Raw genomic sequence first — 113790 nt, 5'->3', positions numbered from 1 at the left:
GGTGTTCCTGGCGGCTGCGCCCCAGCTCGTCCCGGGCCAGGCGGATGTCCCGCTCCAGCTCGGTCGTCTCCAGGCGGGGGATGATCTCGGCTTCCAGGGCGCGGGATTCGTCGTCGAGCTGCTTCCATTCCAGGAAGCGGTCGGCCTCCAGGCGCTTGGTTTCGGCCTGGGCCCGCAGGCGGTCCAGGTCGAGGCCGAGGGCGGCCAGCTCTTTCTCGGCGTTGTTCTGTTCTTCCTGGGCTGCGGCGTAGTTGTCCAGCACCTCCTTGTCGCCGAACACGTCGAAGACCAGCTCTAGCAGGGCCTTTGGGGAGTACTCGCAGAGCTTGTCGGTGTCGCCTTGCTCAAGGGCCAGCACCTTGGCGATGGCAGGGGTGAGGCCGCCCCAGGCCAGGCGACTCTGGTAGTCCCGATAGCCGACCCACTCCACAGCTCTGTCCTCGTTGGCTTCCAGCGCTTCGATGGGCACGTCGCCGTCGGCGATGGCGTAGTCCCGGGTCCAGTCGCCACCGGCGCGGCGGATGCGGCAGGCCAGGGTGACTTCGTCCTTCAGGCAGGGGAAGAAGGGGCGCTTGCCGGTGCTGCCGGGGCGGTTGGCCACCACTGCGCGAATCCACGCGAAGCTGCGGTTGGCCCGGCGCACGTAGCGGCGAAAGTCGCGCTTGCCCGAGCAGCGCAGGCCGAAGAGGGTGCGCAGGGCGTCGAGCAGGGTGGTCTTGCCGGAGCCGTTGGGGCCGACGATGGTGATGATCTGGGCGTCCAGGGGCAGGTTGAAGCGCCGCCAGTAATCCCAGTGGACCAGTTCGAGTTGCTTGATGTGAAACATGCTCAGTCGTCCTCGGCGTCGGGGGGCGTGAAGGCATCAGCGGCGGGGGGCGGATGGCCGGCCTGGGCCAGCACTTCGCCGAGGGTGCCATAGATGATGCGGTCGGCCAGCAGGCGGTAGTCGAGGAGTACGTCGAGGAGCGGGCCTTCATGGATCATGCCACCCCGGCGCTCGATGAAGCCGAGCTGGGCCAGGCGCGACAGGAGCTTGCCCTGGACATAGGTCTTGTGGCCCAGCACGGGGGCAAAGTCGGCCAGCAGGGAGGCTTCCGACAGGGCACCGGAGACGCCCTCGCCGTGCTCCAGGGGGCCTTCCTTGCCGAACATGTCCTCCTGACCGTCATCGGCGAGGCGTTGCCGATTTACCTGACGTTCGCGCTTGGGCAGGATGATCAGGGCCCAGATGACGACGAGCAGGGCCAGCTGGTCACGGGTCAGGCCGATGTTGCTGGCGGCGTACTCGCGGCTGGCACCGAACACCGGCTCGTGCATGTCCTCGGCCAGGGCTACGGCGACGTGCTCGGCGTAGGGGTTGTCGATGAGCCGCAGGCCGACAGCACCAAGGCGCGCGTCGAGATCAATACGGAAGGCTTCGTCCACCAGGGCGCGGCGCACCAGGGCGTCGCTGCGCGGCAGGCTGCGGCTGGCCAGCAGGCGGGCGGTGAGGGTCCGGATCTGTTGTTCCATCAGGCGGGGTCGGTAAAGGTGTCGTCGAGGGTGTCGAGGACGGGCAGGGCGTCGGCGGCCGGCAAGCTACCTTTGGCGCCTACCAGGCCGGTGGACATGGCGGCGATCTCGTCCTCGCCAACTTTGGCGGTGGCGGCTTCGAAGAGCACGTCGAGGGGCAGGCGCATGAACTCGCCGATAGGGCCCTCGGCGGGGGTGGCGCCCCCTTCGCCGCCCCCGTCGGCCAGCAGGGCGAGCAGGGACAGGCGGTAGGACGCGGCCGGAAAGCCGCCGCCGGCCACCAGGCTGGCCAGGGGGGCGGGGGGGCTGCCAGGTGCGGTCAGGCGGGTCAGGCGCTGGCTGAAGTGTTGCAGCAGGCGCAGGTCTTCCTGCTCGGGCTGGCGATTACTGGGGGCGTCTTCGGCCGGGGGGAGGGCGGTGTCGGCCTCGATCTGGCGGGCTTCGTCGGAGAGGGCCAGCTCGGCCCGGTCGAGGAGTTCGTGGCCACCGGCCAGCAGGGTGAGCTCCGGTGCCGTGGCGAGAGCGCCGGTGGCCAGCTCGGCCAGGGCCCGTCCGTCCATGCGACGAAGCCAGCCGGCCACGTCGCTGGACGAGATGCCGGAGCCGCCGAGGGTGACACGCTGGGCCTCGATCTTGTTGAGGGCGCGCTGGAAAGCGGCGTCTACCCGGGCCAGGCGGGACTGGGCCAGGCCGATGCGCTGGGCGACGCGGGCCAGGTCGAAGGGCACCTCCGGGTCGGCCAGCAGCTCGCCCATCACTTCGGTGCCGCGCTCGATCCAGCGGGTGTTGGCGGAGAGACGCCGGCGCGCATCGGCGATGCGGAATTCGGAGCCCGAGGCGATGGCGTCCTCGAAATGCCAGGCCAGGTCATTGAGTTTGCCCAGCAGATGGCCGAGGGCCTCGGGGGTGATGCTGCCCACGGCCTGCAGGCCGGCCAGCTGGGCGGTGAGGAAGCCCAGCTCCAGGTCGTCCTCTGTGCTGAAGCTGACCAGCATGGCGATGGCCGCCACGGCGTTGCGGCCCAGATCGGCGAGCGCGTAGAGGTTGTCCTCGCCGATCTCCAGCAGGCCGTTGCCACGCAGCCGGCGCAGCACGGTCTCGAGTTTGACCGGGTCGAGGAAGGCAAAGCGCTGACGCAACTGCTCCGGGCCCCAGCGGGGGGCGTCGGTCTCGCGGCCGATCTCGCGCAGCACCAGCAGGCGCATCAGCACTTCGGCCTCGCTGCCATGGAAGAGTGTGCTGAAGGCCGACAGCAGGGGCCGGGCGCCCAGCAGGGGGGCGAGCTCGGGTACATCGTCGGCGACGACGCCGGGGGCGAGGAGTTCTTCCAGGCGGACTTCGGACATGGACGCAGTCAGCGGAAGAGGGACAGGGCGTCGATGCGCCGGTCGATCTCGTCACTCATGCGCTGGTAGGCCGGCGCGCCGACCCCGCCGAAGCGGCGCTGGAATTCGGCGGTCATCATGGATTCGGGCAGGCCGGTGATGGACGGCAGCAGCGCCGTGTCGGTGAGCCCGGCGCCCACGGCCGCGGCAAGACGCTGGGGGTTGCCTGCCACCAGCTCGCCCAGGCGGGTGCCCGCCCGGTCGGCGGCCAGATCGGCGAACGAGAAGCCGCTGCCGCTGTGGGCGTCGTCCACTTCCTTGCCCACCCCCACGGCGCTGGCCAGGGGTTCGCCGGCCCAGGCGGCCAGGGCCGCCGACACCATGAAGTGCTGGGCCAGGTCTTCGCGGCCGCGCAGGGTGAGGGTGAGGGGGCGTGGTCGGGGCCACTGGGCAGCCTCGGGCACCAGCTGGGCGATGTTGCGACCCGACAGCTGGAAGGCAGTGACCAGCAGCAGGTTGCGGTAGGCGCGCCCCAGGTCGGTGCCGGCATTGGCGCCTGCAGCTTCCTGCAGCAGCGGCCCGAGCACATCGGCCAGGGGTGCCTGGCGGCGGCCGTCCCCGGCCTGGTCCATGTGGGCGACGAGGCGGAGGTGGGCGGCGGCGAGACGTTCCCGGTCTTCCTGGGACAGTACTCGGGCGCGGGCGCTGTCGAGGATTTCGGGTTTCCAGGTGTAGCGGATGCGCAGCTCGCCGGGCACGAAGGCGACGTGATGGATGGTTTGGCGCAGCAGGGCGAGGTCGGGAGCGAGTTCGGATTTGCCGATGGCGTAATCGAGCCCCATGCGGAACAGGGGGCCGGGAATGGGCACGCTGCCCACGCGAACCTTGTGGAACTCTACGCCCTCAGGCCCCACGGCCACCCGGGCCCACAGGTTGAGGTAGCGGCCCAGGGGCGTGGCCGGCATGGCCAGGGTGTAGCGCAGGTCAGCCAGGCCGTCTTCGAGGACCACCGTGGCGTGACCCCGCCGCAGGGCCAGGTTGACCAGGGTTTCCAGGTCGGGGGCCAGGATGCGGCTCTCCCTGTTGGTGCCGGGGCGCAGGCGGCGTGGGTCGTTGAGGCGGATGACCGTTTTGGCACGGCTGACGGCCGACGGGGACAGCACACCGTCGCCAGTGACCAGCGGGGTGTCCTGGATGGCCCGGAAGGCCAGCACGGTGACCCCCGCCAGCAGGAGCAGGATGACGGCCAGCAGGCCGACGAGCAGACGCTTCATCACAACTCCTGCGGTCGACGGGCTCAGACGCCCTGCTTCAGGCTGGCCTGGATGAAGCCGTCCAGGTCGCCGTCGAGCACGGCCTGGGTGTTGCCGACTTCGTAGCTGGTGCGCAGATCCTTGATGCGCGACTGGTCGAGCACGTAGGAGCGGATCTGGTGGCCCCAGCCGATGTCGCTCTTGGCGTCTTCGAGCTTCTGCTGCTCGGACTGGCGCTTGCGCAGTTCGGCTTCGTACAGGCGGGCGCGCAGCATGGACCAGGCTTCGTCCTTGTTGCGGTGCTGGGAGCGGTCGTTCTGGCACTGCACGACGATGCCGGTGGGGATGTGGGTGAGACGCACCGCGGAGTCGGTCTTGTTGATGTGCTGACCGCCCGCGCCGGAGGCCCGGTAGGTGTCGGTGCGCACGTCGGCGGGGTTGATGTCGATCTCGATGGAGTCGTCCACCTCGGGGAACACGAACACCGAGCAGAAGCTGGTGTGGCGCCGGGCATTGGAGTCGAAGGGGCTCTTGCGGACGAGGCGGTGGATGCCGGTCTCGGTGCGCAGGAAGCCGTAGGCGTACTCGCCGCCGACCTTGATGGTGGCGCTCTTGATGCCGGCCACTTCGCCTTCGGATTCTTCGAGCAGTTCTACGTTGAAGCCCTTGCGCTCGCAATAGCGCAGGTACATGCGTTCGAGCATGCCGGCCCAGTCCTGGGCCTCGGTGCCACCGGCGCCGGACTGGATTTCGATGAAGCAGGCGTTGCCGTCCATCGGGTTGTTGAACATGCGGCGGAATTCGAGTTCGCCCACCCGGGTTTCCAGGCTGGCAACGTCGGCTTCGACGGCCTGCATGGTGTCCTCGTCCTCTTCCATGGAGGCGAGTTCGAAGAGGTCCTTGCCGTCGGCGAGGCCCTGTTCGATTTCCTGCAGGGTCACGACCACGCCTTCAAGGGTTTTCTTTTCCTTGCCGAGCTCCTGGGCCTGGGCGGCGTCGTTCCAGATGTTCGGGTCTTCGAGCTGCTTGCTGACTTCGATCAGCTTTTCTGCCTTGGTATCGTAGTCAAAGATACCTCCGAAGTTCGAGCTCCCGGGCCTTCAGGTCGGCGAGCTTGTTGGAGATGGCGTTGAGGCGTTCTGCTTCCATGATCGGGGCCCTGGCTGGTGCGGGAAAACCGGGCATTATACCTTCAGCCTGTGGCTCTGGCGGAGGGGCGTTCTGATCGGGGGCGGTTTTCCGAAGATGCTCAATGAGGAGGCGCCACCTCACGTTTCCGCATCGGCTGAGCGGAGTGTGCTGGCCCGTGGCGGCTTGCGCCGGGTCAGCGCTCGGTGGTGTCGGGGGCGGTGCTGCGGTTGGGGGCAGGAGGCGGCAGCGTGGTCTTGCCCTTGCAGGCCAGGTGACGCTGGCGGCAGCGGTTTACGCACAGGAATTCGGCGTTGTAATCGCCCTGCGGGCAGCCCACCAGGCAGCGGGTGTTGGCGTTGATGCACTCGGTCAGGGTCGTGGTGGGCAGCACGGCGCCGCGGCGTGCGGTCTCATCGCCCCGTTTGCCACCATCGGCCTTGCGCATCAGCCGGAAGCTGCCCGTGGAACTGCCGTCCTTGCGGTTTGAGCTGAGGGTGTAGCGGCCTTCGAACAGCCGCGGGTGGCAGGTGCCGGTGAGGCGCAGTACGGTGCCGGGGCTGATCGGTGCGCGGAGGGTGCAGCGACCGCTGTCGAACTCCCCGGAGGCGATCGGGGCCGACCCGGAATAAGGCCCCCCAACCTTGACCTGACCGACAATGATCCCCTGCAGGTCGCGTAGTTCGACCGTGACCGGGAAGGGCGCGTCGAAGGATTCCGGCACCAGGCTGCCTTCGTACACGGCTTCAAGGGGCGCTGCGCTGGCCAGCGGCCCGATGAGCAGGCCGGCAAGGCTGGTGGCGACGAGGCGGCGCAGGGCGGTCATGGACATGGTGGGGCTCGCGGATTCAGAAGACCTCGTCGGGGCCCAGGTAGCGCCACTGGCCCGGCGGCAGGTGGCCGAGCATGACGCGGCCGATGCGCACCCGCTTGAGGCCGATGACCTTCAGCCCGACCAGTTCGCACATGCGCCGGATCTGGCGTTTCTTGCCTTCCCGCAGCACGAAGCGCAGCTGGTCTTCATTCAGCCAGCTGACCTTGGCCGGGCGCAGGGCCACGCCGTCGAGGGACAGGCCGTGGTTGAGCAGCTTCAGCCCGGCGGCGTCCACGGTGCCTTCGACGCGCACGTGGTACTCCTTCTCGATGCTGGAGTCGTCGCCGATGAGGGCTCTGGCGATGCGCCCGTCCTGGGTGAATACGAGCAGGCCGATGGAGTCGATGTCCAGGCGGCCTGCGGGGGCGAGGCCCTTGTGGTGGCTGGTGAGGTAGCGGGTTTCGGAGGGGTCTTCAGCCCAGCGGTTGTCGGCGGTGATGAGCACGCTGGCAGGCTCGTAGCCGTCTTCGGCCTGGCCCGACACATAGCCCACGGGTTTGTTGAGCAGGATGGTGACGCGGCGGTCCTGGAAGGTCTGGCCGCGCCGGTCGAGCTCGACCTGCTGGCCCGGTTTGACCCGCGAGCCCAGCTCGCTGACCACCCGGCCGTCCACGCGCACCCAGCCCTTCTCGATGTATTCGTCGGCCTCCCGGCGGGAGCACAGGCCCAGCTCGGTCATGCGTTTGGAGAGGCGGATGGAGCCGTCATCCCGAAGGGGGGACGGAGTCGGGGCCGGGCGCGGCTCACCAGTCCAGGCCTTGCGTTCGTGGCGGGGCGGGCGCTCGCCTTCCGGGCGGGCAGGGCGGTCGCCACCCTGATTCGTCGGGCGGTCGCCACGGGGGCGGTCGCTGGCAGCGCGGGGTGGGCGCTCTCCGAAAGGGCGCGCCGGGCGCTCGCCATCCTGGCGAGGTGGGCGATCAGCATACGGGCGGGCGGGGCGGTCGCCATCCTGACGGGGCGGACGATCGCCGCTGGGGCGTTCGTTACCGGCATCAGCGTTGCGGCGCACGGGCTCGGTGTTGGCCTGTTCGGGGAAAGATGCCTTGCCCCGTTTACGGCCGGCACCGGTGGCGGGCTTGCGCCAGTCGCGGGTCTCGGGTTTGGCGGCGGGGGCCGCGTCGGCCGGGGCCTGGTTGGCGGGGGCTGCGGCGCGGGGCTTGAGGCTCAGGGTGCCGACCCGGGTGGGAGCGGGCGGGCGGCGGCGGGGCGTGTCGGTCATGGTCGGCCCTTTCAGGCGGCGGGATGCAGTTGTTGGAGGTCGGCCGCTTCGAGGTAGACCCATTCGCCTTCGGCTAGCCCGGCAAGGCAGCCTTCACCCAGGCTGAGGCCGCCAAAGCCGCTGCGGTGCAGCTGTTCCACATGGTTGCCGGCGGCGGCAATCATGCGCTTGACCACGTGGTATTTGCCAAGATCGACGCTCATCTCCAGGGTGCGCGGGGCCAGCAGGCGGGCGCTGAGTGCCGGCACCGGCTGGGGTTCGTCGATCAGGTCGACGCCGGCCAGCAGGCGCTGGATGAGCGTCTCGCCGCCGTCCTCGGACAGTTCGGCGCGGTAGATCTTGGGGACGTGCTTTTTGGGGGAGGACAGGTTGTGGATGAAGGCGCCATCGTCGGAGAAGAGCAGCAGGCCGGTGGTATCCACGTCGAGTCGCCCGACGCTCTGCACGTTGCGGGCCACGAGCTGGTGGGGCAGCAGGCTATATACGCCCCGGTGGTGCTTGGGCTCGTGGGAGCACTCGTAGCCGGATGGCTTGTACAGGGCGAGATAGGTCTTTTCGCGATAGGTCCAGGCTTCGCCCTCGACTTCGAAGACGAGACCGGTGGTGGCGATTTCGGCGCCCGGGTTGTCGACGATTTCACCGTCGATGCGGACTTCGCCGAGTTCGACGAGCTGCCGGCACTGACGACGGCTGCCGAAGCCCTGATTCTGGAGGATGCGTTCGAGTTTCACGGATGAGGGGTTACGCGGATCAACCCGGTATTGTCTCCGCGGAAGTAGTGCGACGGCAACTACCCCCGACCGGCGGCGGGGCTGGGCGACCCCGTCAACGCCGCAGCTTCAGGGGCGAAGGTCGGCGAGTCGGGTGCTGCCCTGGCGAAGGCAGGCTCCGTCAAGGGCATAGAGGCGCACCGGCTGGGGGTGCAGGACATCGTCGGTGAAGCTCACTCTCTGGTCGAGGGCAGGGGGGAGCACCGAGCGGACGGCCACCAGCAGTGCGCTGAGCACCCGTTCGGTGCCATTGGGGGTGCCGATACGCTCGGCAACGGGGCTCAGACAGTGTGCGCTGTCCCCCTTCAGCAGTTGCCCTGCCTTGCCTCGGGTCTCCGGCCAGCTGGGGTGAAAGGCCACGAAGTAGGGGCGGTCGGCGGGGAGCGGGGAGGGCTCGTCGCGGGCCGGTGCAAGTTCGCCGAGGCGGCGTGCGTTGGGGGCGTGCTCACGGCCCATCAGGCGTAGCACGCTGTTCAGGTTGTAGCCCTGGCTGCTCACGAAAACCACGGCCTCCGGGTGCTGGCGCGCAAAGCGCAGCGAGGCGAAGTGGGTTTCTCCGTGGAGGTGACGGGAGAATCCGTCCAGGCAACCCAGCAGCAGTCCGCCGATCACAGCGGTCAAGAGCACCGGTATTGCGAGCAGCGGGCTCAGCCGGGTCAGGGTGAGCCCGGCCAGCAGGGCAAGGGGCGCGGCGAAGATCAGGGCGTAGTTGTACTGTTTCGGGATCAGGCGGAGGGGAGACAGGGAGTAAACGAAGAAGGAAAAGCCCAGCACCAGCAGCACGGCCCACAGGGTCACGAAGCGCCCGGCCCGGCGCTCCTCGTCGCTGCCCTTAAACAGCGCCAGGGCCATGCCCGGGACGGCCAGCAGCGGTGCGAGCCAGAAGGCGCGACCGTCGATGAAGAACAGGCGGAAATAGTAGCTGCCCGAATGGTCGCCCCAGGGGGCGGCGTTTTCGATGAAATTCGATTGCAGGTTGCGGGCGCCCGCATGCAGGTAGTAAAGCGGGTCGCCGAAAGCCCAGGTGAACAGGATCAGGTTGGGAATGGCGGCGAGGATGGCGCCGACAAAGATCCAGCCCACCTGGCGGCGTGCCTTGAGGTGGACGAGGGCCAGGATGGTCAGGATCAGGCCAAAGACCACCGCGGGCTCGGGTTTGATCCAGCCTGCCAGCCCGCAGACCAGACCGGCGGCGAGGATCAGTGGCGCCCGGCCGGAACGCACGCCGGCCCACAGCAGGATCGCCGATGTGCTGAGGAAGAGCGAGAAAGGGGCGTCGGCCCACATATTGGTGGCCGATGTCAGGTGCAGGGGGGTGACGATCAGGATCGCGCTGGAGAACACCGCCGCGCGCCGGCCCCAGGTGCGCTCGGCAAAAAGGTAGATGAGGGCGATTTCGGCCAGGGAGCACAGCAGGCCCCAACCGACCAGGCCGGCGTCGTTCATGCCCAGCAGCTTCAGCGAGACGGCGATGGGCAGGTTCATGCCGTAGCGCAGATCGCCGACGTAGTCGGAGGGTAGCCACTGGCCAAGGGTGACTTCCAGGCCCCGCAGGGAATAGACGGCGTCGTCCGAGCCGGACAGGCCGACGAACAGCCACAGGCGCACCGCCAGGGCCAGGCACAGGAGGATGAGTAGCGTTCCCCAGCCCGGCCGTGTGGTGGCCGACGGTGAGGGGTAGGTGTAGTTCGAGGGCATCAGACAGGATTCCAATCGTGACCGTCGGGCAGGCAAGCGCCTGGGGTCGAGGTTTGCGCGATTCGGGTCGAGCGGGCAGCAAAAGCCCGCAGTTTATACGGGGCGGATGACAATCCCCCGTGACGCGTGCTGTTCGATTGGTAAAACTCAGCGTCCGCGCAGGAACAGGCGATCCAGGTCGGCCATGCTCAGGGCTGTCCAGGTGGGGCGGCCGTGGTTGCATTGATCGGCCCGCTCGGTGGCCTCCATTTCCCGCAGCAGGGCGTTCATCTCGGGCAGGGTCAGGCTGCGGTTGGCGCGCACGGCGCCGTGGCAGGCCATGGTGGCGAGCAGCTCGTTGCGGCGGGCGGTGATGACCTCGGTGCTGGGGAAGTCGCGCAGCTCGGCCAGCAGGGCGCGCACCAGTTCGCTTACCGGAGCACTGGCGAGGAGCGCCGGCACGCTGCGCACGGCCAGCTCCTGGGGGCCGGCGGGGCCAACTTCAAAGCCCATGCGTTCGAGCAGTTCGCTGTGTTCCTCGGCAGTGAGCATGTCTTTCTGCCCCACGCCAAAGACCGCAGGGATGAGCAGGCGCTGCACCCCGGGGGTGCCATCGAGCAGGGTCTTGAGGCGCTCGTAGAGGATGCGTTCGTGGGCGGCGTGCATGTCCACCAGGATCAGCCCGCCCTCGTTCTGGGCCAGGATGTACACGCCATGGAGCTGGGCGAGGGCGTAGCCCAGGGGCGGTGCCAGGTCGCTGGCGGGCAGGGCGGGGGCGGCGCCGGGCTGCATGAGGGGCACCGCGCTGCGGGGGGCGAAGGCCGTTGCCACAAAGCCGTCGCTGCGGCTCTGCAAGGGTTCGCTGGTGACGGGCTCGGGGCGGGCCGAGGCGGCGAAGTCGTAGTAGGCCCGGGTGACCGGCTCCATGGCCAGCCGCGACTGGTAGGGCTGGGGGGCGTGGGGATAGGGCACTGCGGCGGCGGTGGGCGCCGGGGCCGTGTCTTCCGTGCTGTCGGCGGGCGGGCTGCCCGCGGCCATGCCGGCCCCGGCACCGGAGGCGGCGAGGGTGCGTTGCAGGGCGTGATACACGAACTGGTGCACGGCACGGGAATCCCGGAAACGCACCTCGATCTTGGCCGGGTGCACGTTCACATCCACGCCAAACGGGTCGAGCTCCAGGAACAGCACATAGGCCGGGTGGCGGCTGCCGTGGAGGATATCGGCGTAGGCCTCGCGGATGGCGTGGGTGACCAGCTTGTCGCGCACGAAGCGGCCGTTCACGTAGAAGAACTGAGCGTCCCGGTTGCTGCGCGAGTAGGCCGGCAGCGAGGCAAAACCGTGCAGGTGGAGCAGGCCGGATTCGGCCTCCACGGCCCGGGCCGAGGCCAGGAAATCGTCGCCGAGCAGCGCACGCACCCGGGCTTCGCGGGTGCCGGAGGGCAGGCGCTGGCTGACCCGGCCGTTGTGGCTGAGTTGCAAGGCCACGTCGGGTCGGGCCAGGGCCACGCGCCGGAAGACGTCATCGCAGTGGGAAAACTCGGTGCCCTCGCTCTTCAGAAACTTGCGCCGGGCCGGGGTGTTGAAATACAGGTCGGCCACGTCAACCACGCTGCCGTGGTTGAGGGCGGCGGGGGCCAGCTCGCGCGGGTCGGCGTCGATGCGCCAGGCGTGGGGGGCGCCGTCGGCGCGGCTGGTGATGCTCATGCGCGACACGGCGGCGATGGCGGCCAGGGCCTCGCCGCGAAAGCCCATGGTGCCCACCCGCTCCAGGTCGTCGAGGCTGGTGATCTTGCTGGTGGCGTGACGTTCCAGGGCCAGGGGCAGCTCGTCCTTGGGGATCCCGCAGCCGTCGTCGGCCACCCGGATGCGCCGCACGCCGCCCTGCTCCAGTTGCACTTCCACCGCGGTGGAGCCGGCATCCATGGCGTTTTCCAGCACCTCCTTGAGCACCGAGGCGGGGCGCTCCACCACCTCGCCAGCGGCGATCTGGTTGATCAGGTGGTCGGGGAGGAGGTGGATGGGCATGGCGGGCTTCCCGGTCGGCAGGGGCCGCATTGTACTGCCGGGGCCCCCGCCCCGGGCGCTTAGAACCCGATCACGTCTAGTCGTCGCACGGCCTGCCCGTTCTTGCTGAGGGTGCCCGGCACGACGGCAGCCTGGCGCAGGGCTGCCTCCACACCGGCTGGGGTGGCGGTGGTGTAGCGGGAGAGGTAAAGGGCGGCCGCGCCGGCAGCGTGGGGGCTGGCCATGGAGGTGCCCGAGGCAGTGGCCATGCCGTTGTTCAGGTAGGTGGACAGGACGCCTACGCCTGGGGCCCAGAGATCCACGCAGCTCCCGTAGTTGCTGAAGCTGGCCTCGGCATCGGCGCTGTCGGTGGCGGCAATGGTCAGGGCGCCAGCCAGGCTGCCGCCGACTCGCGCAGGCGACTGAGAGCAGGCGTCCGCCGCACTGTTGCCGGCTGCGATGGCAAATACCACGCCGGCTGAGACCGCCTTGAGCACGGCATTGTCGAGCATGGTGCTGGCGCCACCCCCGAGACTCATGTTGGCCACTGCCGGCTTGACGGCGTTGGCGGCGACCCAGTCTACCCCCTTGATAACGCTGGAAGTCGTGCCTGCACCGGTGCAGTCGAGCACCTTCACGCCGGTCAGGCGCACGCCGGGGGCCATGCCGACCACGTAGCCGCTGTCGTCCCGGGCGCCGATGGTGCCGGCCACGTGGGTGCCGTGGCCGTTGCAGTCGGTGTTCTTGCGGTCGGTGGTGAGGTTTACATGGCGCACCAGGTTGAGGTCGGGGTGGGTGGCGATGCCGGTGTCGATCACATACACATTGACGTTTCCGATGCTGCCGCTGCCATTGCCGGCCAGGGTGGACGACAGGTTGGCGTCGGTGCGGGTGATGCCCCACGGGGTGAGCTGGGCGATGGCCTTCATGGGCTGGTCTGCTTCTATGGCCAGCACCGTCGGGTCGGCCTTGAGGCGGGCTACCTGGCTGTCGGTCAGGTCGGCGGCGAAACCCTTCATGACCTGGCTGAAGGCATGGCGGGCCTTGACGCCGTAGCGGCTCTCGAGGCCCTGGGTGCGCTCGACCACCCGGCTATCCACATAGCCCCAGCCCTGGGGGTCGCTGTCGATCCGGCTGTCCCGCACGGCCTTGCGGATGGGTGCCTCCACCGCCGAGTCCTGGAACTGGACGATGTAGGCCCGGGTGTTTTCGGCGTGGGCGGCGGTGCTGAGGCAGGCGAGCGCTGTCAGCAGCTGGAGGCTAGGGCGATGCATGGCGTATCTCCTTCGTTGAAAGTGTCGATTTTGATAAATAAGGCGATTTTGATGATTGCGACAGGTGCGACAATTACTTTAAGTGGGAAAATTTCCCATGTATACTCATTTCATGACTGACACAGTTGCGCCCCCCTCCGCGTCGTCGCCGGCCTCTCCGGTGATGCAGCACGCCCTCACGGTCATGCTGCCGCTGGTGACCTGGTTGCTGCGCTCGGGGGTGGGGCACGGGGAGTTCGCCGCGGCGCTGAAGCCAGTGTTTCTGAAGGCTGCGCAGCAGGAGCTCAAGCGCATCCAGGGCAAGCCCACCGATTCGGCCCTGAGCCTGCTGTCGGGCCTGCACCGCAAGGATGTGCGGGCCCTGGCTCCGGCCTTGCATGAGCCCGATGCAGCGGCGCGCCTGGGCAAGCCCACGCCAGCCAGCCAGGTGGCCACCCGTTGGCTGGCGGGTGAACTGCCCGAGACGCTGCCCGTCGCCGGCCCGGCGCCATCCTTCGAGGCCCTGGCCCGCTCGGTGTCCACTGACTTCCACCCTCGCTCGGTGCTCCAGGAGCTGCTGCGCCTGGGCGTGGCGGAGGAGGCGGAGGGCCAGGTGCGCCTGGTCAGGTCGGCCTTCGTGCCTGACGCCCGGCACGACGAAACCCGCGGGATGGTGGCTGGTAGCGTGGCCGACCACCTGGCCGCCGGGGTGCACAACCTCACCAGCGGGGAGTCGCGCCAGTTTCTCGAACAGAGCGTGTTTGCCGATGGCCTGTCGGCCGACTCTGCCCGCGAGCTGGAGATGCTCGCTACCCGCCTGTGGCAGGAGGTGCTGGCAAGCATGGTCAAGGCCGCCGTACCCCTGTGCGAAAAGGATGAACCGGCCGGCGGTGATCACCGCGTGCGCCTGGGCATGTTCTGTTATTCCGCCCCGATGGATGGGCTTGCACCGGCCGCTCCGGCGGGCGATGAAGAGGATTCCCCCCGATGAAAGCCTGTCGCTCCCCGTCTGCAGCCGTGCCCCGTGGCCTCACCGTGCTGCTCGCTGCAGTCATCTTCCTGGTGTCGGCCTGTGGTGGCGGTGGCGCCACCGACCTGGCGGGCGTCGGCAGTGGTGGCAGTGGTGTGGCCTCCGGGGCCGTGACCGGCTTCGGGTCGGTCATCGTCGAAGGGGTGGAGTACGACGACAGTGCCGCCACCCGCCAGGCCGAGGATGCCAGCGGTGCCGTGCGCAATGTGGCGGTCAAGCTCGGGCAGCGCGTGCGTGTGGTGTATTCGGGGGCCCGGGCGGCGAGCAGCATCGAAGTGCAGGCCCAGTTGCTTGGCCCGGTAACCCGGGTGCCGGGGGCCGATGGCGTGCTCCAGGTGCTGGGCCAGCCGGTGCGCATCGTCACCGGCAGCAATGACGCTACGCGCAGCAACCCCACCGTGCTCGACGGCTTTGCCACCCCGGCCGCCATCCAGCTGGGCAGCGAGGTGGAGGTACACGGCGCCTGGGCCTACGACAGCGTCCAGGGCGTCTGGCAGCTGGTGGCCACGCGTCTTGAACGGCTGGCCACGGCCCCCGATCCGGTGCTCCTCGGCGGGGTGGTGAGCGCCCTTGAAGGCAGTACCCTGCGTCTCAACGCCGCCACTGGCACGCGCGTCGACGGCATTCCGGCGGGGCGTGTCAGCCTTGGCGAGACGGTGCGCGTGTGGGTGGCCCGCAGCGGGCTGGCCGCCACGCCGCTGGTGGCCCTGCGGGTGGCCGGCTCGGAGATCCGCTCCGGCGATCTGGATGCCGCCTCCGGCGTGAGCCTCAGCGGCCTTGCTTCCGGCTACGACGCGGCCAGCCGCACGGTGGTGGTGCAGGGGCTGCGGGTGAAACTGGCGGATGGTGTGCACGTGGATGAAGCGGCGCTGGCGCGGGGCGAGTTCGTCTGTGTGGAGCTGAGCCGTGCCGGCGGCACTCTGCTGGCCAGCAGCGTCAAGCAGCGTGGCAGCAGCGATCTGGGCCGCACCACCGAGGTCAAGGGCGTGACCCGGGGCATCGACTGGAACGCCGCCAGCGTGGCCTTCACCCTGCGGGGCACGGCCATCCAGGCCGACGCCACGGCGATCGACGCCTCCTGCCGGGCAGTGAATGCCGCCTCCGACGTGTACGTGGAAGTTCGCGGCAGTCTGGCCGCCAGCGGCGGGGTGGTGAGCGCCGCCAGCGTGCGCTGCAGTCAGTCCTACTCCGGGTCGGCCAGTGCCGACTACGAGGGCCGCCTGGAGTCCATCGACACCGTCAATCGCAGCCTCAGCCTGCGGGTCAGCGCCTCGGGTGCCCTGCTTGCCGCACGTTGGGATGCGCGCACCTATTTCGAACAGCACCCCGCCAGTCTGTCGGTCGGCCTTCGGGTCGAGGTTGAGGGTGTGATGGATCAAGGCAGCAGCACGTTGCGACTGACCCGGGTGCGGCTGGCCGACTGAACACGGCGGCCCCCCGGTTTTTCCAGTCAAACCAGGAGCACAAAGCATGACCAATCCGATTCTCACGCGCGCCCTGAGCGCCACCGCCCTGTTGTCTGCCCTCGTGCTGGCAGCCTGCGGGGGTGGCGGAGGCAGCAGTTCCACATCCGGCGCCTCGTCGTCTATCGCCCAGTCGGCCAGTGGCACGGTGACCGGCTTCGGCAGCGTGTATGTGGATGGGGTTGAAATCGAGGACGCCCGGGCCACCACCCGGGTCGAGAACGCCGATGGCAGCTACAGCGTTGTGGCCCTGCAACTGGGCCAGCGGGTGCGCGTGGCCCATGACGGTAGCGGCAGCGCCTCGGGGGTGACGGTGGATGCGGCGGTGATCGGCGCCGTGGCCAGCGGCAGCATCGACACCGCAGCGCTGAGCTTCCGCGTTGCCGGCCAGGCTGTCAGGGCCAACACCGACAGCACCCTGGGCGTGGTTACAGTGTACGGCGGCGGCTACACCGCCTTCACCGACATCGCCGCCACCGATCTGGTGGAGGTGCACGGCAGCGTGGTGTACGACAGCACCGCCAGGGCCTACGTGGTCCAGGCCAGCCGAATCGAGAAGAAGGCCGCCATCACGGCAGTGCGTGTGATGGGCAAGATCGCCGGCCTCGACACCACCGCCAGGACTTTCGCCATCAACGGCCTCACCGTGTCCTATGCCGCCGCCACCCTGGCGCCGAGCACCGCGACCCTGGCCAATGACCAGACCGTCGCCGTATGGGGCCCGTCCAGCGCCCTGGTGGCCAGCGGCAGCACCCTGACCCTCAACGCTTCCCGGGTGAAGGTGGTCAACGCCAGCCTGGCCGACAGCATCACCAGCGGCACCACCCAGCTCGGTGGCCTGGTGAGCAACTACAGCGCCACCACCGGCAGCTTCGAGATCGAGGGCGTCAAGGTATTGGTGGGCAGCGCCACCGTCACCCCCACCGGCGCCACCCTGGCCAGCGGCGCCTATGTGCAGGTGACCGGCACCGTCGGCAGCGACGGCAGCATCACCGCCACCACCCTCCGCGTGCGCCAGGCCAGCACCACCGATGACCTGGCCCGGGTGCGCCTTACCGGCGCCATCGAAAGCCTCACCGACCAGAGTTCCTTCGTGGTGCGCGGCGTGCCGGTGGACGCCGCCGGCATCGACCTGGCCACCGCCTGCCCCGGTGTGACCCTGGCAGTGGGCACGGTGGTGAAGGTGACCGCCAGCGTGCAGAGCGGCACCGACGTGGTCCTGGCCTCCAGCCTCGCCTGCACCCGTGCCAGCACTTACACCATGCGCAGCGCCAGCGGTACTGCCGGTACCGTGGACAGCACCACGAAGACTTTCACCCTCACCACCGCAGGCACCACCACCCAGAAGGTCCAGTGGAGCGACCAGACCGTGTTTGCCGGCGTCACCGCCACCACCCTCGACGGCGCTGCCGTGGTGGTGGATGGCTACCTGGATAGCAGCGGCACCCTGGTTGCCCGCAAGATCCGCAACCCCGCCGTCACCTCCGGCCGTCAGGACTCCGACGCCTACAGCGGCCTCGACCCCAGCTCGGGTCGATCCTGGAAGCAGTACCGCAGCAGCCGGCGCTGAAATACCGGGGAGCGCCGGGCAACGTACCCGGCGCCTCCCCGAACGATGATGTCGCAACTTGACCGGGCGGGAAACTGCCCGGTTTTTTTCGTTCGACCCGGCAGGGAGGCAGGAACGCGTGACAGGAGTCGGGAGCCCGCGCTTCCGTGGGGTCGGATTCACTCGACCCCACGAGGGGCATCACCCGGCTCTGGTGGGGGTCGTATAATCCCGCCCCCACCCCTCCCGGAGCGATCCCATGAAATTCGGCACCCCTCTTTCCCCCAGCGCCCTGCGCGTGATGCTTCTCGGCTCCGGCGAGCTGGGCAAGGAAGTCCTGATCGCCCTGCAGCGCCTGGGTGTCGAGACGATTGCCGTGGATCGCTACCCCAACGCCCCGGGCCATCAGGTGGCTCACCGGGCTCATGTGATCCCGATGACCGACGGTGCCGCCCTGCGTGCCCTGGTGGAGCAGGAGAAGCCCCACCTGATCGTGCCCGAGATCGAGGCCATCGCCACCGACATGCTGGTGCAGATCGAGGCCGAGGGCCTGGCCGAGGTGATTCCCACCGCCCGGGCCGCCCAGTTGACCATGAATCGGGAGGGCATCCGCCGCCTGGCCGCTGAGGAGCTGGGCCTGCCCACCTCGCCTTACCGCTTTGCCGATTCTCTCGAGCAGTTGCAGGCTGCCATCGACGGCAGCGACGGCCAGCCGGCCATCGGCTACCCCTGCATCGTCAAGCCGGTGATGTCCTCGTCGGGCAAGGGCCAGTCCCTGCTCAAGGGGCCGACCGACGTGCAAACAGCCTGGGACTACGCTGCCGCCGGCGGGCGGGTGAACCAGGGGCGGGTGATCGTCGAGGGCTTCATCGACTTTGACTATGAGATCACCCAGCTCACCGTGCGTGCCTGTGATGCCAGTGGCACGGTGCAGACCTATTTCTGCGACCCCATCGGCCACGTGCAGGTGTCGGGTGACTACGTGGAGTCGTGGCAGCCCCAGGCCATGAGCCCGGCGGCCCTGGCCCGCTCCCGGGAGATCGCCGGCGCCGTCACCGCCAACTTGGGCGGGCGCGGGCTGTTCGGTGTGGAGCTGTTTGTGAAGGGTGACATGGTGTGGTTCTCGGAGGTCAGCCCGCGGCCCCACGACACGGGCCTGGTCACCCTGTGCTCCCAGCGTTTCTCCGAATTCGAGCTCCACGCCCGCGCCATCCTCGGCCTGCCGGTGGATGTTCGCCTGCGTGCGCCGGGTGCGTCGGCGGTGATCTATGGGGGCATGGAGGCGGCCGGCATCGCCTTTGAAGGCGTGGCCGAGGCCCTGGCGGTGCCGGATACTGACCTGCGCCTGTTTGGCAAGCCGGAGGCCTTCACCAGGCGCCGCATGGGTGTGGCGGTGGCCAACGGCTCGGATGTGGACGAGGCACGCCGCCGCGCCAAGCTGGCCGCCGGAAAAGTCAGGCCAGTGGCGGGTTGAGGATTGCGCGCCTGGGGTGGTGTGTTCAGGCCCGGCTCGCTGCCCGTTGCACCGCCATTACGCTGCCGAGCACCAACACCAGGCCGACCAGAGCGCCAGCACCCATCGCCTGCCCCAGCACGGCCCAACCCAGCACCACGGCTACCAGGGGGCTGAGCAGCCCCAGAGACGATACGGCGACGGCGGGCAGCCGTGCAATGCCGCGAAACCACAGGGCATAGGCGAGCAGGGCGCCGGCTAGGCTCAGGTAAGCATAAGCCAGCATCTGGGTGCCACTCAGGGCTGGCAGCGGTGCGTCGAACAGCCAGGCTGCCGGTGCCAGCATTACGCCACCGGCCAAGAGCTGCCAGCCCGTAGAGGCGAAGACCGGCATGGAAAAGTGCCAGCGCCGCGCCAGGAAGGTGCCGGCTGCCATGCTGGCCGCGCCGGCCAGGGCGGCGGCGATGCCCCAAGGCTCCCAAACGGTGCGAGGCGACAGCAGCAGGACCGCCATGCCGGCAACCCCCAGCAGGCCGGCCGCCAGCGCCGACCGGGAAGGGTGTTGCCTGTCGATGCTCCAACTCAGGCCCATCACCAGCAAGGGCTGAAGGGCACCTAGTACCGCGGCGAGCCCCCCCGGGAGCCGGTAGGCAGCGATGAACAGCAGGGCCTGGAAGATGCCGATGTTCAGGGCGCCCAATACCAGCAGACGGGGCCACTGGGTACGCGACGGCCATTGCCCCATGAACAGCAGCATCAGCACACCGGCCGGCAGCACCCGGATCAGGGCCGCGGTGAAGGGTAGGTCGGGGGGCAGCAGTTCGGAGGTGACGATGTAGGTGGACCCCCAAATGGCAGGGGCCGTGGCGGTAAGCAGGATATCCGCCCAGCGGGGTTTGGCGGATGAGGGCATGGACGTATTCGACATGGTGATGAGAAGGTGGCCCGGATCAGAACGGCGTGAATAAATCTCGATATCAAGATAAAATGAAGTCTGGTGAATGATTCTCTTGAAGTCAAGATAAATGAAGCCTGAAAGTGAAGGTCGGCAGATTGATGCGGTGGATGTGATCCTGGCGCAATGGCGGCGGGAGCGCCCAGATCTCGAGCTTGAGCCGATGGGCGTGATCGGCCGCGTCACACGCTGCGCCGCGATCCTGCAGCGCCGGTTGGAAGAGACTTTTGCGCGCTTCGAGATGAGCGCCTGGGAGTTCGATATGCTGGCCACCCTGCGGCGTGCTGGGGCACCCTATTGCCTGGCACCGACGGCCTTGTTCTCGGCCTTGATGGTGACTTCGGGAACCATGACTCACCGGCTGCAACGTCTGGAGTCCAGTGGCTTGGTTGAACGGGTGCCCAACGCCAAGGATGCACGGAGCACACTGGTGCAGCTGACGCCAAAGGGCCTGGCACTGATTGATCGTGCCATCGAGGCCCACGTGGCTAACGAAGCGGCGATTCTGGGCGCCCTGCCTGCGGCCTCGATGAGCGAGCTTGACGGGCGGCTCTCGGAACTCCTGGTGATGCTTGAGGGCCCCCACGCAGGCGCGTCGGGGCCCGAGGGCACCTGAAGCGGGGGGCGGGACGAGCCCTCAGAACAAGGTGGTCAGATTGACCCAGGCGTCGGGCAGCACGCTCACCACCCGCGCCTCCAGCCACTTGTCGGCACCGCTGAGGATGGCGATGCCGGTGAGGCCGATGAGGACGCCGAAGGCCTTCTTTACGGCTTCCACCCGCGCCATCACCCAGCCGCGGGCTTTGTTGAAGCCGCTGCGCGAGGCGTAGGCGACGGCCACCAGGGGGATCGCCGCGCCAGTGCCGAACAGGCCGAGGATCAGCGCACCGTGGCCGGCGCCGCCCTCGCTGGCCACCAGGGTCAGGGCCGAGGCCAGCAGGGGGCCGGAACAGGGGCTCCACACCAGACCCAGCAGGCCACCCAGCAGAAAGGCCCCGCTCAGTGAGCCGCTGTCCAGGCGGCTGGAGGCGCTGTTGGCCGAGCTGGCGATGGGCAGCATCAGCTCGGTGAAGCGCCGGCTCAGGGCGGGGATCAGCATTACCGCGGCAAGGGCCAGCAGCAGGATGCCGCCGAACGTGCGCACGCTGTCCCCGTCGATGCCCAGGGCCGGGCCGGCGGCTCCCAGCAGCAGGCCGATCAGCGCGAAGGAGGCGGCCATGCCGACACCCATTGCCACGGGGGCCAGGCGGTTGGCCTGCACCGCGCCGCCCACCACCAGGGGCAGGATGGGAAACACGCAGGGCGACAGGGTGGTGAGGCTGCCGGCCAGCAGGCTGAGGCCCAGATGGGAGAGGGAGAGAGAGGCGCTGAGAGGGTCGCTCATGGCAGCGGCCCTCAGAGGGCGCTCTTGAGGGCGGCGCGCAGGCTGGCCTCGTCGGTCTCGCCGGCCAGGCGGGCGGTTTCCTTGTCGCCCCGATACACGATGAGGGTGGACTGGGTGCGCACCTTGAGGCTTTGCTTGAGGGCGCGTTCCTTGTCGTAATCCACCACCAGCAGACGCAGGTCGAGGCTGGTATCGGGCTTGAGGCCCTTGAAGACCTTCTCCTGGGCGCGGCAGGTGGGGCACCAGTCGGCGTGGAAATGCAGGGCCACGGGCTTGCCGGCCTGCTGGGCGGCGCTGAGAGCCTGGGGTGTGTAGGGCTGGATGTCGAGGGCGCTGGCGGTGCTGGCGGCGAGGGCCAGGCTGGCGCTGGCGAGCACGTGGATCAGGGTTTTCATGGGAGGCTCCGGGTAGGTGGCAGGGGCTGCGGCCGTGGGGGCTGCAGCGGCATTTGCACCTTTGTCGGGCCGGGGCTTCCTTTCTTACACGCGGCGGAACATTTCCCCCCGGGTCAGCTGGTGGTATCCGATGTGATTGCGCTTGAGAAGGGCGACTTCTCCCGCCACAGCAGGCGGCCGCTGGCGAGGTCATGCTCGGCAAGGGTCGCAAGGGGGCCGCCGATCTCGGTGGCGGCGTAGCGCATGAGGCTCACGCGCTCGATATGGCAGCGGACCGGAGGCAGCGCTGCCAGGGCGTGGAGGTGCGGCAGCACCTCGGCCGTGGGCCATGCGCCCGAATAGAGGCCGACGGTGACGTGGGGAATGTAGCGGCCCTCGGGGCGTTCGCCGCCCAGGGCCTGATGCAGGCGCCCAATGCCGCCATCGGGGTCGCTGACGTGCAGAAAGGGGGCCGAAGTGAAGCTCGCCAGCCCGCCGATGTCGATCTCGAAGGGGGCAAGCTCGATGGCCCGCAGCGCCTCGACGTGTGCTTCGAAATCGGCCGGGCCATAGTCGTCGGGGTGGGTTGGCGCAGGGGTCGGAAAGCCGCCCAGAGCCAGGGTGATGTGGGCTTGCCGGTGGTAGCCGTCAAGCAGGAGCCCATCGAGGTGCCGGGCGGCGACGGCCACTGCCTGACTGACGGCGCGCGTGTCCACGTCAAGGGCCCACAGGGCATAGGCGGGCCGCCCGAGGTGCCATTCAGGGAAGTCGCGACGCACGTTCTGCAGCGTGTGACGGGCTTTCAGGAAGGCATCGGAGAGGGTCTTCATGGTTTGCTCAAAGAGGATGGATGGGGCGCCGGCCGACTGGGGGCCGGTGTGGGTTGAGCAGGCAAAATATTTTGTCGACAAAATTTACAAAAATTTAACTGCCTGAAATAGGAATGTGGCCAAACGCCTTTGTGGGCGCCACTTTGCGCTTTCTGGTACAAATTTTGCAATTTGTTACACGGGAGATTACCCAACGTCCGACGACCTCACTTGCGGGAGATTCAAATGCGTTACTCGATGAAAGCGATTTCAGCTTCACTGCTGACTGTTGGCCTCCTCGGCGCCACCCAGGCCAGCGCCAATGAACTGTATTTCCAGTTGAACCCCAACTATGCCGGCGCAGGTGTGCGCCAGGCCTTTGTCTTCGGAGCCGCCAATACGACCGGCTCCGTGACCGGTGCGAATGGTTTCAACCAGGTCTTCGATCTCGGCAGCAGCGGCTTCTCGGTCATCACCGTTCCCAACTCCGCGGAGCTTGGCAACAACCTCGTGCAGGATCTGGGTTTCAAGATTTCATCGAGTTCCAATATCAGTGGTTATTACCTGAGCCGTCAGGATTTCACCACCGACATGAGCTACCTGATTGACGGAGACAAGCTTGGCACCAAGTATGTGGTGTCCACCTATGCCAGCTCCTTCTCACCCGAGCAGATTTCGGTCCAGGCGACCCAGGACAATACCAAGGTCACCTTCTCCCTGAAAACCGGTGAAAGCGTGGTTCAGACCCTCAATGCTGGCCAGACCTACATGGTTGCCCGCAGCCAGGAGCTGACCGGCTCCATGGTTGAGTCTGACAAGCCGATCGCCGTGTTGTCGGGCAATGCGTGTACCAATGTCCCTTCGAGCTCGGTGGCCTGTGACCACATCGTCGAGCAGATGCCCTCCATCGCGTCCCTGTCCAAGGAGTACTACGTGGCGCCGACGCCCCGTACCGGCGTCAATGGTGATGTGGTGCGTATCGTGGCCGCCGAGAACGGTACGGTCGTGACGGTGAATGGTGTGCCCCAGGGCACGCTCAACGCCGGCGAGTTCAAGGAAATCCGCATCACCACCGGCTCCGACGTGGTGGCCGACAAGCCGGTGCTGGTGGCCCAGTACCTGGTGGGTCAGAGTGAGGCGGGCACCAACACCGATCCGGCCATGACCATTGTTCCGGGCAAGGATCAGTGGCTCAAGAATTATGTCTTTGCCACTCCCTCCGGCACGGCAGCTTTCCCGACCGACTACATGAGCATCATCATCCCTGGCACGGCCTTGGGGTCGCTCAAGTTCAATGGTGTGCCGGTGTCGCCCACCTGCGTGATGTTCGGCGTGCTGTGCTACGCCAACATCGACGTGTCCAGCCAGACTGGTCCGCTGACCGTCTCGGCTGACGAGGTGTTCCAGTTGCTGCTCTCCGGTTACGACAACTACGACAGCTACTTCACCTATGGTGGCGCGGCGTTTGCGCCGGGCGCCTCTCCCAACCCGAACCCGGGTACCGTTCCGGAGCCGGCCAGTGCCCTGCTGGTGGCCCTTGGCCTGGCGTCTGCCGTGGCCGTGCGCGCCCGCCGCAAGGTTCAGTAAGCAGGTTGCCGCGCGCCGGCCCCCCGGCGCGCAGACACACGACACCGGCCGGGTTTTCCGGCCGGTGTCGCTTCCTGCGGCATAGTGTCGCAGCGGGCCGTTTACAGGCCTGGATCAAGTTTTCTCCAGCGCGCCCCTTGCTAAAGTCCGGCCCCATCGCCGACTGACAAGGACTTCCGATGCGCACCCTTCGCCCCATGCTCCGCCCCACCCCGATCGCCCTGGCCCTGGGTCTGGTCCTGAGCGGCCCCGTCATCGCCCAGCCCCCGAATGGCGACACTGCGCTGACTCTCGGTCAGGTGGTGGTCAGCGGGACGGCCGATGGCCCGCTGGAGGCCCGCCGCGTGCTCAGCTCGGTGGACATCCTGCCCACCGAGCGCATTGAAGCCCAGGTGGTGAATAACAACTGGGAGCTCTTCGGCCAGGTGCCCGGTGTCATGCTGACCCAGTTTGGTCAGGGTACCACCTCGGGCAAGTTCTCCATGCGTGCCTTCAATGGGGAAGGGGAGATCAACGCGGTCAAGCTGCTGATCGACGGGGTGCCGTCCAACAGCAATGACGGCAACATGCCTTACATCGACCTGGCGCCGCGCCTGGATATCGAGTCCATCGAGGTGGTGCGGGGCACCAACGACCCGCGCTACGGCCTGCACAACATCGCCGGCAACGCCAACATCCTCACCCGCAGCGGCGGCAACTACCTGCTTGGCCGGGCCACCGTTGGCAGCTTTGCCACCCGCGAACTGCAGGCCGCCGCCGGCATCGAGCAGGACGGCCTGGCCCAGAACTACGCCGTCTCCCTGCAGCGCACCGACGGCTACCGGGACCATGCCAACGCCGAGAACGGCAGCTTCTCGGGCAAGTGGTTCTTCACCCCCTCTGGCGGCACCAGCCGTTTCGGGGTGATCGCCCGCCACTACACCGCCACCGCCGACGAGGCCGGCTACCTGACCCGCGCCCAGGCCCGCGCCAACCCGGACCAGTCGCCGGCCCACAATGCCACCGACGAGGACCGCCGCCAGGTGAGCCAGTTTGCCCTGCAGGGTGAATCCGGGCTGGCCGAGCGTGTGTTCTGGACCGGCCAGATTTACCTCAACAACCTGGATGACCGGCGCTTCGTACGTTACTCCGCCGGTGTTTCGCAACAGGAACGCCTAGTGGCCGAAACCCACACCGGGGCCTCCACCACCCTGACCTGGCGGGCCGGCAAGACGGCGATCGGCGACGTGTCGGTGATGGGTGGTGTGGACGTGGAGCACCAGGACAACCGCAGCCAGCGTTACAACACCGTCTCTCAGGTGCGCCAGACCCAGACCCGCAACCAGCAGTTCGATTTCGATACCACCGGCGCCTTCGTCCAGGCCGTCATCAAGCCCTTGGCCGGCCTCACCCTGACCCCGGCCTTCCGCGCCGATCGCATCACCGGCAGCTACACCAACCAGCTCAACGGCCGGGTGTATGACGTGAACGACTACGGCACCATCAAGCAGCCCAAGTTCTCGGCGGTGTACGCCCTGTCGGACGCGGCCTCGGTGTATGGCAACTGGGGGCGCAGCTTCCAGGTGGGCGTGGGCACCGCGTCCTACAAGGTCAACCAGAACGCCGACCTGTCGCCGTCCATCAATGAGGGCTGGGAGGCCGGTATCAAGTTCCGCCCCGTCGCCTGGCTCGACGGACGCATCGCCGCCTGGCGCCAGACCGCCTCCAACGAAGCCCGGCGCAAGCTCAACGACCCTGCCAACGACGCCGAGAACATCGGCCAGACCCGCCGTCAGGGCATCGACCTGCAGCTCAACGCCCGCCCGACCCGGCAGCTGGGCCTGTGGGTGTCCACGGCCCTGCAGCGCTCGAAGATCCTGCAGCCCGATTCGTCCCTGCCGGCCAGCCTGGGCAAGGAGATCGACCACGTGCCGCACCTGCTCTACAACGCCGGTGCCGACTACCAGGCCAGCGACGCCCTGCGCCTGTCCGCCTGGGTCATGGGCCAGAGCAGCTACTACCTGGAGCGCAGCAACACCACCGGCAAGTTCGGTGGCTACGCCCACGCCAATCTGTCCGCTGCCTATCGCCTGAGCCCTGTGGTGAATCTGGAAGTGCAGGTGCGCAACCTCTTCGACCGCTACAGCGAGTACGTATGGTGGGACGGGGCCCAGTCCCTGCACGCACCGGGCACTCCGCGCAGCGTGTATGGTTCGGTGGCGGTAAAGTTCTGAGCGCCCTCCAGGCCTGAACCGTGCGCGCCGCGTCTCGCCGCTTGTGGCTCAAGCTGCACCTGTGGGTGGGGCTGAGCCTTGGCGGCGTATTTGCGCTGCTGGGGCTCACTGGCAGCCTGCTGGTGTTCTATCTGGAGGTGGATGAGCTCATCAACCCGCAGATCCGGGTCGAAGCGCCGGCGCCGCCGCCCTCGCCCGACGCCGTGCTCGCCCAACTGCGCCGGCTGCACCCCGAGCGCAGCGGCCCGTGGCGCATCGAGATGCCCCTGGCCCCCGACCGGCCCCTGCTGGTGCGCTACTACAACCCGCCGGAAACCGCCGGCCGAGGGTTTGCGCCCCTGATGCTGAGCCTCGACCCCCACACCCTGGCCGAAACCAGCCACCGCTTCTGGGGCGACTACCTCACCACCTGGCTCTACGACCTGCACTACACCCTGCTGCTCGGGCAGGCCGGCAAGGACATCGTGGGCTACTGCGGCCTGGTGATGCTGTTCTCCCTGATCAGCGGCATGGTGCTGTGGTGGCCGAGCCGGGCGCGGCTGGCGACGGCATTGCGACCGGTGCTGCGCGCCGGCAGGGTGCGCTGGGTGTACGACCTGCATGTGCTTTCGGGCGTGTACGGCCTGGTGGTGCTGGCGGTGCTGGCTTTCACCGGAGTGGTGCTGTCCCTGCCCGATCTGGCCAGGCCGGTGGTGGCGGCCGTGTCACCTTTGAGCCCGCTCTACCGTGGGCCCGGTGGCCTGCTGCCGGATGGCGTGCCCGCCCTCTCGCTGGACGAGGCCATGACCATCGCCCGCGGCGAGCTTCCCCGGGGCGAGGTGCGCTGGATCGAAACCCCAGGCCAGGCGGGGCGGCCGATTGCCGTCCGCATGCATGTGGCGGAGGACCCGGGGCATCGCTTCCCCCATAGCCAGGTGTGGATCGACCCGGGCACCGGCGCCGTGCTGGCCACCCGGGACTACCGCCGCAATACAGCCGGAGACCGCTTCATGGACTGGATGCACCCGCTGCACAACGGAGAAGCCCTGGGCCTCGGCGGCCGCATCCTCGCCTGCATCGGCGGCCTGATCCCCACCGTCCTTCTGGTCACAGGCTGGCTCCGCTGGCGGCACAAGCGCGCCGCGAGGAAGAAAGTCCGCCGGGGTGAATGCACTCGACCCGGGACTTCGGTTGGCGGCTTGCCGGTGAGGTCGCGTGTGGAGGTCGAATAAGCTCGACCCAGCGAGGGCCTGTGGTTTCAGATGCCGTTTGCGTCTGGCAGGGGGGCGCCGGGGCGGGTGCTCTTGCGGGTGCGTTTGGTGGCGTACATGGCCTGGTCGGCCTTGTCGAGCAGGCTTTCGATGTCGGAGGCGTCGTCGGGGTAGAGGGCGGCACCAAAGCTGGCGCCCAGGTTGATCTCATGACCATCCACCCGCAACGGTCCGTGCACCTGCTGTTCCAGCCGTGTGGTGCTGGCCTGCAGACCGTCGGTGCTGGCGGTCGGGCTCAGCACCACGCCGAACTCGTCGCCCCCGAGCCGAGCCACGGTGTCGGAGCGCCGTGCGCCGTTGGCGAGGCGCTGGGCAAACTCGCGGATCGCGATGTCACCGACCCGATGACCCAAGCGGTCGTTGATCTGTTTCAGTTCGTCCATGTCCACCATCAGCACGCCGGTCTGGTTGTTTTCCCGGTCGGCCTGGAGCAGGGCGTTGCGCAGACGGTCGAGGAAGAGGGCACGGTTGGCCAGACCGGTGAGCATGTCGTGGGTGGCCCGGTGGAACAGGGCGTCGTTGCCGCAGCGGGCGGCGAAGTACATGGACGCAGCCAGCAGATCGGCCAGCAGTTTGAGAATCTCGAGCTCCCGGTGGCCGAAGGCGGCAGGCCGCCGGGACATGACCTTGAGCACACCCACCGTGTCCTTGTCGTAGCGCAGGGGGACTACCGCCATGGCCCGCAGCCCCACCTTGCGGCAGGCGGTCAGATCCACCCGGGGGTCGCTCTCCGCGTCGTCACAACTCAGGGGGCTGCCGCTACGCACGCACAGCCCCGACAGGCTGTGTTCCGCGTCGATGCCGATCCCGAGCTGGGACAGCGCAGCGCCGGCTGCCGCGCGGTAGACCATCAGCGGGCCTTCGACGATCTCCACGGCGGCGCCGTCGGCGGTCGTGAGTTCCATGCTGGCGGTGGCGGCCAAGCCCATCACGGCGTCCAGATCCAGCCCAAGCCGGGCGATCTCCGTTTGAACACGGATGATGGAAAGCAGATCCTCGGCGCTCGGAAGGGCGGCGCCAGGTGGGAATGTCATCGGGCAAGTCTCCGTTGAGGGGGGCGCTGCAGCACGTTCTGACTATGATTCAAGTCCCATTCGTTGTGGGTATTATGAATGTTAAAAGGTGTGTCTTAGGGCGCTTGGGGGAAGGGCGCCGGCCCCGGCGGATTTTTTTGCGGGGCGGGATCGTTTTACAGGCCTGCGGGTCAATGGGCAGTCGGCTGGGTCCATCGTGTAGCATTCCAGTCCTTCTGATCCGGCCAGGCTGCCGGTGCTTCCCTGAAAGTCCATCCATGTCCAGCCCGTCTTCTGCTGCGCCATCGCAACGCTCCAAATCTTCCTACCTGCCCTGGGTTCTCGGCCTGCTCGTTGCCGCCGGGGGAGGGGCCTATTACCTCAAGCAGGGCGCTGCGCCGGTTGAGGGCAAGGCGGGGGGGCACGAGGCTGCCGGTCCCCGGGGTGAGCGGCCGGTGCCCGTCACGGTGGCAAGCCTGAGTACCGGTGACGTGCGTGTCAGCGTGCCGGCCCTGGGTAGCGTGGTGCCGCGCAACCTCGCCATCGTGCGCAGCCGGGTGGATGGCCCGCTGTTGGCGGTGAAGTTCGTCGAGGGGCAGCCGGTGAAGGCCGGCGAGGTGCTGGCCCAGATCGACCCCGAACCTTTCCGTGCTGCTCTGGAGCAGGCCCGCGGCCAGCTCGCCCGCGACCAGGCCCTGCTGAAGAACGCCCGCATCGACCTGGAGCGCTACCGCGGGCTGCTCGCCCAGGACTCCATCGCCCGCCAGCAGGTGGATACCCAGGAGGCGCTGGTGCGCCAGTACCAGGGCACCGTGCAGGCCGACGAGGGCAACCTGCGCAGCGCCGAGCTGCAGCTCTCCTACACCACCATCAAGGCGCCGATCAGCGGCCGGGTGGGCCTGCGGGCTGTGGACCCGGGCAACATCGTGAAGGCCTCCGACACGGCCGGGCTGGTGACGATTGCCCAGGTGAGCCCGATCACCGCTGTGTTTCCGGTGCCCGAGGAGCGCCTGCCGGCGATCTTGAAACGTCTGCGCGAGGGCCGTGGCCTGAAGGTGGAGGCCTGGGACCGGGAGATGAAGACCCGTCTGGCTGAAGGCAGCCTGCTGGCGGTGGACGCCCAGATCGACTCGACCACCGGCACGGTGAAGCTGAAGGCCGACTTTGCCAACAAGGACGGTAGCCTGTTCCCCAACCAGTTCGTCAATGTGCGGCTGTTGCTGGACACCCTCAGCGGCGTGGTCACCGTGCCCACGGCGGCGGTACAGCAAGGCAGCAAGGGGGCCTTCGTGTACCGCCTGACTGCCGACGGCAAGGTGGCTGCCGTGCCGGTGCGCCTGGGCCCTGCCGATGCCGGCATGGCGGCGGTAGAGGCCGGTCTGGCTGCCGGCGACCGGGTGGTGGTGGATGGCCTGGACAAGCTCAAGGACGGGGCCAAGGTGGAGGCCATCGACCCGAAGGTGGTGGATGCGCCCGGCCGGGAGGGGCGTCGGGGCGGTCCGGGCCGGCCGGGGCGCTGAGCATGGACGCCTTCAAGCTGCGCGTGGCCCGCGGGAGGGTGGCATGAACCCGTCGCGCCTGTTCATCCTGCGGCCGGTGGCCACCTCGCTGCTGATGCTCGCCATCCTGCTGGTGGGGTTTGTGGCCTACCGCCTGCTCCCCATCTCGGCCCTGCCCGAGGTGGATTACCCCACCATCCAGGTCAAGACGCTTTACCCCGGGGCCAGCCCCGACGTGATGACTTCGGCCATCACCGCGCCGCTGGAGCGCCAGTTCGGGCAAATGCCCGGGCTCGACGAAATGTCGTCCACCAGCTCGGGGGGCGCCTCGGTGATCACGCTGCGCTTCAGCCTCAATATGGGGCTGGATGTGGCGGAGCAGCAGGTGCAGGCAGCCATCAACGCGTCGTCCAGCCTGCTGCCCAACGATCTGCCGGCGCCGCCCACCTACAGCAAGGTCAATCCGGCCGATGCGCCCATCCTGACCCTGGCGGTCAGTTCTCCCAGCCTGCCCATCACCCGGGTCCATGATCTGGTGGAGAGCCGCCTGGCCATGAAGATCTCCCAGGTGGCGGGGGTGGGGCTGGTGAGCATTGCCGGCGGGCGCCGCCCGGCGGTGCGCGTGCAGGTCAACCCCACCGCTGCCGCGGCCTACGGGCTGGGCCTGGAAGACCTGCGCACGGCCATCGCCAACGCCAACGTCACCCAGGCCAAGGGCAGCTTCGACGGCCCCCAGCGGGCCTCCACCCTCGACGCCAACGACCAGCTCCGTTCGGCCGACGAATACCGGGGCGTGATCGTCGCCTACCGCAACGGTAGCCCGGTGCGCCTGTCCGACGTGGCCACCCTGGTGGACGACGCCGAGAACATCCGCCTGGCGGCCTGGGCCGACCAGACCTCGGCGGTCATCATCAACGTGCAGCGCCAGCCCGGCGCCAACGTCATCGACGTGGCCGACCGGGTGCGCGCCCTGCTGCCCCAGATGACCGCCAGCCTGCCGGCGTCGGTGGATGTGCGGGTGATCTCCGACCGCACCACCACCATCCGCGCCTCGGTGCACGACGTGCAGGTGGAGCTGATGTTTGCCGTGGCCCTGGTGGTGATGGTGATCTTCCTGTTCCTGCGCAGCGTGCCGGCCACCCTCATCCCCAGCGTGGCGGTGCCCCTGTCCCTGGTGGGCACCTTCGGGGTGATGTACCTGGCCGGCTTCAGTCTCAACAACCTCACCCTGATGGCCCTCACCATCTCCACCGGCTTCGTGGTGGACGACGCCATCGTGATGATCGAGAACATCGCCCGCTACGTGGAGGAGGGCGAGTCGCCCATGCAGGCGGCGCTGAAGGGGGCGAAGCAGATCGGCTTCACCATCATCTCCCTCACCGTCTCCCTGATCGCCGTGCTGATCCCGCTGTTGTTCATGGGCGACGTGGTGGGCCGGCTGTTCCGCGAGTTCGCCATCACCCTGGCCATCGCCATCCTGATCTCGGCCTTCGTGTCCCTGACCCTCACGCCGATGATGTGCGCGCGCCTCCTGCGCCATGTGCCCGACGCCGAGCAGGGGCGCTTCTACAAGGTCACCGGGGCATTTTTCGACCGGGTCATCGCCCGCTACGGGGTGATGCTCGAATGGGTGCTGCAGCGCCAGGGCCTGACCCTGCTGGTGGCCGTGGGCACCCTGGCGCTCACTGCGCTGCTGTACGTGGCTGTGCCCAAGGGCTTCTTTCCGGTGCAGGACACCGGGGTGATCCAGGGCATCACCGAGGCCGACCAGTCCATCTCCTTCCAGGCCATGGCCGAACGCCAGCAGGCGGTGGCCGAAGTGGTGCTGAAGGACCCGGCGGTGGCCGGGCTGTCGTCCTTCATCGGGGTGGATGGCACCAACGCCACTCTCAACAGCGGACGCATGATGATCAGCCTCAAGCCCCTGGCCGAGCGGGACGCCAGCGCCAGCCAGGTGATCCGGCGCCTGGGGCCCGAACTGGAGCGGGTGGCCGGCATCACCCTCTACATGCAGCCGGTGCAGGACCTGTCGATTGAAGACCGGGTGGCCCGCACCCAGTACCAGTTTTCGCTGCAGTCACCCGATGCCGCGGCCCTGGCCGAGTGGGTGCCGCAGCTGGTGGCGCGCCTGCGGGCGCGGCCGGAGCTGGCCGACGTGGCCAGCGACCTGCAGGACAAGGGCCTGCAGGCCTGGGTCGAGATCGACCGCAACGCCGCCAGCCGCCTGGGGGTGAGCACCGCTGCCATCGACAACGCCCTCTACAACGCCTACGGCCAGCGCCTGATCTCAACCATCTTCACCCAGGCCACCCAGTACCGGGTAGTGCTGGAGGTACAGCCCCAGTTCCGCAATGGCCCGGCGGCCATGGCCAGCCTGTACGTGCCGGGCACAGGCGGCGCCCAGGTGCCCCTGTCGGCGGTGGCCCGCATCGTCGAGCGGCCGGCCACCCTGGCGGTCAATCACATCGGCCAGTTTCCGGCGGTCACGGTGTCCTTCAACCTCGCCCCCGGCGCGGCCCTGGGCGATGCGGTCGCCGCCATCCGCCAGGCCGAGGCCGAGCTGGAACTGCCGGCCAGCATCGAGACGAGCTTCCGTGGCGCGGCCCTGGCCTTCCAGGCCTCCCTCACCAACACCCTGCTGCTGATCCTGGCGGCGGTGGTGACCATGTACATCGTGCTGGGCGTGCTCTATGAGAGCTACATTCACCCGGTCACCATCCTGTCCACCCTGCCCTCTGCCGGGGTGGGTGCGCTGCTGGCACTGCTGCTGGCCCGCACCGAGCTGGGCATCGTGGGCATCATCGGCATCGTGCTGCTCATCGGCATCGTCAAGAAGAACGCGATCATGATGATCGACTTCGCCCTGGACGCCGAGCGCCGGCAGGGGCTGGCCCCCCGAGAGGCGATCTTCCAGGCCTGCCTGCTGCGCTTTCGCCCCATCCTGATGACCACCCTTGCGGCCCTGCTGGGGGCGCTGCCCCTGATGCTGGGCAGCGGCGTCGGCTCGGAGCTGCGCCAGCCCCTGGGCATCACCATGGTTGGCGGCTTGCTGGTAAGCCAGGTGCTCACGCTGTTCACCACCCCGGTGATCTACCTGGCCTTCGACCGCCTGGCGCGGAGGGCGGCGTGAGGGTGGGGCATGCCGTGCGCAGCGGACGCTTCCCCGCAGGCGCGACATGTAGGGGCGACTTCAGTCGCCCATCGCGCGTCGATCACAGGCATACCCTTGATCGACGTCCGCGGGCGACTGAAGTCGCCCCTACAGGAGCCCTGCGGTCAAAGCAATTTGGCGCGCTCCGGAATGATGGCCGGGCCCGCGTAGTGCAATGAACCTCTCGCGCCTCTTCATCTTCCGCCCGGTGGCCACCACGCTGCTGACCCTGGCCGTGGTGCTGGCGGGGGCGATCGCTTTCCGGCTGCTGCCGGTGTCGCCCTTGCCCCAGGTGGATTACCCCACCATCTCCATCTCGGCCAACCTGCCCGGGGCGAGCCCGGAGGTGATGGCGGCGACGGTGGCCGGGCCGCTAGAGCGCATCCTCGGGCAGATCGCCGGGGTCACGGAGATGACCTCCAGCAGCTCCCTGGGCTCCACCCGGGTGACCCTCCAGTTCGACCTGTCCCGGGACATCGACGGCGCCGCCCGGGACGTGCAGGCGGCCATCAACGCCGCCCGGGGGCAGCTGCCCTCCAGCCTCCCCAACAACCCCACCTACCGCAAGGTGAATCCCGCCGAGACGCCCATCATCATCCTGGCGCTCACCTCGGCCACCCTCAGCCAGGGCCAGCTCTACGATGCCGCCTCCACCGTGCTGGCCCAGCGCCTGGCCCAGGTGGACGGGGTGGGGCAGGTGTCCATCGGCGGCGCCTCGCTGCCGGCGGTGCGGGTCGAGGTGGCCCCCGAGCGGCTGGCCGCCGTGGGGCTCAACCTGGACGACGTGCGCACGGCCATCGTCGCCAGCAACGTCAATCGCCCCAAGGGCGTGGTGGAGGGCGACGCCAACGCCTGGCAGGTGGGGGCCAACGACCAGGCCCGCAGCGCGGCCGACTACCGGCCCCTGATCGTCTCCTGGAAGAACGGCGCCGCCGTGCGCCTGGGCGATGTGGCCCGGGTGCGCGACGGGGTCGAGAACGACCGCAACTACGGCTACGCCAACGGCCGGCCGGCGGTGCTGCTGATGGTCAATCGCCAGCCCGGCGCCAACATCATCGAGACGGTGGACCGGGTTACGGCCCTGCTGCCCCTGCTGCGCGCCAACGTCTCCCCGGCGGTGGATGTGGACGTGGTGATGGACCGCACCCCCACCATCCGCGGCTCCCTGCGGGAGGTGGAACGTACCCTGGTGATCTCGGTGGCCCTGGTGGTGATGGTGGTCTTCCTCTTCCTGCGCAACTGGCGCGCCACCCTCATCCCCAGCGTGGTGGTGCCGGTGTCCCTGGTGGGCACCTTCTCCATCATGTACCTGGCCGGCTTCAGCCTCGACAACCTGTCCCTGATGGCCCTCACCATCGCCACCGGCTTTGTGGTGGACGACGCCATCGTGGTGCTGGAGAACATCGCCCGCCACGTGGACCAGGGCATGCCGCCCCGTCAGGCGGCCCTGCGCGGGGCGCGGGAGATCGGCTTCACGGTGCTGTCCATGAGCCTGTCGCTGATCGCCGTGTTCATCCCCATCCTGGCCATGGGCGGCATCGTCGGGCGGCTGTTCCGGGAGTTTGCGGTGGTGCTGTCGGCGGCCATTCTGGTGTCCATGGTGGTGTCCCTCACCACCACGCCGATGATGTGCGCCCGGCTGCTCCGCCCGCGTCCGCCGGAAGCCGAGCGGGGGCGCGTCGACCGGGCCGTGGGGCGCGGGCTGGAGGCCGTTACCGGGGCCTACCGGCGCAGCCTGGGCTGGGCCCTGGACCATCGTTGGCTGGTGCTGCTGGTGCTGCTGGCCACGGTGGGGCTCAACGTTCATCTCTATCAGACCATTCCCAAGGGCTTCTTTCCCCAGCAGGATACGGGCCGCCTGCGCGGCTTTGTCGAGGCCGATCAGGCTATCTCCTTCCAGGCCATGAAAGAGAAGATGGACCAGTTCCTGACCATTGTCGGGGCCGATCCGGCGGTGGATACGGTGACAGGCTTCACCGGCGGTTCCCAGCGCAACTATGGCTCCCTGTTTGTCACCCTCAAGCCCATCGCCGAGCGCAAGGAGCCGGCCGAGGCGGTGATCGGCCGCCTGCGCAAGAAGCTCGCCAAGGTGCCCGGCGCCAACCTCTACCTCAGCTCCACCCAGGACATCCGGATCGGCGGGCGCTCGGGCAACTCCAGCTTCCAGTTCACCCTGCAGTCCGACAGCCTGGAGGAGCTGCGCGTCTGGGAGCCGCGCATCCGCAACGCCCTGAGCCGGCTCGATGCCATCACCGACGTGAGCAGCGACCAGCAGGACCGGGGCCCCCAGACCAGCGTGGTGTTCGACCGGGATGCCCTTGCGCGCCACGGCATCACCATGCGCGCCGCCACCACGGCCCTGAACAACGCCTACGGCCAGCGCCAGGTGTCCACCATCTACAACCCCCTCAACCAGTACCGGGTGGTGCTGGAGGCGGCCCCCGAGTTCCTCCAGGGGCCCGAGTCCCTGGCCCGGCTCCACCTGGTGGCGGCCAACGGTGCCCGGGTGCCCCTGGCCGCGGTGGCGCGCTTCGAGTCCACCCTGGCGCCCCTGTCGGTGAGCCACCAGGGCGGCTCGGCCGCCTCCACCATCAGCTTTGCCCTGCCCGAGGGGCGCTCCCTCAGCGAAGCCACCGTGGCCATCAACAAGGCCCTGGCCGACATCGGCGTGCCGGTGGGCATCCGCAGCAGCTTCGAGGGCTCGGCGGGGGCCTTCCAGAAATCCATGAGCAGCCAGCCCCTGCTCATCCTGGCCGCCATCGTCACCATCTACATCGTGCTCGGCATGCTCTACGAGAGCCTCATCCACCCCATCACCATCCTGTCCACCCTGCCCTCGGCCGGGGTGGGGGCGCTGCTGGCGCTGATGGCCCGGGACACCGAGTTCAGCCTGATCGCCATGATCGGGGTGATCCTGCTCATCGGCATCGTCAAGAAGAACGCCATCATGATGATCGACGTGGCCATCGAGCGCATGCGCCACCTGGGCGAGAACGCCCGCGACGCCATCCACCACGCCGGCCTGCTGCGCTTCCGGCCCATCCTCATGACCACCCTGGCGGCCCTGTTCGGGGCGATCCCCCTGGCCATCGGCAGCGGCGACGGCGCCGAGCTGCGCCAGCCCCTCGGCATCGCCATCGTCGGCGGCCTGATCCTCAGCCAGATCCTCACCCTCTACACCACACCGGTCGTCTTCGTGATGCTCGACCGGTTGCGCCGCAAGCGGAGCCTGCCTGCCCATGAATGAGCGGAATCACCCTGTCCCCGTAGGGGCGACTTGTAGGGGCGACTTCAGTCGCCCATCGTACGTTGATCACCGCAATGCCTTGGATCGAAGTCCATGGGCGACTGAAGTCGCCCCTACCGTCGTCACTGCGCTGTTTGCGGCGCTCTGTGCCCTGAGCCTCGCCGCCTGCACCCTCGGCCCCGATCACGTCCGCCCTCCGCTGGATGTACCGGCGACGTTCAAGGAGGCGGGGGAGTGGAAGCCTGCCGAGCCGGTCGACCGGATCGACCCGGGCGCCTGGTGGCGGATCTTCAATGATCCGGTGCTGGATGGCCTGCAGGCCCGGGTCGAGGTGAGCAACCAGAATCTGCGCATCGCCGAAGCCCAGTACCGCCAGGCCGTGGCCCTGGCGGATGCGGCCCGGGCGTCGTGGCTGCCGGCGGTCAATGCCACGGCGGGGGGCACCCGCTCGGCCACCTCGGCGGCCACCGACTCGGCAGGCAGCGCGCCGCCCCGCAACAGCTTCAGCCTTGGCGCCACTGCCAGCTGGGAGCTGGATGTGTGGGGGCGCATCGCCCGTACCGTGGAGGCCGCGGATGCGCGGGTGGTGGCCAGCGAGGCCGATCTGGCCGCGGCCCGCCTGTCCATCCAGGCCACCCTGGCCCAGACCTATTTTCAGCTGCGCGCCGCCGAGCGCCAGCAGGCCTTGCTGGAAGACGCCGCCGCTGCCTATGAGCGCTCCTTCCAGCTGACCCGCAACCGCTACAACGCCGGCGTGGCCAGCAAGGCCGATGTGGCCCAGGCCGAGAGCCAGCTGCGCAGCGCCCGTGCCTCGGCCCTGGACAGCCGCCTGTCCCGCAGCCAGTACGAGCACGCCCTGGCGGTGCTCACCGGGCAGGCGCCGGCCAGCTTCAGCCTGCCGCCCGGCGGTGCGCTGCCGGTGGTGCAGGGCCCCCGCACCCTGCCGTCCACTCTGCTCGAGCGTCGCCCCGACATCGCCGCCGCCGAACGTAGGGTGGCGGCCGCCAATGCGGCCATCGGCGCGGCCGAGGCGGCGCGCTTTCCGGTGCTGGGCCTGTCGGCCTCGGCGGGCTTCCGGCGCTCCCAGATCGAGGATCTGCTCACCGTGCCCAGTCGCTACTGGTCCCTGGGCCCCACCCTGGCCGCCTCGATCTTCGACGCCGGCGCGCGCAAGGCCGCCGTCAACCAGGCCCAGGCCAGCTGGGAGCAGGCCGTGGCCACCTACCGCCAGACCGTGCTGAGCGCCTTCCAGGAGGTGGAGGACAACCTGGCCGCTGACCGCCTGCTGGCCGAAGCCGCCGTCGAGCAGGCCGCCGCCGTGGCCGCCGCCGCCGAGGCCGAGACCATCGCCCTCAACCAGTACAAGGCCGGCACCGTGAGCTTCATCAATGTGCTCACAGCCCAGGCGGCCCACCTGAGCGCCCAGCGCAGCGCCAACGATCTGGCTTCCCGGCGTTTGGTGGCGGCAGTGCAGTTGGCCCGCAATGCGGGGGGCGACTGGCGGGCTGGAGAGCGTTGACGCTGACAGCCGGGCTGCCTTGGAGTGGGAAGCCCCCGCTTTGGCACTGTTGAAGCTGTGGTATTTCACGAAGCTGTCTGGGGTGCCGGACAGCCTTTTACTCCTTCAGTCTTTGCAGGCCGCTCGTATCCACACCCTTGAGCACCTGCTTTTCGAGTGCGTGCTGCTGGTTCAGCTTGTTTTGCTCTCGCAGTTGTCGGAGGTTCTCTTGTTCAATTGCCATGCGCGTCTGGCGCGTTGCGTTTTCCTGCTCCGATTCGCACTGGCGAAAGGCGTCAGACCAGCCGGACGCATAGGCTTTGTCCTGCTCGAAGCGAACAACATCTTTTTTGAATTGCTCAAACATGTTGCCGCCGGCCTTGTGCCCACTGTGGCATCCGTCGTCAAAGCCCTGCGCGTATGCAGGCGGAAACCCTTGTTTGATCATTGTTTCCGAGGTTGTTGCGCAACCTGCCGAGATGAGGGTTAGTGCCATCGGTAGATAGACGAACAAAGGTGCTTTCATGAACAGTTTCTCCAGGTGGCGGGGAGTTTTGGGGCTGTTGCGTGCTTGAACCGTGCGGCCAGGGTGATTTCTCGTGTCCCTCTGCTCGAACATTGAATCAGGGCTGGTTATGAGTGTTTCTGATCTGCGGAAAATCAGCCCTTACTCCTGGGCTTCCGCCCGTAGCGCCGCCTTCTTTTCGTCGTCCGGTTGGCCAAAGAAGCGCTCTGTATTCCCGTCCTTGAGCAAGAGGCCCCAGGCCTTTCGCCCATCCTGAGAGAACAAGACGAAGAACTGGTTGCTCCCGCATTCGTGGGTCTTGCAGACCATGTTGATCTGGTAGGTGGTTCCTCCCAGTTGAACGCTTTTTCCCGGCGTAGCAGGGCCATTTTTTGTCTTCGCGTATCTGGCTAGCCACCTGTCGACATCCCTTTCCCCTGCAAACAGGGTATTCCAGGACTTGGAATAGGCTGGTTTTCCCAGCAGCTCGAACAAGTACGGTTGTTCCGCATTTGCCGTGGCGGAAAGACAGGCCAGCGCACACAAGACGGCGGTGGGGCACAACATGCCGGGGCGAAACTTCATTTCTGTTCTCCTGCGAAGGGGCGCATTCGAACCGATGCTACGACGCCCGGTGCATCTTGGGCAACCGAGCGTCATCCTGTCTCCGGGAGTCTGGTCCTGACTATTGCGGGGCAGGGGAGCATATCGCGGGACCGACACATGCTCCGGTATTCAGAACCGATGCACGAGGGGCTCAAGGAGCAGCCAGAGAGCGGTCGAAAAGAGCATCCACGCAAAGGCCTGGCGCATCCTGCGCTCGGGCAGGCGATGAGCCAGGGCAACGCCGGCCGATACGGTGAGAAGGCCACTGGCTGCCATGGGCAGGCCCATGGCCCAGTTCACCCGTTGGGCGCCTGAGTAGGTGAGTAGCGCGACGACGGAGCTGGGCGCCACCAAGGCCAGCGAGAAGGCTTGTGCGACGGTCTGGCGCAGGCCGAAGAGGCCAGTGAGGATTGGCGTGGCGAGCAGCCCCCCGCCGATCCCGAGCAAGCCCATGCTGCTTCCACCGACCAGCCCGACCAGAGGTACCAGACGCGGGTCCAGGCGTTCCGGGGAGTCCGCCTGGGGCTGAAACCGACGCAATTGCACCAGCATCTGCACCGCCATGCCCAACAGAAAGAGACTGAATGCCAGGCGCAGCAGCTTGGGAGAAATGGCATTGGCGAAGCGTGCCATGAACCAGGTGGTGACGCAGGCGATGACCCCGATGGCGATGGCACGGTGTGCCGGTACCGGATGGTGCTGGGCATAACGCCACCAGCCCACCAGCAGATTGGGCACCATCATCACCAGTGCGGTGCCCTGGGCGAGGGGTTGATCCATGCCGTAGCCGAGCACGAAGACGGGAATGGCGATGATGCCGCCGCCGATGCCGAAGACGCCGCCGAACAGCCCCAGGGCCGCGCCCAGCACCAGCATGGGCGCAAGATCAGAGAAAGTGATGGGGGGCATGGGGCAGCGCTCCGACATTGGGGATTGATACAGGTCTGGCCAGCTTAAGGTGTCGAAAAATATTTACAATCTACCCTAATGTGAGTTCCGTGAACACGAATCGTGAACATTAATCCCCTGCTGGATGACTTGCGCCTCTTCTGCGTGGTGGCCCGGCACTGCAGCTTTACCGAAACAGCCCGGGAGCTCGGGGTTTCCAGGGCGGTGGTGAGCAAGCGCATCGCCCTGCTTGAGGCCGCCGTGCACGAGCGCCTGTTTCACCGCACCACCCGCAGCGTGTCCCTCACCGCCCAGGGCGAGATCGTGTCCCAGTGGGCCCAGCGCATTCTCGAGGACGTAGACCTGATGGGGGAGGCCATCTCCCGGGAGAAGGCTGCTCCCAGCGGGCTGCTGCGCATCTGCAGCAGTACCGGCTTTGGCCGCAGCCGGCTGGCTCCGGCCCTGTCGGCCCTGGCCATCCGCTATCCCCAGCTGGAGATCCAGGTGGAGCTCTTCGACCGGCTGGTGGACCTGGTGGAGGAGGGCTTCCAGCTCGACATCCGCATCGGCCGGGTCCACGAGAGCAATGTCATTGTCCGCCGCATCGCCCGCAACCGCCGCGTGCTGTGCGCCTCACCGGCCTATCTGGCACGCTTTGGCACGCCGGGCGCCCTGGATGACCTCAAGGCCCACCGCTGCATCCCCATCCGCGAGCGTGATCAGGACTTCGGCCGCTGGGAGCTCGCCGGCCCCGAGGGCCTCACCTCCATCAAGGTGAGCGGCCCCCTGTCGGCCAACAACGGCGAGATCGTCCGTCAGTGGGCCCTTGATGGTCACGGCATCATCCTGCGCTCCACCTGGGACGTCTCCCGCGAGATCGAATCCGGCCTTCTGGTGCCCGTGCTCCCTGCCTACTACCAGCAGGCCGACGTGTGGGCCGTGTACCCCTCCCGCCTGTCGGTGTCCGCCAAGGTCAAGGTATGCGTGGAGTTTCTGGAGGAGTGGTTTGAGCAGACCGGCATGAACGCGGCCGCCTGAGCCCTGTCAGCAGCTCGAACTCCCTCCGCCGCTCAAGAAGGGCCCCACGCCCCCGGTGGGGTCAATCCCGCCGTCGGGCGTAGCGGTTGGCCAGCAGCGCGCATACAAACAGCTGGATCTGGTGATAGAACATGATGGGCAGCATGATCAGCCCGATGGCCGGGTTGGCGCCGAACAGCAGCTTGGCCATGGGCACGCCCGAGGCCAGGGTCTTCTTGGAGCCGCAGAACACGGCGGTGATCTCGTCTTCGGTGCTGAAGCCCAGGCGGCGCGCCATCCAGGTTGAAAGGGCCAGCACCAGCACCAGCAGCACGCCAGCCCCCACCGCTGCTTCAAGCAGCGTGCCCACGCCATTGTCGCGCCACAGGCCGCCCGCCACCGAATCGCAGAAGGCCGAATACACCAGCAGCAAGATCACCCAGCGGTCGAGCAGGGTGGTGAGGCGCTTGTGGCGGTGGTGCCAGGCATGGAGCAGAGGCCGCGCCAACTGGCCCAGCACCAGGGGCAGGAGCAGCAGCTGGGCGATGCCTATCACCGTCTCCATGAAGGGCAGGCTTTGCCCGTCCACCCGGGCCAGCAGGCCTACCAGCAGTGGCGTGATGACAATCCCCAGCACGCTGGACAGGGTGGCGTTGAAAATCGCCGCCGGCACATTGCCCCGGGCCAGGCCGGTAAGCGCCACCGATGACGAGATGGTGGAGGGCAGGGCGCACAGGTAGCAGAAACCCAGGGCCAGGTCGGGGGGCAGCCAGCGCCCCACCAGCGCATCGGCGGCCAGCCAGGTGACCGGAAACACCGCAAAAGTCATGGCCTGCACCACCAGGTGCACGCGCCAGCTGAGCACCCCCTGGCGCAGGCTGGCAAATGACAGCCCCAGCCCATGCAGAAAGAACACGATGGCGATGCCCAGCTTGGTGACAAGCTCGGCATGCAGCAGGCCGCCGCTGCGCCCCAGGTCGGGCTGCAGGGTGGCCAGGGCCACCGCCGCCAGCATGCCCACCAGAAACCACTCCTTGTGCAGCCAGCCCAGGCTGCGCCGAAAAACCGAAGGGGAGGGTGATGGGTGGGCCATGATGACGATAAGGCTGTGATCGATGCCGGCAACTTTAGGGGCAGTCGCTCTGTCCATCTATCGACATATCGCCACTTGATACCGTCAGACAGACAAAAACGACCATGATGCAGCCCAAGCAACGCCTCGTGCCGGCCATGACGAGCCTGCCGCGCCCTCTCTTCAGCCGGCACGAAGCCCTCGCGCCCGGATCGTGGACCGAAGAGCACACCCACCCGTGGTGCCAGTTTTCCTACGCCAGCAGCGGCGTGCTGGGGGTGCGCACCGCCATGGGCGACTACGTGGCCCCGCCGCACTTTGCGGTGTGGGTCCCCCCCGGCGTACCCCACCAGGTGCTCAACCGCGGCCGCGCCGAGATGCGCAGCCTGTATGTGGCCCCCGAGGTGGCCTCCGCCCTGCCAGACGAATGCTGTGTGATGGAGATGAGCCCCCTGGCCGCCGAGCTGGTCCAGCGCGTCGGCGAGCTGCCCGTGGAATACGACCAGCAGGGCCCCGCCGGTCGCCTTGTGGCAGTGCTGCTGGATGAGCTGGCCGTGCTGCGTCGGGGCGGCTTCCGCCTGCCCCTGCCCAAGGACCGCCGCCTCGTTGCCATCTGCAACGCCCTCCAGGAAGGCCCCGCCGACCCCCGCAGCCTGAACGACTGGGCCAGGCACGTCGGCGCATCCGAACGCACCCTGGCCCGCCTCTTCGTTAAAGAGACCGGGCTCGGCTTTGGCCTATGGCGCCAGCGCCTGCGTCTGGTGCTGTCCCTCGACGCCCTGCAGGCCGGCGTGGGCGTCACCGAGGTCGCCATGGCCCATGGCTATGAATCGCCATCGGCGTTTATCGCGGCGTTTCGGGGGCTGTTTGGCGTGACGCCCGGGGGCCTGCGCGGAGGGTGAGCCTTGTTTATTGGCTTTTATCGTAATCTCGATAAATTATTGCTTTAGCGATAATTTAGGATAATTGCAATCGTCGTGTTTCGCCTCGTTGCTGCTGTTCGAGTCTCGTTGTTTACAAGGGTTGGTTCCGAGATGACCGCGACTGTCTTCTCGCCTTGGAGCCACGATGACAGAGGGGGCTTGCATTAAATGAGACGGTCGGTCTAATATGTGCCCATGGAACTACAGCATTCCCCTCCCCGCAAGCGTGGCCGCCCTCCAAAGCGGCCCGAAGGCACGCTCGACACTCGGGAGCTACTGGTTCGCGCCGGACTGGAGGTGCTCACCGAAAAGGGGTTTGCGGCGACGGGCATTGACGAAGTGCTCAAGCGGGTCGGTGTGCCGAAGGGGTCCTTCTATCACTACTTCGATAGCAAGGAAGCTTTTGGGGCTGCGCTGATTGATCGTTACGCGAGCTACTTTGCGCGCAAGCTGGAGCGCCATTTCATTGACGAATCAATGACACCGCTCGATCGCCTGAGGGCGTTTGTGGACGACGCACAGGCCGGAATGGCGCGGCACGATTTCCGCCGCGGCTGCCTGATCGGCAATCTCGGCCAGGAGATGGCAGCCTTGCCTGATAACTTCAGGGAGCGTCTCAACGCCGTGTTTGACGATTGGGAGCGCCGCCTGGCGCGTTGTCTCGAAGCAGCGCAACAACTTGGCCAGATTCCTGCCGCGGTGGATTGCACGCAACAAGCCAGCTTTTTCTGGATCGGTTGGGAAGGTGCGGTCTTGCGCGCCAAACTCGAACGGAGTGCCAAGCCGCTCGATATCTTTGCACGTGGATTTTTCACCGGGCTGCAATTGGCCTGATTTTTTTAATGTTTAATAGACGATCGGTCTAAATTGTAAAGGAGTTGAACATGTTCAAAGGCATTCTGATTGAGAAGGATGACGCCGGCTACCGCGCCAACCTCCGGGACATTGACGACGCGCAGTTGCCCGAGGGTGACGTCACCGTCCGCGTCAGTCACTCGACGCTCAACTACAAGGACGGTCTTGCCATCACCGGCAAGGGGCCGGTGGTTCGACGCTTTCCGATGGTGCCGGGCATCGATCTGGTTGGCACCGTCGAATCGAGCACCCACGCGGATTACCAGGCGGGCGACAGCGTGCTGCTTAACGGCTGGGGCGTCGGCGAAGGACACTGGGGTGGTCTCGCCCAGAAGGCACGTCTCAAGGGCGACTGGCTGGTGCCGCTGCCCAGGCAGTTTTCGCCGCAACAGGCCATGGCGATCGGCACCGCCGGCTACACCGCCATGCTGTGCGTACTGGCGCTGGAGCGCCATGGAGTGAAGCCGGAGCACGGAGAAATCGTCGTTTCTGGCGCAGCCGGTGGCGTTGGCAGCGTGGCAACCGCGGTCCTGACGAAGCTCGGTTATACGGTGGTGGCCATCAGCGGACGGAGCGAAGAGGCCGATTACCTCAAACGTCTGGGTGCCAGCGAAGTGCTCAATCGTGCGGATTTCTCGTCGCCGGGCAAGCCGCTGGGCAAGGAACGCTGGGCCGGTGCGGTCGATGTCGTCGGCAGCCACACCCTGGCAAACATCTGCGCCACCACCAAGTATCGCGGCGTGGTGACCGCATGCGGGCTGGCCGGCGGGATGGATTTTCCGGCGACGGTGGCGCCGTTCATCCTGCGTGGCGTGACGCTGGCCGGTATCGACAGCGTGATGTGTCCGCGCCCGGATCGCCTTGAGGCTTGGCGTCGCCTGGGCATCGATCTCGATGTTTCCAAGCTGGAGATGATCAGCACCGAGATTTCACTCGCTGACGCCATTCCGACAGCGGCGAAGCTCATCAACGGTGAAATTCGCGGCCGCGTGATCGTCGACGTCAATCGCTAAGGGCGGGTGACCCGCCGTTGCAGCCAGGCAGTTTGAAAATGTGCTGAGGATCAGCGCAGGCCAAATTGTGTGAATAGGCTGAGCGGCGGGTTTCGGCATCGACCGGCCCACGTATGTCCGTACTTCGAGGTCGTTCTCCGGAACGATTTGAATACGTCAGCGGCCAGGCCAAGCCGCGCCACATCGCAGCATGCCTAGTTCTGCTCCCCGGCAGTGCTTGGTTCCTCGGGAAACGACGTGATCGCGGCGTAATCCCCATAGCCATCCGGCCAGGGTGTAAGCACCTCGAAGCCGTTTCTGGTGACCGCCACCATGTGCTCCCACTGGGCCGAGAGCGACCGATCCTTGGTGACGACAGTCCAGCCATCTGGCAGATGCTTGATGTCGGCTTTTCCGGCGTTGAGCATCGGTTCGATGGTGAACACCATGCCTGCCTCAAGTCTCAAGCCTGTGCCAGGTTTTCCGAAGTGCAGAACATGCAGTTCATCGTGATATACCGTTCCGATTCCATGGCCACCGTACTCGCGAACAACGCTGAATCCTTCGCGATGGGCAACAGTCTGGATCGCGTGGCCGACATCGCCCAGGGTGGCGCCCGGGCGCACTTGCTCGATGCCTGCCCGCATCGCCTCATAGGTCGTACGAACCAGCCGTTTTGCCAGAATGCCCGGTTCTCCAACGAAGTACATGCGGCTGGTGTCGCCAAACCAGCCATCCTTGATGATGGCGACGTCGATGTTGACGATGTCGCCATTCTTCAGCTTCCGGTCGGAAGGTATTCCATGGCAAACAACGTGATTGACCGACGCGCAAATCGTCTTGGGATAGCCGTGGTAGCCGACGTTGGCCGGAATTGCGCGTTGCACATTGACGATGTAGTCATGGCATAGCTTGTCCAGTTCATTGGTCGTGACGCCTGGCTTAACGTGTTCGGCAAGCATGGACAAGATATCGGCGGCCAGTTTGCCGGCACGCCGAGCCATGGCCAACTCTGCCTCGGAGCGGAGGGGCGTTGCTTTGGTGCCAGTCATGCCACCTTCTCCGACAGTGAATCGGGCAGGCCGCTATCCTCATGTGCCTGGTGCTCGGCCTGGATAAGCAGGCGACAGATTTCATCGTAGCGAAGGTTGGGGTTGAGTTCCGAAAGCATGCCGACACGCAGCCAATGGTCTGCCTGCGCATTGATCGAACGGCTCAGGGCCGCGCTGGTCAGGCGCAGGTTTTCATGCATAGGGTCTGAAATCTTGATGATTCCCATCGCAGGTACCTTGTATATGATTTGTAGCTGTTTTGTATACTACGCCTGGTTGTTGAAAGCATCCAGAGCCCCTGGCAGGATCAACTCGCCCTGACGACAGATGCCCCTGCCGCAAGGGTGGCACTCATGAATCCAGATGATCGTCGTCATTTGGTAACCTTGCTGTCGTATGGTGCACTGCGAAAATCCGCGGATCTTCATTTCCCGGAGACCCCTCGTGGGCCCTTGCTTGAATGACGGTTATCGCTTCGTCCCACTGGGGAGCGCACTCCAGGCGGCCGTTTTCGGAGTCTGCTCATGCGTTTGCGCAGACCCGTCCTCTCATTGACCCTCGAAGGCTGGCCGGCCGATTCTGCCTTGAGGAAAAGAATGCGTTTTTGCCTACCATACCCTGCCGTGACCATGGGTCTGCTCATGGTCTTCGGCGCCTTTTGCACGAGCGTCCCCGCTCATTCGGCCAGTGACGACTACGAGGACCACACCGCTCGCTTTCAGGGAACCTATATCTGGCAGACGAAGCCAGGCATGCCTGCGGCGTACAGCGGGCGGAACAGTCTCCAGGCTTCGAGGGAAATCAGCTACACCGCCACGGCAACGGCCTATCTTGGAATGCGTACGTGGCAGGGCGGAGAGGTCTATCTGAACCCCGAGATCACCCAGGGCATACCGTTCTCGGAATTGTCCGGTAGCGGTGGTTTCACGAACGGAGAGCTGACACGAACGGCCGGCAACCGTCCCAAGCTCTATCGCCAGCGGCTGTTCCTGCGCCAGACATGGGGGCTGGGCGGCGGTGACGAGGCGGTCGAAGCCGATCTGAATCAGATGGCAGGCAGCGTCGACAAGAATCGCGTGGTCGTGACGGTCGGCAACTTCTCGACGCTGGACATCTTCGACGACAACCGCTACGCCAAGGACCCCCGCGTTCACTTCATGAACGCCGGTTTCATGGCCCCCTTGCCGTTCGACTATGCGGCGGATGCACGAGGGTTTGGCTGGGGCTACGCGGCCGAGTGGTACCAGGATGACTGGGTGCTTCGTGTTGGCCGCATGACCGGGCCGAAGGTGCCGAACATGCTGCCCACTGATTTCCAGATCAGCAAGCACTACGGCGATCAGATCGAACTGGAGCACGCCCACATGCTGCTCGGACAACCCGGCAAGGTTCGCCTGCTTGCCTGGCGCAACCGGGCCGTGCTGGCATCCTTCAAGGATGCGCTCGACTACCTGAAGGCCAACCCTGACGCCGATCGTCAAGCCATCCTGGCGGTGCGCAACGGGGAGAAGATCAAGTACGGCGCAGGCATCAACATCGAGCAGGCGATCAATGACGACCTGGGTTTCTTTCTGCGCGCCATGAAGGCAGATGGTCGGACGGAGACCTATGCCTTCACCGAGACAGACGGCTCAATCGCCGCAGGTTTTGCGCTGAAAGGGGCTGCATGGGGCCGGGGCATGGATACCCTTGGCGTCGGCCTCGCGCACAACACCTTGTCGTCAGACCGATGCAAGTATCTGGAAGCCGGCGGAATCTCATTCTTCATCGGTGACGGGGCCCTCGACTACAAGCCCGAGCAACTGTTTGAGACCTATTACAGCCTCAGCGTCTGGAAGAACACCTTCCTGAGCGCCGACTACCAGCGGATGTGGAACCCCGCGTACAACGCGGCCCGCGGGCCGGCAAACTTTTTTGCCATGCGACTGCACGCCGAGTTTTGAGCATCGGGCCGCTGCACGCCATCGAGATCATCAATCACCGCGCTCCGCTCCGCCCCGGCATCGCCCCGATGACGGCGCCCACCGAAACCACGACGATGCCCGCCATGACCGTCCAGGTCAGCTGTTCGTCCAGGATGAAGTAAGCCCCGATTGCGGATACCGCCGGGACCAGCGACAACATCATGGCGGCCTGGCAGGCGCCGATCTTCTGGTTGGCGTAGCTGTAGAGGCCGGCGGCCAGCAGGGCGGCGATGAAGCCCTGGTAGACGCACTGCAGTGCGATGTCGCCCCAGCCGGCGGTAGGCAGGCTCTTGGGCAGGTAAAGCAGGTAGACCGGCGAGTAGAGCAGCAGGGCAAAGAAGGCGATGCCGCAGACGCCGAGCAGGGGGCGAATCTGCCAGCGGCGCATCAGCAGGCCGAAGATGGACCAGGACAGGGCGGCGGCAAGAAAGAGCGCGTCGCCGGTGAGTTCGCCCCGGCCGTGGTGGGACAGCAGGCTGTCGATGCCGATCAGCAGCAGCCCGCCGGCCGACAGGGTGAGGGCGATGAGGGTGTGGCGTGGCAGGCGGAAGCCGGTGGTGAAGGCCACGAGGAGGGCCGTGCAGAACGGGATTCCGCCGTTCACAAAGATGCCGGCATGGGCGCTGGGGGCAAACGAGAAGCCGGAATAGACGAGCAGGCCGTAACCCAGGCCGCCAAAGAGGCTGAGCGCGAGGTAGCGCGGCCAGTCGGCAAAAGGGGCGTTCCGCACAAAATAGAAGCCGCCGAGCAGGCCGGAAACGCCGTAGCGCATGGCGGCCAGATCAAAGGGGGTGAACAGCCCCTTGGTGCCAAAGCGCGACACGATGTTGAACCCGGACCAGCAGGCCACCACCAGCAGGCCGGCGATCAGGCCTTTTGAGGTGTCCGACAGGTGCTGCGTCTGGGGAGGTTTCAAGGGCGTGTTCATGGGGCGTGGATGGGCTTGTCTGGCGGATGGTGAGTAGAGCACGGGCGGGGGACGCTGCACAGATTCAGGGCAGGGTGTTTTTGACGGCAACAGATTGACCCGGCAGACGGCAGTGCTGGCATTTCGTGTCTTATAGGCAACATCGAACTTCTGCAACCCCTGTGCGTCCATCCTTCAGGTATTGTGCATTGCAGCAAATCACCTGAAAGGGGATGAAGCCATGTCGATCCGTCGCTGGTGGAAGAAGGAAGTTGCCAGGCCGAAGTGTCTGAGCCTGGCCCTGCAGGGGGGCGGCGCCCATGGTGCCTACACCTGGGGCGTGCTGGACCGTTTGCTGGAGGAGGGAATTACCCTGGAGGGCGTCAGCGGCACCAGTGCCGGGGCCATGAACGCGGTGGCTCTGGCCCAGGGCTGGACCACCGGTGGTGCCGAGGGCGCCCGGGCCAGCCTGCATGCCTTCTGGGAGGCGGTGGCCGATTCCACGCCCCTGGAGCTGGAGCTGCTGCACAGCCTCAACCCGGCAGGGGACGGGTCGCTGCCGGCGCCCATGGCGATGATGCTGGGGCTGACGCGGCTCTTCTCACCCTATCAGCTCAACCCCCTGGAGCTGAACCCCCTGCGCGATGTGGTGCGGGCCCAGTTTGATTTCGAGCGCATCCGGCGCGACTGCCGCCTCAAGCTCTTCATTGCCGCCACCCGGGTGCGCACGGGCAAGGTGCGGTTGTTCCAGACCTCTGAACTGAGCGAGGAGGCGCTGCTGGCTTCGGCCTGTCTGCCCACCTTGCACCACGCTGTGGAGATTGATGGCGAGGCCTACTGGGACGGGGGCTTTACGGCCAATCCGGCGGTGTATCCGCTGATGTACGAATGCAGCACGCCGGACATCCTGCTGATCCTGCTCAATCCGTTGATGAGGCCCGAGGCGCCACGCAGCGCCGAGGAGATCGCCGCGCGCAGCGTGGAGCTGGGCTTTTCGACCACCTTTCTGCGGGAGATGCGCATGATCGCCCATGCCCGCCGGCACATTGCCGAAGGGGAGGGCTGGATGCCTCTGGGGCGCTTCGAGCGCAAGCTGATGGCCCTGCGCTTTCACCTGATCGAGGCGGAGGAGCTGGCCCAGGCCGGCACGGCCAGCAAGCTCAACGCTACCCGCTCCTTCCTGCACATGCTGCGCGACCTGGGGCGTGCCAGGGCCGCGCGTTGGATCCACGCCGACCTGGCCAGCGTGGGCCTGCGGGAGTCGGTGGACGTGGATACGCTGTTCCGCTAGGCGCCTTCTGCGGCGGGGCAAGGGGGCCTCTCAGCCACAGCTCATGTTGCGCAGGTCGATGGGTTTGCCCGGGGTCAGGGGCCCTCTGCCACTGGCTGCCCGCTCGGCATCGATGCGTTGGATCTGACGCGTGGCCTCGTCTAGGCGGGCTTGGTCCCGGTCCATGCCGTCGAACAGGGCCAGACAGGCGCTGCGCCGTTCCGCCGGGGCGGCCAGGGCCATGCGCTGGCGTTCCTGCCACTGTTGGAAGCCGCTCTTCATGGCTTCGCCGAGGCCAGCAACGCAGCGGGTCTGGAGGCGGCTGAAGATGTCGATGATGTCGGCGTCCGCTTCGCTGTCACCGATCGCGCTCTTGAGCAGGCCGCGGTCGGAGGCGCTCAGACGTGCGGCCGGGAGCAGGCCCTGGACGGGTTTGGGCAGGTCCGTGCTGCGGGGGGCGCTGGCAGCTGTGGTCCAGTCGGCGTCCATGCGGGCGAGGCTGAAGAGTTTGCGTGCGTCGCCGCCAAACACGCTGCGCCAGCTGTCGGCGCACAGGCTGCGGGCGGTGCCGGCACGGACGGTTTCATCCACGGCCAGCGCAGGCCGGGGCGGGGTGGCGGGGCTGGCCTTGGTGTCCCGCTCGCAGTCTTCCCGGCGGGTGAAACCCTGCTGGGCCAGGCCGGTGCGGCGGGTTTCAATGGCGCTGCGGGCGTCTTCCTGGGTGGCAAGCGCGTCGGCGCGCTGGCGGATATTGCCGGCGTCGGCTTGCTCGGCACTCAGGGCCCGTTCCCACAGGGGGTTGCGGAAGCCTGCTTCCTTCCAGGTGATGCCGAAACGCGAGGCGCCTTCACGCACCGGCAGCAGGCCGCGGGGGCCCCGCACGGCGAGGCAGGTGCCGCTGCTCTGGGCAGCCTGGGCGCTGTAGGCGGTGAGGGTGAAGCACAGGCTGCCGCTCTGGCTGTCGGGGCTGCTGCGGTCCACCACCCGCTCGGGCGTGGCGCCGGGCGCTGCCGGGGTGGGGAGGCGACGGCGCAGGTCCGGCGTGGTCACAGGCGCGGCTTGCGATGAGGCCAGCGGGTTGCTGGCGACCAGGGCGTACTGCCCGTAGGGTGCGCTGATGCCCATGGCTTTGGGGTGGTAGCAGACCACCGTTTCGTTGCCTTCGAGGGGGATGGAGGCGCAGCCTTGCAGCAGGGCGGCAGGGATCGTGCTCAGAAGGAGGGCTTGACGGATCATCACTGGATACCTCGGGTCTTGAGCCAGCTGGCGGCTTCGGCGCATTGTTTTTCGGTACTGCGGGCCCAGTGGCTGAGGGCTACGTTGCGGGTTTCGCCGTTGGCGAACACGTCGTCGTTGCGGATGCCGTCGGCGGCGCCGAGCAGCCGGTCGTAGGCGGCCTTGTCGCGCAGGCGCAGGGCGCAGGCCATGGCGCCGAAGCGGACGGCGAAGTCGCGACGGAAGATGCTGTCCTCGGCCTTGTCGGTGTCGGTGACCTTGATGAACAGCTCGCCCATCTCCCGGTAATAGCGGGGGCCATCCACCGTCCACAGGGCACGGGCGCTTTCCCGGTCGGGAACGAGGTAGCCCGCCAGGTAGCCGCGGAAGCCTTCGTCGTCGGGCTGCCGCGGCAGGGGCTGGTCGGAAAAGCGCAGCAGCGCCGGGCCGAGGGAGCCGAGGGCGTAGAACAGCGCAGCAGGCGGGTTGGCCTCGCCGCCGGTCTGGATGAGGTATTCGTAGCAGAGGGGCACGTCTTCGGCGCCGCTCACTTCCACTCGCCGCCGGACGATCGAGATCCAGTCGTTGCAGGCCTGGAAGGAGAGGGTGACGGAGCGGGTGAGGAGCTGGCGCCCGGCGAGCTTGCCCAGCTGATTGGCCAGCAGGGGCTCGGTTTCCCGCCAGCTCTTCGCTGCGGCCTCCATCAGCTGCAGGCCGGTCTTATCGAAACGCAGGATGTTCTGGGCGGGAAGGACGCTGGAGCCGTAGGCGCGCAGCACCGTGCCCCCCAGGGCCGGCATGGCCGACGGGGTGGCAGCCGGGCCGAGGGGTTCGAAATCGGCCCGCAGCTGGAGCTGCTGGCGCGCCGGGTTGTCGAACTCCTCGCGGCTGAGGGGCGTCGGGCTGCGCCGGTAGCCACCTTCGGCGGCGCGCACGGCGTAGGGCGCGCGCTCGGCACCGGCGGGGCGGTAGAAGTGCACGAGCTCGCGCAGGCCGGCGGCGCCCGGGGCGGCGAGGGCCACGCCGCGTTCGTCGATGGTGCTGCGGTAGATGCGCTCGAAGCCGTCCGGCTGGCCGCGGAACACCATCAGCTGGCAGATCACCCCCTGGTCGGGAAAACAGTCGCCGGTATTCTGGTTGCGCACCACGACGATGGCGTCCACCAGGCCGTCGGCGTTGAGCTGGGTCCAGTGCACCCGGGCCTCAACCCGCGCTTCGCCCAGCTTGTCACCGAGCACGTTCTCGACGGCGGCGATGAGCTGCGTGCTCTTTGGGGCGTCGGTGGCGTGGGCGCATGAGACGGCGGCGAGCAGGGCTGCGGCGCCGAGCCTGCGCAGGCGGGTTGCGGGTTTCATCGCGGGCTGCCTCCTTCCGCATCGGTAATGATGTCCATGGCCTGCAGCTCCTGGCGATCGACGGCCTTGGTGGTGAGGATGGACACGGAGAACATGCGGTCCAGGTAGCTCGGGGTGCCGCTGTTGCCCGGGAGGCGCACATCGCCAAGGCCCTCGATCAGGCAGAACAGCTGCTTGGCCCCGGAAAAACTCTCCGGCTCCAGTGTCTTCAGGCCCATGATGGGGGGTGGGTTGTCGGTGCCGTCGCGGATGAGGGCGGCCAGCTGGTCGATCTCGGGGATCGCGGGCGGCCTGGTCTGCTTCTGCTTGTTCAAGGGCAGGCTGCGCCACTGCTGCAGGGACTGCTGCTGGCCGGATTTGCGGATGACCGCGTCGAGGCGCGCTTTGACCTCGGGGAAGCGCACGGCCAGCGCATCAAGGATCTCCATGTTGACCACATGGGCCTCGAAGCGGGGAAACAGGGCGCCCACGTTGTCCCGGGCGGCCATGCGCTCCCGCATGAATTTCGAGTCTGGACCGTAGATCTCGGTGCTCAGCTGTTCGCAACGGTCGTAGCGCTGCGCGGGGGAGGCACCCGCCGTGTGGCGGAGGCGGTTGCCGAACTCGTTGCCGGAGACGAGGCCGAGCATGCTGCGGGCCGATTCCATCTCGAAGCGGATGAGCTCCTTGCGGAAGATGGTCGCCACCGGCAGGTACATGGGGATGGCCAGATCGAACTTGGCCGGCATATTTGAGTGCGGGTTGCACTGGACGCGCTTTCCGTATTCGATGAAAGCACGTGTGATGTCAACTTCCGACAGACCGGCACCCAGCGATCGGTTCAGGGCAACGAGGTAGACGATGGCGACGCGGCCGGCAGCATTGAGGCTGCCGGGGCCGATCGTCTTACAGGACTGGGGATCGGCCATGAAGCTGCTGAAAGCGTGGACGTTGTAGCTTGCCGTTGGGGAGATGGAGCGATTGACGCCCCCCAGGAAGGCAAAGGTGCAGGCGCTGGTGCAGTGGCTGCCCGGGCTGATCTGCGTGTCCAGGCCGGCTTCACGGATGTTGAGGGCCATCTTGATCCCTTCATCCACGCTGCCGCCCGGGGAGCTGAAATCCACCAGCCGAACCGGCCCGTTGCGCTTGCAGGCGTTGATGGCGCGTTTCAGCAGCTCGCCGTCACCGGGCTCGACCCGGCCATCATGGTAGCGGACCTCGCCCTGGATGCTGTTGTGGGCAAGCACGGCCCAGCCACCCTCCTTGAACTGCCGGCAGGGAAAGCGTTCGGCGTTGGATTCGGCGGCCCTGGCCCCCAGGGCGGCGCCGGCCAGCAGGCAGGCCATGGCGAGCTGCCAGCGGCGGTGCGCGGGTGTTGCGAAGGCCATGGGGCTCACCCCTGCATGATGTTGGGATCCACCCGCACATACTGCTCGCCCGGGCCCTTGCGGCAAGCGTACACCTTGTTCTGGACCTGCTGGCCTTCGGGGTTGCGGACGTATTCCTTCATGTAGCGGCAGTCCTGCCCGGAGACCGTCGGGTCTTTCACCGGCCCGCCGATTTCCACGCCGCCCGTGCCGGTTTCGCTGGTCCAGGTTTCTTCCACCGTCGGGGTGCCGAGCTTGTCCAGCTGGCGCTTCAGCTCTTCGTCCCGCTTGCGCTTGTCGGCCGGGTTGCGGGCCGGGGGGAGCTTCTCGTACTGCTCGATGATGCGCTCACGCTCGCGATCGTTGCTGCCTGGCTGACCGGCGCGTTTGGCGGCGCGGGCGAAGGCGTCTTCGTGGCGGACCCGGTCGGCATCGTTCTTGAAGGCGTTGCCGATGGCGGTTGCGGCGGCGGGGATCGCACAGCCGGCGAGCACCACCGCGGCGAGGATCTTGCGCTGGTCGGCGGCCGAGAACTTGGCCCCGCCGCCCTTGCGATTGACGTACTGGGTATAGACCGTGAAGCCCACCGCGCCGACCACCGCCCCGATGATGCAGGCGTTCCAGGGATTGGTCTGGGTGGCGGACGTGTTGCCGGCGGTGCCGCCGCCGGCGTTGCCGGTCTGGGCGGCGCCCAGGCCACCGGACTGGCATCCGCTCAGGGACAGGCTGGCGGCGAGCAGCAGGGCGACGGCCCGTGCGCCAGGCTTGGGCGATGTGGCAGGACGGGGGGATGTTTCACCGTGGTGCATGATGGCTTCCTCTGGCTGGGATCTGTGCTGGGGTCGATGGGCGAATCGATCCGCTCTTTTTGTGGCGCAGGTCTGCACCGTTGCCCCTGGTGGGCGAGCTGGATTTGAACAGTCCGGATCTGGGCTGTCACCGAAGATTCTACCGGGCCGGGATCTCGCTTGAGTATGCCAAATTTGCGCTGCGGCCGAGTTTTTTCGGCCGGGTGAGGGCGGGGGGCGACCCCTGCCTGCCGGCCCATGCACCACCGGCAGGCGCCTGCATCAGGACGGTGCGAAAGCGTCCTTCAGAATTCCACTTCCAGCTCTTCGATATCGTCGGGTTCGAGCTTTGCAGCGACCACCCATTCGCCCATCTCGGGCATGGCCATGATGGTCTGGCAATAGGCCGCGCAGGCCTCGTCGAGGGGCACGTCGTAGGTGATGAAGCGGGTCGCCACCGGGGCGTACATGGCGTCGGCCATGCTGCGCCGGGCACCGAAAAGGTAGGGGCCGCCGTAGCGGGTGAGGCAGTCGCGCCAGATCTCGGTGACCCGTTCGATGTCGCCATTGGCCCGCGACCACACCGTGAACTTGGGGAAATGGGCCTTCAGGTTCATGGGCAGGGCCGAGCGCAGGGCACTGAAACCCGAGTGCATCTCGCCGCAGATGGAGCGGCAGTGGGCGCGGGCGGCGGCATCGGCGGGCAGCAGCCCGGCATCGGGCTTGAGCTCGTTGAGGTATTCGCCGATGGCCAGGGTGTCCCAGACGGAGATGTCTCCGTGGGTCAGGCGCGGGACGCGCACCGAGGGGGCCAGCAGCAGGAGCTCGGCGCGGGCGCCGGCGTCGTCCTGTTCGACCATTTCTTCCTTGAAGCTGAGCCCGGCGAAGCGGGCCATCAGCCAGCCGCGCAGGGACCAGGACGAGTAATTCTTGCTGCTCAGGGTGAGGGTGACGGCCATGGTGGGTTCTCCGGCAAGGCGTTCGGGGTGGGGCGGCGGGCCTGGGGGCGTGCGTGTTGTGAGGAGCCTGCGAGCAAGCCACGTGCCTGAAAGGGCGTCTGTGACGGCATGGCTATTGCTTGTATCGGGAACCCAACAGCCGTATCACAAAACATCATGCTCCCCAACAGTCCTGCCCTGCATTACCAGGCCTATCAGGCCGTGGCCGACCTGACCACGCCGATGCGCGGCGCGGCGCGCTTCCTGGCTCCCTGGCTGCATCACAGCCTGTTCTGGTGGCCTCACAGCCGCACGCTGCGCAAGGCCGCTGCGGCCTGCGAGGTGCTGGCCTTGTCGGGGCTCACCCATCACCGCCCGCCCTTCAATATCGACACTGTCGACACGCCGTCGGGCACCTGCACGGTGAGCGAGGAGGTGGTCTTCAACACGCCGTTCTGCTCCCTGCTGCGTTTCCGCAAGACGCCGTCTACCGGCACGGAGCCCAAGGTGCTGCTGGTGGCGCCAGTGTCGGGGCACTTTGCCACCCTGCTGCGGGGCACCGTGCAGACCCTGCTGCAGGACCACGATGTGTACGTCACCGACTGGCACAACGTGCGGGACATCCCCCTGTCCGAAGGCGCCTTCGATCTCGACACCTTCATCGAGCACATCATCCGCTTTGTTGACTGGCTCGGTCCTCACACCCACCTGGTGGCCGTGTGCCAGCCCACGGTGCCGACCCTGGCGGCGGTGGCGGTGATGGCAGAGGACAAGCACCCCCACCAGCCCCGCAGCATGACCCTGATGGCCGGGCCCATCGATTGCCGCATCAACCCCACCGAGGTGAACAACCTGGCCACCGCCAAGCCCATGGAGTGGTTCGAAAGCAAGCTGATCGGCGTGGTGCCCCTGCGCTACAAGGGGGCGCTGCGGCGGGTGTATCCGGGCTTCCTGCAGATCTCGGCCTTCATGAGCATGAACCTGGACCGGCACAAGGAGTCCTTCCGCAAGATGTACGGGCATTACGTGGAGGGCGACACGGTGAAGGCCCACGGCATCAAGGAGTTCTATGACGAATATCTGGCCATGATGGATCTGCCTGCCGAGTTCTACCTGCAGACGGTGCGCAAGGTCTTCCAGGAATACCACCTGCCCCGGGGTGTGCTGGAGTACCGCGGCCGCCTGGTGAAACCCGAGGCGATCCGCCGCACGGCGCTGTTCACGGTGGAGGGCGAGCGGGACGACATCTGCTCCATCGGCCAGACCCTGGCCGCCCACGACCTGTGCAGCAAGCTCGCGCCCTACCGCAAGCAGCACCACCTGCAGGCGTCCGTCGGCCACTACGGGGTGTTCAACGGCAAGCGCTGGGACCGCCAGATCTACCCCCGCATCCGCGATTTCATCCACGCCTTCGACGAGTAGCAGGGCGGCGCAGCGCGAGGCTGGGCGGGGCGTTCGGCCGGGTCGGGGCTCAACTCCGGCGCTTTCGGGCCGATACGGAGGGGGCGTTTTGCCCACTTCGAGAAAAGTCCATGCTGAAGCACAAGCCCATCGTCCGGCAGGTTGTCCTGCTGTGCACCGTCGGGGTCACCCTGATGGTGGCCATCCTGGTAGCCACCGTGGCCATCATGTCCCGCCAGAACGCCATTGCCCGGGCTGAAGAATCCCTTTCCCTGCAGGCCGACATGACCATCTCCATGCTGGCCTATGCCAAGGACAGTCTGGAGAAGCGCTCCAGGGATGCGCTCACCCAGTTCGTTGAATCCATGCCCGGCCCGGTCAGGTTGACCGGCCCCGAATTGCCCACCGGCAAGGCGACCCTGCCGGGCTTGGCCATCGGCACCCTGGTGCTGAACGCCAACGCCGAGGTGCTGGCCGCCTACAACCGCCTGCATACCGATCGGGAGCCGGCCTTTCTGGTGCGCAAGGGCGACCGCTTCTATCGTGCGGCGACTCTTCTCAAAGACAAGGAAGGCAACCCCCGCCACGGCGAGCTGGTGGACAACAATGGTGACTATCCCTCCATTCTGCTGACCGGCAAGCCCTTCCTGGGCTCCCTGGAGCGCAATGGCAAGATGTTCGTGCTGGCGGCCCAGCCCCTCAAGGACGCCGCAGGCAATGTGGTGGGGGCGGTGACCATGCGGGTGGATGCCGAGTCCAATGTGCGCATCATCAAGGACAAGCTTGGCGCCATGAAGGTCGGCAAGACCGGCTACCCCTACATCATCTCGGTGCCTTCGGGTGATGCGAAGGACGTACGCTTCATCTACCACCCCAAGTTTGAGGGCAAGACCCTGGCCGAGATGGACCCGACGGTGCAGCGCATCATCGGCGAGCTGATCGAGAAGCGGAACGGAACCCTTGTCTATGGCTGGGATAAGGGCGGGGCCGTGGCTGACAAAATGGTGGTGGCGCGGGAGCTGCCGGAGCTCCACTGGCTGGTGGCCACCGGGTCCTGGGTGGATGAGTTTGTTGAAGAGTCCAATGCCCTGCGCAACCAGATCGCCCTGCTGGCGATAGGCTGTGGAGCCTTGCTGGTGTTGGCTCTGGCCTTCTTCCTGCGTCAGCGCCTGGGCCCCTTGACCCATCTGGCGAGTCTGGTGTCTCGTTTTGGTGACGGTGATCTGTCGATTCGCGCCGAGGTGGTGCCGGGCAGCCGCAGCGAGATTGACCTGATCGGCCAGAGCATCAACAGTGCGGCGGACTCCATGCGCGTGTTGGCGGGTAGTATCCGTCAGACCAGCGACCATCTGCAGCGCACTGCGGCGGATATGTCGGCTTCGTCCCGCAGTCTTGGTGAGGCAACCCGCCAGCAGAGCGCCGCGGCGGGGGACATGGCGGACACCACCCGTCAGCTGGGGCAGAGCGTAGAGCAGGTGTCGACGGACGCGGGCCGGGCTCTGGCCCTGACGCGGGAGACCGCTGCTTCGGTGCAGGAAGGGGTGGGTATCGTGCATGACAGCATCGCCCATCTGAGCAGCACCGCCGATACGGTGCGCGACGCCGCCACCCAGGTGGAAGCGCTGGGTGAGCGCTCGGTGGAAATTCGCCAGGCCGTCAACGCCATCCGTGACATTTCCGAGCAGACCAATCTGCTGGCCCTCAATGCGGCCATCGAGGCTGCCCGGGCGGGAGAGCAGGGGCGCGGCTTTGCCGTTGTGGCTGACGAGGTGCGCAAGCTGGCCGAGCAGTCCGCCAAGTCGGCGGCCTTGATCAGCACCACTCTTGGCAGCATCCAGGAGGGAGTCAGTTCTGTTGCCACCTCGGCGCGTAGGGCGGTGGAACAGGTGGGGCGCAATGTAGAGGTGTCCCGCCGGGTGGAGGCCGCCCTGGAGGCCATCCACGAACGTGCCGAGCGGACCTCGGCGGCGGTGGCCGACATCGCTGACGCCACCCGGGAGCAGACCCAGGCCAGTCAGCTGATCTCGGGCAGTATCGATTCGGTGTCCAGATCGGTGATGGAGACCAGCCAGACGGCGGCAACCAACCGCACCCAGGCCGAGGAGCTGCTCACCGTGGCCGAAGAGCTGGAGGCGGAAGTCGCCCGCCTGCGCCTGTAACGCAGGTTCAGCGGACGGGCTGCAGGGGCTTGCCCAGCAGCCCGTCGGGCAGCTTCTGCAACGTGCGGGCTCCGCACAGGGCCATGGCGATCTCCAGCTCATCGCGCAGCAGGCGGATGACGTGGGCAACGCCCAGGGCCCCGGCGTTGGCCAGGCCAAAGATGTAGGGGCGGCCGATAAGCACGGCACTGGCACCCAGGGCCATGGCCTTGAGCACGTCGGTGCCACGGCGGATGCCGCCGTCTACCAGTACGGGCAGGCTGCCGCCCACCGCATCGACCACTGCCGGCAGGGCGTCGGCGGTGGTGGACAGGGTATCGAGGGTACGTCCGCCGTGGTTGGAGACGATGATCCCTCCGACATGCTGGCGTGCGGCTTCCAGGGCATCGTCGGGGTGGAGCACCCCTTTCAGAATCACCGGCAGGCGGGTCTGGGCCTGCAGCCAGGCAATGTCGTCCCAGGTGGGCGCGTCGTGGAGCAGATCGTCGAAAAGGCCGCTGCGGCCGGGGGCCAGATCCCGCGCAGGGCGCGGCGGCAGGCTCGCCAGATTGACTGCACTGATGCCCGGGGGCAGGCGGAAGCCGGCTGCCCGCTCCCGGTCCCGGGCGCCGTTGCAGGGGGCGTCCACAGTGAGGACCAGAGCTTCGTAGCCGGCGGCCTCGGCACGCCGGATCAGTTCGATGTTGAAACCCCGGTCGTGTTGCAGGTAGAGCTGGAACCACAGGGGGCCCCGGTCGGCGTCTTCACGGATGGCGTCGGCGACGGCCTCAAGGGGAGTGCTGGCCTGGGTGCTGAGCACCACCCCGGCCTCCTGGGCCGAAGCCGCCACCGCGCTGCCCAGCTCGCCGTCGGGGTGGGCCATGCGCTGGTAGGCCACCGGGGCGAGCAGGATGGGGTGAGCGAGGCTGCGCCCCAGCAGGCTGACCCGGGTGTGACCACCGGCCACCGGCCGCAGAATGCGCGGATGCAGGCGCAGGGCCTCCCAGGCGGCGGGGTTGGCGCGCAGGGTGTGCTCGTCGGCCGCACCGCCGGCAAAGTAGGCCCAGGCGTTGGCGTCTAGCACTTGGCGGGCGTGGGCCTCATGGGCGGGGAGGGAGATCACGCCATCGGGCAGGGTGTTGCGGGTGTTCATGGCTCAGGTGTCGGCCCACATGCGCAGCAGGTTGTGATAGGTGCCGGTGAGGGATACGGCTTCAGCCGTCTCGCCGTCCTTCTCGCGTAGACGCATGATGGTCATGTCCAGGTCGAAGAGCAGGCGGCGCTGCTCGTCACTACGCACCATGCTCTCGATCCAGAAGAAACAGGCGAGGCGGTGGCCGCGGGTGACCGGGGTGACTTCGTGGATGCTGGTGCCCGGGTAGAGGACTGCGTGGCCCGCGGGCAGCTTGACGCCACGGGCGCCATAGGTGTCCTGGACCAGCAGCTCGCCGCCTTCGTATTCGTTGGGCTCGGCCAGGAAAACGGTGCATGACACGTCGGTGCGTACCCGCTCGCCGGTGTCGGCGCGAAAGCGGATGGCGTTGTCCACGTGACCGCCGTAATAGGGCGTGTCGCCGCCGTAGCGATTCACCCGGGGGGTGAAGATCTTCTTGGGCAGGGCGGCGGTGAGGAAGAGGGGGTGCCGGTCGATGGCGCGCAATACCAGCTGACGGATCAGGCTGGCAGGGGCGCAGTCGTGGGGCAGTTGCTGGTTGTTCTTGACGGTGGCGGCCTGGGGGCCGGCACTGTCGCGGCCATCAGCCCAGGGGGCGTCGGCGAGGGCCTGGCGCGCCTGGCGGACTTCGTCGGCGTTGAGGAGTTCAGGGATCTGGAGGAGCATGGCTGAAGGGGCACTGGGTTGCGGGTGAGGAGGGTGGTATCAGATTGCTTTGAGAATGCGTGTCATTACAAGCTTTTCCACCCAGGGTGACCTTGCGCTTGATCAAGCTCACCCCTTCCTCACCCTTGCCGGATCAGAACTTCAGCGTACCCGTGAGGTAGAAGGTCCGGCCGACGCCCGGCACGTAGTGCCCGTTGGCATACAGGGAGTCGGAGTAGAACTTGTTGGTCAGGTTGATGAAGTTGGCCTTGACGGTGAGCCGCTCGGCAAGCACTTCATACTCGGCCATGGCGTCGTAGGTCACGTAGCTGTCGGAGTAGAGGCCCGCCGGGTTGCGGTTGGGGGTCATCCGGGTGCGGCCATTGGCGCCGGCGCCGACACGCAGCTTCTCGGTGACTTGGTAGGTGCTCCACAGGGTGCCCTGGTGCTTCGGAATCAGCGACGGGCGGCGGCCCACGCCTTCGGCACCTTCCGCACCCTTGTCGATCTCGGCGTCCCAGATCCAGGTGTAGGAGCCGTAGAGCTCCCAGCGCGGGGTGATCTTGCCGATCACGTCGGTTTCAAACCCGGTGGCGTGGCGCTTGCCCGACAGCACGGCGATGTTGAGCAGCGGGTCGGTGTTGCGTTCGTTGAGCTTGACCCCACGGAACAGGGCAAAGCGGCTGCTCATGCGGCGGTCGGCCGAGTCGATCTTGGCGCCCAGTTCGACGTTCATGCTCTTCTCGGGCGGGGTGTTCACGTTAACCGCACTGTAGGAGTAGGTGTCACCCGAGGTGTTGAAGGAGGTGCCGTAGGACAGGTGGAAGGAGTGCCGGTCGGTCGGTTGGAAGAGCACACCGAAGCGGTTGCTCATCTTGTAGATCGACTGCTGGTAGTTGGTGATAGCGTTGGTGGTCAGGTTGAAGGTGTCGTACTGGGCCGACATGGCGTCGTAGCGCAGGCCGGCCAGCAGCTTCCAGTGGGGGGCAACCTGGACCAGATCCTGGGCATACACGCCGGCAGACAGGCTCTCGAACTCACCGGTTTTGCTGATGGTGCGCGCGTCTTCGTCAACCCAGCCGGTACCGCCGCCGCCAACGGTGGTGGTGGGCTTGTTGGGGACGGTGACGCCGCCTTGAGCGGCGTTGCGGGCGCCGCGGACGATCTTCTTCTCCCAGGCGAAGTCCACGCCGGTCAGCACCTCGTGCTTCAAGCCAAGGGCTTCGAACTTGGTGGACAGGTCGCTCTGGGCGAACAGGTTCTCCATGCTCTGGATCTTGTTCTGGGTGCCCCGGTTCAGCACGGTGTCGTTGCTGAAGTTCTCGCGGGTGGCCAGGATGCCGCCGGGCTGCAGCGCGGCGCCGGCGATGCGTACCGTGCTGGCCCGTTGGTCGCGGTTGAAGTCACCTTTGCGTACCTTGGTAACCAGCTCGGTGTCGCTGGAGAAGCGGTGAGTGTGGGCAAAGCTGGCGTAGCCGGCAGAGCCGCGGTTGTAATCGCTGGTGGCACCGTAGTAGCTCTTCGGGTCGACCGGGATGGTGGTCAGGCTCGCATCGGTGGCGCTCTTGCGGATGTAGGGCAGGCCGTAGTTGATGCCGTTGTTGTTTTCCAGGTAGAAGAAGCCAACTTCGAATTCGTCGCGGCTGCCGATGCCCCAGCGGTAGTCGGCGGCAAAACCGTACTTGTCCAGGCTGCTGCCCGCGCCGTTGTTGTCGGCAAGGGTGCGCATGGCGTTGATGCGCAGCGCTGAGTCTTCACCCGTCCGGATGTTTACATCGGCCACCACACGGCGGTACTGGTGGCTGCCCAGGGTCAGGTCCACCTGGGTTTCGTCGAGCAGGCGGGCCTGCTTGTTTACCTGGTTGACCGCACCGCCCGTGGAGCCACGGCCAAAGAGCATGGAGGCGGAGCCGCGCAGCACTTCGATGCGGTCGAAGTTGAAGGTGTCCCGGTCGTAGAAGGCGGGGTCGCGCATGCCGTCGATGAACAGATCCCCGGTGGTGTTGAGGGGGAAGCCGCGCAGACGAATATCCTCCTCACCGCCCTCGGCCGCCAGGAAGGTGACGCCGGAGGTCATTTTGAGGGCTTCCTTGACGGTGTCGATCTTGCGGTCGTCCATCAGCTTTTCAGTGACCACGGTGACGGACTGGGGAATGTCGCGCAGATCCTGCTTGCCCTTGCCGATGCGGGTGGTAGTGGTGCGCAGGGTGTTCTTGCCTTCCTGCTCACGCTCGGCGTCGGCCTTGACGACTACCGGCTTGAGGGTCTTCTCTTCGCTCTGGGCGGGCGTTTGGGCAAAGGCGCCCATGGAAGCGGCGAACATCATGGCGCCTAGCGGCAGCACGATCTTCTCGGGCGTCGGTGCAGCAAGGGTGGCGGGGGTTCGGTGACGGTCCGCGGCGCGGCGGGTCTTCTTGTGAGCCATGGCAAAAGCCTCTCGTGATGGATTGGTGAGTTTTCACGACCTGAGGCTGGCTGGCTTGGCTAGCTGATGGCTGGCTTGCCTGTAGGATCTTGTTTCAATTGTAATGTTAATGAGAATGATTGGCAATAAGTGCGCTGCGCCGCGTCAAAAAAGGTAAAGGCCGGGAACTTCCCGGCCTTCGAGGTGCTGCAGGTGTTGGGCGCAGGCTTAGCGGAAGCCGGCCCGGTCGTAGATTTTCTGGGCTTCGATCACGGTGTCGGCGAGCTTGCCTACCGGCAGGGTGTCGGTCTTGAAGTTCTTGCCCATGGCGTCGAGGCCGCGGTTGGAGACTTTCACGCCGGCTACCACCGGCCATTCGTTGTTGCCGTTGGCGAAGTAATCCTGGGCTTCGGGGGAGGCCAGATACTCCAGGAACTTGACCGCGGCTTCCTTGTGGGGTGCGGTCTTCAGCATGCCGCCGCCGGAGATGTTGATGTGGGCGCCGAAGCTGGACTGGTTGGGCCACACCACGCCAATGCGCTCCACGGCTTTCTGGTCTTCGGGTTTGGTGGACTTGAACATGCGGGCCAGGTAGTAGGAATTGACCAGGGCAACGCCGCATTCGCCGGCGCCGACGGCCTTGATCTGGTCGGTGTCGCCGCCCTTGGGGGCGCGGGCGAAGTTGGCTACCAGGCCGCGGGCCCATTCCTCGGTCTTGGCAGCTCCGATGTGCTGGATCAGGGCCGAACCCAGGGACAGGTTGTAGGGGTGGTTGCCGGAGCGGGTGCACACCTTGCCCTTCAGTTCGGGCTTGGCCAGGTCTTCGTAGTTGCGCACCTGGTCAGCCTTCACGTCGAGCTTGTTGTAGACGATGACCCGGGCGCGGGTTGAAAAGGCGAACCAGCGGTTGGTGTGCAGATGCGCTGGAATGGCGGCCTTGAGAGCAGGGGAGTCGACGTCGGCGAAGATGCCGTACTGGTCGGCAGCGGCCAGTCGCGCGGCGTCTACGGTGATGAAGACGTCGGCCGGGCTGTTCTTGCCTTCGTTGCGGATGCGCTCCAGCAGCTCTTCTTCCTTGCCCTCGATGCGGTTGATCTTGATGCCGGTGCGAGCGGTGAAATTGCTGTAGAGCGCCTCGTCGGTCTGGTAGTGGCGGGCGGTGTACAGGTTCAGCTCGGTATCGGCGGCAAGCGCCGTGTTGCCCAGTGTGACGCTGGCGGCCAGCAGGGCGGCAAGGGTTTTCAGCTTGGTCATGGTCGGGTCGATGCTGCAAAGATAAGAAACCCGATTGATGTTATCGAGACTTGTTGCTGTTTGCAAATGCAAGTCATTCGCAAAACAGGGCAGGCAGGCCATGCCGTGCCCGGGCCTTTGCGCATTGGCTGTCACCGGCTTCCACCTCGCGGCACGGGGATGGGCGCTGCGCATAGACGCGGCAGTGGGTTGCACCGCCGACCTGGCCCTCAAGCGCAGTGCAGCGTGGGTGCGCCTGGTTGGTGCCAGCCATGCAGCTGAACCACGCATTGACCTGCTCGGTGAGCGCAGCCGGCACGCCGCGGGCCTCAGCTTCCGACCAATAAAAGGACACCCGGAAGCTGGCGCAGCAGGCACCACAGTCAAGGCAAGGGTTGGGGGAAGACATCGCGGCAGGCGCTATAGCTCGTTTCTGATGGGGGACGAATTCTGGCATGTCTGATGGCTGTTCAAGGGGCTTTGCCGCCATGCATTGTCTGCTTCACTTGTTGCCGGTGTTGAAATGATAGTTATTCTCATTTAAAATTGACGCTTCTCTGAGGGTTCCAGCTCGATCTGGTCTGCATCCTCAGACTTGTGCACAAGCCAGCCATCGCCAGCCAGTGTCTTATCCATTCAGGGAGATAAAGAAACATGGCGTTGCGAATGACTCCGGTCGCGCTGGCTATCGGCACGATCGTGTGTCCGGCATTGGCTTTGGCGCAGGTCGCTCCAGGCGGGGCAGGGGATGTAACCCTGCCTGCGGTCAAGGTATCGGTGGACGCGGAGCGGGCGTCCGATCTGCCTGCGCTCCAGGCGGGGCGTCAGGTAGCCCGGGGGGCACGCCTTGGGGGGTTGGGTAATCAGGACGTGATGGACACGCCCTTCAACATCACCAGTTATACGGCCGAGTTGATCGCCGACCAGCAGGCGCGAAACGTGGCGGACGTGATGGCCAATGACCCGTCGGTGCGCTTCACGACCTCTAGTGGCCATGCCTATGAGAACTACCGTATCCGCGGCTTCGACGTGAGCGCCTCGGAGCTTGCCCTTGATGGCATGTTCGGCCTTGCACCCAGTGGCCACGCGCCCCTGGAAGCGGTGGAGCGGGTCGAGGTGCTGAAGGGCCCGGGCGCCTTGTTTACTGGCATGCCGCCGGGTGGTGGGGTGGGAGGCGTGATCAATCTGGTGCCCAAGCGCGCGGGTGACGCTCCCTTGAGCCGGGTGTCGGTGGGGTACCAGTCCAAGAGCCAATTCGGCACCAGTCTGGATCTCGGGCGCCGTTTCGGTGAGGGTAAGGAGCTGGGGCTGCGGATCAATGGCGCATTCAGCGACGGGGACACCTATCTGGACGGGCAGTCCAAGAAACGTGAGTTTGTATCTGCTGCCGCCGATTACCGGGGGCGGGCCCTCAAGGCATCGGTCGATGCCTACTACAGCAAGGAGTCGTTTGCTGGCGGTACGCCGGCGATGTACTGGTTCCAGGCGGCGACTCCGATCCCCGATGCCCGCAGCCCCCGCACGAATCTGTTTCCGGGGGCCAATGGCACACTGGAGAGCAAGGCTGTTATGGCTAAGGCCGAGTACGAGTTCAACCGCTATGTGACGGCTTTTGCCGGGCTGGGGGTGATGGACTTTGAGTCGGTCGGCTTCATCAACGGCACCCATGCGCGCAACATCGCCGCCAACGGCGATTTCACGGCGACCACCAACGGTACTCGCTCCTATACCGACAGCGTGTCGTCGGAGGCAGGGCTGAGATCGCAGTTTGCGACGGCGGGGGTTGGGCATGAGTTGGTCCTGCATATGACCCACCTGGAGCAGGAGAGCGGCTCCGCCACCAATTCGGTGGCTGGTGTCACCTCCAACATCTACACACCTCTGACGACGCTGGCAATGCCCCAGGCGCCGGGTCGGGCACCCAAGACCAGCGACACGACCTTGTCCAGTCTGGCCTTGGTGGACACCCTCTCCTTCGTCGATGACCGCGTCCGCCTGACCCTTGGGGTGCGCAATCAGAACGTCAAGACCATCAACTACAGCGCAACTACCGGCGCCACAACTGCGAAGTATGACAAAAGCGTCGTCACGCCTGCGCTGGCGCTGGTGGTGAAACCCTGGGGGCCGTCCATCTCCCTGTACGCCAATTATGTGCAGGGGCTGAGCCGGGGGGATACGGTTTCCGACACCCTGGCGACGAACCGGAACTTCGTCTTTGCTCCCTATAAAACCGAGCAGAAGGAAGTGGGAGGAAAGTGGACTCAGGGTGGTTTCGCGAACACGCTGAGCCTGTTCGAAATCACCAAGCCGACCATGGTGGCCATCGGCAGCAGTACCAATCCCACCTACACCGACGAGGGCGAGAAGCGCGTCCGCGGCCTTGAGTGGAACACCTTTGGCGAACTGACCCGCTCGGTTCGGTTGCTGGGCGGCGTGACCTACACCCGGGGCGTGCAGACCCGCACCGCCTATGACCGCTACAACGGCAACGAAGCCATTGGTGCGCCGCGCTGGCAAGGCAACCTGGGGGGGGAATGGGATACGCCCTGGCTCGCCGGGCTGACCCTCAGCGGTCGCGTGATCACCACCAGCAGTCAGTACCTCGATGCAGCCAACCGGCAGCAGATCCCCAGCTGGACCACCGTGGATGTGGGCGCCCGCTATGTGACCAGCGTGGAGCAGCGCCGGGTGGTCCTGCGGCTCAATATCAACAACCTCTTCGACAAGCACTACTGGTCCGGCAGCTTCAGCGACAGCTATTCCATGGCGACGCTGGGTTCGCCGCGCACGGTGTTGGCTTCGGCAACCTTTGATCTGTGATGAACCGGGATTGCTTGGTGGGAATGGGCGTGTTGGTCGGCATGGTGCTCGCTGCCGTGGCACTCCCGGCCGGGGCTGCCGGGGGGGATGATGGATGGTCGGAGGTGGTTCTGCCCGCCGCACGGCAGGTGGACCTCAAAGCCCGGAACAGCGGACATCCGTACCGGATCTTTGTGGCCGAGCCGTCTTCACCCGCGCCGGCGGAGGGGCATCCGGTGATTTACGTGCTTGATGGCAATGCAGCCTTTCCGGTGGCGGCCTTCCTGGCACGGGGTGCCGCCGCACGCCGTGAAGTGACCGGCCATGTGCCACCTCTGGTGGTTGGCATCGGCTATCCGGGTAAAGCGGACTTCGACGTCGCGGCGCGCAGGCGCGACTACACCCCTGGTGGAACGGGGGCCGGAGCTGCAGATGGCGGGGGTGAAGCGGATGTCTTTCTCGATTTCATCGAAGGAGAGCTCAAACCTCTGATCGAGGCGCGCTATGTCATCGACCGGAAACGGCAGGCCCTGTTCGGACACTCCTTCGGTGGCCTGCTGGTGACGCATGCACTGCTGACCCGGCCGGACAGCTTCTCCACCTTCATCGCCTCCAGTCCATCGATCTGGTGGCGCGAACACTGGGTGGTCAAAGGGCAGCCTTCCCGTCAGGGCGCCGCGGGCCTGCCCCGCGTGCAGATCAGCGTTGGCGCCCTGGAGGACGACCCCCCGAAGGGCAACTACGCCCCCGATGTCGTGGCTCTCATCCGGAGCCGCAGCATGATCCCCGAGGCACGGGCGCTGGCCGCGCAACTGCGGCGTCTGCCCGGCGGGGAGAGCAAGGTGGCTTATCACGAACTGGCCGGCGAGGATCATGGCCCCGCCTGGCTGCCGGCGATGAGTCGGGGCATGCAGTTCTTCCTGGAGCAGCCCGGATCACCAGGGCTGCCTTCTCAAGGCATGATGGATTCCTCCGAATGAGTTTCTTTACCCTGACCGGCCTCCTCGCAAGCCTTGCGGGGAGTACCTGTCTCTATCTGGCGTCGCCCAACCAGCGCTGGCGCTTGCTGCCTTTGCCGGCCCTGCCGGCGCGGTCCCTTGCCTTGGTGTTGATCGTCCTGGGGTGGCTGAGCTTTGCCCGGAGCATGCAGGCGGTGACGGCGACCTTCGTTCTGGTCACTGTCTTGATGCTGGCCTTGTCCGTGCTGCCCTATATCGGAGCGCTGCGGGGTGTGGGGCGGGGGCGCTGACATGGCAGATCCAGCCCTCCGCCCCATCCAGCGTGACTGGTTGTCCAAGACCCTGGCCGGCCTCGTGCTGGGGGCCATCCTCGCGCTCGCCTGCAGTGGCCTGTTTGCTCGCCTGAATACCGCCATGCCCCTGGGCGTCAGGGGGCAGCTGGCCATGTGGATGGTGCCGCCGGTCTGGCTCGGCGTGCTCGGCGGCGTCTATTTTTTCTCCAGTGGCGTACGGGCCTGGTTGTGGCTCGGTGCTGCCAGCGCATTCGTCACCGGTGTCTTTTACCTGCTCTGATCTGTCGGGTCTGAATCATGAGAAGCGAGTTTGTCCGTATCTACAAAGCGGTCCATACCTGGACGGGCATCGTCGCAGGGATGGCCCTGTTCATTGCCTTCTACGCGGGGGCGCTGACCGTCTTCAAGGAGCCCCTGGCGGCCTGGGCTTCGCCGCCCGTGGCAGGGCGCATGGTGCCGCTGGCTGATACACCGAAGCTCATCGCCGGGGTGCTGGCCGCCGATCCAGCGACAGCGCGGGACTTCACCATTCACATGGGGGACGCGGAACACGTGCCGGGCCGTATGGGCTGGCAGGTGCGCGACACCGACGCGGATGACCACGATGAGTCGTCGGTGCGCCATTACGTGGGAACGCTGGATGCCACCGGGCAGGCTCGCATCGAAGCGTCCCACCCTTCACAACTGGCGTCCTTCATCGACGTTCTCCACCGGGTGGTCGGCCTGCCCGTGGACAGTGATCCGAACCGCTGGGTGATGGGGCTGGTCGCCGCTCTTTACGCGTTGGCCCTGATCTCGGGCGTGGTGGTGCTCCTGCCCTCGCTGGTCAAGGATTTCTTCGCCCTGCGGCTTGGCAAGAACCTGAAGCGCATGTGGCTGGATGCCCATAACGTGGTCGGCATCGTCAGCCTGCCCTTTCATCTGGTCATGGCACTGACGGCGGTGGTGTTTGCCTATCATGACGGCATCTACATCGTGCAGGACAAGTTCGTGCATGACGGCAAGTGGGGGACAGCCTTCCAGCGCCAGCAGCCTGCGGCGGCTGCCCCGGGGCGAGATCCCGCCAGCATGCTGCCGCCCCTTGAGCTGATCGCCCGGGCCCAGGCTTTTGCACCGGGCTTCGAGCCGACGGCACTGCAGTATCAGCAGGTGACGGGGCCGCGGGCAGTGGTCAGGGTCTGGGGCAAGGATGCTGCAGCCGTCTCACCGCGGGCGAGGGGCGGCTTTGCAGCGCTGGACCCGTACACCGGCAAGGTGATCAACAGTGACTTTCTGCCTGGCCGGCAGAGCACCCCCAATCTTTTTGTGAGCAGCTTCTTTGCGCTGCACATGGCCGCTTTCGGCGGAACCGCCGTCCAGTGGATGTACTTCCTGCTGGGGCTGGCCGGTGCGTGGCTGTTCTACAGCGGCAACCTGCTGTGGGTCGAGAGCCGGCGCCGGAAGCGCCCGCGGGACGGTGGCGAAGTGCCGGCGCAGCGGCGCGATGTGCGCCTGATGGCGGCCGCCACCGTGGGGGTCTGCCTGGGCTGCGTGTGCGGCATCTCGCTGACCATCGTGGGTGCCAAGTGGGCTTATGCTCTTGTTGGCGATGCGAACGCCTGGCTGCTGCCGGTGTACTACACCACCTTCTTTGGCTGCATCGTCTGGGCCTTCCTGCAGGGGGCGGCGAAGGCTGCGGTGCATCTGCTGTGGCTGGCGGTGATGGCCGCCCTTGCCATCCCGCTTACCTCCGGCCTCGCTGCGGTGGCCCCAGGCCTCAACATGTGGGTGAATACCTCTCTGTCCAGCCTCGGGGTGGACATCACGGCCTGTGTCGGCGCAGCGGCCTTGGGCTGGATGGCGAGGGCAACGGCTCGTCGCGTCCGGCAGGGGGGGGCGGACAGTGTGTGGTCGGAGGGGCCGCAGCCCTGTCTCCAGGGCGGCGTGCCGGGGGTGGGCGTGCAGGCGAAGTGAGGGTTCCGGGCCGCACCCTGACTCAGGAGGCTTCTTCGCCACTCTCGCCCTGGACTGCCCGGAGGTAGCGGGCGAGCATGCCGGTGCTGTCGAAGTGTTCGGTCAGGGGGGTGACACTGGCGATGCGGTCGAGGCGGAAGCTGCGGAACTCGCCCCGCAGCTCGCACCAGGCGCCGAGAGTCCAGGTTCCACCCCAGAACACCAGGCTCACGGGCTGGATGATTCGATCGCTGCTGGCGCCGTCGGCCCGGGTGTAGCTGATGCGCAGCTTGTGCTGTTCCGAGATCCCTGTCCGGAGCAGGCTCATGGGGTTGCGCATGGCGTCGGGAACGTGGAAGCCGGGAACCAGCAGGGTATCCCGGCCAGGGGCCTGACGGAGGTGCCGGGGCAGCACGGACTCAATGCGCAGGAGCGCCCGCTCGGCAGCGTGGCCCAGGGCCGGGTCGGCCCAGCTGCGTACCATCCGACTGCCCAGGGACAGGGCCACCAGTTCCTCCGGATCGAACATCAGCGGGGTGAGACGGTAGCCCGGGCGCAGCAGGTAGCCCACCCCGGCTTCGCCGTTGATGGGCACGCCGGCCTGGCACAGGTCGGCCACATCCCGGTATATCGTGCGCTCGGAAACCTGCAGGGCCTCGGCCAGTTCCCGGGCGGTGACGGCGCGGCCCCGGTCTAACAGAAGGACGATCTGGAACAGGCGGTCGGCACGGCGCATCGATGGGCTCCTGACATGAGGCTGTCAGGATAACTCCGCTGGCGGGCCAATCTGCCCGGGGCTCCTGACGCAAGGGTGTCAGGAGGGGGTTGGCAGACTGGCGTCTCCCATTACTTCAATGACGTCTTTCAGGAGCCCGCCATGAAAAAACTGATCAACTGGTTCGAGATCCCCGTGTCCGACCTGGCCCGTGCCAAGGCTTTCTACGAAGCGACCTTCGATGTCCAGCTTACACTCTCGGAGATGGAAGGCATGCAGATGGCCATATTCCCGTATGCCGAGCCGGCTACTGGCGGGGCGCTGCTGGCCTGTCCCCAGGGGCGGCCCGGCGATCATGGCGTGGTCATCTACCTCCATGGCGGTGATGATCTGTCGATCCCCCTGGCCCGGGCCGAGGCCGCAGGGGGCAAGGTGTTGATGCCGCCAATGGCCTTGTCCCCCGAGATCGGGAGCATCGCCATGTTTGCCGACAGCGAAGGCAATCGCATCGGCTTGCACGCCCCGGCGCGCTGATGGAGGGCCCGGGCGCCCCCGGGCCTAGCCGTGATGAAGGCAGAAATGCGCTGCGCCGGCGCCGCCATGCGGGCAGGCGTGGCCCGCGTCGAACACGCTCAGGGCCGCCATGAAACTCGCCAGGCTCGCCGAACGGAGGGCGCGGTACGGGATCTCATGCCGGTCGCAGCTGCGCTTGAGCAGGGTGACTGCGTTGTGGGCCACGCAGTCCACCGGAAAGACAACCAGATCGGCTCCTGCCAGGGCATTGGGCAGCAGGCTGCGCCTATCCTCCAGGCCGCCATCGTGGATGATCAGCTCTCCGCCTGACGATTTGACATAGCGGGAGATGGTCTGGGTGGAATGGGGGCGTCCACCCACATAGACAATCCGCTTGCCGTTCAGGCCGGGCGTGTCGGCAGGTGTGGTGGCGGGGTGGTCCAGAGGCGCGGACAAGTGCCTGTCGAGGGCGTTCAGCTCGACCCGCATGTCGTCGGCTCGCGTCTTCCATTCCTGGAGAGAGGCCGTCAGGGTGGCAATCCGGGCCTCCGCATCATTCAGGGCGCTCTCGAGGCGGTGGGTGTGGGCATGGTGGTGGGCAATGGTCTGATCCCTGGCATGCAGTGCGCCGTGCAAGGCACGGATCTGCTCTTCCAGCGCCACGATGCGCTCGTCTGCCGGCGCCACCGTCCGTGCCATGGCCTGGCGCTGCAGGGCTTCACGCTCCATGGCCAGGGCCTGTAGCCGGCCTTGCTGGCGCTCGACCTTGTCCTGGAGCCGGATCTTCTCGTCTTCCAGGGCCTGCAGGCGGTGGATGTCGGCGCGATTGGCGGCCCCGACCAGATGGGAAAGCATGTGCACCTCGCCAAAGGCCAGCTGGCGCAGATATTCGGTTGCTGCAGGGTGGGTCATCAGGGCCCAGTAGGCACCTGGCACATCGCCTGCTTTGAGGCATTCCGACCAGGCTGCCTGGAGTTCGTCAGCCGATTTGTATCGGTTGAAGCGCTTGATCTCCGGGGCGTAGCGGGTGTCCAGCAATTTCTGGAGCGCTTTCGATCCGGCCGGGCACTCGCTCGAAAGGCGGACGGCCATGTGGTGAATCTGGAGGTCGCTGGCCTTGCGGTCGATATCGGTGAAGCGGGGCACCAGCTTGCGCAGTTCGCCTGTGCCCAGGCAGGTGCCGATCAGCGAACAATGAAAGTGGTTGTCGAGTTCCAGCAGCCTCGCCCGTCGCGGTGTAAGCCTGCCTTCGGGCAGCGCAGCAGGCTGCCCGAAGGCGTTATTGATCCAGTCCGGAGCGGTCGTGCTGCTGTTGGTGACGAATAGCGGGGATCTGTCGGATTGATGCATGACGGGCCTCACGCAGCGTGTTTCAGGAGAGCCGACCGGGGGTGTCAAAGCCCCGGGACGGGTGGGTTGCAGACGGAGCACACCGGCGGACGCTCCCCAGGGGTGCGGGGCCGCATCAGCTTGGCGTATTTCGATATGTAGTCGACTATACAGCGAGTTTCCGGTCGATTGAACCCATCTTCCGGCGGCATTGAAGAACGGGCTTGAAACCGATCGAACAGGTTTGTTGCAGCGGGGGGCGTGGGCAGCGGAGCACGAGGAAGGCCGGGAGCTGTATAGCCGGCTATATCGGTACAAGCCTCCAGGGGCCCGGTGTTTGCGGTAGCGGCCCCCGCAAGCCGTGTCCTGCCTGGCCGGGTTGGCGCTATTTGGGATGATAGATAGCGGCGTCCGGCGCTATGGTTGTCCGGGGCGGGAGGGGCGCATACCCTTTCCGGGCGGCGCGGCGTGGACATGTGTCCCGCACACGGATTGAATCAATGAAAGGAAGCCCATGACTCAGGTGACGGCGGAGCTCGAAGCGCTCCTCATGCAACGATCACTGACCGATGAGGCGCTGGAGGCTGCGGCCGACGGGGCCCCTGATTTCCGCATCCTTCCGGATGCCTGTGTGATCAAGATTGGTGGTCAGAGCCTCATCGACCGGGGGCGGGCGGCGGTCTATCCCCTGGTGGATGAGATCGTGGTGGCGCGCCGGCAGCACCCGCTGCTGATCGGAACCGGTGCGGGCACCCGGGCACGGCACCTTTATTCGATTGCCGCCGGGCTCAACCTCCCGGCGGGCATGCTGGCCCAGCTCGGGGCTTCGGTGGCCGACCAGAACGCTGCGATGCTTGGCCAGTTGCTGGCCAAGCACGGCATTTCGGCGGTGGACGGGGCAGGGCTTTCCGCGGTGCCTCTTTACCTGGCCGAGGTGCGTGCGGTGGTCTTCAGCGGCATGCCTCCCTACAAGCTGTGGATACGTCCGGGGGCCGAAGGGGTGATTCCGCCTTACCGCACCGATGCCGGCTGCTTCCTGGTGGCCGAGCAGTTCGGTTGTCGTTCGATGATCTACGTGAAGGACGAGAACGGGCTTTATACCGGTAATCCGAAGACGACCAAGGGAGCGACTTTCATCCCCCGGATTTCGGTGGACGAGATGAAGGCCAAGGGCTTGCAGGATTCGATCCTTGAGTTTCCCGTGCTTGATCTCATCCAGTCGGCGCGCCATGTGCGTGAAGTACAGGTCATCAACGGCCTCGTCCCCGGCAATCTGACCCGCGCGCTCGCTGGCGAGCATGTGGGCACCATCATCACCGCAAACTGAGACCCGGCCATGGCTGACACTCCCAATTCCATCAAGCATGTTGCCTCTCCGCTTGCCCGGCAGACGCTCCTCGACGACAGCCTGACCCGACCGGTTGCCGGTCGCCGGCCGATCCGCATCCTGCCTTGGCTGCAGGTCGTCAAGATCGGTGGCCGGGCCATCATGGATCGCGGTGCCGAGGCGATCCTCCCCATCGTGGATGAGCTGCGCAAGCTGCTGCCCGAGCATCGGCTGCTGATCCTTACCGGGGCCGGTATCCGTGCCCGCCACCTGTACAGCGTGGGTCTCGACCTGGGCTTGCCGGTGGGCTCCCTGGCGCCCTTGGCGGCCAGCGAGGCCGGGCAGAACGGCCATATCCTGGCATCGCTGCTGGCGCCCGAGGGCGTCTCATACGTGGAACACCCGACCATTGCCAACCAGCTCGCCATCCACCTGGCGGCCGCGCGGGCCGTCGTGGGCAGCGCCTTTCCGCCGTACCACCATCATGAGTTTCCTGGTTCGCGGATTCCCCCGCACCGGGCGGATTCGGGGGCCTTCCTGGTGGCGGACGCGCTGGGGGCGGCCGGGCTGACCATCGTCGAGGATGTGGATGGCCTTTATACGGCAGATCCGAATGGCCCGGATGGTGCTGCGGCCCGGCTGATCCCGGAGACCAGCGCGGCCGAGCTGGCAGGCTTTGCCGGCACCCTGCCTTTCGATCGGGTGCTGGTGGAGATCATGGCCAACGCTCGTCACCTGGAGAGGGTGCAGATCGTCAATGGGTTGGTGCCCGGCCGCCTTACCGCAGCCTTGCGCGGCGAGCACGTGGGAACGGTGATCCACACCGGCGCCCGCACTTCGTGAGCGCTCCGTTGCGCAGCGCCTCCCTTGAGGGCGGCGCTGCGCGGCGTGGCCTCACATCAGGACGAAATCCACGGGTTCCAGCGGAGCGGGGAGCGGGCTCAGCCCCCGCGCCTCGGCCAGGTCTATTTCGATATTGCGGGTCATTGCATCCAGGGGCAGGTCGTTCTGGGCGGTGCCGAAGGGTTCTTCCAGTTCGTCGCCGAGGGCGTCCAGGCCAAAGAAGGTGTAGGCCACCAGAGCGGTCAGCAGAGGTGTGGCGTAGCCCAGGGAATGCACCACGCCAAAGGGCAGCAGCACGCAGAACAGGTGCGCGGTGCGGTGCAGCAGCAGGGTGTAGGCGAAGGGCAGGGCGGTGTGGCGGATGCGTTCGCAGGCGCCCTGGATGGCGGTGAGCTGGTTGATGTGCTCTGCCAAGCCCATGTAGGTGATCGAGTCGAGGCGGCCTGGCCGGCGGGCGTCGAGCAGCAGGTCGGTGATGCGGCGCAGCAGGTGGTCGGGCGGATTGCGGGCGGTGGCCAGCGCGGCGAGTTCTCCGGCGCTCAGCTCGCCTGCCACGGCCTCGGCAATGGGGCGGTCACGCAGGCGGGCGGTGAGGGCCTTGATGAATGCCGTGGCGAGGCGCAGCAGTTCGCGGCGCTGATGGCGGCCGTCGGCATCACAGTCGAGGATCTGGCTGTCGCGGGCCAGGCTGCGCATCACCACCAGTAGGTTGCCGTAGTGCTTGCGGGCCTCCCACCAGCGGTCGTAGCAGGCGTTGTTGCGAAAGCCCAGGAATAGCGACAGGGAGATACCCAGGAAGGTGAAGGGGCCACTGGCGAAATCCGGAAAGCGCGGGCCGGTGAGGGTGGCTACGCCGGTGACCAGCGTGGCGACCAGGGTGACGAACAGCACCTGGGGAAAGATCAGGGGAATGATGGAGCCCTTCCAGATGAAGAAGAGCTGGCGCATGGTGGGGCGTGGGCGAACGATCATGGGCAGTTGGGCGGCTGGATGAATGGACTACGGCCCCGCAGGGCGGGGCCGATTATCGTCTCTGCAGGCGGCTCAGCGCACGGGGTGCAGGGGGCAGGGGCGGGCCTTCAGGGACGGTTTGACGAGGTTTGCCAGGGCATTGGTGAGGCTGTGCAGGCCGTTGGCGAGGGCACGGTCGTGTTCGAGGCGGGCTGTGGTCATCAAGTGCAGCAGGTCGCTGCCGGAGGGGCGGGTGGCGGTCATGGCGTTTTCCTTGTGGGAGATGAAGGGCCCGGCCCGGCCTTGTGAGCGTGGGGCGAGGGTGACTTTACCTTAGCGCGAAATGGTGCACTGCACAAATTGCTTGCTTCAATGCTGGGATAAGTGCGCTTTCTGCCAGGTGCGTGGTTTTCGTTAAATTTGTCACGTTCTCGGCGGGGTGCCGACCCGTCTACTGGCGGCGCGCCATCATCATGACGCCGGCTTGCCTGCCGCGGTGGCTTTGTGCTTCCGGGTAGGCCCATGTTGTCCGATGATCTTTCCAGGAGACCGCCTCCCCATGAACGCCCGTGTTGTTTTCCGCATTGTTGCTCCCATCGCCCTGGCCCTGCTGCCCGGCCTTGCCAGTGCGGCTTGTGTGCCGGTGCTTGGCACTGTTCGTCTGCTTCCCGATGCAGCCTGTCATATCAATACCCTGGGCAGTCAGGTGCCGGCCTACCAGAACCAGTGTTTCAGCCTGGCCCTCAACCTGGTCGGCTTTCCGGCCGCAACGGGATATGCGGGCCTGACTGCGGAGCCGCTGGTCGGTTTCACTGGCCCCACCGCGACGCCTGCGGCAGTGATCGATGCGGCCACCTCGTTGCCGCGGCAGAGCATCCAGACCGCCCGCAGCGTGGTGTACATCGGTTCGGGCAAGCAACGTACGGCGCTCTACAGCAACGATGTCATCGTGGCTCAGGTAAAGCCGGCGGCCAATGGCGCCATGAGCACAGGCGCCGTGACCGAGCAGATCCTGATCTCCGGCTCCGACGGCAAGGGGGCCTACGCCAACGTCACCGGCAACCTCGTCGTGCTGGGCAGCAGTATCGGTACGCCCGCCTCCGTTGCCGGCAAGCTGTGCTTGCCCTGAGGCGATGCGCCACAGTGGCCTGACCGGGCCAGGGATGAGCATGCTCCCCATCCGGTCGTGTCGGCGGGGCAGCTTCGGCTGCCCTTTGTCTTAGCGGTTGTCGAGACGGCTGTAGTCGAGGATGGCCGCCTGCCGGGGGTCAGCGCTCTGCCAGTAGTCGTGGATGGCGTCGCTGATGCGCCAGAAGCGGGTATCGGTGCGGCGGACGGCAAAGCGCTGGTAGAGGCGCAGCACGTCGTCGTCGTCGGCCAGGTTGTGCACCGTGCGCACAAAGCGCGGTAGCTCCTCGGCGTCCAGGTGGAAGATGGCGTTGGGATAGGCCCCGACAAAGCCGTCGAGGACGATCAGGGTGTCTTCATCAGGCAGTCGCCGGGCGTCTTCGTTGAACAGGCTGGCCACGTTGCTGTGGGCGCTGTTGCGTAGCAGGGACAGGACGCGGACAGGCCCCTTGCCGTTATGTACCACCAGCAGGCTGTGCTCGGGCATCCGCGAGGCGCTGCGGCCGGTGATGCTGTTGAGGCTGCGCAGCTGGGCCACCTGTTCGGCTTTCAGGCCGTTGGGGGCAAGGTCGAGAGTTACGGGGCGCACCGGGCGCAGGTAGCGGTGTACGCTGCTGTAAAGCTCTCCCAGGGTGTCCGTGGTGCGGTAGCGCATGCCGGTCTCGCCGGGGAAGTAGGTGCGGGCGTCGGCAAACTGGCGGATGCGTGGATCGGGCCGGCCCCGGTACCAGCTGTCGAGAACTTTCTGGCGGTGCTTCAGGGGCAGCAGGGTGAGAAAGTTCTCCTCGCCCTCCATGCGCAGAAAGTCCATATACAGGCGGGTGGCGAGTTGGTGCCCGGTGTTGCCATAGACGTCAAAGCCGGCCACCAGCAGATAGTGCATGCGTTCGAACAGGGGGTAGCCCATCAGCAGCACCGTCTGGGGTTGTTCGCCGGCCAGGCCACGAATCACCGAGGCGCTGTCGAAATGACGGAACACGGTTAGGCCGGCGTTGGGGTTGCGTCCGTCGCCGTTCCACAGGTCGGTGATCTGCGGCCTGACCCGTGGGAGGCTGGACATGTAGCTGCTCTTGGTTTCCAGGTAGCGGCGTTCCGCTCGGGCGTATGTGTTCCAGGCCAGGATGCCGGTGCTGCTGTCGTCCTCGGCGGGCATTCGCAGATTGGGGCGGGTGGCGTCGAGCAGGCCCTGGGTGTCGCGGGCCACTTCGCTCTCGGGTGAGTAGAAGAGCACCCAGAAGTGATCGTTGATTACGTTGAGCGCCACCTGGCCGCGGCACACCGGCCCCTTCATGAAGCCCATCACCGTGAAACCGGCGTCATCGAGCATGAAGCGGTAGCGGGCATCCACCGGCAGCGCTTTGAAGGTGGCGAAGGGGTTGGAGGCGGTCTTCGGGTCGTAGCCGGGCAGGCGGTCTACGGTGATGGGGGCGTCGAAAAACCACTTTTTAAGGCGGGCCCGGCGCGCGCCGTCGAGGGCCAGGGGCATGTGGGTCTTGGCCACCAGGGTCTCGTCGCTGGGACGCAGGCGGTAATACACTCGGGCCACGCCGGGGTCGTCATAAGGGCGGCGGGTGGCGATGACGTCGATGGGCTGGCCGGGGGCGCTGCGGCTGCGCACCAGCTCGAAGCGGTAGTCGGGCTGATCGTCGATGTAGAGCTGGCCGATGTACCAGTGCTCGTAGATGTAGCGAGCCGCCAACTGGTCGCGCAGGCTGTTGCCGTTGAGCAGGGCTTCCCATTCGCCTACTCGTGCTTGCACCTGGGGCGGCAGCGGGGCCCGCGGGCTGAAGGGGGCACCGGCTTCGATCCAGCGGCTCAGGGTGTCGTGCTCTGCCGGGCTCAGGGCGGGCAGGCCGAAGGGCATGCCCCATTCCGGATGCTCTTTCTCGAAATCACCCATGCCCTCGATGCGGCTGCAGGACTGGGGCCGGTCAAGGGCGAAGTTGAAGCGTTCGGCAGGCTGGGGGCCGCTGTCGGGCCCCGGGTTGCGTTGCTTGAGGGCCAGGATGCGGTACAGCACGCTGGCGTCCCGGTTGGCCTGGGGGGTGGATGCGCGCTCGTTGAGCACCGGGTGGAAACCCTTGTCGCGCCAGGCCGCGTTGCTGGCGGCGTCAAAGCCGAGGCGGGTCGGGTTGGCGGCCAGCAGGCGGGCGTCGGCATACACCGGGTCAGGATTGGCGCCGCGGGTGATGCCGTCGTGACGGGTCAGCTTGAGCTGGCAGGGGGCGTCGTAGCAGGCATGGCAGGCGACGCAGCGACGTTCGAGAATAGGGCGCACCCGGGTCTGGTAGTCGGGGGCTTCGACGGGCTGCGTCGCGGGTCGGTCGAAGCGCGCCGGATCGGGGCGACCCAGTTCGCGGTCAAGCTGGACCCGGGTGACGACCGTGGTACAGCCGGCAAGGAGAATCAGGAAGAGCAGGTGGGCAAGCGGACGCATCGGGTTGGGGAAGGTCGGTCGGGTGCGCGGATTGTGCCGGAATCTGCCCGCCCTTGCCGATGGGCTGCGCAGAACGGGCGTTGCGCAGCCAGGACTCCGACGGAAAGGCCCGGGCGCGAACGCATAATGCGTGCTGGCCAGCACTATCTTCGACGGATTGATGGCCTTCTTTGAGAAAGGCCCGGAGTCATGAATTCAAACCTCAGCGCCAAACCTGATGCACTGCTGGCCCGTGCTGAGCAGGTCAGCTTCTGGCGTGCCTTCCTGTTCTGGCTCAAGCTGGGTTTCATCAGCTTTGGCGGCCCTGCGGGGCAGATCGCCATCATGCACCAGGAGCTGGTGGAGCGCCGGCGCTGGATCTCCGAGCGGCGCTTTCTGCATGCGCTCAACTACTGCATGGTGCTGCCCGGCCCCGAGGCGCAGCAACTGGCCACCTACATCGGCTGGCTGATGCACCGGAGTTGGGGGGGCATTGTTGCCGGCGGGCTGTTCGTGCTGCCTTCGCTGTTCATCCTGATCGGGCTGTCCTGGGTATACATCGCGTTTGGCGATGCGCCGCTGGTGGCAGGTCTGTTCTACGGCATCAAGCCGGCGGTGACGGCCATCGTGGTCCAGGCGGCACACCGTATCGGCACCCGGGCCCTGAAGAACAATGTGCTGTTGGCCATTGCCGGCGCTGCCTTTGTCGCCATTTTTGCCCTCAACGTCCCTTTTCCGGTCATCGTTGCGGCTGCCGCTGCGATCGGCTATTTCGGCGGGCGTATGGCGTCCGACAGGTTCAAGGCTGGCGGGGGGCATGACAACGCGGACAAGTCCTTTGGCCCGGCGTTGATCGATGATGACACTCCGACCCCGGAGCATGCCCGCTTCGCCTGGCACAAGCTGGCGAAAGTCGCGTTGAGCGGTGTGCTCCTGTGGTTGCTCCCGATGGGGCTGCTGACCGCTGCCTATGGCTGGAACCATACCCTGACGCAGATGGGCTGGTTCTTTACCAAGGCGGCGCTGCTGACGTTTGGCGGGGCGTATGCGGTGCTGCCCTATGTCTACCAGGGGGCCGTCGGCAACTATGGCTGGCTGACGCCGACCCAGATGATCGATGGTCTGGCATTGGGCGAAACGACGCCGGGGCCGCTCATCATGGTGGTCACCTTTGTCGGCTTCGTGGGGGGCTATGTCAAAGCCGTATTCGGCCCGGACAACTTGTTTCTGGCTGGGGCGACGGCGGCCATGCTGGTCACCTGGTTCACCTTTCTACCGTCCTTCGTATTCATCCTGATGGGAGGGCCTTTCATCGAGACGACCCACAATGATCTGAAATTCACCGGGCCACTCACTGCCATCACCGCTGCGGTGGTGGGCGTCATCCTGAATCTGGCCCTGTTCTTCGGCTACCACGTTCTGTGGCCGAAAGGCTTCGACGGTGGGTTCGAGTGGGTGTCGGCGCTGATCGCCCTGGGGGCAGCGCTTGCCTTGTTCCGCTTCAAGGCAAGCGTCATCCATGTGATTGCCGGCTGTGCGCTCGTCGGTTTCGGGGTGAAGACCCTCATCCTGCCAGTCTGACCATGTAGGTCGCGTCGTCGCCGTAGCCGGCAAGGCGTGCGCCTAGTGCCTCGTCGACGGGCACCCGGGCGAAGCCCTGGCGGGTCCACCAGGGCGCCGAGCCCTGGATCGCGATCAGGCTGGCGCGGGGGAGCGGCAGGCGCGCCAGCGCAGCCAGGAAGGCCTGGACCAGCGCATCGGCGGCGCCGCTGCCGCGGGCCCCGGGATCAACGGCGAGGTCGTGCAGGTAGAGGGTGTCGGGCTGCCCGGGGAGGCGGCACTCGGTGTCATCCAGGCAGGGTGGAGCGTCGAAGCGCCACGGCAGGGCGAGCAGGTAGGCAACGATGTGTTCACCTTGGCAGGCGACGAAGCAGGTGTCGGGTGCTGCTGCCAGCTTGGCGCCCATGGATGCGGCAGATTCCGGGACGATGGCGCTGTAGCAGCGGGCCTGGATGTGCAGGATGGCCGGAAGGTCGGCGAGGCGGGCGCTACGGATGAGGTGTGATGAGGGCACGGGAAGATCGGGGGGCGGCGCGGGACAGCGCCGGATTATCCCCCATCCGCCCCGGGATTTCAGCGGCTGCGGCTTTCCAGAAAGCTACGGATCGTCCAGATGGCGGCCGGTGACAGCACGTCTTTCCAGGCGGGCATGTGCACAATGCCGACCCGGGTCTTGCCGTCCTGGACCGACTTCATGAAAAAATCATCCTGATCAAGCACGCATAGCTGGCGGACCGTCGGGTCGGCGATGCGCGGGCAGGAGCGGTCCATCTTGAGCAGGTCGGGGCCGACTTGTCCCTTGTTGATGGCGTCGATGCCGTGGCAGCGGGAGCAGGCCTGGTTGAAGGCGGTGCGGCCGATCTCGGCTGCCTGGGTGTTGCCCCGGTAGGGGTTGCCCTCAGGGGCATTGGTGGCAATGGGAGGCAGGCTTGATGTGTCGACGACGACGTTGGGGTCGGCAATTTCGGCAGCGAGCACGGGGCTGCTCAGGATCAGCAGCACGGCGCTCAGGCGAAGCAGGAGGGGGGCGGCCATGGGAGTCACCAGTCGGTGGGGCAGCCGGTGCAGCCCTCGAAGGAGGAGTCAGGGAAGATGGTGTAGCGCAGCAGTGCGCCTTCCAGGTTGGCTTTACGCAGGTTGGTGGCGTTGAACTTGGTTTCCTGCAGGTTGGCGTTGGTCAGGCGGGCACCGACGAACCAGGCGAAGGGCGTGCGGGCGGCTTCCAGGTTGGCCACTGTGAGGTCGGCGCCGCTGAAGTCGGCGCGCATCAGCTTGGCGAACTCCAGGTCGGTGCCGATCAGTTTGGCATTGCGGAAGGAGGCGCCTGGGGCGTTGACTTTGGCCATGCGGGCACCGCTCAGGTCGGCGCCGTCAAAAATCGCGCCAGCGAGGTTGGCGGCACGCAAGTCAGCCCGGGCAAGATTGGCACCTGTGAAGTCGGCGCCGGCCAGGTCGAGAGCGGAGAGATCCTTGTGGCGCAGGTCGGCGCCCCGGCAGCGGGCGTGGGGCCACATGCCGCAACTGCCGTAAACCTGGGGCTCGGCGGGGTTGCCGGCGGCGGAGGCGGGCGTGGCGATCAAGGCCAGCCCTGCCAGCAGCGCGAACAATGGTGGGCGAAGCATGGGGAGACTCCTTGTGGATGCGGCCGTCCCGTTAGGGGGCGCGTTCATTCGACCGCGGATTGTGCTCAGCGGCTTGCCGGTCATCAGTGTGAGCGGATCGAATAAGCTCGACCCTACGGGGGCGGAAAGGGAAAAAGCCCCGGGCCGGCCGGAGGTGTTCCGGCCCGGGGCTGCCTTGCTCAGCGCGCGTTCTTGGGCAGCTTGAAGGCCCAGAAGGACGAGCCCTGGGTGACCTGCTTGGTCAGGTCGGCCATGTCGCCGCCCCACAGGGGCACGGCGCCACCATAGCCCGAGGCCAGGCCGATGTACTGCTCGCCGTCCATTTCCCAGGTGATGGGCACGGACACCACGCCGGAACCCGTCTGGAACTTCCACAGTTCCTTGCCGTTCTTGGCATCGAAGGCCTTCACATAGCCGTCGGAGGTGCCGGTGAACACCAGACCGCCGGCGGTGGTGAGGGTGCCCGCCCACAGGGGGAACTTCTCCTTGTGTTCCCAGACGATCTTGCCGGTTTTCGGATCCATGGCGCGCAGGGTGCCGACGTGGTCGTCAAACAGGCGCTTGATGCGGAAGCCCTGGCCCAGGTAGGCAGAACCGGCCTTGTAGGTCAGGTTCTCGGTCCAGTAGTCCATGGCCCAATGGTTGGCAGGGATGTAGAACAGGCCGGTATCCGGGCTGTAGGACATGGGCATCCAGTTGGTGCCGCCCAGGAAGGGGGGGGACACAAAGACGCTGTCACCCTTCTCGGCGCCATCCTTGACCTTCGGGGGGCGGTTGTCGTTCTCGATCGGCTGACCGGTCTTCAGATCCCAGCCCTTGGCCCAGGTGATGCCCTCGACGAACGGCCAGGCGCCGATCAGGGAGGTGGGCTTGTTGGGGTAGCCCGCACCGGTTGCGAGTTTCTCGCGGTCGGTCACGAAGAAGAAGCCGTTGCGGTCGGCATGGGCGGAGGCCTTGACCAGCTTGCCGGTCTTCGGGTCCTTGTATTCGAACAGCACCACGGAGTTGTTGCCGGAGAAGTCCCAGGCATCGTTCGGGGTGTGCTGGAAGAAGCCCTTGAGTTCGCCAGTGCTGGCGTCCACATAGGCCTGGCCAGAGGTGAACAGGCTGGGCCAGTTGCGCGGATCATCGCCTTCCTGGGTCCGCTTCCAGGTGTTCCACGGCGCCGGGTTGCCGGTACCGACGACGACCATGTTGCGTTCGTAGTCATAGCTCGGGGTCTGCCACGGTGCGCCGCCACCGTGATGCCACGCCTCGGTAAGCTTGCCGTCCTTGTCCTTCGGCCAGCTCGGGGCGCTGGCGTCGCCGGTGGGGGTGCTGTCCTTGCCATTCAGGCGGCCCATGTGGCCTTCAACCATCGGCCGTGCCCACACTTCCTCGCCGGTGTCCGGGTCGCGTGCAAACAGCCAGCCCACCACGCCAAACTCGTCACCCGACGAACCATGCACCAGCAGAACCTTGCCACTCTTCTGGTCCTGGATCACGAAGGGGGCGCCGGTCATGGTGTAGCCGACCTTGTGATCACCCCACTTCTTGCGCCAAGCCACCTTGCCGGTGTCCTTGTTGAGGGCCACGATGCCCGCATCCAGGGTGCCGAAGTAGATCTTGTCTCCGTAGATGGCTGCACCGCGGTTCACCACGTCACAGCAGGGGCGAATATCCTCCGGGAGGCGGGCTTCATATTCCCACAGGCGCTTGCCGCTACGGGCATCGATGGCGTAGATGCGGGAGTAGGAGGCGGTCACGTAGATCACGCCGTCGTGCACCAGGGCCTGGCTTTCCTGGCCGCGCTGCTTTTCGCCGCCGAAAGAGAAGCTCCAGGCGGGCACCAGGCCGGCCACGTTTTTGGTGTTGACCGTCTTCAGGGTGCTGTGGCGCTGGGCTTTGAGGCCGAGGCCGTAGGAGAGCACGTCGCCGGGGGTCTTGTCGTCGTTCCGGATGTCGTCCCAGGTGACCTTGGTGCCGACGGCCTGGGCCGGGATGGCGAAGGCCGTAGTGAGGGCGAGGGCCAGCAGGCCGGGCTTGAGATTGACACGTCTGTTTTTCATGGTGAGTCCTTGTCTCCGGAATGTTGTCGTTCGTTGCTTCCGGGCCTGCCTCCCATTCGGCGCCTTGGCCCGGAACGAGGCGCAGTATGGAAGGCGCCTCCGGCCCCTGTCGTGGGAACGCATCCCCTCGGGGACGGGAAGTTTTCCCGCCTCTTCCGGGATCTGGCACATGCCTTGCTGCTCATCGAGCTATTACAAGAAGAGGGAGGCAGACATGGATCTGCGCTGGAGACTGTTTGGTTATGTGCTCGGTTTTGCCATGGCATTGCTGGCGATGACCGTTGCCTGGGTGGGGCTGGCCCTGCAGGAGGACGTGGCCGAAGAAATGGAGGCCTCGACCCGTCTGGTCAACACCATCCTGGCCCTGCGCGCTTCGGACGGCCAGCGGGCGGGCGAGCTGGAGGCGCTGCTGGCAGGTGGTCAGTTGCGACACGTTGCGCTGTCCGTGGAGCGCTCCAATCTGGAGCAGGGCGTGGCAGCACCTGCCGCCGGCGTGTTGCCGGCGCTGGTGGATTACTTTATGCAGGGGCGCGAGATCCACGAGCGTCGCATCCCCCTGGGAGACGGCACTCTGGTGATCCGCGCCGACGCCCGAGCCGAGATCCACGAGGTGTTGCGTGATGGCATACGCATCATCGCCACCCTGCTGCTGTTTTCCCTGGCCATGGCGGCCGTCGCCTGGCTTGCAGCCCACCGGGCCCTGAAGCCGGTGCGGGAACTGGAGCAGGGCCTCGCCCGCATTGGCCGCAGCGAGGAGAAGATCAGCCTGCCGCCTTTTCGCCTCAAGGAATTTGCCAGCATCGCCGGTGCGATGGAGCGCTTGTCGGCTGAGCTTGCCGAGACCCGCGCAGCGCGTCAGCAGCTCGCCCGCCAACTGCTTGAACTGCAGGAAAGCGAACGCCGGGAGTTGGCACGGGAGTTGCACGATGAATTCGGTCAGGCCTTGACGGCTGTCAATATTTCCGCCGCTTACATCGAACGCCATGCCGGCCGGGCCTCCCCGGAAGACCTGGCGGAAAGTGCCCGAGACATACGCAATGAAGCGACCCGCATGATCGGTCAGGTGCGCACCCTGCTTTCCCAGTTGCGTCCCCATGGCCTGGAAGGCCTGCAGATGGTGGATGCGCTCAACGATCTGGTCAGTGGCTGGCGCGGCCGGGCGCCCGATATCGGCATTGAGACGGAATTTCCGCCGACCCTGCCGGCCATGCCGCCGGCCGCCGGGCTTGCCCTGTATCGGACTCTGCAGGAGTCCCTGACCAATGTGCTGCGCCATAGCGTGGCCAGCCGGGTCCGCTTGTCACTGCATCAGGTCGGCCGGGCGGTGGAGTTGACGGTGTGTGACAACGGTGTCGGGCAGGTGGCCGACGTGGTGCGCAAGGCACGAGGTGGTCTGCTGGGTATGCGGGAGCGGGCCGAGATGGCTGGAGGGCGTTGCTGGCTGGACGAAGCCCCCGGCGGCGGCCTGCGTGTGCATTTAAGTCTGCCGCTGGCTCAGGGGCCGGCGTGAGGAGGGTTTGGGCATGATCCGGATTCTGCTGGTGGAAGATCATGCGGTGGTGCGCAATGGTTATCGGCGCCTGTTTGACGCAGAAGAGGGCATGCAGGTTGTCGGCGAGGCTGCCTCGGCCGATGAAGCTTATGCCCGCCTGGTGGAGCGCGGGGCCGATCTGGCCATCGTCGACCTGAACCTGCGCGGCAGTAGTGGCATTGACGCGATCCGCCGCATGCTGGCCCGGGAGCCCGGCTTGCGGGTGCTGGTGGTGTCCATGCATGACAACCCGAGCTACGTGACTCAGGCCATGCGGGTGGGGGCTTTGGGTTATCTGACCAAGAACAGCGAGCCTGCGGAGCTGCTCGACGCCATCCGAGATGTGGCTGCTGGCCGGCGGGTGCTGTCCCCCGATGTGGCTCAGGCCCTGGCCGGTGCCGCCCTTGATGGTGAGGCCCTGCTGTCGCGGCTGACCCCGCGGGAGTTCGACGTGCTGCGTCTGGCTGCCAGTGGCGAGTCGCCCGGCGCCATTGCCAGCACCATGCACCTGAGTCAGAAGACGATCCATAACCACATGTCCGCCATCCGCCAGAAGCTGGATGCCGACAACGATTTCAAGCTGCTGCGGCTTGCTGCGCGCTACGGGCTGATCGACTGGTCGGCCAGCCCCGCGTAACAGGCTCGCACGGATGGAAGCCCTTTTTTAGCCAAGGAGAAGAAAGATGAACGCCTTACGCAAGATCGCAGTGCTGGCCGCTCTGGGCCTGGCCGCGACGAGCGCCTCTGCTGCAGTGGACGATGACATGAAGGCGCTGGCTGCCAAGAGCGGCTGCCTGACCTGTCACTCCATCGAGCACGGCAACCCGGGCCCCAACGGCATGGCCCCCATTGGCCCGGCCTGGCAGGACGTGGCCAAAATGTACAAGGGCAAGCCGGGCGCCGACACCTTCCTCACCCGCGTGGTGCTGGAAGGCTCCAACCCCTATGGCAGCCACTGGAAGGATCAGGTCAGCGGCCTGGCGATGCCCCCCAACAAGGTGGCCATCAAAGAGGCTGACGCCAAGAAGCTGGTGAAGTGGATCCTGACCCTGTCGCCCAAGTAATGGCGTGACTCGCACGGCCCTGGGCCGTGAAGGATGCTGTATCGAAGAACCCCGGTCGTCCCCCCGTCGGGGTTTTTCCTTTTCTGGGGCTTACAGCAGGCTGCCGATTTCCTCGAAGTGGGCATCGGCCAGGGTGTTGTCGGCGCTGAAGACGATCTGCAGGATGACGTCGGTGTGGCCGCCGAACCAGGTCTTCGACAGGGGGATCTTGCCGAAGATGCACGGGCCGCCGCGAGGTCGCAGCTGGGAGATGTTGGGGCTGCGCTCCACCAGGGCGGCGCACTCTGCCTCAGTCTTCAGAGAAAAGGTGGTGCCCCGCGCGCTGAGACGCTGGCTGGCATCATCCAGGCTCATGCCAGGCTGAAACTCGGCCTGCATTTCGGCGGGTATCGGGCTGGGGGCGGGCGCGCAGGCCGAAAGGGAAAGAAGGGCTGTACAGACGACGAGAGGGCGGAGATTCAAGGCGTTTTTTCCGGGTGGCAATCCAGACCGGAGTATCCCACAGCCAGTGAAGCCGGTCGTCGGGCACACCCCCGGGGTCAGAGGCGCCCGCCTGTGGGGTCAGGGGGCGGCTTGCTGGCGGAGCTTGCGGTAGAGGGTTGTGCGGGTGATGCCCAGTTCGCGGGCGGCAGCGGAGATGTTGCCTTTGTGGCGAGCCACGGTGTCACCTACCAGGCGGCTTTCGGCTGCGCGCAGGCTCTGGGCGGCCGGGGTGGGTGGGGGAAGGTCCGGGTCATCGGTGAGTTCCTGGGGCAGGTGTGCCGGGGTCAGCGTGTCCTCGTCGGAGGTCAGCATGGCTGCGGCGAGGCGCAAGGCATTGCGTAGCTGGCGGATATTGCCGGGCCAGGGATGACGGCGGATCAGGTCCAGGGACGAGGCCGACAGGCGGATCGGACGCACGGGGGATTCGTCGTGGAGCAGGCGTCGCGCCAGGGCATCGATGTCGCTGCGTTCGCGCAGGGCGGGCAGCGAAAGGCTCATGGCGGAAAGGCGGAAGTAAAGATCAGGGCGAAACTCCCCGCGCTCGCACAGGGCCTTCAAGGAGCGGTGGCTGGCGCACACCAGGGACAGGTCGACGGACTCTTCCGGCCCGCCCCCCAAGGGTGTGACCCGTCGGGTTTCAAGCACGCGCAGTAGCACGGCCTGGAGTTTGAGGGGCATGTCGCCGATTTCATCGAGAAACAGGGTGCCGCCGTGAGCTTCGCGCAGCTTGCCGCGGGCGCCTTCGCTGCGGGCGCTGGTGTAGGCGCCCGGGGTGTAGCCGAACAGCTCTGCCTCAATGAGATTGGCCGGTATGGCGGCGCAGTTGATGGCCACAAAGGGGCCACTGCGACGCGGACCGCTGAGGTGGAAGGCCTGGGCGAAGACTTCCTTGCCGGTGCCTGTTTCGCCCTGGATGAGCAAAGGGATGTCCAGCCCGAGGATGCGCCGGGCGCGCCGGATGGCGTGGTTGACTGTTTTGTCACCCAGATCCAGGTCGTCGAGGGTGGGCAGGTTACGGGCGTTGGGGGTGGTGGTGTTCTCCCGGGCCGCTAGGGAGGTGCGTACGCGCTGCAGGTTGCTGACCAGCACGTGAGCGACAAACTCACGGGCCAGGTGGCTGCGCAGGGTGGTTGGTCGGGCGCTGCTCTGCAGGGCGTGGTCTAGCAGGGTGTTCCAGCGTGTCTCGAAGATTTCCCAGAAGGGCGGCCGGGTAACGCGGGTGTCGGCAATGCCGAGGAGACGTTCGGCGCGCCGATTGCAGGCCAGGAAGTTGCCGATCTCGTCGAACACCGCCAAGCCCTCCAGCGGCGAGGCGAGGGCTTCTGGCTGATGATGGAAGCGGATGACCACAGCCGCATCGGCAACGGTCTCGATCAGTCGGTTCTCGATGATCTCGGCGGTGGTCTGGAGCAGGGCCTGGGCGTGCACCTGGGTCAGGCGGGCGCTTGTGGATACGTCGAGGATGCCCAGTACGCCCCCCGTAGGCGCCTGGATGGGGGTGGCGATGCAGGTGAGAAACTTGTTGCGGTCCAGGTAGTGCTCGTCACCGATCACTGCGACTGCACGCTGTTCGGCCAGGGCAGTGCCGATGGCGTTGGTACCCATTGCGGCTTCGGACCAGGAGTAGCCCGGTTTCAGGGCGACACGGGCAGCCCGTTCGAGGAAGTCGGCGTCGCCCACCGAACGCAGGATGGTGCCCGTCTCGTCGGCCAGCAGAATGGTGGATGAGCTGCGGGCGATCTGCTGATGCAGATGCTCCATGATGGGTTGGGCGTAGGTCACCAGACGAGCGTTCGCCTCCAGGCGATCCGACAGACCGGCAGGGTGGCCGCGATCCTCCATCAGGCGCTCGTCGGGTCGTAGTCCGCTTGCCACGCAGCGCTCCCAGGAGCGTCGGATGGTTTCCGGGGAAAAGGGGGGGGCGTTGGGGTCCGTGTCTTTCACCCCGGTTCAACAGCACGAAACATGCCCGTGGCGTGAGGGGCTTTGTAAATATGCATGTGCCGAGCCGCGTCCAGTCTGGATATCCCGTCAGCTAAGGGTTTGCAAGGGCTGTTGTCATGGCAGGGCTGTAGTTGCCCGTGCGCGCAGCGAGCTGGTGGGGTAGCAAGTGTTCATTGCGGGCGTAACGCTATGGAGCAGGTGTGCAAGGCCTGAGCACGGCAGGAGCTCCTCCGGATGTCGGGGTTGCCCTCTAAGTTGTTGTACGGAAATGTATATTTCGCTTTTTTCAGGGGCTGCACACTTTTTGCTGATAGCTGGAGGCAAGGCGGTTTTCGGGCGGCTTCGTGCCGTCCGGTTTTTTCTCCCGGACAGTCCGACCCGTCCTCGCTGATCAAAATCAATTCAGAACTCGGAGGAGCATAGTCATGAAAGTTGTCCAGCTGGTTTGCGCTGTCGCGCTGGGTCTCGCTGCCGTATCGCCCGTCATGGCGTCGGAGGAAATCATCAAGAAGGCTCGCTGCGTGGCTTGTCACGCCGTCGATCAAAAGCGCGTCGGTCCGGCGTACAAGGACGTGGCGGCCAAGTACAAGGGGCAGGCAGATGCCGTGGCCGTGCTGAGCGCCAAGATCCGCCATGGTGGTACCGGTAACTGGGGCCAGATCCCGATGCCTCCCCATCCGGCCGACAAGATCAGCGATGCGGATCTGAAGGCGGTGGTGGAGTGGATTCTCAAGCTGTAATCCAGTCTTCACATAAGCAAAAAGGCCCGTGAGGGCCTTTTTGTATTGCTGCTCCAGGATGGAGCAATTGCTCCAGTTTTGCCCATGGGTGTGCAGAAGTCGGTCGCTTGGGCGGTGCTGGAGGGGCTAGTTGATAACCACGCCCCAGGGTAATTCCCCGACTGGAATTTCGGTAATTACCTCCAGACGGCGGGTGTCGATGACCGAAACACTGTTTGAGCGCCCGTTGGCCACGTAAAGCTTGTGGCCGTCGGGGGTGATCGCCATGTTCCAGGGGCGCTTGCCCACCGGAATGGTGGCTTCAACCTGGTTGTCGGTGGTGCGGATGACGCTCACCGTGCCGTCCTTGCCATTGGAAACGTAGGCCCGGCCGCCCTCCGGCGCCATGGTGACGCCGTTGGAGAAGGTGCCGGCCTTGATCTCGGCGATCACTTTGCGGCTCTCCATGTCGATGGCGTAAACCGTGCTGGCGAGCTCGCAGGCTACATAGGCGCGCTTGCCGTCCGGGGTGAAGCCGATGCCGCGGGGGCGCTTGCCTACCGGGATGCTGCCCACCTGGCGGCGCGCCTTCACGTCGATCAAGTCTACCTGTTCGGCGTTTTCCGCACTCACCAGCAGCCAGCGGCCATCGGGGCTGAACACTGCGTGCTCTGGGTTTTCCCCTTTCACCTTGATTTCGGCGAGTTGTTTGCGCTTGCGGGCGTCCAGCACGACGACGCTGTTGGATTCCTCCACCGCCGCGGCGATCAGGCGGTGATCAGCCGACACGCTGACCCCCTCCGGCGACTCACCCAGGCGGATGCTCTTCACCTGCTTGGCCTTGTCGATGTCGACTACCACCAGGCTGTTGCTTGGGGCTTCGCTGATAAACAGGTGCTTCCCGTCGGTGGCGATGCCGCGGGGGCGCTGGCCGCCGGGCAGGGTGCGCACCACGGTATCGGTGGCGGTATCGATCACCGATACCGAAGCAGATTTCTCGTTGGGGACGTAGGCGAAGGGCGCGGCCAGCACGTCGGGGGGCAGGATCAGGCCGGCGAGCAGGGCCGGGAGCAGCAGTGGGCTTGGGCGCATAGGGTCAGAGGGTCGGGGCCAGGTAAGTGATGCCGTTGCGGGCGAAGATGGCTGCGACCGTACCGTTTTTCTGCAGTTCCTTGAGGGCGCCGGCCAGGGCTTCGGCGAGGGCGTTTTCGTCCGCTTTTACGGCCATGCCCAGAGGCCAGTGGTTGAACTTCAGCTCGGGCATCTGCACGGCTTCGACCACGAAGCGGCCGTCCTTGCCCAGTGCAGCCTCGATCTCCGAGCGCGAGCCCATCACAGCGGCCAGTTCGCCGGCCTTCAGCTTGTCCACTGCCGCGGCCACGCTGGCAAAATGCACCACGTTATCGCGCAGGCGGCCGTTGAGGGCGCCCAGCAGGAAGCCGTCGGCCAAGGTCCGGCCTTCCACGCCGATCTTCTCGCGGGTGAATACTTCGAGTGCGTTGGCCGCCGAGCCGCGGATCGGGTTGATGCGCTGAAGGCGGGCGACGGCGATGGATTCCAGGTGGTAGGGCCCGAAGATCTTCACCTTGTCGTTCTTGCCCTGCAGGTAGGAATCCACCGGTACGTGCATCATCACGTCGGAAGGCTGGGTGCCGAGGTAGTGCCCCTTCCACACCATGTTGCGCAGGTCGTCGTCCATGTCTTCGTCGGCGTTGTAGCCGGCGATCTGGACGGCGATCCCGAGCTGCTTGCCGAGGGCCTCGGCAAGCTCCACGTCGATGCCCTTGCCCTGCTGGGAGTAGGGCGGGAAGTTGTTGTAGACGGCAACCCGCAGGCTGCCGCGCTTGCGGATTTCTTCCAGGCTGTCTGCCCGGGCGGGCAGGCTGCCGGCCAGCGCCAGGGCGCCGGCGGCCAGCAGAAAGTGACGACGATTAGTCTTCACGGACGGTCTCCAGCCAGGCGCGGATGGTCCACATGGCTTCCTGGCTCAGGATGCCTTCGAACGGGGGCATATACACACGACCGTCGCGGGTGGCACCCTTGCGGATGCGCTGCAAGAAGATTTCGTCACCTTCCTGGCCTGCGGGCAGGTAGCGCAGGTCGGGGGCGATGCCGCCGGAGACGGCGCCGAGGCCGTGGCAGCGGGCGCAGTTCTGGTTGAAAGCGGAGTCGCCGATGCGGATTGCCTCCTTGTTGCCCAGGTAGGGGTTCTTGGCCAGCCAGTCCTTGCCGACCTGCGGAAGGGAGGAGGTATCGACGGCCTGGGGTACCACGTCACCGTGGGCGAGGGCGAGGCTCGTGGCCAGGGTCAGGGCGGCGGCGGAAAGGGCACGGAGAAGGGAGGAGTTCTGAACAGTCACCTGGATCACCTTTGGTCATGATTGGAATTCATCGAGTGGGCCGCGGGTTGGCAGGCCACCGTGTGCTTCCTCATTCAGCAAGGGGCGTGCCAATTCGGGGGGCAGGGCAGAGGGGCGGTGAAGGGCATTGATGGAGCCGCCTTTTCTCAGTTTTGCTTATGATGCAATAAGCTGGCCCGACACTTGCTGTAAAGGAGTCGTAGTGGAGCAGTCGCATTGTTGAAATGTGACCCACTTGCTACATTTTGGAACACACCGATAAAATCGGCTTCAGGGCCGGTGATAATCCGCATCAGCGGAGGAGGAGATGATGCAGGTTCCTTTCAGTGTCGAGGCTCGTGCGGTTAGCCTCCAGGAAGCGCGCTCGCTGTATTTTGGCCGGGGCGAACTTCCGGAGGCCCTGCTCGACCAGAACGTGCTGCGTTCGTGGGAGCGGTGTCGCCAGGCCGGGCTGGACCCGGCCCGACTCGAGGTTGGCGAACCCAATGTGCGCGGTGTAGCCGAAGCGCGGGAGCGCAACCGTACCCTGATTTCCCATGCCCAGCCGGTGCTCGAACATCTTTCCGAGCAGATCCGCAACTCCCACAGTATGGTGATCCTGGCTGACGTCCGGGGCATGGTGCTGCAAAGCTATGGCGACGCCGATTTCCTGAGCCGGGCCGAGCAGGTGGCTCTGCATCCCGGTGCCAGCTGGCACGAGTTCGAGCGCGGCACCAACGCCATCGGTATGGCGCTGACCGAAAGGGGCGCCGTCAATGTGTTCGGCTCTGAGCACTTCTTCGAAGGTAACGCCTTCCTCACTTGCAGCGCTTCACCCATCCAGGATGCCCAGGGCCGCCTGATGGGAGTTCTGGACATTTCCAGTGACTACCGCGCCTTTCAGCGTCACTCCCTCGGCTTGGTCAAGATGTCTTCAAGAATCATCGAAAAACGCCTCTTTGAATCCGAGTTTGCCCATCAGGGCCTGCTGAGCTTTCATTCCCGCCCCGATCACGTGGGCAGCCTGTGTGAGGCCTTGCTGGCCATCAGCCCCGACGGCGACCTGCTGGGCGCCGACCAGGCCGCTCTCGAGCTGCTGGGCATGCGTCGCGAGGATCTGCCCCGGCGCCACTACAACATGCTTTTCGATGTGCCTCTGGGTACCCTGATTGACCGGGCACGCCGTGATCCCTCGTCACTGATTGCCATTTCGGGTCGTAACGGCGAGCGTTTCTATGCGCGCCTGCGCGGCAATTTCGGTTCCTTGTCGGCCAATGCACCGGTGCTGGTGGATGCCAAGGGTGAGCGTATGGCCAGTCGTGTCCGCCAGGAGGCCGTTGCCGCCGCGACCCCCGTCGGGGCCAAGCCGTGCCTCACCCTGCAGTCCCTGTCTACCGGTGATGAGCGTCTGCAGGCGGCCATTGACAAGGGTACCCGCATCCTCGGTCGCGACATCCCCATCCTGATCCAGGGCGAATCGGGCGCCGGCAAGGAGATGTTTGCCAAGGCCTTCCACAACAGCGGCCCCCGGGCCAGTGGTCCCTTCGTGGCCCTCAACTGTGCGGCCATCCCGGAAACCCTGATCGAGTCCGAACTGTTCGGCTACTCCGGCGGTGCTTTCACTGGCGCGCGCAAGGAAGGGGCCGTGGGCAAGATCCAGCAGGCCCACGGCGGCACCCTGTTTCTTGATGAAATCGGTGACATGCCGCTGTCCCTCCAGGCCCGCCTGCTGCGGGTGCTGCAGGAGCGCTGTGTGACGCCCCTGGGTACCAACAAGAGCATTCCGGTGGATATCACTCTGGTCTGTGCCACCCACCGGCGGCTCAAGGAAGAAGTGGCCCGCGGCGGCTTTCGGGAGGATCTGTACTACCGCCTCAACGGACTGTGCATCAACCTGCCGTCCCTGCGCGAGCGCAGCGACATCGACAGTCTGATCGACAAACTGCTTCGCGAAGAGGCCGGTCCGGACCGCAAGGTGCAGGTGTCCCACAAGGTTATGGAAGCCTTCCTCAACTACCGCTGGCCGGGCAACATCCGCCAACTCAACAATGTCATCAAGGTGGCCATCGCGCTGCTCGACGACGACGAGGAGTCCATCGAAACCTGGCACCTGCCGGATGACATCTTCGAGGAGATCGGCGAGATCGCCCAGCCCTGTACCTTGCCTCAGGCTGGCCGTGCCCCCCTGCAGGCAGATGCCGCAGCCCCGGCTCGCAGCGTTGCCACCGCTGGCATGGGCCGGCTGGAGGAAATCGAGCGCGACATGATCCAGCGCACCCTGGAAGCCGAGAACGGCAACATCTCGTCGGCCGCGCGGCGCCTGGGTATCAGCCGCAATACCCTGTACCGCAAGCTGGGGCGCTTCTGAGCATGGGTGACTAAGCCCGAGTACCGCAGTTCGAGCTGTCGCCTTGACTCATGATCTGCCTCCCTTGGTTTGCCAGGGGGCAGAAGTGCAGGTGATCAACGGCCAGTGCGGCGGCGCCCGTTCACTCCGGGCTGATCACCAGCACCGTGCCGTTGCGGTCTTCGGTGACCCACAGGTGGCCGCGGGTGTCGGTCTTGATGTCGGTGGGGGCGCCGAGGGGGTGGCGGGCGGTGGCCTGCCATCCGTCCACCAGCACCACGAAGTTGCGCGCCGGTTTGCCCGAGGCGTCGAAGGGCCAGGCGATGATGCGGTGGCCCTGGCGGCGATAACCGTGCAGGCCGATGACCAGGCTGCCTCGCCATGCCGGTGATGCTGCCACATGGGTGTAGAAGGTCATGCCCAGCGGTGCGGAGTGGGCTGGCAGCAGGCGCTCGGGTCGGGTGTAGCGGCTGCAGTCCCCCGGCGTGAAGGCCGGGTCGAAGCGGCCCATGTCGGTGCAGTAGGGCCAGCCATAGTGGGCGCCGGGGCGGATCCGGTTGAGCTCGTCGTGGGGCAGTGTGTCGGAATTGCCGCCGCCGGGTAGCGTGTCGCGGCTGTTTTCGGCTTGCCACAGGCTGCCGTCGGGGGCAAAGGCCAGGGCCATGCTGTTGCGCAGCCCGCGGGCAAACGGTTTGCCTACCCAGTGGCCGTTTATATGCGCATAACGCCAGATGGCCGCACCGGGAGCCTCCCGCTCTGCTTCGGGGCAGCGCATGCCGCGGGGGGTGGGGGCGTCCTCGCAGTGGTCGGTGCTGGCTCCCACGTTCACATAGATGGCCCCATCCGGGCCGAACACAAACTGCTTGAGCGGGTGCCGCCCGGCGGTGGGCAGGCCGGCGATGAGTATCTCGGTGCTGACCGGCTGGCGCGCCATATCCACCCGCAGGATGCGGCCGGCCTCGGCCAGATAGATCTTGCCGTCTGGCCCCATCTGCAGGCCGTGGGGGCGGTCCAGCCCCTTGAGCAGCGTGCGCGCTTCGTAGCCGCCTGGTCTTGGGTTGAGCATCAGCAGACGTCCGGCCGGGGCGTCCCAGCGGCCCAGGTCGGTGATCAGCACGCGGCCGTCGGCAAGGGGCAGCACGCCCCTCGGCAGGCCCAGCCCGCTGGCGGCGAGCCCGACGCAGAAGCCCTTGGCTACCTTGAGTTGAACGGCCGGCACGCCGGCACACTGGCCGGCGGTGATATAGCGGCTGCCGCGGGTGGCGAGGGCGTCGCCGGCGCTGGCACCCGCAAGGGCGATCACCAGTGCGAGGAGGCGGGCAGGGCGGTGCATGGTGGGGGAGTTGGTTTGGAGCGCGGCGCCGCTTGATCGACGCGCTTTCAGCGGGTGGCGATGTCGGTGAGAATGGCGCGGAGGAGCTGCCACGCCTTGCCCACCGAGGCGATCTCCACCCGCTCGCCCGGGGCGTGGGCGCCGCGGATGGTGGGGCCGAAGGAGACGATGTCCATGCCCGGATGGCTGGCGCCGAGAATGCCGCATTCCAGACCTGCATGGATCACCTTGACGCAGGAGGCCTGCCCGAAGTCCCGGGCGAACACCCGCTGGCAGCGGGCCAGCAGCGGCGAGTCCGGATTGGGGGTCCAGCCGGGGTAGTGGCCGGATACCTCCGCCGCGGTGCCGGACAGGGCAAACAGGCTGACGATTTCGTCGGCCAGGGCCGCACTGCCGCTGTCGAGCAGGGAGCGAACCATGAAGTTGCAGCTGCCTGCGTGCGGGCCGAGTTCCACCACCCCGATGTTGTTGGAGGTCTCCACCACGCCGGGCACGCTGAGGCTGCGTCGGCGTACGCCGTGAGGCGCAGCATGCAGGGAGGCCAGCCACAGAGCCTGGTCGGCGCTGCTCATGAGTTCGCTGGCGGTGGCGGCGGCGAGCGTCAGGGTCACGCCTTCGTCGACGCCGCGCAGGGCCTCGCGCAGTTCGGCCTGCTGGGTGGCGAGGGCGATTTCCAGCGCGCCGCGCTGGCCCGCCGGGAGGGCAAAGGTGGCCCGGGCTTCACGGGGCAAGGCGTTGCGCGCCGTGCCACCGGCAAGGCCGGCGAGGCGCAGGGCTTGGGTGTGCTCCAGGCTGCGTAGCACCCGCACCAGCAGCTTGATGGCATTGCCCCGCTCCTCGTGGATGTCTACGCCCGAGTGCCCGCCGCGCAGGCCGGCGAGGGTCAATGACCACGTTTCCCAGCCCTGGGGCAGCGTGGCCGGTGTGCCGGGGCGGCTCACATTCACGTCCACCCCACCGGCACAACCCAGGTAGAACTCACCCCAGTCTTCCGTATCCAGGTTGAGCATCAGGCGCCCTTCAAGGGTGCCGGGCTGAAGCCCCTGGGCGCCGCCCATGCCGGCCTCTTCGTCGACGGTGAGCAGAGCCTCAAGGGGGCCATGGGGCAGGGTGTCGTCATCCAGGGCGGCGAGGATCAGGGCTACGCCGATGCCGTTGTCGGCGCCCAGCGTGGTGTTGTCGGCTACCAGCCAGCCCTCGCGCAGGGTCGGGCTGATCGGGTCGCGGCTGAAGTCGTGGGCGGTGCCGTTGTTGGCCTGGCACACCATGTCCAGGTGGCCCTGCAGTACCACGCCCGGCGCGTGTTCGTGGCTGGGGCAGGCGCGTTTGCGGATGATCAGGTTACCCGCCTCATCTACCTGCGTAGCCAGCCCGCGGCCATGGGCCCAGCTCTGCAGGGCGTCGCGCACGGGGCCTTCAGCCTTGGAGGCACGGGGGATGCGGCACAGGGTGGCGAAGTGCCGCCAGACGGCGGTGGGCTGAAGCCCGGTGAATACGTGGTCGGATTGGGTCATGGTGGCAAAGTGCAGGGCGGGTGAGTGGCTTTCGCCCGGGAGCGTATCGCGTCAAGGGTGGCTGGAGTGCCCGTGGAGTCGAGTGTATTCGATCCCACGGGAGAGCTTGCGGTGCCAGCCCTTGTTTGCTGTTTTGGCAGCATCCGGGGCTGCGTTTGCGGCGTCAGGCGGGTCGCAGGAAAGTCTCGGCGAACTGTCTGGCGGGCAGGGCCGGGCTCAGCAGGTAGCCTTGGTAGAGGTCGCAGCCCATGTGCCGCAGGGCGTGCAGATGTTCGGTAGTCTCGACGCCTTCGGCCACCACCGAGAGGGATAGGCTGTGGGCCATGGCGATGATGGCACGGACGATGGCCGCGGCGTCTTCGGGGTTCTCGGTGTGGCTACCGGCGAGGGGGAAGATGAAGGATTTGTCGATCTTCAGCCGATTCACCGGCAGGTTGCGCAGGTAAGACAGGGACGAGTAGCCGGTACCAAAGTCGTCCAGGGCCAGGTGTAGCCCATGTTGGCGCAGGGCACGCAGTTCGCCGATGGCCGGCCCCTCGGGCTGAATCAGAACCGATTCGGTGACCTCCAGCTCGATGCTCTCGGGGGGGACCTTGTGATTGTGCAGGCGCTGGAGGATGCCCTGCGCCAGGCCGCCATGCCAGAACTGGCGTGGCGACAGGTTGATGGCGATGCGCGGCGGCAAGGCGTATTCCGCATGCCAGCAGGCTGCCTGGGCGATGGCGGTGTCCAGTACCCAGTCGCCGATGGCGTGGATCATGCCGGTTTCCTCGGCCACCGGGATGAAGTGGTCAGGGGGAATGAAGCACCCGTCGTGGTGCCAGCGCAGCAAGGCTTCCACTCCAACCACCCGGCCGTCGCTGACGCTGACCTGGGGCTGGTAGTGCAGCTCCAGTTCGCCAGCAGCAATGGCATTGCGCAGGGCCGCTTCCAGGGAGACCCGGCGTTGCAGGCGCTCGTTCATCTGCTCCGAGAAGAAGTGGCAGTTTGCCCCGCCCCGCGCCTTGGCAGCGTACATGGCGGTGTCGGCATTGCGCAGCAGGGTCTCGGTGTCACCCCCGTCGGCGGGAAACAGGGCGATGCCGATGGTGGCTGTGGTGTGCAACTCCAGGCCGGCCTCGCGCATCGGACGGGTAATGGCTTCGAGAATGCGTTCGGCGACGTGGCCCGCGTCGCTGGCCCCGCGAATTTCCGGCAGTACGGCAATGAACTCGTCGCCGCCCTGGCGATAGACCTGGTCGAGGGGGCGTAGGGCCTCAGAGATACGGCGGGCCACGCCCTTGAGCAGGATGTCGCCCACCGAGTGACCCATGGCGTCGTTAATGGTCTTGAAACGATCCAGGTCCACGAACAGCACGCCCAGCATGTCGCCTCGCCCTGCGGCCCGGGCGATCAGGCGGGGTGCCTGTTCCATCAGCTGGCCCCGGTTCGGCAGCCCGGTAAGAGCGTCGTGGTGGGCAAGGTAGCGGATGCGGGCCTCGTCGGCGCGGCGCTCGGTGATATCGGTGATGGAGCCGGCCATCAGCCGGGCCACACCGCGGCCATTCCGCTGGGCCACGCCCCGGGCGGCGAGCCAACGGTAGGCGCCATCTTCGGCGCGCACCCGGTACTCATGGTAGAAGTGCGGGGTAAGGCCCTTGAGGTGGGTCGCCACGGCCTCGTTGTAGCCTGCCCGGTCGTCCGGGTGTACAAGTTCGATCCACTGTCCCGTGTTACCGAGAAAGTTGTCGGCGTAGCCCAGGATGTTCAACAGGCGCTTCCCGACCTTGAGCTCCTTGCTTATCGGGTCCCACTCCCACATTCCGTCGTTGGTGCCGACCATGGCCAGGGCATGGGCCCGGGTGATGCGGCGCAGCCGGGCGATCTCCCAGGTGCAGGAGACCAAGGCCAGGCCCAGGCCTGCTCCCGTCAGCAGCATGTAGGGCGGCAGATCACTGTCCTTCGATATGAAAGCCAGTGCCCCGGCCAAGGTGAGGGCCAGGCTCGTCGAAGTCAGGAGCAGGAGAAGGCGGCAGTGCCGCCCGAACGTAGGGGCGGGGGCCGCAGCGGGCTCGTCCTGGTCGTCGGGGAACTTCATGAAAGAGGAGGGCGAATCCCGGTTTCCAGATGCTGCCTTATCGGCCGGGAGCCCTCTCTCTTGAATGTCCCTGACGGGGCCGTGCGGCCTTTCTGCAAAGAGTGCCTGAAGTCTGCGCGGCGGCTGCACTGCGCGCCGCGGAGGATGCCCCTTGTGGGGAAGGGTAATCCGTTCCTGGTGTGCGGGTGTTGTAGCCAGTGGAGCCTGATGTATGAAATTCGAGATGGGCCCCCTGCGAAAGCCGTGTCTGCACTGGAGGGCGCGAAAATGGGAAAGATCGAGTTGTAAATATTGATTGGACGGCGGATCCAAAGTGGATTTTCTGGTGGGGCGTTTGCGTCTCGGCCTATCGTTCGATGCGCCCGGAAGCAAGCTGCCCCTCTGGGAGATTGTTCTGCCATGCGGCGTAGGTGATTGAGGTGCCAGCTAGGCGCCAGCTCGTGCGGCCGTTATCCGGGCGCCCGAGTACGGTGGCAGATGCGGCGCTGGGGCTGTTAAATTCCACGTCGCTCGCAAAGATAAGGTGAGTGCCATCGTTCGAGGGACTTAGCGCGCCGGTAGCGAGTAGATCATCGCGGAGTTGCTGGTATCCGTGGGGTTGGCCGTTCCAGTGGAGTTTGGCCTGTGAGCCCGCCATAACCATGAACGCAGAGCCTGTCTCCCGCGCGGTGGCATTCAAACCGTGTTTGGCACTTTCCAGTTCGAACAGGGGGTCATCGCGGGCCTGCTCAAGTTCCAGCAGCAGAGTTTCGGCCAGATCAGCCCGACTCATTCGATCTTGCAACTGCCAGTGGGCCTCTAGCGTTTGGAGCATGCGCGTGTGGCGTTGCGCCATGATCTCCTCCGACCATTCGCTGTACTGCATGATCTCGGTGGTCATCGCAAAGGCGCAGATGCCGCCCTTCGTGAAGTAGGCGCTCTTCTTTTTCTCGAACTCGTAGTTGCTGGCGGCGCTGTTTTTCTTGCGGCTCAGCAGGGTGAGGTTGCCAAGCCGATGGAGCCAGCGCTGGTGTGTCTGCGGATCGGGAACCCAGCTCAGCCACTGGCTGTTCGGCGCGGGCTGCTGGGGCATGATGTGCTCGACCGAAACGATGTCGTGCTGATAGCTCGCGCTGCCATCGGCCATCAGGTGGTCGAGGCGCTGCATGAGCGTGGCAATCGCTCGCGAGGAGTGGGTTTCGTAGAGTGGCCCGTTCAGCGCCGTGAAGGTCTCGTGCTGCTCCAGCGGTGTGAGCTGGAGGGGAGAAGTAGGCGCCGCGAGATCCTGGCCTTTTTCGATGGCTGCCGTGAGGGCGGAGAATCGCTCCAGCCGGTCATTCACGCCGCTCTTGCGCGCCAGCATCGAATACGCAAGCCTCTCCATGCCCAGGAAGAAAGACAGCATCGCCTCGGGGTGCTGGTTTTGTCGCACGACGAACGCCAGCGCCGGCGGCACCCAGTCCTTGAACTCCAGACGGTTCAGCCAGCGCAGTTGTTCGTTGACGGCCTCCGCATGTTTCTGGCTTGCGTAGTCTGCCCCAGTGATCGCGCTGAAGGCCTCAGCCATCGGAATAAGTGTCCGATCCACAAACGCCTGTGGTTTTGCCGAGGGGGTGACGTGCTCCTTGAACTCCTTCAGCAATGAGCCTTTGGGTTTCGCCTTGCGATACACCATGCGGATGTGGCTGAAAAGTTCGCCAAACGCCTCCCGCCCCAAGTCTTCTTCGGCATCCTCCCACTTCTTCGTGTAGGCGTCGCGCAGTTCTGGTGCAATATTGCCGATGATCTCCGCCTTGAGGATGTCGGTGGCACTGAGGTCGAGACCGCGGCTGTTGAGGACGCCAAAGATCCGATAGGCGGAATCTAGATCGGGTGTGGCGACGGTGACCAGATAACAGCGGGTGATGACGAACTGTACCAGTCTCAACAGTTCCGTCTGGGGAAGCGTGCCGAGGCGCTCCTGGAACGCCAGTGCATTTGCACGGATGCGGCCCTGCGCGTCGGGCAGTGATCGCGTGAGCGCGGTCAGCTTTGTAAAGCCGTCCTCGTGCTGAACAAACTGGCGAAAGAACTCGCGGTCACGCTCGCGTAGGGACAGGCGGTAACGAGCCTGCGTGCCTTTGACCAGGCTGCCTTTTTCGTAGATGCAACTGGTGATGTCCGCCTGCATCGATGGGTCCGTGACCGCCGCACGGATCGCCGACAACAGCAGGGTCAGCGTCGTCAGGCGTTGTTGCCCGTCTACTACGGTGGCGTCGGATACCGCCACGGACTTGATCAGAACGATGCTGCCCAGGAAGTAGGGCGCGGCTTCGGTGAGTTGCGCCGGTGCGGATGCCAGTGCTCCCAGCAAGTCGTCCAGCAATTCCTGCGCCTGCTCTGTGCCCCAGGCATAGGGACGCTGGTAGCCCGGGATGGTGAAGACGTACTCATCGCTAAAGATGTTGGAGAGCGGTTGCTCTTTGGCGGTAAGGGTTTGCATGGCGGGGTCACGCGTAGAGGATTGATGCTACTTGGCTGATGTTGATCTTGCTTGTGATCTCGGCGTCGATCAGGCGTGGCGAAGCCTTGGGGGCTGTGTTGTTGTCGCTCAATCCAGCGTTGCTGAGCAGGCTGACGACAGCCTCGACATAGGGTGCCTAGGCTGAGGAGAACGAGGATAGTGCATTCAGTGTCGTCCCCGAACGTGGAGAGCAGGCCACCAGAGCTGATCTCAGGTTTTTATTGAAAGACCAGCGCGCTGTCTCAGAATTATTTATCAGAAGTGTCTGTTTTGCCATATTTCACGACAACGGAATCTGTCTTGTGGCTCAGTCGTTGGGGTGCGGACTGCCCGCACCGGAGTTCTAAGTATTCTAATTGCTTGAAAATTGAAATCTGAGATGTGCCGACAGCCTGTGTTGTAGGGGATGTTGGACGTGCGTGGGCGGGACGGGATGGCTGGGCCACGCTGACGTTGGTGATCGACTGCTTCAACCGGGAATTGCTGGTTGGCATGTCTCTCTGAGCGGCAAATCCCGCACCACTGAAAGCGCGCTGGAGCAGGCCCTGCAAGGCCTCCAAGGCGAACACCTCACTCCTTCACGCAGTTACACCACTTCCGGGGACACTGCCGGCTCTACCAAGTGGGGGTCCGATGTCTCGGGGTACGTTGACACGCCATTAATCCAATGTATGATTTAAACAAACGTTTTAATGAATTTGTGGCCAGACCGGATTCCCGGTGAGCCGCAGGTGTTCATCCCCACAAGGAGGCATTCCGTGACCGAGATCCCTGGCAAGGCCGCAGGTGACACCCGTAGCCGCATCCTCGACGCCGCCGAACGGCTGTTCATGGAGCATGGTTTCGACGGGACATCGATGCGCATGATCACCAGCCAGGCCGGCGTCAATCTGGCGGCGGTGAACTACCACTTCGGGACCAAGGAACTGCTGATCCAGGAGGTCTTTCGGCGCCGGCTTACCGATCTCAACCGCTCCCGTCTGGCGGCGCTTGAGGTTCTCGAGCTTGAGGCCGCAGGTGCGTCGATCAAGCCCAGCCGCATTGTTGATGCCTTCTTTGGTACGGCTCTGCGCATGGCGGCGGATGTGGAGGGGGGCGGCCACACCTTCATGCGCCTGTTGGGGCGCACCTACACAGAGCCCAACGAGTTTGTCCGGCAGTTTCTGGCCGAGGAATACGCCGAATGCGTGGAGCGTTTTCTGGCCGCCCTGTATCGGGCGCTGCCCGAAGTGGATCGCAAGGAGATCCTGTGGCGCTTCCATTTCATGATGGGGGCCATGTCGTATGCGATCGCCGGCACCGACGCGCTGCAACTGGTCACGGGCAAATTTGATGACGAGAACCCTTCGCAGTTGGCGCCTCGCTTGATGAGCTTCCTGCTGGGCGGGCTGCGTGCCCCGTTGGCGGGGTTCGGGGGCCTCAAGTAGCCCCATCGGATTCAGATCAGGCAACACCTTTATAAAAGTGCGCTGCAAAGACGGTGCCGAGTAAAAGGAGATAGCACATGTCGTACTGGTTTCTGGTTTCCCTCCCTCCCCTGGTGGTCGCGCTCGCCTACGGGCGAGCGCCATTTTTTGCCTGGTATGGGGTCGGTCTGGTGTGGCTAGCAGCCCTGGCCTGGCTGGCCGGCTGGTCGCCGGCCGCAAGCGGGTTAGCGCTGGGTGTGCTCGCGGTGTCCGGGGCGGTGTTCGTGGTGCCAGGCATCCGGCGCAGCCTGGTGACAGCGGGCATCTTCCGGGCCTTCCGCAAGGCGTTGCCGTCCATGTCCCAGACCGAAAGGGATGCCCTGGAAGCCGGAACCGTGTGGTGGGAGGGTGAGCTGTTTGGTGGCAAGCCGACCTGGAACACCCTGCTGGCCTACCCGGCGCCGCGCCTCACCCCGGAGGAGCAGCGTTTTCTGGATGTGGAGACGACGGAACTGTGCCGGCTGACCAAGGATTGGGAATGCACCCAGGCCCAGGACATGCCCGAGGTGGTGTGGAAGTACATCCGCGAGAAGGGCTTTCTGGGCATGATCATTCCCCGGGAATACGGCGGCAAAGGCTTCTCGGCTTATGCCCACTCCCAGGTCATCACCAAGCTGTCCACCCGCTCGTCGGCGCCGGCAGTGACGGTGATGGTGCCCAATTCCCTCGGTCCGGCCGAGCTGCTGCTCCACTACGGCACGCCGGAGCAGAAGCAGCATTACCTGCCCCGCCTGGCCCGGGGCCAGGAGATCCCGGCCTTTGCCCTGACCAGCCCGTGGGCGGGGTCGGACGCAGCCTCCATCCCCGATGCCGGGGTGATTTGCCAGGGCACCTACCAGGGCCGCGAGGTGCTGGGCATGCGCGTGAGCTTCGACAAGCGCTACATCACCCTGGCGCCCGTATGCACCGTGTTCGGCCTGGCCTTCCGCCTGTTTGATCCGCAGCACCTGCTGGGTGATGTGGAGGATCTGGGCATCACCTGCGCGCTGGTGCCCCGTGACCACCCGGGCGTGGACATCGGTCGCCGCCACTTTCCCCTCAACGCCGTGTGGATGAACGGGCCGATCCGCGGCACCGACGTGTTCATGCCCCTGGACTTCATCATCGGCGGGCCGGCGATGGCGGGGCAGGGCTGGCGGATGCTCATGGAGTGCCTGGCGGCAGGGCGTTCCATCTCCTTGCCGGGCTCCAACACCGGCATGCAGAAGATGACCGCCCGGGCCGTGGGGGCCTATGCCCGGGTGCGTTACCAGTTCAAGACGGCGGTGGGCAAGTTCGAGGGCGTTGAAGAGGCGCTGACCCGCATCGGCGCCAACACCTGGCTCAGCGACGCCGCGCGGGTGATGACGGCGGGAGCCATCGACCTGGGCGAGAAGCCCTCGGTGGTGTCGGCCATCGTCAAGTTCCACGTCACCGAGCGCGCCCGCCAGACGGTGAACGACGGCATGGACGTGATCGGCGGCAAGGGCATCTGCCTGGGGCCGCAGAACTTCCTTGGCCGCGCCTACCAGCAGATTCCGGTGGGCATCACCGTGGAAGGCGCCAACATCCTCACCCGCAGCCTGATCCTCTTCGGCCAGGGGGCAATCCGCTGTCACCCCTATGTGCTGAAGGAGATGGAGGCCGCGCGCGGTGGCGATCTGGTGGCCTTCGACGAGGCCTTCTGGGGGCACGTGGGCTACACCGTGTCGAATGCCGCCCGGGCCCTGGTGATGGGCCTCACTGGTTCGCACTTCGTGGCTGTGCCGGATGCCGGCGGCAAGGGTGTGGCGCCGGAGACGCGCCGCTACTACCAGCAGCTCACCCGTTTCTCGGCCGCGTTTGCCTTCCTGGCGGACATTTCCATGGGTACCCTGGGCGGTGCACTCAAGCGCAAGGAGAAGCTGTCGGCACGCCTTGGCGACATCCTTTCCCTGATGTACCTGGCCTCCGCTGCCCTCAAGCGTTTCGAGGACGAAGGCCGTCAGGCGGCCGACGCACCGTTGCTCCACTGGGTGATCTGGGACTGCATGTTCAAGGCCCAGAGCGCCTTTGAAGGTGCGATTGCCAACTTCCCCAATCGGTTGTTTGCCACCTTGCTGCGCCGGGTCGTGGTCTTCCCCCTCGGCCGGCCTTACTTCGTGCCCTCCGACCGCCTGGGCCACGAGGTGGCGAGCCTGCTCATCAACCCCTCGGCGACCCGCGATCGCCTGACCTCCGACGTGTATCTGCCCACCGACCTGGAGGAGCCGGCGGGCGCCCTTGAGGCCGCCCTCACCGCCACCATCGAGGCAGAGCCGGTGGAGGCCAAGGTGCGGCGGGCCGTCAAGACCGGCCAGTTCAAGCCGGGCCTGCTGGTGGGGGGCGGTGTCGATGCCCTCTACGAAGCCGCCCTGGCTGCCGGCATCATCAGCCGCGACGAGTTCGCGCTCATCGTGCGGCGTGGCGAATTGCGCGACAAGGTCATCCGTGTCGATGACTTCCCCTACGACTTCGGTCTGCGTCAGGCCCTGGCGGGGTTGGCTGACGAGCATAGGAAAGCGGCCTGAGCATGCTTGACCCCATCTACATCATCGACGGTGCGCGCACGCCCTTTCTCAAGGCGCGCAACGCCCCCGGGCCGTTTGCAGCCTCCGATCTGGCGACTGCGGCGGGCAGTGCCCTGCTGGCCCGCCAGCGCTTTCTGCCGGAGCAGCTGGACGAGGTCATCCTCGGCTGCGCCAGCCCGTCTCCGGACGAGGTGAACATCGGCCGGGTGGTGGCCCTGCGCATGGGCTGCGGCCTCAAGGTGCCGGGCTGGACGGTGATGCGCAACTGTGCCTCGGGTATGCAGGCCCTGGATTCGGCCATGGCCAACATCCGTTGCGGGCGTTCGCAACTGGTGCTGGCGGGGGGCGTGGATGCCCTGTCCCGGGCGCCGCTGCTGTTCTCCGACCCGATGGTGCGCTGGTTTGCCGGGTGGATGAGCGCGCGCAGCCTCGGCGACAAGCTGGCCGCGCTGAAGAAGTTCCGGCCCGCCTACCTGGCGCCGGTCATTGGCATCATGAAGGGGCTGACCGACCCCATCGTCGGCCAACTGATGGGCCAGACCGCCGAGAACCTGGCCTGGAAGTACGGCATCAGCCGCTACGACATGGACGCCTACGCGGTGGAGAGCCACCTGCGGGTGGCCGCCGCCCAGGATGCCGGCCACTTTGCCGATGAGCTGGTGCCCCTGATCGACGGCAATGGCACCGTGTATGGCGCCGATGATGGCCTGCGCCGGGACGCCTCCCTGGCCGGCATGGCCAAGCTCAAGCCCTTCTTCGACAAAAAGTACGGCCGAGTCACGCCGGCCAACAGCTCCCAGATCACCGATGGCGCCACCTGGCTGATGCTGGCCTCCGAGGCCGCGGTGGCTCAGTTTGGCCTGACCCCCCTGGGCCGCATCGTGGACAGCCAGTGGGCCGGGCTGGAGCCCGAAGAGATGGGCCTGGGCCCGGTGCACGCCGCCACGCCCATCCTGCAACGCCATGGACTGGGCCTGGACGACCTCGACCTGCTCGAGATCAACGAGGCCTTTGCGGCCCAGGTGATCGCCTGCCTGCGCGCCTGGCAGGATGAGGACTACTGCCGCAAGCGCCTGGGGCTGGAGGGTGCCCTGGGCGCCATCGATCCGGCGCGGCTCAACGTGGACGGCGGTGCGGTGGCCCTGGGGCACCCGGTTGGGGCCAGTGGCGCGCGTATCGTCCTGCACCTGCTCCATGCCCTGCGTCGCCGGGGCGGGAAACGAGGGCTCGCCAGCATCTGCATTGGTGGCGGGCAGGGTGGAGCCATGCTGGTGGAGGCCCTGTGATGAACTACGTGAACTGGACACTCGAACGCGATGCCGAGGGCATCGCCTGGGCTACCCTGGATGTGGCCGACGCTGGGGCCAACACCCTGGGCCTCACCGTGATGACAGAGCTGGACGGCATCCTCGATGCGCTGGCCGTCAGCCCGCCCAGCGGCCTGGTAATCCGCTCCGGCAAGGCTGCGGGCTTCATTGCCGGCGCCAACATCGAGGAGTTCACCCGCATCGACTCGGCGGAGGCGGCCCGGGCCATGGTGAGCCGGGGCTGGACGCTGTTCGACCGCCTGGCTGGCGTGGAATACCCCACCTTGGCCCTGATTCGTGGGCATTGCATGGGAGGTGGGCTGGAACTGGCTCTGGCCTGCCGCTATCGCATCACCGTGGATGAGCCGGGTACCCGCCTGGCCTTGCCGGAGGTGATGCTGGGCATCTATCCGGCCTGGGGGGGCATGCGGCGCCTGCCTGCCCTGATCGGGCCGGCCGCGGCCCTGGACCTGATGCTGACCGGCAAGGGCGTGGATGCGGTGAAAGCCGGACGGCTCGGGCTGGCGGACGCCTGTGTGCCGCCGCGGGTCATGGACAACGCGGCCAGCATGCTGCTGCTGTCCGGGCAAGTGCCGCGTCGGCTGCCCGTTGTGCAGCGTCTCCTCAACGGCCCCCTGCGAGGCTTCGTGGCCCGCAAGGCCAGGGCGCAAGTGGCGGCCAAGGCCCGCCCCGAGCACTACCCGGCGCCCTACGCCATCCTGGATGTGTGGTCCCGCCATGGGGGCAACGCCCTTGACGTGCCCGCGGGCTCGCCCTCGTCCCTGGAGGCCATCCTGCGCTCGCCCACGGCGGGCAATCTGATCCGGGTGTTCTTTCTGCAGGAACGCCTCAAGGGCTTCGGCAAGGAAGCAGGCTTCAAGCCCTGCCGTGTCCATGTGGTGGGGGCTGGTGTGATGGGCGGCGATATCGCCACCGAGTGCGCCCTGCGCGGCATGATCGTGACCCTGCAGGATCAGTCGGTGGAGCGCATCGCCCTGGCCATTGCCCGGGCCGGCAAGCGCTTCGCGCGCAAGTTCCGGGGCAAGCCTCGGGAGGCCCGCTTTGCCCTCGACCGCCTGATCCCCGACCCGGCCGGCCACGGCGTGGCCCAGGCCGATGTGATCATCGAAGCCATCTTCGAAAATCTGGACGCCAAGCGGACCCTGCTGGCCGACATCGAGCGGCGGGCCCGGCCCAACGCGGTGCTCGCCTCCAACACCTCCAGCCTGCGCATTGGCGACATTGCCAGCGCGCTCGCCGATCCGGCCCGGCTGGTGGGTATCCACTTCTTCAATCCGGTGGCCATGATGCCCCTGGTGGAGGTGGTACGCACCGGGGTGACGGCCGACGACAGCTTCCGCCGGGCCGCGGCCTTCGTGCGCAAGCTCGACAAGCTGCCGCTACCGGTGAAGGACGAGCCGGGCTTTCTGGTCAATGCGGTGCTCGGCCCCTATATGTATGAGGCCTTGCGCTGCGTGGATGAGGGGATCAACCCGGCCACCGTGGACGCGGCCATGACCGCCTTTGGCATGCCCATGGGGCCCATCGAACTGGTGGACACGGTGGGGCTGGACATTGCAGTGGCGGCGGGCAAGGCCCTGGCCGGCGCCAACGCGGTGCTGCCCAGAGGCCTGGCCGAGCGGGTCGCAGCGGGCCAGCTGGGCAAAAAGAGCGGGCAGGGCTTTTACGCCTGGCCCGGCGGCAAGGTGAGCCGGCCGGCAGCGGGGGTCATCCCCGACGGCCTGGCGGCCCGCATCGTCGCCCCGCTGCTTGCGGCGAGCCAGGCCTGTGTTGATCGCGGTGTGGTGGCCGATGCCGATCTGGCCGATGCCGGGGTTATATTTGGCACCGGCTTTGCCCCCTTCACGGGGGGCCCCATCAACCTTGCCCGCGGCCCCCGTGCCGCTGCTTGAAACACTGCCAGGAGTTCGTCATGTCAGAAGCCCCCGTACAACTGCCCGCCGACCGGATGCCCGTGCTGCGGGTCATGCCCATGCCCCGGGATCTAAACCCGGCTGGCGATGTGTTTGGCGGCTGGATCATGTCTCAGGTGGATATCGCCGGCGCGGTGCCGGCCCGTCAGCGGGCCCGCGGCCGGGTGGCCACGATTTCGGTGAACTCCTTTGTCTTCAAACAGCCGGTGTCGGTGGGAGACATCGTCAGCTTCTACGTGGACATCGTCCGGGTGGGCAAAAGCTCGATCACTGTGGACGTGGAGGTGTACGCCGAACGCAATCCGGAAGACCCGGTGGTGGTGAAGGTGACGGAGGCGACCTTGACTTATGTGGCGGTGAGCGCCAGTGGCGTCAAGCGTGACATTCCACCCGATATTGCTGCATAAAAACAACAGTTTTAAATGAATGTTGCATAGCCGAAAACTGGAGCACCCTTAGAATTGACGTGGGCTTGGGCAACCCACGGTCAGTCGATAAAACGCCCATCTGTGAGGAGACGCACCCATGAATATGAAAATGATCGCCCGTTTGATGCCTGCGGTGGCTCTCGGTCTGGCCACCGGGCAGGCCAGTGCCGCCGGTTTTCAGTTGTTGGAGCAGAATGCCAGCGGTATCGGTAATGCCTACGCCGGTTCGGCGGCGGTGGCCGAGAACGCCAGCACCATCTATTTCAACCCGGCCGGCATGACGCAGCTGCAGGCCAGGGAGGCGTCGGTGGGCATGTCCCTGGTGCGTCCCACCTTCAAGTTCAGCAACCAGGGCTCCAGCACGGGTGTGCTGAACGGCAGTGGTACTGGTAATGATGCCGGCAGCTGGGCCGCGATTCCCAATGGCTACCTGTCCTGGGGTCTGAGCAAGGATCTGTATGTGGGGGTGGGCTTTGGCGCTCCCTTCGGCCTCGTTACTGAATACGACAACCCGTGGCTCGGTGGCGCTCAGGCCATCAAGTTCGACATCAAGACTTATAACGTCAATCCCAGCGTGGCATACCGGGTCAACGACATGGTCTCGGTGGGGGCCGGCCTCAACTACCAGCGCATGGAAGCCGAGTACGTGCGCCTGGCGACCGTCACCTCCGCCGCCCTGTCGGCCACCCGGGCCACCCTGGACGCGGGCGACAACAGTTGGGGCTGGAATGTGGGTGCGCTGTTCACCCTCAGCCCCAACACCAAAGTGGGGGTGTCCTATCGCTCCAAGATCAAGCATGAGCTGAAGGGCAGCCTGGCCGTCAGTGGTCCTGCGGCGGGTGCTTCGCCGGCCCTGACCACCGGCAGCGCCATGGCCAGCGTCGATTTGCCCGATACCTTCATCCTGTCCGTGGTGCAGAACCTCAACGACAAATGGGAGATGCTCGGTGACATCTCCTGGACGGGCTGGAGCAGCATTCCCAAGGTGGACATCGTGCGCACATCCGGCAGCCTCAGCGGTGCCACGGTACAGACCCTCGACACCCACTTCCGCGACACCTGGCGCTATGCGCTGGGGGCCAACTACCGCTTGAGCGACATGGTCAAGCTGAAGTTCGGCGTGGCATACGACCAGACCCCGGTGCCGGATGCCCAGCATCGCCTGGTGTCCCTGCCCGACAACAACCGTACCTGGTTCTCGGCGGGGGCCCAGATCAAGCTCGCCAAGGGGTCGGTGCTGGATCTGGGGGCGGCTTACCTGAATGTGCCTGAGTCCAAGGTGGACAACAATCAGACCGCCCTCGGGCGTGGCCGGGTGACCGGCGCCTACGACGCCCGGGTGTGGATCCTGGGTGCCCAGTACTCGATGGCCTTCTGATTCTTTCAATCCGGCCGGAGGTGCCTGTGGCGACTCCGGCCACTTTACTGTTCTGCCCATGGCTCGCCCAGATAATCCCCTTCCCGACGCCAAGACACGTATCCTCGACGCCGCCGAGCGCCTGTTCATGGAGAACGGCTATGCCGCCACATCGGTGCGCATGATCACTGGCGCCGCGGGGGTGCCGGTGGCGCTGGTCAGCTATCACTTCGGTTCCAAGCAGGGGTTGATGGAGGCTGTTTACGAGCGCGCCCTGGGTAGTCGCGGTGGCAGCCGGGTGAGCTATCTGGACAGGCTGGAGGCGGACGCCAGAGGGCAGCCCATCGCCGTGGATGTGCTGGTGGACGCCTTTCTGTCGTCGGCCTTGCGGCTGACCCGCAAGGACAGCATTCCCGGCGAGGTTTTCAAGCAACTCATCGGCCGGGCCTTTTACGAACCTGGGCCGGGCACCGAAGCCTTCTTCCCGTCGGAGTACCGGGAGGCCGTGGATCGTTATCGCCAGGCCTTCATGCGGGCGCTGCCCCATCTGAGCCAGGATGACGTGGTGTGGCGCATGTATTTCTTTGTCGGCATCGTGGCTTACGCGATGGCTGGAAAGGACGTGATGCGGATGACCGAAACCTACTCCCTCGGCGATGCTGGCGACCCGGAAGCCATCATGGCGCGTCTGCGCCCTTTCGTCGTGGCGGGCTTCATGGCGCCGCCGGGCGGGTCACCAACGGGCCTGGCAAAGGCCTGATTTTTAAACCATGTTGTATCCATGGGCAGCATTGCGCTAAGATTTGAACAGTTGTTCAAAAGCGCCATGCAGCTGCGTGGTCCGTAGTCAATAACAAGGCCCTGTCAGGGCCGAGTCAAAGGAGGCACATGTGAGCAGACTGATCATTCGCAAGGTGGCCGTGCTGGGTGCCGGCGTGATGGGGGCGCAGATCGCCGCCCATTGCGCCAACGCCGGCGTGCCGGTCATCGTCTTCGACCTTCCCGCCAAGGAAGGCCCCCCCAATGCCATCGCCAAGAAGGCCGTGGACGGCCTGAAGAAGCTCGAACCCGCACCCCTGGCCACCAAGGATCGCGCCCAGTTCATCGACGTGGCCAATTACGGCAGCGATCTGGACAAGCTGCGTGACTGTGATCTCATCATCGAGGCCATCGCCGAGAAGATGGAGTGGAAGCTGGACCTGTACGGCAAGGTCGCACCCTTCATCCGTCCGGATGCCATCTTTGCCTCCAACACCTCCGGCCTGTCCATCAATGCCCTGTCGGAAGGCATGCCGGCCGAGGCTCGCGCACGCTTCTGCGGTATCCACTTCTTCAACCCGCCGCGTTACATGGCACTGGTGGAGCTGATCGCCACCCGCAGTACCGATCCGGCCACGCTGGATGCGCTGGAGGCCTGGCTGACCACTCGCCTGGGCAAGAGCATCGTCCGCGCCAAGGACACCCCCAACTTCGTTGCCAACCGGGTGGGGGTGTTCTCCATTCTGGCGGTGATGCACCACACGGCCCGACTGGGCCTGGGTTTTGACGAGGTGGATGCTCTTACCGGCCCGCTGATCGGCCGGCCCAAGAGCGCCACCTACCGCACTGCCGACGTGGTGGGGCTCGACACCCTGGCTCATGTCATCGGCACCATGCAGGCCACCCTGCCAGGTGACCCCTGGCATGCCTTCTACCAGAGCCCCGAGTGGCTCACCGCCCTGATCGCCAAGGGCGTGCTGGGTCAGAAGACCAAGGGTGGCATCTTCCGAAAGGATGGCAAGGGCATTGTCGTGCTCGATGTGGCCAAGCAAGACTACCGTCCGAGCACCGGCGAAGTTGCGCCGGAAGTTCTGGCCATCCTGAAGAACCGAAATCCGGCCGAGAAGTTTGCCCAGCTGCGCGCCAGCAGCCATCCCCAAGCCCGCTTCCTGTGGGCCATCTTCCGTGACGTCTTCCACTATTGCGCTTTCCACCTAGCCGACATCGCCGACAATGCCCGCGACGTGGATTTCGCCATGCGCTGGGGCTTCGGTTGGGCCCAGGGGCCTTTCGAGACCTGGCAGGCAGCCGGATGGCAGGCAATTGCCGCCGCCGTGGAGGCCGACATCAAGGCCGGAGAGGCCATGATTACCGCACCGCTGCCCGCCTGGGTGTTCGACGGGCGCCAGGGCGTGCATGCGCCGGAGGGCTCCTGGAGCGCTGTGGAGGCCGCCCTCAAGCCCCGGTCCACGCTGCCGGTGTATGGCCGCCAGCTCTACCCGGAGCAGGTGCTCGGTGAAGCCGCCCAGGACCAGGGCACCACTTTGTGGGAAAACGATGGGGTG

At 66.2% G+C, this 113790-nt stretch carries 94 protein-coding genes (2 of these 94 only partly in view); 43 read left to right on the top strand and 51 right to left on the bottom strand.

Annotation, left to right across the window (positions count from 1 at the left end; translation table 11 throughout):
* The 11 genes from PHI64_RS01010 to PHI64_RS00960 all read right to left on the bottom strand — a co-directional run.
* Positions 1 to 826, bottom strand: the 5' portion of a protein-coding gene (locus PHI64_RS01010) for an AAA family ATPase (protein WP_299877208.1). It extends 1976 nt beyond the left edge of the window; the window shows 826 of its 2802 coding nt (coding positions 1-826); its start codon is at positions 824 to 826; its stop codon lies beyond the left edge, outside the window.
* A gap of 2 nt (positions 827 to 828) precedes the next feature.
* Entirely contained in the window at positions 829 to 1512 is a 684-nt protein-coding gene (locus PHI64_RS01005) for a hypothetical protein (protein ID WP_299877205.1), read from the bottom strand.
* Positions 1512 to 2858, bottom strand: a complete 1347-nt coding sequence (locus PHI64_RS01000; RefSeq protein ID WP_299877202.1) for a hypothetical protein — start codon at positions 2856 to 2858, stop codon at positions 1512 to 1514. Before PHI64_RS01000 ends, PHI64_RS01005 begins: the two co-directional genes overlap by 1 nt.
* Positions 2859 to 2866: 8 nt before the next feature.
* Positions 2867 to 4111: a hypothetical protein gene (locus tag PHI64_RS00995; protein ID WP_299877199.1), complete on the bottom strand. Its 1245-nt coding sequence runs from the start codon at positions 4109 to 4111 to the stop codon at positions 2867 to 2869.
* Positions 4112 to 4134: 23 nt separating this feature from the next.
* Positions 4135 to 5239, bottom strand: a protein-coding gene (prfB, locus tag PHI64_RS00990; protein ID WP_299877196.1) for a peptide chain release factor 2 whose coding sequence is annotated in 2 segments (ribosomal slippage) — positions 4135 to 5157 and positions 5159 to 5239 — 1104 coding nt in all. Because the reading frame shifts where the segments join, the coding sequence is not laid out codon by codon here.
* 175 nt (positions 5240 to 5414) lie between these two features.
* On the bottom strand, positions 5415 to 6050 hold the full coding sequence (locus PHI64_RS00985; protein WP_299877193.1) for a hypothetical protein: 636 nt from the start codon (positions 6048 to 6050) through the stop codon (positions 5415 to 5417).
* A 16-nt stretch (positions 6051 to 6066) separates the two neighbouring features.
* Positions 6067 to 7311 (bottom strand): pseudouridine synthase, encoded by a 1245-nt coding sequence (locus PHI64_RS00980; protein WP_299877190.1) that lies wholly within the window; start codon positions 7309 to 7311, stop codon positions 6067 to 6069.
* Between the two features lie 11 nt (positions 7312 to 7322).
* A complete protein-coding gene (locus PHI64_RS00975) occupies positions 7323 to 8042 on the bottom strand; it encodes a 16S rRNA pseudouridine(516) synthase (protein WP_299877188.1) in 720 nt (239 codons plus the stop codon).
* Between the two features lie 108 nt (positions 8043 to 8150).
* Positions 8151 to 9779, bottom strand: coding sequence for a glycosyltransferase family 39 protein (locus tag PHI64_RS00970; protein ID WP_299877185.1), 1629 nt, complete (start codon positions 9777 to 9779; stop codon positions 8151 to 8153).
* 147 nt (positions 9780 to 9926) lie between these two features.
* Positions 9927 to 11783, bottom strand: a complete 1857-nt coding sequence (gene mutL / locus PHI64_RS00965) for a DNA mismatch repair endonuclease MutL (RefSeq protein ID WP_299877182.1) — start codon at positions 11781 to 11783, stop codon at positions 9927 to 9929.
* A gap of 59 nt (positions 11784 to 11842) precedes the next feature.
* Complete coding sequence (locus tag PHI64_RS00960) at positions 11843 to 13036, bottom strand: S8 family peptidase (RefSeq protein WP_299877179.1); 1194 nt, start codon at positions 13034 to 13036, stop codon at positions 11843 to 11845.
* Between the two features lie 112 nt (positions 13037 to 13148).
* Here PHI64_RS00960 and PHI64_RS00955 point away from each other — a divergent pair, with 112 nt between their 5' ends.
* The 4 genes from PHI64_RS00955 (at position 13149) to purT (ending at position 18531) form a co-directional block, all read left to right on the top strand.
* Entirely contained in the window at positions 13149 to 14006 is an 858-nt protein-coding gene (locus tag PHI64_RS00955; protein ID WP_299877177.1) for a DUF6502 family protein, read from the top strand.
* The gene (locus PHI64_RS00950; protein WP_299877174.1) at positions 14003 to 15469 is read left to right on the top strand and encodes a DUF5666 domain-containing protein; all 1467 of its coding nucleotides are present in this window, start codon (positions 14003 to 14005) and stop codon (positions 15467 to 15469) included. Before PHI64_RS00955 ends, PHI64_RS00950 begins: the two co-directional genes overlap by 4 nt.
* Before the next feature lie 46 nt (positions 15470 to 15515).
* Entirely contained in the window at positions 15516 to 17078 is a 1563-nt protein-coding gene (locus tag PHI64_RS00945) for a DUF5666 domain-containing protein (protein WP_299877171.1), read from the top strand.
* A 238-nt stretch (positions 17079 to 17316) separates the two neighbouring features.
* A complete protein-coding gene (purT, locus tag PHI64_RS00940; RefSeq protein WP_299877168.1) occupies positions 17317 to 18531 on the top strand; it encodes a formate-dependent phosphoribosylglycinamide formyltransferase in 1215 nt (404 codons plus the stop codon).
* A 25-nt stretch (positions 18532 to 18556) separates the two neighbouring features.
* Here purT and PHI64_RS00935 read toward each other — a convergent pair whose 3' ends face one another.
* Entirely contained in the window at positions 18557 to 19423 is an 867-nt protein-coding gene (locus PHI64_RS00935) for an EamA family transporter (RefSeq protein WP_299877165.1), read from the bottom strand.
* A gap of 112 nt (positions 19424 to 19535) precedes the next feature.
* Here PHI64_RS00935 and PHI64_RS00930 point away from each other — a divergent pair, with 112 nt between their 5' ends.
* Complete coding sequence (locus PHI64_RS00930) at positions 19536 to 20081, top strand: MarR family transcriptional regulator (RefSeq protein WP_299877163.1); 546 nt, start codon at positions 19536 to 19538, stop codon at positions 20079 to 20081.
* Between the two features lie 21 nt (positions 20082 to 20102).
* On the opposite strand, the gene PHI64_RS00925 is transcribed toward PHI64_RS00930, so the two are convergent.
* The 3 genes from PHI64_RS00925 to PHI64_RS00915 form a co-directional block, all read right to left on the bottom strand.
* A complete protein-coding gene (locus PHI64_RS00925) occupies positions 20103 to 20849 on the bottom strand; it encodes a cytochrome c biogenesis protein CcdA (protein WP_299877160.1) in 747 nt (248 codons plus the stop codon).
* Positions 20850 to 20860: 11 nt separating this feature from the next.
* On the bottom strand, positions 20861 to 21244 hold the full coding sequence (locus PHI64_RS00920) for a thioredoxin family protein (RefSeq protein WP_299877157.1): 384 nt from the start codon (positions 21242 to 21244) through the stop codon (positions 20861 to 20863).
* Positions 21245 to 21357: 113 nt separating this feature from the next.
* Complete coding sequence (locus PHI64_RS00915; protein WP_299877154.1) at positions 21358 to 22053, bottom strand: 2'-5' RNA ligase family protein; 696 nt, start codon at positions 22051 to 22053, stop codon at positions 21358 to 21360.
* A 225-nt stretch (positions 22054 to 22278) separates the two neighbouring features.
* Between PHI64_RS00915 and PHI64_RS00910 the strand changes: the two genes are divergently transcribed.
* From PHI64_RS00910 to PHI64_RS00900, 3 genes are all read left to right on the top strand, one after another.
* Complete coding sequence (locus PHI64_RS00910; protein ID WP_299877151.1) at positions 22279 to 23619, top strand: PEP-CTERM sorting domain-containing protein; 1341 nt, start codon at positions 22279 to 22281, stop codon at positions 23617 to 23619.
* 179 nt (positions 23620 to 23798) lie between these two features.
* Positions 23799 to 25832 (top strand): TonB-dependent receptor, encoded by a 2034-nt coding sequence (locus PHI64_RS00905; protein ID WP_299877148.1) that lies wholly within the window; start codon positions 23799 to 23801, stop codon positions 25830 to 25832.
* A gap of 20 nt (positions 25833 to 25852) precedes the next feature.
* Complete coding sequence (locus tag PHI64_RS00900; RefSeq protein WP_299877146.1) at positions 25853 to 27043, top strand: PepSY domain-containing protein; 1191 nt, start codon at positions 25853 to 25855, stop codon at positions 27041 to 27043.
* 26 nt (positions 27044 to 27069) lie between these two features.
* Here PHI64_RS00900 and PHI64_RS00895 read toward each other — a convergent pair whose 3' ends face one another.
* Positions 27070 to 28116, bottom strand: a complete 1047-nt coding sequence (locus PHI64_RS00895; RefSeq protein ID WP_299877143.1) for a sensor domain-containing diguanylate cyclase — start codon at positions 28114 to 28116, stop codon at positions 27070 to 27072.
* Between the two features lie 257 nt (positions 28117 to 28373).
* On the opposite strand from PHI64_RS00895, the gene PHI64_RS00890 reads away from it, so the two are divergent.
* The 4 genes from PHI64_RS00890 to PHI64_RS00875 all read left to right on the top strand — a co-directional run bounded on the left by PHI64_RS00890 (position 28374) and on the right by PHI64_RS00875 (position 37511).
* Positions 28374 to 29615, top strand: a complete 1242-nt coding sequence (locus PHI64_RS00890) for an MdtA/MuxA family multidrug efflux RND transporter periplasmic adaptor subunit (RefSeq protein ID WP_299877140.1) — start codon at positions 28374 to 28376, stop codon at positions 29613 to 29615.
* A 43-nt stretch (positions 29616 to 29658) separates the two neighbouring features.
* A complete protein-coding gene (locus PHI64_RS00885) occupies positions 29659 to 32724 on the top strand; it encodes an MdtB/MuxB family multidrug efflux RND transporter permease subunit (protein WP_299877138.1) in 3066 nt (1021 codons plus the stop codon).
* 196 nt (positions 32725 to 32920) lie between these two features.
* The gene (locus PHI64_RS00880) at positions 32921 to 35992 is read left to right on the top strand and encodes a multidrug efflux RND transporter permease subunit (RefSeq protein ID WP_299877135.1); all 3072 of its coding nucleotides are present in this window, start codon (positions 32921 to 32923) and stop codon (positions 35990 to 35992) included.
* A 79-nt stretch (positions 35993 to 36071) separates the two neighbouring features.
* Positions 36072 to 37511, top strand: a complete 1440-nt coding sequence (locus PHI64_RS00875) for an efflux transporter outer membrane subunit (protein WP_299877133.1) — start codon at positions 36072 to 36074, stop codon at positions 37509 to 37511.
* Positions 37512 to 37608: 97 nt separating this feature from the next.
* On the opposite strand, the gene PHI64_RS00870 is transcribed toward PHI64_RS00875, so the two are convergent.
* The 3 genes from PHI64_RS00870 to PHI64_RS00860 all read right to left on the bottom strand — a co-directional run bounded on the left by PHI64_RS00870 (position 37609) and on the right by PHI64_RS00860 (position 39510).
* On the bottom strand, positions 37609 to 38016 hold the full coding sequence (locus PHI64_RS00870) for a hypothetical protein (protein WP_299877131.1): 408 nt from the start codon (positions 38014 to 38016) through the stop codon (positions 37609 to 37611).
* Between the two features lie 141 nt (positions 38017 to 38157).
* Positions 38158 to 38580, bottom strand: coding sequence for an Ivy family c-type lysozyme inhibitor (locus tag PHI64_RS00865; protein WP_299877128.1), 423 nt, complete (start codon positions 38578 to 38580; stop codon positions 38158 to 38160).
* Between the two features lie 150 nt (positions 38581 to 38730).
* Positions 38731 to 39510, bottom strand: coding sequence for a sulfite exporter TauE/SafE family protein (locus tag PHI64_RS00860; RefSeq protein ID WP_299877125.1), 780 nt, complete (start codon positions 39508 to 39510; stop codon positions 38731 to 38733).
* A 102-nt stretch (positions 39511 to 39612) separates the two neighbouring features.
* On the opposite strand from PHI64_RS00860, the gene PHI64_RS00855 reads away from it, so the two are divergent.
* Positions 39613 to 40527 (top strand): LysR family transcriptional regulator, encoded by a 915-nt coding sequence (locus PHI64_RS00855; protein ID WP_299877122.1) that lies wholly within the window; start codon positions 39613 to 39615, stop codon positions 40525 to 40527.
* Between the two features lie 61 nt (positions 40528 to 40588).
* On the opposite strand, the gene PHI64_RS00850 is transcribed toward PHI64_RS00855, so the two are convergent.
* The gene (locus PHI64_RS00850) at positions 40589 to 41656 is read right to left on the bottom strand and encodes a bile acid:sodium symporter family protein (RefSeq protein WP_299877119.1); all 1068 of its coding nucleotides are present in this window, start codon (positions 41654 to 41656) and stop codon (positions 40589 to 40591) included.
* A gap of 47 nt (positions 41657 to 41703) precedes the next feature.
* Between PHI64_RS00850 and PHI64_RS00845 the strand changes: the two genes are divergently transcribed.
* The 3 genes from PHI64_RS00845 to PHI64_RS00835 all read left to right on the top strand — a co-directional run bounded on the left by PHI64_RS00845 (position 41704) and on the right by PHI64_RS00835 (position 44369).
* Complete coding sequence (locus tag PHI64_RS00845) at positions 41704 to 42480, top strand: helix-turn-helix transcriptional regulator (RefSeq protein ID WP_299877116.1); 777 nt, start codon at positions 41704 to 41706, stop codon at positions 42478 to 42480.
* A 216-nt stretch (positions 42481 to 42696) separates the two neighbouring features.
* Positions 42697 to 43335 (top strand): TetR/AcrR family transcriptional regulator, encoded by a 639-nt coding sequence (locus tag PHI64_RS00840; RefSeq protein ID WP_299877113.1) that lies wholly within the window; start codon positions 42697 to 42699, stop codon positions 43333 to 43335.
* A 50-nt stretch (positions 43336 to 43385) separates the two neighbouring features.
* The gene (locus PHI64_RS00835; RefSeq protein ID WP_299877110.1) at positions 43386 to 44369 is read left to right on the top strand and encodes an MDR family oxidoreductase; all 984 of its coding nucleotides are present in this window, start codon (positions 43386 to 43388) and stop codon (positions 44367 to 44369) included.
* 194 nt (positions 44370 to 44563) lie between these two features.
* On the opposite strand, the gene map is transcribed toward PHI64_RS00835, so the two are convergent.
* Both map and PHI64_RS00825 read right to left on the bottom strand, forming a co-directional pair.
* Complete coding sequence (map, locus tag PHI64_RS00830) at positions 44564 to 45400, bottom strand: type I methionyl aminopeptidase (RefSeq protein WP_299877107.1); 837 nt, start codon at positions 45398 to 45400, stop codon at positions 44564 to 44566.
* Positions 45397 to 45627 (bottom strand): ParD-like family protein, encoded by a 231-nt coding sequence (locus PHI64_RS00825; protein WP_299877104.1) that lies wholly within the window; start codon positions 45625 to 45627, stop codon positions 45397 to 45399. The genes map and PHI64_RS00825 overlap by 4 nt, the downstream gene beginning before the upstream one ends.
* A 402-nt stretch (positions 45628 to 46029) precedes the next feature.
* Between PHI64_RS00825 and PHI64_RS00820 the strand changes: the two genes are divergently transcribed.
* Positions 46030 to 47343 (top strand): carbohydrate porin, encoded by a 1314-nt coding sequence (locus PHI64_RS00820; protein WP_299877102.1) that lies wholly within the window; start codon positions 46030 to 46032, stop codon positions 47341 to 47343.
* 34 nt (positions 47344 to 47377) lie between these two features.
* Here PHI64_RS00820 and PHI64_RS00815 read toward each other — a convergent pair whose 3' ends face one another.
* Positions 47378 to 48280, bottom strand: a complete 903-nt coding sequence (locus PHI64_RS00815; RefSeq protein ID WP_299877100.1) for a DMT family transporter — start codon at positions 48278 to 48280, stop codon at positions 47378 to 47380.
* A 232-nt stretch (positions 48281 to 48512) separates the two neighbouring features.
* Between PHI64_RS00815 and PHI64_RS00810 the strand changes: the two genes are divergently transcribed.
* The gene (locus tag PHI64_RS00810) at positions 48513 to 49562 is read left to right on the top strand and encodes a patatin-like phospholipase family protein (protein WP_299877097.1); all 1050 of its coding nucleotides are present in this window, start codon (positions 48513 to 48515) and stop codon (positions 49560 to 49562) included.
* Between the two features lie 30 nt (positions 49563 to 49592).
* On the opposite strand, the gene PHI64_RS00805 is transcribed toward PHI64_RS00810, so the two are convergent.
* The 5 genes from PHI64_RS00805 to PHI64_RS00785 form a co-directional block, all read right to left on the bottom strand.
* The gene (locus PHI64_RS00805; RefSeq protein WP_299877094.1) at positions 49593 to 50777 is read right to left on the bottom strand and encodes a hypothetical protein; all 1185 of its coding nucleotides are present in this window, start codon (positions 50775 to 50777) and stop codon (positions 49593 to 49595) included.
* A complete protein-coding gene (locus tag PHI64_RS00800; RefSeq protein WP_299877091.1) occupies positions 50777 to 52111 on the bottom strand; it encodes a hypothetical protein in 1335 nt (444 codons plus the stop codon). The genes PHI64_RS00805 and PHI64_RS00800 overlap by 1 nt, the downstream gene beginning before the upstream one ends.
* A complete protein-coding gene (locus PHI64_RS00795) occupies positions 52108 to 53478 on the bottom strand; it encodes a hypothetical protein (RefSeq protein WP_299877088.1) in 1371 nt (456 codons plus the stop codon). The genes PHI64_RS00800 and PHI64_RS00795 overlap by 4 nt, the downstream gene beginning before the upstream one ends.
* Before the next feature lie 5 nt (positions 53479 to 53483).
* A complete protein-coding gene (locus PHI64_RS00790) occupies positions 53484 to 54266 on the bottom strand; it encodes a hypothetical protein (protein ID WP_299877085.1) in 783 nt (260 codons plus the stop codon).
* A 284-nt stretch (positions 54267 to 54550) separates the two neighbouring features.
* A complete protein-coding gene (locus tag PHI64_RS00785; protein ID WP_299877082.1) occupies positions 54551 to 55204 on the bottom strand; it encodes a glutathione S-transferase family protein in 654 nt (217 codons plus the stop codon).
* Positions 55205 to 55360: 156 nt separating this feature from the next.
* Here PHI64_RS00785 and phaZ point away from each other — a divergent pair, with 156 nt between their 5' ends.
* Together phaZ and PHI64_RS00775 are read left to right on the top strand one after the other, a co-directional pair.
* On the top strand, positions 55361 to 56605 hold the full coding sequence (gene phaZ, locus PHI64_RS00780; RefSeq protein ID WP_299877078.1) for a polyhydroxyalkanoate depolymerase: 1245 nt from the start codon (positions 55361 to 55363) through the stop codon (positions 56603 to 56605).
* 110 nt (positions 56606 to 56715) lie between these two features.
* Positions 56716 to 58743 (top strand): Cache 3/Cache 2 fusion domain-containing protein, encoded by a 2028-nt coding sequence (locus PHI64_RS00775; RefSeq protein WP_299877075.1) that lies wholly within the window; start codon positions 56716 to 56718, stop codon positions 58741 to 58743.
* A 7-nt stretch (positions 58744 to 58750) separates the two neighbouring features.
* Here PHI64_RS00775 and PHI64_RS00770 read toward each other — a convergent pair whose 3' ends face one another.
* The 5 genes from PHI64_RS00770 to PHI64_RS00750 form a co-directional block, all read right to left on the bottom strand.
* Positions 58751 to 59875 carry an alpha-hydroxy acid oxidase gene (locus PHI64_RS00770; protein WP_299877072.1) on the bottom strand — a complete coding sequence of 375 codons (1125 nt, stop codon included), beginning with the start codon at positions 59873 to 59875 and terminating at the stop codon, positions 58751 to 58753.
* Positions 59876 to 59878: 3 nt separating this feature from the next.
* Entirely contained in the window at positions 59879 to 60562 is a 684-nt protein-coding gene (locus PHI64_RS00765; RefSeq protein ID WP_299877069.1) for a Fe2+-dependent dioxygenase, read from the bottom strand.
* Positions 60563 to 60695: 133 nt separating this feature from the next.
* Positions 60696 to 62966 carry a TonB-dependent siderophore receptor gene (locus PHI64_RS00760; RefSeq protein ID WP_299877066.1) on the bottom strand — a complete coding sequence of 757 codons (2271 nt, stop codon included), beginning with the start codon at positions 62964 to 62966 and terminating at the stop codon, positions 60696 to 60698.
* 207 nt (positions 62967 to 63173) lie between these two features.
* Positions 63174 to 64199 carry an extracellular solute-binding protein gene (locus tag PHI64_RS00755; RefSeq protein WP_299877063.1) on the bottom strand — a complete coding sequence of 342 codons (1026 nt, stop codon included), beginning with the start codon at positions 64197 to 64199 and terminating at the stop codon, positions 63174 to 63176.
* A 73-nt stretch (positions 64200 to 64272) separates the two neighbouring features.
* A complete protein-coding gene (locus tag PHI64_RS00750; protein WP_299877061.1) occupies positions 64273 to 64587 on the bottom strand; it encodes a YkgJ family cysteine cluster protein in 315 nt (104 codons plus the stop codon).
* A 257-nt stretch (positions 64588 to 64844) separates the two neighbouring features.
* On the opposite strand from PHI64_RS00750, the gene PHI64_RS00745 reads away from it, so the two are divergent.
* The 5 genes from PHI64_RS00745 to PHI64_RS00725 are packed head-to-tail and all read left to right on the top strand — an operon-like array spanning position 64845 to position 70182.
* Entirely contained in the window at positions 64845 to 66998 is a 2154-nt protein-coding gene (locus tag PHI64_RS00745; protein ID WP_299877058.1) for a TonB-dependent siderophore receptor, read from the top strand.
* Positions 66998 to 67957 carry an alpha/beta hydrolase-fold protein gene (locus PHI64_RS00740; protein ID WP_299877055.1) on the top strand — a complete coding sequence of 320 codons (960 nt, stop codon included), beginning with the start codon at positions 66998 to 67000 and terminating at the stop codon, positions 67955 to 67957. Before PHI64_RS00745 ends, PHI64_RS00740 begins: the two co-directional genes overlap by 1 nt.
* On the top strand, positions 67954 to 68226 hold the full coding sequence (locus PHI64_RS00735; RefSeq protein WP_299877052.1) for a hypothetical protein: 273 nt from the start codon (positions 67954 to 67956) through the stop codon (positions 68224 to 68226). Before PHI64_RS00740 ends, PHI64_RS00735 begins: the two co-directional genes overlap by 4 nt.
* A gap of 1 nt (position 68227) precedes the next feature.
* The gene (locus PHI64_RS00730) at positions 68228 to 68509 is read left to right on the top strand and encodes a hypothetical protein (RefSeq protein ID WP_299877049.1); all 282 of its coding nucleotides are present in this window, start codon (positions 68228 to 68230) and stop codon (positions 68507 to 68509) included.
* Positions 68510 to 68526: 17 nt separating this feature from the next.
* Entirely contained in the window at positions 68527 to 70182 is a 1656-nt protein-coding gene (locus PHI64_RS00725) for a PepSY domain-containing protein (protein ID WP_299877046.1), read from the top strand.
* Positions 70183 to 70204: 22 nt separating this feature from the next.
* Here PHI64_RS00725 and PHI64_RS00720 read toward each other — a convergent pair whose 3' ends face one another.
* Positions 70205 to 70897: a YafY family protein gene (locus tag PHI64_RS00720; RefSeq protein WP_299877043.1), complete on the bottom strand. Its 693-nt coding sequence runs from the start codon at positions 70895 to 70897 to the stop codon at positions 70205 to 70207.
* Between the two features lie 141 nt (positions 70898 to 71038).
* On the opposite strand from PHI64_RS00720, the gene PHI64_RS00715 reads away from it, so the two are divergent.
* Positions 71039 to 71410 (top strand): VOC family protein, encoded by a 372-nt coding sequence (locus PHI64_RS00715; RefSeq protein WP_299877040.1) that lies wholly within the window; start codon positions 71039 to 71041, stop codon positions 71408 to 71410.
* A 24-nt stretch (positions 71411 to 71434) separates the two neighbouring features.
* Here the strand turns inward: PHI64_RS00715 and PHI64_RS00710 are convergent, their stop codons facing one another.
* Complete coding sequence (locus PHI64_RS00710) at positions 71435 to 72739, bottom strand: DUF2325 domain-containing protein (protein WP_299877037.1); 1305 nt, start codon at positions 72737 to 72739, stop codon at positions 71435 to 71437.
* Between the two features lie 529 nt (positions 72740 to 73268).
* Between PHI64_RS00710 and PHI64_RS00705 the strand changes: the two genes are divergently transcribed.
* Positions 73269 to 74045, top strand: a complete 777-nt coding sequence (locus PHI64_RS00705) for a hypothetical protein (RefSeq protein WP_299877034.1) — start codon at positions 73269 to 73271, stop codon at positions 74043 to 74045.
* Positions 74046 to 74054: 9 nt separating this feature from the next.
* A complete protein-coding gene (locus PHI64_RS00700) occupies positions 74055 to 74888 on the top strand; it encodes a hypothetical protein (RefSeq protein ID WP_299877031.1) in 834 nt (277 codons plus the stop codon).
* Between the two features lie 51 nt (positions 74889 to 74939).
* On the opposite strand, the gene PHI64_RS00695 is transcribed toward PHI64_RS00700, so the two are convergent.
* Entirely contained in the window at positions 74940 to 75860 is a 921-nt protein-coding gene (locus PHI64_RS00695; protein WP_299877028.1) for a bestrophin family protein, read from the bottom strand.
* 72 nt (positions 75861 to 75932) lie between these two features.
* Positions 75933 to 76103 carry a hypothetical protein gene (locus tag PHI64_RS00690; RefSeq protein ID WP_299877025.1) on the bottom strand — a complete coding sequence of 57 codons (171 nt, stop codon included), beginning with the start codon at positions 76101 to 76103 and terminating at the stop codon, positions 75933 to 75935.
* A gap of 295 nt (positions 76104 to 76398) precedes the next feature.
* On the opposite strand from PHI64_RS00690, the gene PHI64_RS00685 reads away from it, so the two are divergent.
* Positions 76399 to 76968, top strand: coding sequence for a hypothetical protein (locus PHI64_RS00685; protein WP_299877023.1), 570 nt, complete (start codon positions 76399 to 76401; stop codon positions 76966 to 76968).
* A gap of 90 nt (positions 76969 to 77058) precedes the next feature.
* On the opposite strand, the gene PHI64_RS00680 is transcribed toward PHI64_RS00685, so the two are convergent.
* Positions 77059 to 79404, bottom strand: a complete 2346-nt coding sequence (locus tag PHI64_RS00680) for a fatty acid cis/trans isomerase (RefSeq protein WP_299877020.1) — start codon at positions 79402 to 79404, stop codon at positions 77059 to 77061.
* Positions 79405 to 79593: 189 nt separating this feature from the next.
* On the opposite strand from PHI64_RS00680, the gene chrA reads away from it, so the two are divergent.
* Positions 79594 to 80964, top strand: coding sequence for a chromate efflux transporter (chrA, locus tag PHI64_RS00675; RefSeq protein ID WP_299877017.1), 1371 nt, complete (start codon positions 79594 to 79596; stop codon positions 80962 to 80964).
* Here chrA and PHI64_RS00670 read toward each other — a convergent pair.
* The 4 genes from PHI64_RS00670 to PHI64_RS00655 form a co-directional block, all read right to left on the bottom strand.
* Positions 80948 to 81457 carry a GNAT family N-acetyltransferase gene (locus PHI64_RS00670; RefSeq protein ID WP_299877014.1) on the bottom strand — a complete coding sequence of 170 codons (510 nt, stop codon included), beginning with the start codon at positions 81455 to 81457 and terminating at the stop codon, positions 80948 to 80950. The genes chrA and PHI64_RS00670 overlap by 17 nt on opposite strands.
* A 59-nt stretch (positions 81458 to 81516) precedes the next feature.
* Positions 81517 to 81978, bottom strand: coding sequence for a c-type cytochrome (locus tag PHI64_RS00665; RefSeq protein ID WP_299877011.1), 462 nt, complete (start codon positions 81976 to 81978; stop codon positions 81517 to 81519).
* A gap of 5 nt (positions 81979 to 81983) precedes the next feature.
* A complete protein-coding gene (locus PHI64_RS00660; RefSeq protein WP_299877008.1) occupies positions 81984 to 82565 on the bottom strand; it encodes a pentapeptide repeat-containing protein in 582 nt (193 codons plus the stop codon).
* 179 nt (positions 82566 to 82744) lie between these two features.
* A complete protein-coding gene (locus PHI64_RS00655; protein ID WP_299877005.1) occupies positions 82745 to 84613 on the bottom strand; it encodes a methanol/ethanol family PQQ-dependent dehydrogenase in 1869 nt (622 codons plus the stop codon).
* Positions 84614 to 84827: 214 nt separating this feature from the next.
* Here PHI64_RS00655 and PHI64_RS00650 point away from each other — a divergent pair, with 214 nt between their 5' ends.
* From PHI64_RS00650 to PHI64_RS00640, 3 genes are read left to right on the top strand one after another with little or no spacing between them, the layout of a single operon-like run.
* Complete coding sequence (locus tag PHI64_RS00650) at positions 84828 to 86123, top strand: sensor histidine kinase (protein ID WP_299877002.1); 1296 nt, start codon at positions 84828 to 84830, stop codon at positions 86121 to 86123.
* Positions 86124 to 86136: 13 nt separating this feature from the next.
* Positions 86137 to 86781: a response regulator transcription factor gene (locus PHI64_RS00645; RefSeq protein ID WP_296571287.1), complete on the top strand. Its 645-nt coding sequence runs from the start codon at positions 86137 to 86139 to the stop codon at positions 86779 to 86781.
* 46 nt (positions 86782 to 86827) lie between these two features.
* A complete protein-coding gene (locus tag PHI64_RS00640; protein ID WP_299876997.1) occupies positions 86828 to 87208 on the top strand; it encodes a c-type cytochrome in 381 nt (126 codons plus the stop codon).
* Between the two features lie 90 nt (positions 87209 to 87298).
* Here the strand turns inward: PHI64_RS00640 and PHI64_RS00635 are convergent, their stop codons facing one another.
* Both PHI64_RS00635 and PHI64_RS00630 read right to left on the bottom strand, forming a co-directional pair.
* Complete coding sequence (locus PHI64_RS00635; protein ID WP_299876994.1) at positions 87299 to 87670, bottom strand: hypothetical protein; 372 nt, start codon at positions 87668 to 87670, stop codon at positions 87299 to 87301.
* 99 nt (positions 87671 to 87769) lie between these two features.
* Positions 87770 to 89566: a sigma-54-dependent Fis family transcriptional regulator gene (locus tag PHI64_RS00630; RefSeq protein ID WP_299876991.1), complete on the bottom strand. Its 1797-nt coding sequence runs from the start codon at positions 89564 to 89566 to the stop codon at positions 87770 to 87772.
* 494 nt (positions 89567 to 90060) lie between these two features.
* Between PHI64_RS00630 and PHI64_RS00625 the strand changes: the two genes are divergently transcribed.
* On the top strand, positions 90061 to 90375 hold the full coding sequence (locus PHI64_RS00625; RefSeq protein WP_299876989.1) for a c-type cytochrome: 315 nt from the start codon (positions 90061 to 90063) through the stop codon (positions 90373 to 90375).
* A gap of 126 nt (positions 90376 to 90501) precedes the next feature.
* On the opposite strand, the gene PHI64_RS00620 is transcribed toward PHI64_RS00625, so the two are convergent.
* From PHI64_RS00620 to pedF, 3 genes are read right to left on the bottom strand one after another with little or no spacing between them, the layout of a single operon-like run.
* Positions 90502 to 91446 carry a beta-propeller fold lactonase family protein gene (locus PHI64_RS00620; protein ID WP_299876986.1) on the bottom strand — a complete coding sequence of 315 codons (945 nt, stop codon included), beginning with the start codon at positions 91444 to 91446 and terminating at the stop codon, positions 90502 to 90504.
* 4 nt (positions 91447 to 91450) lie between these two features.
* A complete protein-coding gene (locus PHI64_RS00615) occupies positions 91451 to 92296 on the bottom strand; it encodes a transporter substrate-binding domain-containing protein (RefSeq protein ID WP_299876983.1) in 846 nt (281 codons plus the stop codon).
* A complete protein-coding gene (gene pedF, locus PHI64_RS00610; RefSeq protein WP_299876980.1) occupies positions 92286 to 92714 on the bottom strand; it encodes a cytochrome c-550 PedF in 429 nt (142 codons plus the stop codon). Before pedF ends, PHI64_RS00615 begins: the two co-directional genes overlap by 11 nt.
* A gap of 307 nt (positions 92715 to 93021) precedes the next feature.
* On the opposite strand from pedF, the gene PHI64_RS00605 reads away from it, so the two are divergent.
* Entirely contained in the window at positions 93022 to 95061 is a 2040-nt protein-coding gene (locus PHI64_RS00605) for a sigma-54-dependent Fis family transcriptional regulator (protein ID WP_299876977.1), read from the top strand.
* Positions 95062 to 95182: 121 nt separating this feature from the next.
* Here the strand turns inward: PHI64_RS00605 and PHI64_RS00600 are convergent, their stop codons facing one another.
* The 4 genes from PHI64_RS00600 to PHI64_RS00585 form a co-directional block, all read right to left on the bottom strand.
* The gene (locus PHI64_RS00600; protein ID WP_299876974.1) at positions 95183 to 96373 is read right to left on the bottom strand and encodes a PQQ-dependent sugar dehydrogenase; all 1191 of its coding nucleotides are present in this window, start codon (positions 96371 to 96373) and stop codon (positions 95183 to 95185) included.
* 47 nt (positions 96374 to 96420) lie between these two features.
* Positions 96421 to 97887: an aminoacyl-histidine dipeptidase gene (locus PHI64_RS00595; protein ID WP_299876971.1), complete on the bottom strand. Its 1467-nt coding sequence runs from the start codon at positions 97885 to 97887 to the stop codon at positions 96421 to 96423.
* Between the two features lie 163 nt (positions 97888 to 98050).
* Positions 98051 to 99964 (bottom strand): bifunctional diguanylate cyclase/phosphodiesterase, encoded by a 1914-nt coding sequence (locus PHI64_RS00590; RefSeq protein WP_299876968.1) that lies wholly within the window; start codon positions 99962 to 99964, stop codon positions 98051 to 98053.
* 346 nt (positions 99965 to 100310) lie between these two features.
* Complete coding sequence (locus PHI64_RS00585; RefSeq protein WP_299876965.1) at positions 100311 to 102425, bottom strand: DUF4357 domain-containing protein; 2115 nt, start codon at positions 102423 to 102425, stop codon at positions 100311 to 100313.
* 779 nt (positions 102426 to 103204) lie between these two features.
* On the opposite strand from PHI64_RS00585, the gene PHI64_RS00580 reads away from it, so the two are divergent.
* The 8 genes from PHI64_RS00580 to PHI64_RS00545 all read left to right on the top strand — a co-directional run.
* Positions 103205 to 103873 (top strand): TetR/AcrR family transcriptional regulator, encoded by a 669-nt coding sequence (locus tag PHI64_RS00580; RefSeq protein ID WP_299876962.1) that lies wholly within the window; start codon positions 103205 to 103207, stop codon positions 103871 to 103873.
* Between the two features lie 77 nt (positions 103874 to 103950).
* A complete protein-coding gene (locus tag PHI64_RS00575) occupies positions 103951 to 106440 on the top strand; it encodes an acyl-CoA dehydrogenase (protein ID WP_299876959.1) in 2490 nt (829 codons plus the stop codon).
* Positions 106441 to 106442: 2 nt separating this feature from the next.
* On the top strand, positions 106443 to 107726 hold the full coding sequence (locus PHI64_RS00570; RefSeq protein WP_299876956.1) for an acetyl-CoA C-acetyltransferase: 1284 nt from the start codon (positions 106443 to 106445) through the stop codon (positions 107724 to 107726).
* Positions 107726 to 109660 carry a 3-hydroxyacyl-CoA dehydrogenase NAD-binding domain-containing protein gene (locus tag PHI64_RS00565; protein ID WP_299876953.1) on the top strand — a complete coding sequence of 645 codons (1935 nt, stop codon included), beginning with the start codon at positions 107726 to 107728 and terminating at the stop codon, positions 109658 to 109660. The genes PHI64_RS00570 and PHI64_RS00565 overlap by 1 nt, the downstream gene beginning before the upstream one ends.
* 20 nt (positions 109661 to 109680) lie before the next feature.
* On the top strand, positions 109681 to 110088 hold the full coding sequence (locus PHI64_RS00560; RefSeq protein ID WP_299876950.1) for an acyl-CoA thioesterase: 408 nt from the start codon (positions 109681 to 109683) through the stop codon (positions 110086 to 110088).
* Positions 110089 to 110206: 118 nt separating this feature from the next.
* Entirely contained in the window at positions 110207 to 111487 is a 1281-nt protein-coding gene (locus PHI64_RS00555; protein ID WP_299876947.1) for an outer membrane protein transport protein, read from the top strand.
* A gap of 58 nt (positions 111488 to 111545) precedes the next feature.
* Positions 111546 to 112226 carry a TetR/AcrR family transcriptional regulator gene (locus PHI64_RS00550; protein ID WP_299876944.1) on the top strand — a complete coding sequence of 227 codons (681 nt, stop codon included), beginning with the start codon at positions 111546 to 111548 and terminating at the stop codon, positions 112224 to 112226.
* A gap of 130 nt (positions 112227 to 112356) precedes the next feature.
* Positions 112357 to 113790, top strand: the 5' portion of a protein-coding gene (locus PHI64_RS00545; protein WP_299876941.1) for a 3-hydroxyacyl-CoA dehydrogenase/enoyl-CoA hydratase family protein. Its footprint extends 951 nt past the window's final position; 1434 of the gene's 2385 nt are visible here — the first part of the coding sequence; it begins with the start codon at positions 112357 to 112359; its stop codon lies off the right edge, out of view.

The sequence above is a fragment of the Zoogloea sp. genome, from assembly GCF_028689785.1.
Classification (GTDB): domain Bacteria; phylum Pseudomonadota; class Gammaproteobacteria; order Burkholderiales; family Rhodocyclaceae; genus Zoogloea.
Note: the sequence above shows the minus strand (reverse complement) of the source record. Positions and strands in the feature narration are given on the sequence as shown.

What these genes read in the sequence shown, in the direction of transcription:
- PHI64_RS00810 (WP_299877097.1), top strand. Translation starts at nt 48,513, where the DNA reads ATGTCGATCCGTCGCTGGTGGAAGAAGGAAGTTGCCAGGCCGAAGTGT.
- PHI64_RS00905 (WP_299877148.1), top strand. Translation starts at nt 23,799, where the DNA reads ATGCGCACCCTTCGCCCCATGCTCCGCCCCACCCCGATCGCCCTGGCC.
- PHI64_RS00880 (WP_299877135.1), top strand. Translation starts at nt 32,921, where the DNA reads ATGAACCTCTCGCGCCTCTTCATCTTCCGCCCGGTGGCCACCACGCTG.
- PHI64_RS00740 (WP_299877055.1), top strand. Translation starts at nt 66,998, where the DNA reads ATGAACCGGGATTGCTTGGTGGGAATGGGCGTGTTGGTCGGCATGGTG.
- PHI64_RS00955 (WP_299877177.1), top strand. Translation starts at nt 13,149, where the DNA reads ATGACTGACACAGTTGCGCCCCCCTCCGCGTCGTCGCCGGCCTCTCCG.
- PHI64_RS00870 (WP_299877131.1), bottom strand. Translation starts at nt 38,016, where the DNA reads ATGAAAGCACCTTTGTTCGTCTATCTACCGATGGCACTAACCCTCATC.
- PHI64_RS00920 (WP_299877157.1), bottom strand. Translation starts at nt 21,244, where the DNA reads ATGAAAACCCTGATCCACGTGCTCGCCAGCGCCAGCCTGGCCCTCGCC.
- PHI64_RS00715 (WP_299877040.1), top strand. Translation starts at nt 71,039, where the DNA reads ATGAAAAAACTGATCAACTGGTTCGAGATCCCCGTGTCCGACCTGGCC.
- PHI64_RS00935 (WP_299877165.1), bottom strand. Translation starts at nt 19,423, where the DNA reads ATGCCCTCATCCGCCAAACCCCGCTGGGCGGATATCCTGCTTACCGCC.
- PHI64_RS00805 (WP_299877094.1), bottom strand. Translation starts at nt 50,777, where the DNA reads ATGATCCGTCAAGCCCTCCTTCTGAGCACGATCCCTGCCGCCCTGCTG.
- PHI64_RS00695 (WP_299877028.1), bottom strand. Translation starts at nt 75,860, where the DNA reads ATGATCGTTCGCCCACGCCCCACCATGCGCCAGCTCTTCTTCATCTGG.
- PHI64_RS00960 (WP_299877179.1), bottom strand. Translation starts at nt 13,036, where the DNA reads ATGCATCGCCCTAGCCTCCAGCTGCTGACAGCGCTCGCCTGCCTCAGC.
- PHI64_RS00970 (WP_299877185.1), bottom strand. Translation starts at nt 9,779, where the DNA reads ATGCCCTCGAACTACACCTACCCCTCACCGTCGGCCACCACACGGCCG.
- PHI64_RS00570 (WP_299876956.1), top strand. Translation starts at nt 106,443, where the DNA reads ATGCTTGACCCCATCTACATCATCGACGGTGCGCGCACGCCCTTTCTC.
- PHI64_RS00930 (WP_299877163.1), top strand. Translation starts at nt 19,536, where the DNA reads ATGAAGCCTGAAAGTGAAGGTCGGCAGATTGATGCGGTGGATGTGATC.
- PHI64_RS00620 (WP_299876986.1), bottom strand. Translation starts at nt 91,446, where the DNA reads ATGCGCCCAAGCCCACTGCTGCTCCCGGCCCTGCTCGCCGGCCTGATC.
- PHI64_RS00755 (WP_299877063.1), bottom strand. Translation starts at nt 64,199, where the DNA reads ATGACCAAGCTGAAAACCCTTGCCGCCCTGCTGGCCGCCAGCGTCACA.
- PHI64_RS00665 (WP_299877011.1), bottom strand. Translation starts at nt 81,978, where the DNA reads ATGGCCGCCCCCCTCCTGCTTCGCCTGAGCGCCGTGCTGCTGATCCTG.
- PHI64_RS00585 (WP_299876965.1), bottom strand. Translation starts at nt 102,425, where the DNA reads ATGCAAACCCTTACCGCCAAAGAGCAACCGCTCTCCAACATCTTTAGC.
- PHI64_RS00680 (WP_299877020.1), bottom strand. Translation starts at nt 79,404, where the DNA reads ATGCGTCCGCTTGCCCACCTGCTCTTCCTGATTCTCCTTGCCGGCTGT.
- PHI64_RS00590 (WP_299876968.1), bottom strand. Translation starts at nt 99,964, where the DNA reads ATGAAGTTCCCCGACGACCAGGACGAGCCCGCTGCGGCCCCCGCCCCT.
- PHI64_RS00895 (WP_299877143.1), bottom strand. Translation starts at nt 28,116, where the DNA reads ATGACATTCCCACCTGGCGCCGCCCTTCCGAGCGCCGAGGATCTGCTT.
- PHI64_RS00575 (WP_299876959.1), top strand. Translation starts at nt 103,951, where the DNA reads ATGTCGTACTGGTTTCTGGTTTCCCTCCCTCCCCTGGTGGTCGCGCTC.
- PHI64_RS00985 (WP_299877193.1), bottom strand. Translation starts at nt 6,050, where the DNA reads ATGTCCATGACCGCCCTGCGCCGCCTCGTCGCCACCAGCCTTGCCGGC.
- PHI64_RS00825 (WP_299877104.1), bottom strand. Translation starts at nt 45,627, where the DNA reads ATGGGAATCATCAAGATTTCAGACCCTATGCATGAAAACCTGCGCCTG.
- PHI64_RS00550 (WP_299876944.1), top strand. Translation starts at nt 111,546, where the DNA reads ATGGCTCGCCCAGATAATCCCCTTCCCGACGCCAAGACACGTATCCTC.
- PHI64_RS00865 (WP_299877128.1), bottom strand. Translation starts at nt 38,580, where the DNA reads ATGAAGTTTCGCCCCGGCATGTTGTGCCCCACCGCCGTCTTGTGTGCG.
- PHI64_RS00745 (WP_299877058.1), top strand. Translation starts at nt 64,845, where the DNA reads ATGACTCCGGTCGCGCTGGCTATCGGCACGATCGTGTGTCCGGCATTG.
- PHI64_RS00735 (WP_299877052.1), top strand. Translation starts at nt 67,954, where the DNA reads ATGAGTTTCTTTACCCTGACCGGCCTCCTCGCAAGCCTTGCGGGGAGT.
- PHI64_RS00600 (WP_299876974.1), bottom strand. Translation starts at nt 96,373, where the DNA reads ATGCACCGCCCTGCCCGCCTCCTCGCACTGGTGATCGCCCTTGCGGGT.
- PHI64_RS00555 (WP_299876947.1), top strand. Translation starts at nt 110,207, where the DNA reads ATGAATATGAAAATGATCGCCCGTTTGATGCCTGCGGTGGCTCTCGGT.
- PHI64_RS00925 (WP_299877160.1), bottom strand. Translation starts at nt 20,849, where the DNA reads ATGAGCGACCCTCTCAGCGCCTCTCTCTCCCTCTCCCATCTGGGCCTC.
- mutL (WP_299877182.1), bottom strand. Translation starts at nt 11,783, where the DNA reads ATGCCCATCCACCTCCTCCCCGACCACCTGATCAACCAGATCGCCGCT.
- PHI64_RS00660 (WP_299877008.1), bottom strand. Translation starts at nt 82,565, where the DNA reads ATGCTTCGCCCACCATTGTTCGCGCTGCTGGCAGGGCTGGCCTTGATC.
- PHI64_RS00625 (WP_299876989.1), top strand. Translation starts at nt 90,061, where the DNA reads ATGAAAGTTGTCCAGCTGGTTTGCGCTGTCGCGCTGGGTCTCGCTGCC.
- PHI64_RS00890 (WP_299877140.1), top strand. Translation starts at nt 28,374, where the DNA reads ATGTCCAGCCCGTCTTCTGCTGCGCCATCGCAACGCTCCAAATCTTCC.
- PHI64_RS00560 (WP_299876950.1), top strand. Translation starts at nt 109,681, where the DNA reads ATGTCAGAAGCCCCCGTACAACTGCCCGCCGACCGGATGCCCGTGCTG.
- PHI64_RS00850 (WP_299877119.1), bottom strand. Translation starts at nt 41,656, where the DNA reads ATGGACAGAGCGACTGCCCCTAAAGTTGCCGGCATCGATCACAGCCTT.
- PHI64_RS00595 (WP_299876971.1), bottom strand. Translation starts at nt 97,887, where the DNA reads ATGACCCAATCCGACCACGTATTCACCGGGCTTCAGCCCACCGCCGTC.
- PHI64_RS00750 (WP_299877061.1), bottom strand. Translation starts at nt 64,587, where the DNA reads ATGTCTTCCCCCAACCCTTGCCTTGACTGTGGTGCCTGCTGCGCCAGC.
- PHI64_RS00795 (WP_299877088.1), bottom strand. Translation starts at nt 53,478, where the DNA reads ATGGCCTTCGCAACACCCGCGCACCGCCGCTGGCAGCTCGCCATGGCC.
- map (WP_299877107.1), bottom strand. Translation starts at nt 45,400, where the DNA reads ATGACTGGCACCAAAGCAACGCCCCTCCGCTCCGAGGCAGAGTTGGCC.
- PHI64_RS00785 (WP_299877082.1), bottom strand. Translation starts at nt 55,204, where the DNA reads ATGGCCGTCACCCTCACCCTGAGCAGCAAGAATTACTCGTCCTGGTCC.
- PHI64_RS00980 (WP_299877190.1), bottom strand. Translation starts at nt 7,311, where the DNA reads ATGACCGACACGCCCCGCCGCCGCCCGCCCGCTCCCACCCGGGTCGGC.
- PHI64_RS00705 (WP_299877034.1), top strand. Translation starts at nt 73,269, where the DNA reads ATGCAACGATCACTGACCGATGAGGCGCTGGAGGCTGCGGCCGACGGG.
- PHI64_RS00645 (WP_296571287.1), top strand. Translation starts at nt 86,137, where the DNA reads ATGATCCGGATTCTGCTGGTGGAAGATCATGCGGTGGTGCGCAATGGT.
- PHI64_RS00605 (WP_299876977.1), top strand. Translation starts at nt 93,022, where the DNA reads ATGATGCAGGTTCCTTTCAGTGTCGAGGCTCGTGCGGTTAGCCTCCAG.
- PHI64_RS00690 (WP_299877025.1), bottom strand. Translation starts at nt 76,103, where the DNA reads ATGACCGCCACCCGCCCCTCCGGCAGCGACCTGCTGCACTTGATGACC.
- PHI64_RS00945 (WP_299877171.1), top strand. Translation starts at nt 15,516, where the DNA reads ATGACCAATCCGATTCTCACGCGCGCCCTGAGCGCCACCGCCCTGTTG.
- PHI64_RS00565 (WP_299876953.1), top strand. Translation starts at nt 107,726, where the DNA reads ATGAACTACGTGAACTGGACACTCGAACGCGATGCCGAGGGCATCGCC.
- PHI64_RS01005 (WP_299877205.1), bottom strand. Translation starts at nt 1,512, where the DNA reads ATGGAACAACAGATCCGGACCCTCACCGCCCGCCTGCTGGCCAGCCGC.
- PHI64_RS00860 (WP_299877125.1), bottom strand. Translation starts at nt 39,510, where the DNA reads ATGCCCCCCATCACTTTCTCTGATCTTGCGCCCATGCTGGTGCTGGGC.
- chrA (WP_299877017.1), top strand. Translation starts at nt 79,594, where the DNA reads ATGAATTCAAACCTCAGCGCCAAACCTGATGCACTGCTGGCCCGTGCT.
- PHI64_RS00915 (WP_299877154.1), bottom strand. Translation starts at nt 22,053, where the DNA reads ATGAAGACCCTCTCCGATGCCTTCCTGAAAGCCCGTCACACGCTGCAG.
- PHI64_RS00760 (WP_299877066.1), bottom strand. Translation starts at nt 62,966, where the DNA reads ATGGCTCACAAGAAGACCCGCCGCGCCGCGGACCGTCACCGAACCCCC.
- PHI64_RS00720 (WP_299877043.1), bottom strand. Translation starts at nt 70,897, where the DNA reads ATGCGCCGTGCCGACCGCCTGTTCCAGATCGTCCTTCTGTTAGACCGG.
- PHI64_RS00845 (WP_299877116.1), top strand. Translation starts at nt 41,704, where the DNA reads ATGATGCAGCCCAAGCAACGCCTCGTGCCGGCCATGACGAGCCTGCCG.
- PHI64_RS00820 (WP_299877102.1), top strand. Translation starts at nt 46,030, where the DNA reads ATGGGTCTGCTCATGGTCTTCGGCGCCTTTTGCACGAGCGTCCCCGCT.
- PHI64_RS00765 (WP_299877069.1), bottom strand. Translation starts at nt 60,562, where the DNA reads ATGCTCCTCCAGATCCCTGAACTCCTCAACGCCGACGAAGTCCGCCAG.
- PHI64_RS00835 (WP_299877110.1), top strand. Translation starts at nt 43,386, where the DNA reads ATGTTCAAAGGCATTCTGATTGAGAAGGATGACGCCGGCTACCGCGCC.
- PHI64_RS00730 (WP_299877049.1), top strand. Translation starts at nt 68,228, where the DNA reads ATGGCAGATCCAGCCCTCCGCCCCATCCAGCGTGACTGGTTGTCCAAG.
- PHI64_RS00775 (WP_299877075.1), top strand. Translation starts at nt 56,716, where the DNA reads ATGCTGAAGCACAAGCCCATCGTCCGGCAGGTTGTCCTGCTGTGCACC.
- PHI64_RS00640 (WP_299876997.1), top strand. Translation starts at nt 86,828, where the DNA reads ATGAACGCCTTACGCAAGATCGCAGTGCTGGCCGCTCTGGGCCTGGCC.
- PHI64_RS00995 (WP_299877199.1), bottom strand. Translation starts at nt 4,111, where the DNA reads ATGAAGCGTCTGCTCGTCGGCCTGCTGGCCGTCATCCTGCTCCTGCTG.
- PHI64_RS00790 (WP_299877085.1), bottom strand. Translation starts at nt 54,266, where the DNA reads ATGCACCACGGTGAAACATCCCCCCGTCCTGCCACATCGCCCAAGCCT.
- PHI64_RS00700 (WP_299877031.1), top strand. Translation starts at nt 74,055, where the DNA reads ATGGCTGACACTCCCAATTCCATCAAGCATGTTGCCTCTCCGCTTGCC.
- PHI64_RS01000 (WP_299877202.1), bottom strand. Translation starts at nt 2,858, where the DNA reads ATGTCCGAAGTCCGCCTGGAAGAACTCCTCGCCCCCGGCGTCGTCGCC.
- phaZ (WP_299877078.1), top strand. Translation starts at nt 55,361, where the DNA reads ATGCTCCCCAACAGTCCTGCCCTGCATTACCAGGCCTATCAGGCCGTG.
- PHI64_RS00800 (WP_299877091.1), bottom strand. Translation starts at nt 52,111, where the DNA reads ATGAAACCCGCAACCCGCCTGCGCAGGCTCGGCGCCGCAGCCCTGCTC.
- PHI64_RS00840 (WP_299877113.1), top strand. Translation starts at nt 42,697, where the DNA reads ATGGAACTACAGCATTCCCCTCCCCGCAAGCGTGGCCGCCCTCCAAAG.
- PHI64_RS00950 (WP_299877174.1), top strand. Translation starts at nt 14,003, where the DNA reads ATGAAAGCCTGTCGCTCCCCGTCTGCAGCCGTGCCCCGTGGCCTCACC.
- PHI64_RS00650 (WP_299877002.1), top strand. Translation starts at nt 84,828, where the DNA reads ATGGATCTGCGCTGGAGACTGTTTGGTTATGTGCTCGGTTTTGCCATG.
- PHI64_RS00710 (WP_299877037.1), bottom strand. Translation starts at nt 72,739, where the DNA reads ATGCATCAATCCGACAGATCCCCGCTATTCGTCACCAACAGCAGCACG.
- PHI64_RS00685 (WP_299877023.1), top strand. Translation starts at nt 76,399, where the DNA reads ATGAACGCCCGTGTTGTTTTCCGCATTGTTGCTCCCATCGCCCTGGCC.
- PHI64_RS00725 (WP_299877046.1), top strand. Translation starts at nt 68,527, where the DNA reads ATGAGAAGCGAGTTTGTCCGTATCTACAAAGCGGTCCATACCTGGACG.
- PHI64_RS00770 (WP_299877072.1), bottom strand. Translation starts at nt 59,875, where the DNA reads ATGAACACCCGCAACACCCTGCCCGATGGCGTGATCTCCCTCCCCGCC.
- purT (WP_299877168.1), top strand. Translation starts at nt 17,317, where the DNA reads ATGAAATTCGGCACCCCTCTTTCCCCCAGCGCCCTGCGCGTGATGCTT.
- PHI64_RS00655 (WP_299877005.1), bottom strand. Translation starts at nt 84,613, where the DNA reads ATGAAAAACAGACGTGTCAATCTCAAGCCCGGCCTGCTGGCCCTCGCC.
- PHI64_RS00885 (WP_299877138.1), top strand. Translation starts at nt 29,659, where the DNA reads ATGAACCCGTCGCGCCTGTTCATCCTGCGGCCGGTGGCCACCTCGCTG.
- PHI64_RS00910 (WP_299877151.1), top strand. Translation starts at nt 22,279, where the DNA reads ATGCGTTACTCGATGAAAGCGATTTCAGCTTCACTGCTGACTGTTGGC.